Source organism: Leptothrix sp. (in: b-proteobacteria) (genome assembly GCF_965250675.1).
Taxonomy (GTDB): domain Bacteria; phylum Pseudomonadota; class Gammaproteobacteria; order Burkholderiales; family Burkholderiaceae_C; genus Sphaerotilus.
In genome coordinates, this window is the sequence record NZ_CBDFPH010000008.1 from 552484 (window position 1) to 667295 (window position 114812).

Annotated in this window: 99 protein-coding genes, 4 tRNA genes and 6 rRNA genes (2 of these 109 only partly in view); 57 read left to right on the forward strand and 52 right to left on the reverse strand. The window is 65.0% G+C overall.

Going from position 1 to position 114812, the window contains the following annotated elements; genetic code table 11:
- The 4 genes in view from AC5IG3_RS11880 to AC5IG3_RS11895 are tightly spaced (at most 22 nt apart) and all read left to right on the forward strand, a layout consistent with a single transcriptional unit that may run on beyond the window.
- Positions 1–147, forward strand: partial view of a hypothetical protein gene (locus tag AC5IG3_RS11880; protein ID WP_491906502.1) — the 3' portion only. Its footprint begins 153 nt before the window's first position; the window shows 147 of its 300 coding nt (coding positions 154–300); its start codon lies off the left edge, out of view; the stop codon is at positions 145–147.
- 22 nt (positions 148–169) lie between these two features.
- Positions 170–745: an MOSC domain-containing protein gene (locus AC5IG3_RS11885; RefSeq protein WP_491906503.1), complete on the forward strand. Its 576-nt coding sequence runs from the start codon at positions 170–172 to the stop codon at positions 743–745.
- 22 nt (positions 746–767) lie between these two features.
- Positions 768–1400, forward strand: a complete 633-nt coding sequence (locus AC5IG3_RS11890; protein WP_491906504.1) for a rhomboid family intramembrane serine protease — start codon at positions 768–770, stop codon at positions 1398–1400.
- A 2-nt stretch (positions 1401–1402) separates the two neighbouring features.
- Positions 1403–1765: a translation initiation factor Sui1 gene (locus tag AC5IG3_RS11895; protein ID WP_491906785.1), complete on the forward strand. Its 363-nt coding sequence runs from the start codon at positions 1403–1405 to the stop codon at positions 1763–1765.
- A 27-nt stretch (positions 1766–1792) separates the two neighbouring features.
- Here the strand turns inward: AC5IG3_RS11895 and AC5IG3_RS11900 are convergent, their stop codons facing one another.
- Positions 1793–2539: a glutathione S-transferase gene (locus tag AC5IG3_RS11900; protein ID WP_491906505.1), complete on the reverse strand. Its 747-nt coding sequence runs from the start codon at positions 2537–2539 to the stop codon at positions 1793–1795.
- Positions 2540–2621: 82 nt separating this feature from the next.
- On the opposite strand from AC5IG3_RS11900, the gene AC5IG3_RS11905 reads away from it, so the two are divergent.
- From AC5IG3_RS11905 to katG, 3 genes are all read left to right on the forward strand, one after another.
- A complete protein-coding gene (locus tag AC5IG3_RS11905; protein ID WP_491906506.1) occupies positions 2622–3287 on the forward strand; it encodes a glutathione S-transferase in 666 nt (221 codons plus the stop codon).
- A 10-nt stretch (positions 3288–3297) separates the two neighbouring features.
- Complete coding sequence (locus AC5IG3_RS11910) at positions 3298–4032, forward strand: tRNA-uridine aminocarboxypropyltransferase (RefSeq protein WP_491906507.1); 735 nt, start codon at positions 3298–3300, stop codon at positions 4030–4032.
- A gap of 127 nt (positions 4033–4159) precedes the next feature.
- Positions 4160–6373, forward strand: coding sequence for a catalase/peroxidase HPI (gene katG, locus AC5IG3_RS11915; protein ID WP_491906508.1), 2214 nt, complete (start codon positions 4160–4162; stop codon positions 6371–6373).
- A 289-nt stretch (positions 6374–6662) separates the two neighbouring features.
- On the opposite strand, the gene AC5IG3_RS11920 is transcribed toward katG, so the two are convergent.
- The 5 genes from AC5IG3_RS11920 to dnaA form a co-directional block, all read right to left on the reverse strand.
- The gene (locus AC5IG3_RS11920; protein WP_491906509.1) at positions 6663–8330 is read right to left on the reverse strand and encodes a DUF8451 domain-containing protein; all 1668 of its coding nucleotides are present in this window, start codon (positions 8328–8330) and stop codon (positions 6663–6665) included.
- 46 nt (positions 8331–8376) lie between these two features.
- Positions 8377–8529, reverse strand: a complete 153-nt coding sequence (locus tag AC5IG3_RS11925; protein WP_491906510.1) for a hypothetical protein — start codon at positions 8527–8529, stop codon at positions 8377–8379.
- 63 nt (positions 8530–8592) lie between these two features.
- On the reverse strand, positions 8593–11166 hold the full coding sequence (gyrB, locus tag AC5IG3_RS11930; protein WP_491906511.1) for a DNA topoisomerase (ATP-hydrolyzing) subunit B: 2574 nt from the start codon (positions 11164–11166) through the stop codon (positions 8593–8595).
- A gap of 126 nt (positions 11167–11292) precedes the next feature.
- On the reverse strand, positions 11293–12438 hold the full coding sequence (dnaN, locus tag AC5IG3_RS11935; RefSeq protein WP_491906512.1) for a DNA polymerase III subunit beta: 1146 nt from the start codon (positions 12436–12438) through the stop codon (positions 11293–11295).
- A 111-nt stretch (positions 12439–12549) separates the two neighbouring features.
- Positions 12550–14142: a chromosomal replication initiator protein DnaA gene (gene dnaA, locus AC5IG3_RS11940; RefSeq protein ID WP_491906513.1), complete on the reverse strand. Its 1593-nt coding sequence runs from the start codon at positions 14140–14142 to the stop codon at positions 12550–12552.
- A gap of 388 nt (positions 14143–14530) precedes the next feature.
- Between dnaA and rpmH the strand changes: the two genes are divergently transcribed.
- The 6 genes from rpmH (at position 14531) to AC5IG3_RS11970 (ending at position 19506) form a co-directional block, all read left to right on the forward strand.
- Positions 14531–14665: a 50S ribosomal protein L34 gene (rpmH, locus tag AC5IG3_RS11945; protein ID WP_491906514.1), complete on the forward strand. Its 135-nt coding sequence runs from the start codon at positions 14531–14533 to the stop codon at positions 14663–14665.
- A 196-nt stretch (positions 14666–14861) separates the two neighbouring features.
- Complete coding sequence (locus tag AC5IG3_RS11950; protein ID WP_491906515.1) at positions 14862–15182, forward strand: ribonuclease P protein component; 321 nt, start codon at positions 14862–14864, stop codon at positions 15180–15182.
- The gene (yidD, locus tag AC5IG3_RS11955) at positions 15182–15508 is read left to right on the forward strand and encodes a membrane protein insertion efficiency factor YidD (RefSeq protein WP_491906516.1); all 327 of its coding nucleotides are present in this window, start codon (positions 15182–15184) and stop codon (positions 15506–15508) included. The genes AC5IG3_RS11950 and yidD overlap by 1 nt, the downstream gene beginning before the upstream one ends.
- Positions 15505–17187, forward strand: coding sequence for a membrane protein insertase YidC (yidC, locus tag AC5IG3_RS11960; RefSeq protein ID WP_491906517.1), 1683 nt, complete (start codon positions 15505–15507; stop codon positions 17185–17187). The genes yidD and yidC overlap by 4 nt, the downstream gene beginning before the upstream one ends.
- A 248-nt stretch (positions 17188–17435) precedes the next feature.
- Positions 17436–18860: a tRNA uridine-5-carboxymethylaminomethyl(34) synthesis GTPase MnmE gene (gene mnmE / locus AC5IG3_RS11965; protein ID WP_491906518.1), complete on the forward strand. Its 1425-nt coding sequence runs from the start codon at positions 17436–17438 to the stop codon at positions 18858–18860.
- Positions 18861–18900: 40 nt separating this feature from the next.
- On the forward strand, positions 18901–19506 hold the full coding sequence (locus tag AC5IG3_RS11970; protein WP_491906519.1) for a glutathione peroxidase: 606 nt from the start codon (positions 18901–18903) through the stop codon (positions 19504–19506).
- 73 nt (positions 19507–19579) lie between these two features.
- Here AC5IG3_RS11970 and AC5IG3_RS11975 read toward each other — a convergent pair whose 3' ends face one another.
- Positions 19580–20590, reverse strand: coding sequence for an AraC family transcriptional regulator (locus tag AC5IG3_RS11975; RefSeq protein WP_491906520.1), 1011 nt, complete (start codon positions 20588–20590; stop codon positions 19580–19582).
- Positions 20591–20916: 326 nt separating this feature from the next.
- Between AC5IG3_RS11975 and AC5IG3_RS11980 the strand changes: the two genes are divergently transcribed.
- Entirely contained in the window at positions 20917–21078 is a 162-nt protein-coding gene (locus AC5IG3_RS11980; RefSeq protein ID WP_491906521.1) for a hypothetical protein, read from the forward strand.
- Positions 21079–21187: 109 nt separating this feature from the next.
- Here AC5IG3_RS11980 and ychF read toward each other — a convergent pair whose 3' ends face one another.
- Positions 21188–22282: a redox-regulated ATPase YchF gene (ychF, locus tag AC5IG3_RS11985; protein ID WP_491906522.1), complete on the reverse strand. Its 1095-nt coding sequence runs from the start codon at positions 22280–22282 to the stop codon at positions 21188–21190.
- A 133-nt stretch (positions 22283–22415) separates the two neighbouring features.
- On the opposite strand from ychF, the gene AC5IG3_RS11990 reads away from it, so the two are divergent.
- Positions 22416–23543, forward strand: a complete 1128-nt coding sequence (locus AC5IG3_RS11990) for an FAD-dependent monooxygenase (RefSeq protein WP_491906523.1) — start codon at positions 22416–22418, stop codon at positions 23541–23543.
- Positions 23544–23641: 98 nt separating this feature from the next.
- On the forward strand, positions 23642–24361 hold the full coding sequence (locus AC5IG3_RS11995) for a DsbC family protein (RefSeq protein WP_491906524.1): 720 nt from the start codon (positions 23642–23644) through the stop codon (positions 24359–24361).
- 19 nt (positions 24362–24380) lie between these two features.
- Here AC5IG3_RS11995 and AC5IG3_RS12000 read toward each other — a convergent pair whose 3' ends face one another.
- The 6 genes from AC5IG3_RS12000 to lysS all read right to left on the reverse strand — a co-directional run bounded on the left by AC5IG3_RS12000 (position 24381) and on the right by lysS (position 31037).
- On the reverse strand, positions 24381–25184 hold the full coding sequence (locus tag AC5IG3_RS12000; protein WP_491906525.1) for an enoyl-CoA hydratase: 804 nt from the start codon (positions 25182–25184) through the stop codon (positions 24381–24383).
- A 52-nt stretch (positions 25185–25236) separates the two neighbouring features.
- Positions 25237–26370, reverse strand: a complete 1134-nt coding sequence (locus tag AC5IG3_RS12005; protein WP_491906526.1) for a DUF3108 domain-containing protein — start codon at positions 26368–26370, stop codon at positions 25237–25239.
- The gene (locus AC5IG3_RS12010) at positions 26367–28196 is read right to left on the reverse strand and encodes a M61 family metallopeptidase (protein ID WP_491906527.1); all 1830 of its coding nucleotides are present in this window, start codon (positions 28194–28196) and stop codon (positions 26367–26369) included. Before AC5IG3_RS12010 ends, AC5IG3_RS12005 begins: the two co-directional genes overlap by 4 nt.
- A 42-nt stretch (positions 28197–28238) precedes the next feature.
- Entirely contained in the window at positions 28239–28724 is a 486-nt protein-coding gene (locus tag AC5IG3_RS12015) for a DUF3429 domain-containing protein (RefSeq protein ID WP_491906528.1), read from the reverse strand.
- 160 nt (positions 28725–28884) lie between these two features.
- Complete coding sequence (locus AC5IG3_RS12020) at positions 28885–29481, reverse strand: pyridoxamine 5'-phosphate oxidase family protein (RefSeq protein WP_491906529.1); 597 nt, start codon at positions 29479–29481, stop codon at positions 28885–28887.
- 8 nt (positions 29482–29489) lie between these two features.
- Positions 29490–31037, reverse strand: a complete 1548-nt coding sequence (lysS, locus tag AC5IG3_RS12025) for a lysine--tRNA ligase (RefSeq protein ID WP_491906530.1) — start codon at positions 31035–31037, stop codon at positions 29490–29492.
- Positions 31038–31103: 66 nt separating this feature from the next.
- Here lysS and AC5IG3_RS12030 point away from each other — a divergent pair, with 66 nt between their 5' ends.
- The 8 genes from AC5IG3_RS12030 to AC5IG3_RS12065 are packed head-to-tail and all read left to right on the forward strand — an operon-like array spanning position 31104 to position 38828.
- On the forward strand, positions 31104–32186 hold the full coding sequence (locus AC5IG3_RS12030; RefSeq protein ID WP_491906531.1) for a Gfo/Idh/MocA family protein: 1083 nt from the start codon (positions 31104–31106) through the stop codon (positions 32184–32186).
- Between the two features lie 17 nt (positions 32187–32203).
- Positions 32204–32794, forward strand: a complete 591-nt coding sequence (locus AC5IG3_RS12035; protein WP_491906532.1) for an acyltransferase — start codon at positions 32204–32206, stop codon at positions 32792–32794.
- Positions 32795–32810: 16 nt separating this feature from the next.
- Entirely contained in the window at positions 32811–33917 is a 1107-nt protein-coding gene (locus AC5IG3_RS12040; RefSeq protein ID WP_491906533.1) for a DegT/DnrJ/EryC1/StrS family aminotransferase, read from the forward strand.
- Positions 33914–35194, forward strand: a complete 1281-nt coding sequence (locus AC5IG3_RS12045; RefSeq protein WP_491906534.1) for a lipopolysaccharide biosynthesis protein — start codon at positions 33914–33916, stop codon at positions 35192–35194. The genes AC5IG3_RS12040 and AC5IG3_RS12045 overlap by 4 nt, the downstream gene beginning before the upstream one ends.
- 22 nt (positions 35195–35216) lie before the next feature.
- The gene (locus AC5IG3_RS12050) at positions 35217–35831 is read left to right on the forward strand and encodes an acyltransferase (protein ID WP_491906535.1); all 615 of its coding nucleotides are present in this window, start codon (positions 35217–35219) and stop codon (positions 35829–35831) included.
- Positions 35828–36889 (forward strand): glycosyltransferase, encoded by a 1062-nt coding sequence (locus tag AC5IG3_RS12055; RefSeq protein WP_491906536.1) that lies wholly within the window; start codon positions 35828–35830, stop codon positions 36887–36889. Before AC5IG3_RS12050 ends, AC5IG3_RS12055 begins: the two co-directional genes overlap by 4 nt.
- Positions 36886–38124 (forward strand): glycosyltransferase family 4 protein, encoded by a 1239-nt coding sequence (locus tag AC5IG3_RS12060; RefSeq protein ID WP_491906537.1) that lies wholly within the window; start codon positions 36886–36888, stop codon positions 38122–38124. Before AC5IG3_RS12055 ends, AC5IG3_RS12060 begins: the two co-directional genes overlap by 4 nt.
- A complete protein-coding gene (locus AC5IG3_RS12065; protein WP_491906538.1) occupies positions 38124–38828 on the forward strand; it encodes a class I SAM-dependent methyltransferase in 705 nt (234 codons plus the stop codon). The genes AC5IG3_RS12060 and AC5IG3_RS12065 overlap by 1 nt, the downstream gene beginning before the upstream one ends.
- A 10-nt stretch (positions 38829–38838) precedes the next feature.
- Here AC5IG3_RS12065 and AC5IG3_RS12070 read toward each other — a convergent pair whose 3' ends face one another.
- Complete coding sequence (locus AC5IG3_RS12070; protein WP_491906539.1) at positions 38839–39405, reverse strand: Uma2 family endonuclease; 567 nt, start codon at positions 39403–39405, stop codon at positions 38839–38841.
- Positions 39406–39423: 18 nt separating this feature from the next.
- Positions 39424–39798 carry a hypothetical protein gene (locus tag AC5IG3_RS12075; protein ID WP_491906540.1) on the reverse strand — a complete coding sequence of 125 codons (375 nt, stop codon included), beginning with the start codon at positions 39796–39798 and terminating at the stop codon, positions 39424–39426.
- 189 nt (positions 39799–39987) lie between these two features.
- Between AC5IG3_RS12075 and AC5IG3_RS12080 the strand changes: the two genes are divergently transcribed.
- Genes AC5IG3_RS12080 through AC5IG3_RS12095 form a run of 4 tightly spaced genes read left to right on the forward strand, consistent with a single transcriptional unit; the run spans position 39988 to position 44616 of the window.
- Positions 39988–41166, forward strand: a complete 1179-nt coding sequence (locus tag AC5IG3_RS12080; protein WP_491906541.1) for a DegT/DnrJ/EryC1/StrS family aminotransferase — start codon at positions 39988–39990, stop codon at positions 41164–41166.
- A 23-nt stretch (positions 41167–41189) separates the two neighbouring features.
- On the forward strand, positions 41190–41801 hold the full coding sequence (locus AC5IG3_RS12085) for a sugar transferase (RefSeq protein WP_491906542.1): 612 nt from the start codon (positions 41190–41192) through the stop codon (positions 41799–41801).
- Positions 41802–41817: 16 nt separating this feature from the next.
- Positions 41818–43716 carry a polysaccharide biosynthesis protein gene (locus AC5IG3_RS12090; protein WP_491906543.1) on the forward strand — a complete coding sequence of 633 codons (1899 nt, stop codon included), beginning with the start codon at positions 41818–41820 and terminating at the stop codon, positions 43714–43716.
- A 15-nt stretch (positions 43717–43731) separates the two neighbouring features.
- The gene (locus tag AC5IG3_RS12095) at positions 43732–44616 is read left to right on the forward strand and encodes a patatin-like phospholipase family protein (protein WP_491906544.1); all 885 of its coding nucleotides are present in this window, start codon (positions 43732–43734) and stop codon (positions 44614–44616) included.
- Between the two features lie 43 nt (positions 44617–44659).
- Here the strand turns inward: AC5IG3_RS12095 and uvrA are convergent, their stop codons facing one another.
- A complete protein-coding gene (uvrA, locus tag AC5IG3_RS12100; protein ID WP_491906545.1) occupies positions 44660–47527 on the reverse strand; it encodes an excinuclease ABC subunit UvrA in 2868 nt (955 codons plus the stop codon).
- Positions 47528–47701: 174 nt separating this feature from the next.
- Here uvrA and aptA point away from each other — a divergent pair, with 174 nt between their 5' ends.
- The 18 genes from aptA (at position 47702) to AC5IG3_RS12190 (ending at position 66120) form a co-directional block, all read left to right on the forward strand.
- On the forward strand, positions 47702–49045 hold the full coding sequence (gene aptA / locus AC5IG3_RS12105) for an omega-aminotransferase AptA (protein ID WP_491906546.1): 1344 nt from the start codon (positions 47702–47704) through the stop codon (positions 49043–49045).
- A 365-nt stretch (positions 49046–49410) separates the two neighbouring features.
- Positions 49411–50937: ribosomal RNA gene (locus AC5IG3_RS12110) — 16S ribosomal RNA — on the forward strand.
- A 149-nt stretch (positions 50938–51086) separates the two neighbouring features.
- Positions 51087–51163: transfer RNA gene (locus AC5IG3_RS12115), tRNA-Ile, on the forward strand.
- 22 nt (positions 51164–51185) lie between these two features.
- Positions 51186–51261 (forward strand) — tRNA-Ala (locus tag AC5IG3_RS12120).
- Between the two features lie 340 nt (positions 51262–51601).
- Positions 51602–54482 (forward strand): 23S ribosomal RNA (locus AC5IG3_RS12125).
- Positions 54483–54620: 138 nt separating this feature from the next.
- A 5S ribosomal RNA gene (gene rrf, locus AC5IG3_RS12130) occupies positions 54621–54733 on the forward strand.
- Between the two features lie 337 nt (positions 54734–55070).
- A 16S ribosomal RNA gene (locus AC5IG3_RS12135) occupies positions 55071–56597 on the forward strand.
- 149 nt (positions 56598–56746) lie between these two features.
- Positions 56747–56823, forward strand: a tRNA-Ile gene (locus tag AC5IG3_RS12140).
- A gap of 22 nt (positions 56824–56845) precedes the next feature.
- Positions 56846–56921, forward strand: a tRNA-Ala gene (locus tag AC5IG3_RS12145).
- 340 nt (positions 56922–57261) lie between these two features.
- Positions 57262–60142: ribosomal RNA gene (locus tag AC5IG3_RS12150) — 23S ribosomal RNA — on the forward strand.
- 138 nt (positions 60143–60280) lie between these two features.
- A 5S ribosomal RNA gene (rrf, locus tag AC5IG3_RS12155) occupies positions 60281–60393 on the forward strand.
- Together the 16S, 23S and 5S rRNA genes with 4 tRNA genes alongside form the textbook arrangement of a ribosomal RNA operon.
- A gap of 131 nt (positions 60394–60524) precedes the next feature.
- A complete protein-coding gene (locus AC5IG3_RS12160; protein ID WP_491906547.1) occupies positions 60525–60842 on the forward strand; it encodes a hypothetical protein in 318 nt (105 codons plus the stop codon).
- A gap of 70 nt (positions 60843–60912) precedes the next feature.
- Positions 60913–61287: a glutaredoxin domain-containing protein gene (locus AC5IG3_RS12165; protein WP_491906548.1), complete on the forward strand. Its 375-nt coding sequence runs from the start codon at positions 60913–60915 to the stop codon at positions 61285–61287.
- Positions 61288–61297: 10 nt separating this feature from the next.
- Positions 61298–62140, forward strand: a complete 843-nt coding sequence (locus AC5IG3_RS12170) for an HDOD domain-containing protein (protein ID WP_491906549.1) — start codon at positions 61298–61300, stop codon at positions 62138–62140.
- Between the two features lie 92 nt (positions 62141–62232).
- Entirely contained in the window at positions 62233–62853 is a 621-nt protein-coding gene (locus AC5IG3_RS12175) for a glutathione S-transferase N-terminal domain-containing protein (RefSeq protein WP_491906550.1), read from the forward strand.
- 16 nt (positions 62854–62869) lie between these two features.
- The gene (gene metX, locus AC5IG3_RS12180; RefSeq protein WP_491906551.1) at positions 62870–64012 is read left to right on the forward strand and encodes a homoserine O-succinyltransferase MetX; all 1143 of its coding nucleotides are present in this window, start codon (positions 62870–62872) and stop codon (positions 64010–64012) included.
- Positions 64009–64596 carry a methionine biosynthesis protein MetW gene (gene metW / locus AC5IG3_RS12185; protein WP_491906552.1) on the forward strand — a complete coding sequence of 196 codons (588 nt, stop codon included), beginning with the start codon at positions 64009–64011 and terminating at the stop codon, positions 64594–64596. The genes metX and metW overlap by 4 nt, the downstream gene beginning before the upstream one ends.
- 51 nt (positions 64597–64647) lie before the next feature.
- A complete protein-coding gene (locus AC5IG3_RS12190) occupies positions 64648–66120 on the forward strand; it encodes a M20 family metallopeptidase (RefSeq protein ID WP_491906553.1) in 1473 nt (490 codons plus the stop codon).
- Between the two features lie 13 nt (positions 66121–66133).
- Here the strand turns inward: AC5IG3_RS12190 and AC5IG3_RS12195 are convergent, their stop codons facing one another.
- The 6 genes from AC5IG3_RS12195 to AC5IG3_RS12220 form a co-directional block, all read right to left on the reverse strand.
- Entirely contained in the window at positions 66134–66889 is a 756-nt protein-coding gene (locus AC5IG3_RS12195; RefSeq protein ID WP_491906554.1) for a 5'-methylthioadenosine/adenosylhomocysteine nucleosidase, read from the reverse strand.
- Positions 66886–67557, reverse strand: coding sequence for a hypothetical protein (locus tag AC5IG3_RS12200; RefSeq protein ID WP_491906555.1), 672 nt, complete (start codon positions 67555–67557; stop codon positions 66886–66888). Before AC5IG3_RS12200 ends, AC5IG3_RS12195 begins: the two co-directional genes overlap by 4 nt.
- Before the next feature lie 35 nt (positions 67558–67592).
- The gene (locus AC5IG3_RS12205) at positions 67593–69266 is read right to left on the reverse strand and encodes a long-chain-fatty-acid--CoA ligase (protein WP_491906556.1); all 1674 of its coding nucleotides are present in this window, start codon (positions 69264–69266) and stop codon (positions 67593–67595) included.
- 120 nt (positions 69267–69386) lie between these two features.
- The gene (locus AC5IG3_RS12210; protein ID WP_491906557.1) at positions 69387–71261 is read right to left on the reverse strand and encodes a TRAP transporter large permease; all 1875 of its coding nucleotides are present in this window, start codon (positions 71259–71261) and stop codon (positions 69387–69389) included.
- Between the two features lie 51 nt (positions 71262–71312).
- Positions 71313–72326: a TRAP transporter substrate-binding protein gene (locus AC5IG3_RS12215; protein ID WP_491906558.1), complete on the reverse strand. Its 1014-nt coding sequence runs from the start codon at positions 72324–72326 to the stop codon at positions 71313–71315.
- 47 nt (positions 72327–72373) lie between these two features.
- Positions 72374–73849 carry a mannitol dehydrogenase family protein gene (locus AC5IG3_RS12220; protein WP_491906559.1) on the reverse strand — a complete coding sequence of 492 codons (1476 nt, stop codon included), beginning with the start codon at positions 73847–73849 and terminating at the stop codon, positions 72374–72376.
- A gap of 135 nt (positions 73850–73984) precedes the next feature.
- Here AC5IG3_RS12220 and AC5IG3_RS12225 point away from each other — a divergent pair, with 135 nt between their 5' ends.
- The 4 genes from AC5IG3_RS12225 to AC5IG3_RS12240 are packed head-to-tail and all read left to right on the forward strand — an operon-like array spanning position 73985 to position 77964.
- Positions 73985–74713 (forward strand): GntR family transcriptional regulator, encoded by a 729-nt coding sequence (locus AC5IG3_RS12225; protein WP_491906560.1) that lies wholly within the window; start codon positions 73985–73987, stop codon positions 74711–74713.
- A 12-nt stretch (positions 74714–74725) separates the two neighbouring features.
- Positions 74726–75934, forward strand: a complete 1209-nt coding sequence (gene manD / locus AC5IG3_RS12230; RefSeq protein WP_491906561.1) for a D-mannonate dehydratase ManD — start codon at positions 74726–74728, stop codon at positions 75932–75934.
- Between the two features lie 37 nt (positions 75935–75971).
- Entirely contained in the window at positions 75972–77024 is a 1053-nt protein-coding gene (locus AC5IG3_RS12235; RefSeq protein WP_491906562.1) for a Zn-dependent oxidoreductase, read from the forward strand.
- Positions 77011–77964 carry a sugar kinase gene (locus tag AC5IG3_RS12240; protein WP_491906563.1) on the forward strand — a complete coding sequence of 318 codons (954 nt, stop codon included), beginning with the start codon at positions 77011–77013 and terminating at the stop codon, positions 77962–77964. The genes AC5IG3_RS12235 and AC5IG3_RS12240 overlap by 14 nt, the downstream gene beginning before the upstream one ends.
- Here AC5IG3_RS12240 and AC5IG3_RS12245 read toward each other — a convergent pair.
- From AC5IG3_RS12245 to AC5IG3_RS12255, 3 genes are read right to left on the reverse strand one after another with little or no spacing between them, the layout of a single operon-like run.
- Positions 77948–79369 (reverse strand): NAD(P)(+) transhydrogenase (Re/Si-specific) subunit beta, encoded by a 1422-nt coding sequence (locus tag AC5IG3_RS12245; protein WP_491906564.1) that lies wholly within the window; start codon positions 79367–79369, stop codon positions 77948–77950. The genes AC5IG3_RS12240 and AC5IG3_RS12245 overlap by 17 nt on opposite strands.
- A complete protein-coding gene (locus tag AC5IG3_RS12250) occupies positions 79366–79677 on the reverse strand; it encodes an NAD(P) transhydrogenase subunit alpha part 2 (protein ID WP_491906565.1) in 312 nt (103 codons plus the stop codon). The genes AC5IG3_RS12245 and AC5IG3_RS12250 overlap by 4 nt, the downstream gene beginning before the upstream one ends.
- 14 nt (positions 79678–79691) lie before the next feature.
- Positions 79692–80834, reverse strand: a complete 1143-nt coding sequence (locus tag AC5IG3_RS12255; protein ID WP_491906566.1) for a Re/Si-specific NAD(P)(+) transhydrogenase subunit alpha — start codon at positions 80832–80834, stop codon at positions 79692–79694.
- Positions 80835–80954: 120 nt separating this feature from the next.
- Between AC5IG3_RS12255 and AC5IG3_RS12260 the strand changes: the two genes are divergently transcribed.
- The 7 genes from AC5IG3_RS12260 (at position 80955) to AC5IG3_RS12290 (ending at position 89832) form a co-directional block, all read left to right on the forward strand.
- On the forward strand, positions 80955–81449 hold the full coding sequence (locus AC5IG3_RS12260; protein WP_491906567.1) for an NUDIX hydrolase: 495 nt from the start codon (positions 80955–80957) through the stop codon (positions 81447–81449).
- Positions 81450–81502: 53 nt separating this feature from the next.
- Positions 81503–82657 (forward strand): tRNA 2-thiouridine(34) synthase MnmA, encoded by a 1155-nt coding sequence (mnmA, locus tag AC5IG3_RS12265; protein WP_491906568.1) that lies wholly within the window; start codon positions 81503–81505, stop codon positions 82655–82657.
- A gap of 103 nt (positions 82658–82760) precedes the next feature.
- Positions 82761–83588, forward strand: a complete 828-nt coding sequence (locus AC5IG3_RS12270) for an IclR family transcriptional regulator domain-containing protein (protein ID WP_491906569.1) — start codon at positions 82761–82763, stop codon at positions 83586–83588.
- Between the two features lie 31 nt (positions 83589–83619).
- A complete protein-coding gene (gene pobA / locus AC5IG3_RS12275; RefSeq protein ID WP_491906570.1) occupies positions 83620–84819 on the forward strand; it encodes a 4-hydroxybenzoate 3-monooxygenase in 1200 nt (399 codons plus the stop codon).
- 113 nt (positions 84820–84932) lie between these two features.
- Positions 84933–86330, forward strand: coding sequence for a transposase (locus AC5IG3_RS12280; protein ID WP_491906571.1), 1398 nt, complete (start codon positions 84933–84935; stop codon positions 86328–86330).
- An 867-nt stretch (positions 86331–87197) separates the two neighbouring features.
- Entirely contained in the window at positions 87198–87932 is a 735-nt protein-coding gene (locus tag AC5IG3_RS12285; RefSeq protein ID WP_491906572.1) for a HEPN domain-containing protein, read from the forward strand.
- 292 nt (positions 87933–88224) lie between these two features.
- Positions 88225–89832, forward strand: a complete 1608-nt coding sequence (locus tag AC5IG3_RS12290) for a recombinase family protein (protein WP_491906573.1) — start codon at positions 88225–88227, stop codon at positions 89830–89832.
- Here the strand turns inward: AC5IG3_RS12290 and AC5IG3_RS12295 are convergent, their stop codons facing one another.
- The 26 genes from AC5IG3_RS12295 to AC5IG3_RS12420 all read right to left on the reverse strand — a co-directional run.
- A complete protein-coding gene (locus tag AC5IG3_RS12295; protein ID WP_491906574.1) occupies positions 89833–90417 on the reverse strand; it encodes a hypothetical protein in 585 nt (194 codons plus the stop codon).
- Positions 90414–91007: a glycoside hydrolase family 19 protein gene (locus AC5IG3_RS12300; RefSeq protein WP_491906575.1), complete on the reverse strand. Its 594-nt coding sequence runs from the start codon at positions 91005–91007 to the stop codon at positions 90414–90416. The genes AC5IG3_RS12295 and AC5IG3_RS12300 overlap by 4 nt, the downstream gene beginning before the upstream one ends.
- Positions 91007–91219, reverse strand: a complete 213-nt coding sequence (locus AC5IG3_RS12305) for a hypothetical protein (RefSeq protein ID WP_491906576.1) — start codon at positions 91217–91219, stop codon at positions 91007–91009. The genes AC5IG3_RS12300 and AC5IG3_RS12305 overlap by 1 nt, the downstream gene beginning before the upstream one ends.
- Positions 91216–91566 (reverse strand): hypothetical protein, encoded by a 351-nt coding sequence (locus tag AC5IG3_RS12310; RefSeq protein WP_491906577.1) that lies wholly within the window; start codon positions 91564–91566, stop codon positions 91216–91218. The genes AC5IG3_RS12305 and AC5IG3_RS12310 overlap by 4 nt, the downstream gene beginning before the upstream one ends.
- Positions 91567–91569: 3 nt before the next feature.
- Positions 91570–93915, reverse strand: coding sequence for a hypothetical protein (locus AC5IG3_RS12315; RefSeq protein ID WP_491906578.1), 2346 nt, complete (start codon positions 93913–93915; stop codon positions 91570–91572).
- A 3-nt stretch (positions 93916–93918) separates the two neighbouring features.
- Entirely contained in the window at positions 93919–99681 is a 5763-nt protein-coding gene (locus AC5IG3_RS12320; protein WP_491906579.1) for a phage tail length tape measure family protein, read from the reverse strand.
- The gene (locus AC5IG3_RS12325) at positions 99678–100004 is read right to left on the reverse strand and encodes a DUF1799 domain-containing protein (RefSeq protein ID WP_491906580.1); all 327 of its coding nucleotides are present in this window, start codon (positions 100002–100004) and stop codon (positions 99678–99680) included. Before AC5IG3_RS12325 ends, AC5IG3_RS12320 begins: the two co-directional genes overlap by 4 nt.
- Complete coding sequence (locus AC5IG3_RS12330) at positions 100001–100315, reverse strand: phage tail assembly chaperone (RefSeq protein ID WP_491906581.1); 315 nt, start codon at positions 100313–100315, stop codon at positions 100001–100003. Before AC5IG3_RS12330 ends, AC5IG3_RS12325 begins: the two co-directional genes overlap by 4 nt.
- 1 nt (position 100316) lies before the next feature.
- Entirely contained in the window at positions 100317–100955 is a 639-nt protein-coding gene (locus tag AC5IG3_RS12335) for a phage tail protein (protein ID WP_491906582.1), read from the reverse strand.
- Between the two features lie 68 nt (positions 100956–101023).
- The gene (locus AC5IG3_RS12340; protein WP_491906583.1) at positions 101024–101368 is read right to left on the reverse strand and encodes a DUF3168 domain-containing protein; all 345 of its coding nucleotides are present in this window, start codon (positions 101366–101368) and stop codon (positions 101024–101026) included.
- Positions 101365–101871: an HK97 gp10 family phage protein gene (locus AC5IG3_RS12345; RefSeq protein ID WP_491906584.1), complete on the reverse strand. Its 507-nt coding sequence runs from the start codon at positions 101869–101871 to the stop codon at positions 101365–101367. Before AC5IG3_RS12345 ends, AC5IG3_RS12340 begins: the two co-directional genes overlap by 4 nt.
- The gene (locus AC5IG3_RS12350) at positions 101864–102193 is read right to left on the reverse strand and encodes a phage head closure protein (protein ID WP_491906786.1); all 330 of its coding nucleotides are present in this window, start codon (positions 102191–102193) and stop codon (positions 101864–101866) included. Before AC5IG3_RS12350 ends, AC5IG3_RS12345 begins: the two co-directional genes overlap by 8 nt.
- Positions 102190–102591: a hypothetical protein gene (locus AC5IG3_RS12355; protein ID WP_491906585.1), complete on the reverse strand. Its 402-nt coding sequence runs from the start codon at positions 102589–102591 to the stop codon at positions 102190–102192. The genes AC5IG3_RS12350 and AC5IG3_RS12355 overlap by 4 nt, the downstream gene beginning before the upstream one ends.
- On the reverse strand, positions 102588–104213 hold the full coding sequence (locus tag AC5IG3_RS12360) for a phage head spike fiber domain-containing protein (RefSeq protein ID WP_491906586.1): 1626 nt from the start codon (positions 104211–104213) through the stop codon (positions 102588–102590). Before AC5IG3_RS12360 ends, AC5IG3_RS12355 begins: the two co-directional genes overlap by 4 nt.
- A 3-nt stretch (positions 104214–104216) precedes the next feature.
- Positions 104217–104945 (reverse strand): hypothetical protein, encoded by a 729-nt coding sequence (locus AC5IG3_RS12365; RefSeq protein ID WP_491906587.1) that lies wholly within the window; start codon positions 104943–104945, stop codon positions 104217–104219.
- A gap of 9 nt (positions 104946–104954) precedes the next feature.
- Positions 104955–105533 carry a head-tail connector protein gene (locus AC5IG3_RS12370; RefSeq protein ID WP_491906588.1) on the reverse strand — a complete coding sequence of 193 codons (579 nt, stop codon included), beginning with the start codon at positions 105531–105533 and terminating at the stop codon, positions 104955–104957.
- 3 nt (positions 105534–105536) lie between these two features.
- Positions 105537–105809, reverse strand: a complete 273-nt coding sequence (locus AC5IG3_RS12375) for a hypothetical protein (protein ID WP_491906589.1) — start codon at positions 105807–105809, stop codon at positions 105537–105539.
- Positions 105810–105881: 72 nt separating this feature from the next.
- The gene (locus tag AC5IG3_RS12380) at positions 105882–107267 is read right to left on the reverse strand and encodes a phage major capsid protein (protein ID WP_491906590.1); all 1386 of its coding nucleotides are present in this window, start codon (positions 107265–107267) and stop codon (positions 105882–105884) included.
- Positions 107268–107296: 29 nt separating this feature from the next.
- Complete coding sequence (locus AC5IG3_RS12385; RefSeq protein ID WP_491906591.1) at positions 107297–108016, reverse strand: HK97 family phage prohead protease; 720 nt, start codon at positions 108014–108016, stop codon at positions 107297–107299.
- Between the two features lie 9 nt (positions 108017–108025).
- Positions 108026–109261, reverse strand: coding sequence for a phage portal protein (locus AC5IG3_RS12390; protein ID WP_491906592.1), 1236 nt, complete (start codon positions 109259–109261; stop codon positions 108026–108028).
- The gene (locus tag AC5IG3_RS12395) at positions 109254–110918 is read right to left on the reverse strand and encodes a terminase large subunit (protein WP_491906593.1); all 1665 of its coding nucleotides are present in this window, start codon (positions 110916–110918) and stop codon (positions 109254–109256) included. Before AC5IG3_RS12395 ends, AC5IG3_RS12390 begins: the two co-directional genes overlap by 8 nt.
- A 47-nt stretch (positions 110919–110965) precedes the next feature.
- A complete protein-coding gene (locus AC5IG3_RS12400) occupies positions 110966–111481 on the reverse strand; it encodes a phage terminase small subunit P27 family (RefSeq protein ID WP_491906594.1) in 516 nt (171 codons plus the stop codon).
- Between the two features lie 138 nt (positions 111482–111619).
- Positions 111620–111979: an HNH endonuclease gene (locus tag AC5IG3_RS12405; RefSeq protein WP_491906595.1), complete on the reverse strand. Its 360-nt coding sequence runs from the start codon at positions 111977–111979 to the stop codon at positions 111620–111622.
- A 135-nt stretch (positions 111980–112114) separates the two neighbouring features.
- A complete protein-coding gene (locus AC5IG3_RS12410) occupies positions 112115–112522 on the reverse strand; it encodes a hypothetical protein (RefSeq protein WP_491906596.1) in 408 nt (135 codons plus the stop codon).
- Positions 112509–112811, reverse strand: coding sequence for a hypothetical protein (locus tag AC5IG3_RS12415; RefSeq protein WP_491906597.1), 303 nt, complete (start codon positions 112809–112811; stop codon positions 112509–112511). Before AC5IG3_RS12415 ends, AC5IG3_RS12410 begins: the two co-directional genes overlap by 14 nt.
- A gap of 270 nt (positions 112812–113081) precedes the next feature.
- Positions 113082–114812 carry the 3' portion of a DUF5906 domain-containing protein gene (locus AC5IG3_RS12420; RefSeq protein WP_491906598.1) on the reverse strand. 765 nt of this gene lie beyond the right edge of the window, so 1731 of the gene's 2496 nt are visible here — the last part of the coding sequence; its start codon lies beyond the right edge, outside the window; the stop codon is at positions 113082–113084.

The window sequence follows — 114812 nt, forward strand, 5'->3', positions numbered from 1 at the left end:
GCCGCCGCCAAGCTGGTGCCGCTGGCCTGCCGGCTGCCCGCCGATCTGGTCAAGCGCGTGCGCGACGCGGCCATCGCCCATGACGGCGGCATCAACGCGCTGATGGCGCAGGCGCTGGAGCGCTGGCTCGAAGCCGACAAGACCTGAAGCCCTTTCACCTTTGACCGCCATGCAGCTCCTCAGCCTCAACCTCGGCACCATCCGCCCGCTGACCATCGACGGTCGCAAGTTCATGACCGCCATCGGCAAATCGCCCGTGGCAGGCTCGGTGCAGGTCGGGCGCCTCGGGCTGGCGGGCGATGAGCAGTCGGACCTGAGCGTGCATGGCGGGCTGGACAAGGCCGTCTACGCCTACCCGGCGCAGCACTACGCCGGCTGGCAGGTGCAGCGGCGTGCTCGCGCTGTGAGCCTGTTCGATGAGACCTTGCCGCCCGGCTTCATGGGCGAGAACCTGACGCTGCACGGTCTGGATGAGCAGCAGGTCTGGGTCGGCGACGAACTGCACTTCCCCGACTGCGTGCTGCGCGTGACCGAGCCGCGCCAGCCCTGCTTCAAGTTCAACGCCGTGATGGGCTACGCCCAGGCCGCCAAGGACATGGTCAGCACCGGCCACAGCGGCTGGTACCTGGCGGTTGACCAGCCCGGCACGCTGCAGGCGGGCCAGTCGTTCGAGCTGCGGCCCGGCTCCCGCAGCCTGAGCATCGCCCAGGCGCTGGCGGGCAAGCGGCTCAAGCATCTGCGTTGAAACTTCCTGATCGGGCCTGTTGTTGGACTCCCTGCTGAACCTCACCGCCACTCCCGCCGCGACACTGCTGCTCGCGGCCATCGTCGTGCCCAGCCTGATCGGGCTGTGGGCGGCGCCGGTGCTGATCGAGCGCAACCTGTTCCGGCCGTACTGGTTCTGGCCACGGCGGCAGTTCTGGACGCCGCTGACCAGCGGGTTTCTGCACGCCGATCTGCCGCACCTGTTCTTCAACGGCTTCTCGTTCTGGGCGTTTGCGTTTCCGCTGGAGCGCGCCATTGGTTCGGGCAAGTTTCTGGCGCTCTATGCCTTCGGCCTGCTGGTGAGCAGCATTGGCACCTATTACAAGCACCGGCGTGACCGGGGTTATCAGTGCCTGGGCGCGTCGGGGGCGATTCTGGCGGTGCTGTTTGCGTCGATCGTCTACACGCCCTCGTCGTCGATCTACATCCTGCCGATTCCGGTGCCCATTCCGGCACCGCTGTTCGCGCTGCTGTACCTGGCGTACAGCTATTACGCCGCACGGCAGGCGCACGGGCGGGTCAACCACGATGCGCATCTGGCCGGTGCGCTGGCGGGCATCGCGTTCGTGGCGGTGGCGGATACGGCGGAGCTGATGCAGGCGGTGCGCTACGTGCTGCAGGGAGTCGGGGCATGAACATGCGCAAGTCCGGAGCAGGCGGGCTGGTCTATTCGACTGACGCGGGCCGCATGTGCCCCGCCTGCCGCCAGCCCACGGCGGCGTGCATCTGTTCCCGGTTGAAAGCCACGTCCGCAGCAGGCGATGGCATCGTGCGTGTCAGCCGCGAGTCCAAAGGCCGGGGCGGCAAGGTGGTGACGCTGGTGCGCGGGCTGAGCCTGGATGCGCTGGCGCTGGCCGCTTTGGGCAAAAAGCTCAGGACCGCCTGCGGCTCGGGCGGCGCGGTCAAGGACGGCGTGCTGGAAGTGCAGGGCGATCACTGCGACCGCGTGATCGCCGCCCTGCAGGCCGATGGCTGGAAGGTCAGGCGCGCCGGCGGGTAGATCGGGGCGTGAGCCTGCGGACGCGCCTCAAGCCGCAGCAGGGCCGCTGATGTCGAGCTCCGGGTAGCAGCGGAAGATGCCCTGCTCGTTGAACGGAATGCGCCGTTCGCTGCGCAGGTAGGCCGCCACCTTGGGCAGCGAGGCGATGCGCTTGTGCAACTGCACCACGCCGGGCGTCTTGGCCAGCGCGCTGGCCGTGGCCCTGGGGAAGGCGTACTTGAGGCCTTCGATCAGCTGGAACAGCGACAGGTCGGCGTAGCTCAGCTTGCCGGCGACCAGGTGGCGCGGCCCGGCCGGGTTGCGGGTCACGATGCTCTCGAACCACTGCAGGTACTTGGGCAGGCGCGCGCTGCAGAAGTACTGGGCGCGGCGCAGGGCCTCGGGCTTCTGGTCCTCGTAGTACAGGTCGCTGCTGATGGGGTGGTGCGTGTCGTGCGCCTCGGTCACCATGTCGGCGATGGTCAGCTGGATCTGCTGCGTCCAGACGCGCGACTGCTCGCTGCGTGCCACCAGCTTGAGCTGTGGCGCCAGGTAATGCAGGATCGCCGCCGTCTGCCCGACCAGCAGTTCGCCATCCTTCAGGAAGGGCGGCGCAAAGGGCGGGTGCGGCACCTTGCTGCCCTGCAGATAGCGCATCGTGGCGGGCAAGCCCTGCCCGGCCTCTTCCGAGCCCCGCGCCACATCGATGTACGGTGCGCCCGCCGCTTCCAGCGCCAGCCGCACGAATTCGCCACGACCCTGAATGGTCGGCCAGTAATGAAGTTCATATGCCATGGCGCGGACTGTAGCCGGGTGCCGTCTGGTGGATCATTTCGGCTGGCGCCCCCGGCTTTCGACTCACTTCGTGATGACCTTCATGACCGCACCTTTGCCCGCCCCCTTGCTCTACACCTATCGCCGCTGCCCGTACGCCATGCGTGCGCGCATGGCGCTGCTGGTGGCAGGCATCGCCTTCGACGCCTTCGAGATCGTCCTGCGCGACAAGCCCGCCGCGTTGCTGGCCTTGTCGCCCAAGGCCACGGTGCCGGTGCTGCAGTTGCCGGATGGCCGGGTGCTGGATCAAAGCTGGGACGTCATGCGCTGGGCTTTTGAGCCGGATGATCCGCAAGACGGGTGGAGCCGTGCCCAGACGCCCGCCAACCTGGCCCTGCTGTCCAACAACGACGGCGAATTCAAGCACCACCTCGACCGCTACAAATACCCGGAGCGCTACGCGGGGGCCGACCGCGACGCCCATCGGCAGCAGGCGTTGGCCGCCTTGCTCGAACCGCTGGAGCAGCGCCTGCAGGCGCACCCTTACCTGGGCGGCGACACGTCCTGCGCCACGGACATCGCCATCTTCCCCTTCGTGCGCCAGTTCGCAGCGGTGGAGCCGGCCTGGTTTGCGCAACAGCCGCTGCCCGCTCTGCAGGCCTGGCTGGCGCAGTGGCTGAACAGCGCCTTGTTCGACGCCTGCATGGCCAGGCTGCCCCGCCAGACGGTGACGCCGTTTCCGGGTTGGCCGCCACGGGCTGGGGCTTAGACTGCCCTTCATGCCCCATGCTGTATCGAGATTGCGCGCCGCCTGTCTGACGAACAGCACCACCACGCCTCATCTGGATCGCGGCAACCCCTACAAGGACCGCTGCGCCCGCTGCCGCCTGATCCCCAGCCACTGCATGTGCGCCTTGCTGCCAGTGGTGCCCACGCGCGCCGGGGTCTGCCTGGTCATGGCCGAGTTCGAGCCCCTCAAGCCCAGCAACACCGGCTGGTTGATTGCCGACGTCGTGCCCGACACCGCCGCCTTCGGCTGGTCCCGCCGGGCGGTCGACCCGGCGCTGCTTGCCCTGCTGGCCGATCCGCAGTGGCAGCCGTATGTGGTGTTTCCGGGCGAATTCGCTGCGCCCGAGCGGGTCGTGACCGCGTTGATGCCTGCCGGGCCTGACACCACACCAAGCCTGCGCCCGCTGTTCATCCTGCTGGACGGCACCTGGTCCGAGGCCCGCAAGATCTTCCGCAAAAGTCCCTACCTGAACCCGTTCCCGGTGCTGACCCTGCAGCCCGAGCAGCTGTCCCGCTACCGCCTGCGCCGCTCCAGCCACGGGCACCACTTCTGCACCTCCGAAGTGGCGGCGCTGTGCCTCGCGCTGGCCGGCGACCTGCACGCGGCGCAAACGCTCGAAGCCTATCTGGACGTCTACAGCCACCGCTACCTGCAGGCCCGGCAGAGCGTGCCGCCGGATGCCGAGAACGCCGCGCACCAGCGCCTGCGGGAACTGGCGCGCTGATACCGCCGATCTTGTCCGTCCGACAAGCTTCACTATGGCTGCGATTGACGTTTCCACGTTGATCGATGAGGCCCTGAAACCTAGACTGGTCTCCGTCGCAAGTTGATGACAGCCCCAGGAGAACACCATGTCGAACGAAGCCCAATGTCCCTTCTCAGGCGGCACACGCACCCAGGCCACCGCCCGCAGCGGCCAGACCAATGCCGATTGGTGGCCGAACCAGCTCAACCTCAAGATCCTCCACCAGCACTCGCCCCAGTCCAGCCCGATGGACGCCGGCTTTGACTACGCGGCCGAGTTCCGTACCCTCGACCTGGACGCCGTCGTCGCTGACCTCACCGCGTTGATGACCGACTCCCAGGACTGGTGGCCGGCCGACTGGGGCCACTACGGCGGCCTGTTCGTGCGCATGACCTGGCACGCCGCCGGCACTTACCGCATTCATGATGGCCGCGGCGGCGCCGGCACCGGCAACCAGCGCTTCGCCCCGCTCAACAGCTGGCCCGACAACGGCAACCTCGACAAGGCGCGCCGCCTGCTGTGGCCGATCAAGCAGAAGTACGGCCGCAAGCTGTCGTGGGCCGACCTGATCGTGCTGGCCGGCAACGTCGCCATGGACTCGATGGGCTTCAAGACCTTCGGCTTTGCCGGCGGCCGCCCCGACATCTGGGCGCCTGAAGACGACATCAACTGGGGCATGGAAAAGACCTGGCTTGCCACCAGCGACAAGCCCGACAGCCGCTACAGCGGCGACCGCGAGCTGGCCAACCCGCTGGCCGCCGTGCAGATGGGGCTGATCTACGTCAACCCCGAAGGCCCGGACGGCAACCCCGACCCGGTGGCCTCGGGCCGTGATGTACGCGAAACCTTCGCCCGCATGGCCATGAACGATGAAGAAACCGTCGCGCTGGTTGCCGGCGGTCACACCTTTGGCAAGGCCCACGGCGCGGGCGACCCGGCCCTGGTCGGCCGCGAGCCCGAAGGCGCTGGCATCGAAGAGCAAGGCCTGGGCTGGAAGAACGCCTTCGGCACCGGCAAAGGCGTGCACACCACCACCAGCGGCATCGAAGGCGCCTGGAAACCCAACCCCACCACCTGGGACATGGGCTACTTCGACATGCTGTTCGGCTACGAGTGGCAGCTGACCAAGAGCCCCGCCGGTGCCCACCAGTGGACGCCCAAGGACTGCAAGCCCGAGCACCTGATCCCCGACGCGCACGACCCCGCCAAGAAGCACCCGCCGATGATGACCACGGCCGACCTGTCGCTGCGCATGGACCCGGCCTACGAGAAAATCTCGCGCCGCTTCCACGCCAACCCGGATCAGTTCGCCGACGCCTTCGCCCGCGCCTGGTTCAAGCTCACCCACCGCGACATGGGCCCGCGCGCCCGCTATCTGGGCAAGCTGGTGCCCGCTGAAGTGCTGATCTGGCAAGACCCGGTGCCGGCGGTCGACCACCCGCTCATCGATGCGCAGGACATTGCCGCGCTCAAGGCCCAGATCCTGGCCGCCGGCCTTACCACCGCCCAGCTCGTCAACACCGCCTGGGCCTCGGCCGCCACCTTCCGCGGCAGCGACAAGCGCGGCGGTGCCAACGGCGCCCGCATCCGCCTGGCGCCGCAGAAAGACTGGGCAGTCAACCAGCCGGCCGAACTCACCGCAGTACTGGCCACGCTGCAAGCCGTCCAGCAGCACTTCAACGTCGCCCAGACCGACGGCAGACAAGTCTCGCTGGCCGACCTGATCGTGCTGGCCGGCAGCGCCGCCGTGGAGTCCGCTGCCCGGGCTGGCGGCCATGCCATCACCGTGCCCTTCACCCCCGGCCGCACCGACGCCACGCCGGATCAGACCGACGCCGAATCGTTCAAGGTGCTGGAGCCCCAGGCCGACGGCTTCCGCAACTACATCCGCCGCGGCCTGGAAGCCCGCGCCGCCGAACTGCTGGTCGACAAGGCCCAGTTGCTGACGCTCACCGCGCCCGAAATGACCGTGCTGATCGGCGGCCTGCGCGCGCTGGACGCCAACACCGGCGGCGCCCGCCACGGCGTCCTCACCCAGCGCCCCGGCGTGTTGAGCAATGACTTCTTCGTCAACCTGCTCGACATGCGTACTGCATGGAAGCGCTCGGCGGCGGACGCCAACGTGCTCGAAGGCCGCGACCGCCAGACCGACGCGGTCAAGTGGACCGCCACCGTGGTCGACCTGGTCTTCGGCTCCAACTCGCAACTGCGCGCCCTGGCCGAGGTCTACGCCACCAGCGACGCCGAGGGCAAGTTCGTGCGCGACTTCGTCGCAGCCTGGGTCAAGGTGATGGAGCTGGATCGGTTCGACTTGGGTTGATGAGGAGGGGCAGGCCCTGAGGGGCCTGTTGTGGGTGGTGCTGGTATGTCCTCAGGCACAGCTCCGCACTGTTGCTGGCTCCCCTACCTCTCTTTACTCAATGCGATGGGGAACCCTGGTGTTCCAGCAGCTTGATGGCAAAGGTTTCGATAGCTGATTCGGTGAGCATGCGGGCTCTCTCGTACGGGACTCTCTTTAATTCAGGCGATTTTTCGCCCGAAAATAGAGGATAAGTCCTTGATTTTTAAAGCGTCTGAGAGGGCGCGTCTCATCGCTCTCTCATTCGCTCTCATCGAATTTTTGGGCGAACGAGAGACCAAGACGGGCGGGTGTCGCTGCCCTGGTTGACGATGCGCTGCTTTCTTCTCAGCTCCGCAATCAGGTTCCCCACTTTGATCTTGCGCTGCTTGTCGTCCATCCACTCCGGCAGCTTGTTCCAGAGCAGTTCATCGATATCCTTGCGTGCCAGCGAGCCATGCTCTTTCACGGCCTTGCAAATCAGGTCCAGGTAGTACTGCTTGTCGAAAGCCAAGTTCTTGCTGTAGCTGGCCTTCTGGCCTGTCTGCTGCGCCAGCGACTTGGCAATGAAGTAGTTGGGCTTGCGCCCCTCGATCAGGCCGCCACTCTTCAAGCGGCGCTCGTCATCGGCATTCAAGGCCTGGCGCTTCTGCACTTTGTCCAGCGCGATGATGTCCGGCAAAGCCAAGCTGCCATCACGGGCCAGTATGCGGGCGTAGTCCATGTCCAGCACCTTGCCGGTCAGCGTGAGCTGCACCCGATTGCCCGACAAGTCGTAATCCGGCATAGGAAAAAAGCGCTGCCGCTGAAATATGAACAGCTTACGGATGCCGCCGCCCGCCGTGTCCACCATCTTCAGGTTGAACATGGCCGTGGCCAGGAAGCGGTTGCGGTAGTGCTCCTCGGGCGCATCTTCCATCACCACGCGTTGCACGTCACCCGGCACGAAGCTGCCTTTGTTCGTGAAACTCAGGCTCTCTTCCCGCTCCACCACGTTGATGCGGCCAGCCAGTGTGTAGTCTTGGTGAGCGATGCAGTTGTTCAGCGCTTCGCGGATCGCATAGGGCTCGTACTGGTCGATCTCTTCCGGAAATAGCGTGCCTTCGCGGATGTAGCGGTACTTGAGGTTGCGGATCTTTGCGTAGACCTTGTCCACCGCCAGCAGCATCGGCATGCCGAATAAGGCGTAGTCCCGGTCATTACCCGCATGGTCTTTGAGCAACCAGCGGATCTTGGCCTCGGCGGGCAGCAAAAAGTGTTCAGCCTCTTCCCGGCCTAGCAACAACAGCGAGGCTCGGGTCTGCTTGCCCTTGATCGTCAGCTTGGCCTTGTTGAGAAAGGTCTGGTCGTCCCATCCATCGACCTCTGCTGACTTATCTGGAAACTTGCTCTTGAAGTTGCGGCGCGCCACAGCCAGCGCTTGTTCGTCCAGATCGGCTAGGCTGGCTTCGGGCACGATGATGGCGCTCCAGTCATCCACTGTGGATTGGGCGCGGATGCGCTCAATCTCTTCCAGGTTCAGGGGGCCTAGCGCTTCCCCGTCGCGCCCGTGGTAGTGCCCCTCAAAGGCCACTGGCAGACCTCGGGGCGCGGCAGGGATTTCCAGCATCACGACACGGCCCTCGGGCCTGGCTACTTCGTGGATCTCGACAAAGGTGATGTGATTAGTCGTCTTGTTGGCGATTTCGCCCTTCAGGTGGTCCAAGTCCTTGCGTGCGGGTCGGAAGGCCGAGCCCACCACCTGCCGCTGGTCGTTCACACCAAACACCAGCCAGGCCGATGACACGCCCTTCAAGTTCGCTTCGTTGCACAGCGCCGAGAAGTATTTGCCCAGCTTGTTGAAGTCGTAGCTGTTCTTGGCCTCTTTGAACTCGACTACCTCGTTCTCGGCGGACAGCGCCAGCATGCTGTTCAGCTTGGCGTTGATGTCTGGGCTCATGCGATGGCTCCCATTGGCTGCGCTAAGGCGGCCCAGTTTTTTGGCATCAGCAAGCCACCCGCACTTCACCGCGTATCAGCTTGGGCAGCAGGGTGTCCTCAGGGGCGGCGCCGGCATAGTCGCCAAGGCCTGCACTGAGCTTGGCGAAGACTTCTTCGAACGAGTCAGAGATGTATTTCAGGAAGATCAGCCCTGACACCACATGCTTTTACTCGGCCGCGTCGATGCTCTTGCGCAGCTTGTCAGCGGCTTTCCACACAAATCACACATCAATATTGGCGGCCCGCAGCGCATTCGACTCGATGAAATCCCGACGTGGCTCCACCTCGTCGCCCATCAGCATCGTGAAGACCTTGTCGGCTTCGATGGCGTCTTCGATCTGCACGCGGAGCAGGCGGCGCACGGTCGGGTCCATGGTGGTTTCCCAGAGTTGGCTGGGGTTCATTTCGCCCAGGCCCTTGTAGCGCTGGCGGCCGACGCTGGATTCGGCCTGGGTCATCAGCCAGGCCATGGCGACGCGGAAGTCGCCGGCCTTGGCGGATTTCTGCTTTTCGCCTTCGCCGCGGCGCACGGTGGCGTCGGCTTCGAGCAGATCCTTGAAGGTGAGGCCGGCGCGGCTGAGGGCCTCGTAGTCGGCGCCGTGCACGAAGTCCTGCGTGATGACGCTGCTCTTGATGTTGCCGTGGTGGCGGCGGCTGATGCGCAGCAGGTGCTTGTCGGTACGGGCGTCGTATTCGGCGGCGACTTCGGCGGCGCTGCCCAGGGCGTGCACGGCGGCCTGCAGGGCCACCGCGCTGGCCTCGGCCTTGGCCGCGTCGTCCAGGTCCAGGGTCAGGCCGTCGCTGATGGCGCGCAGGGCTTCGATGTCCATCCAGTTGCTCAGGCGGGCGATGACGTTGCTGGCCAGCACGTACTGGCGGGCGAGTTCTTCGAGCGCCTCGCCGGCAATCGCCGGCTTGCCGGCACCGGGCTCGACAGCGGCGCCGTCGAGCGCGACTTTCAGCAGGTAGGCGTCGAGCTCGGTGCCGTCCTTCAGGTACTGCTCGTGCTTGCCGTGCTTGACCTTGTAGAGCGGCGGCTGGGCGATGTAGATGTTGCCGCGCTCGACCAGGTCGGGCATCTGGCGGAAGAAGAAGGTCAGCAGCAGGGTGCGGATGTGGGCGCCGTCGACGTCGGCGTCGGTCATGATGATGATGCGGTGGTAGCGCAGCTTGTCGGGGTTGAAGTCGTCCCCGCCCATGCCTTTGCCGATGCCGGTGCCCAGCGCGGTGATCAGCGTCAGGATCTCGTTGCTGGTCAGCAGCTTCTCGTAGCGGGCCTTCTCGACGTTGAGGATCTTGCCGCGCAGCGGCAGGATGGCCTGGAACTTCCGGTCGCGGCCCTGCTTGGCCGAGCCGCCAGCGGAGTCACCCTCGACCAGGTAGATCTCGCACAGCGCCGGGTCCTTCTCCTGGCAGTCGGCCAGCTTGCCGGGCAGGCCCATGCCGTCGAGCACGCCTTTGCGGCGCGTCATTTCGCGCGCCTTGCGGGCGGCGTCGCGGGCGCGGGCGGCGTCGACTATTTTTGAGCAGATGGTCTTGGCGTCGACCGGGTTCTCCAGCAGCCAATCGGTGAGCAGGCGGCCGACGATGTCTTCCACCGGCGCGCGCACTTCGCTGGAGACCAGCTTGTCCTTGGTCTGGCTGCTGAACTTGGGCTCGGGCACCTTGACGCTGACCACGCAGGCCAGGCCTTCGCGCATGTCGTCGCCGCTGATCTCGACCTTGGCCTTCTTGGCGATCTCGTTGTCGTCGATGTACTTGTTGATGACCCGCGTCATCGCCGCGCGCAGGCCGGTCAGGTGGGTGCCGCCGTCGCGCTGCGGGATGTTGTTGGTGAAGCAGAGCACGTTCTCGTTGTAGCTCTCGTTCCACTGCATCGCCACTTCGACCGCGACGTTGGTCTGGTTGTCGCTCATCTTGTCGCCACGGGCGTGGAAGATGTTGCCGTGCAGCACCTTCTTGCCGATGTTGATGAACTCGACAAAGCCCTGCACGCCGCCGGCGTAGGCGAAGTTGTCTTCCTTGTTGTTGCGCTCGTCGACCAGGCGGATCTTGACGCCGTTGTTCAGGAACGAGAGCTCGCGCAGCCGCTTGCTGAGGATCTCGTAGTGGAAGTCGATGTTGCTGAAGATGGTTTCGTCGGGCAGGAAGTGCACCTCGGTGCCGCGCTTGTCGGTGTCGCCGGTGATCTTCATCGGGCTGACTTCTACCGGCCCGTTCACGCCGTCGCGCATCTCCAGCACGCGATCCTGCGGAATGCCCTGGCGGAATTCCATGTAGTGGGCCTTGCCCTCGCGGCGCACCGTCAGGCGCAGCCACTTGCTCAGGCCGTTGACGCAGGACACGCCCACGCCGTGCAGGCCGCCCGAGACCTTGTAGCTGTTCTGGTTGAACTTGCCGCCGGCGTGCAGCTCGGTCAGGGCGATCTCGGCGGCACTGCGCTTGGGCTCGTGCTTGTCGTCCATCTTGACGCCGGTCGGGATGCCGCGGCCGTTGTCGGTGACGCTGATGGAGTTGTCGGTGTGGATGGTGACGATGATGTCGTCACAGTGGCCGGCCAGCGCTTCGTCGATGGAGTTGTCGACCACCTCGAACACCAGGTGGTGCAGGCCGGTACCGTCACTCGTGTCGCCGATGTACATGCCCGGGCGCTTGCGCACGGCTTCGAGGCCTTCGAGGATCTGGATCGAGTCTGCGCCGTAGACGCCCCCCGCCGCCGCTGCCGCCGTCTGCTTGTCGGTCAGGCCTTCCGGGTTGCTGTCGCTGCTGGAGGCGGGATTCTGGGCTTCACTCATGGGGGCACTCTCTAGGTCAAGGGACAGCTGGCGCTGCCCCTTCAAAACATTGAAGCGGACTGGGGCGGTGAGGCCCTGGTCCGCTGTCGGGCGCGGGGGTCCGGCGCCGGGGCGAAATCGCCGGACTCAGATGCGCATGGGCATCACGACGTACTTGAATCCGGGCCGCTCGGGCACGGTGAACAGTGCGGAGCTGTTGGCGTCGAGCAGCGAGATGGTGACCATGTCCTGGTCCGCGTTGGCGAGCACGTCGATCAGGTAGGTGACGTTGAAGCCGATCTCGATGGTGTCGCCACCGTAGTCGATCTCGAGTTCTTCCTTGGCCTCTTCCTGCTCGGCGTTGCTCGACGCGATCTTCAGCACGCCCGGCTCGAAGTTGACGCGCACGCCCTTGAACTTCTCGCTGGTGAGGATGGCTGCGCGCTGCAGGCTGGCCAGCAGCGGCAGGCGGCCGAGCGTGATGTGGTGCTTGTGGTTCTTCGGGATGACGCGGTTGTAGTCGGGGAACTTGCCCTCGACCAGCTTGGTCACGAACTCCAGCCCGCCGAAGACGAACTTGGCCTGGTTCGCTGCAAAGCGCATCTCGATGCGCGCTTCCTCGCCGTCCTTGCTGCCCTTGTCGGCCTTGTCAGCCTTATCGGCTTTCAGCAGGCGCTGCAGTTCCAGCACCGTCTTGCGCGGCAGGATGACTTCCTGCTTGGGCATCTCGACTTCCAGCGTGGCCTGGGCGAGCGCCAGGCGGTGGCCGTCGGTGGCCACCAGCGTCAGGGTCTTGCCTTCGGCGACGAACAGGATGCCGTTGAGGTAGTAGCGGATGTCGTGCACCGCCATCGCGAAGTGCACCTGGTCGATCAGGCCCTTGAGCGTCTTCTGCGGCACGCTGAAGCCGGGGCCGAAGTCGGCCGCTTCCTGCACCAGCGGAAAGTCGTCGGCCGGCAGCGTCTGCAGCGTGAAGCGGCTTTTTCCCCCCTGCAGCGTGAGCTTGCTCTGCGCCGCGCTCAGCGTCACCAGCTGGTCGGCGGGCAGGCTGCGCAGGATGTCGATCAGCTTGCGCGCGCCCACGGTGGTGGCGAAGTCGCCGCCGTCACCGCCGAGTTCGGCGCTGGTGCGCACCTGGATCTCGAGGTCGCTGGTGGTCAGCTGGATGTGGCCGCCCTGCTTGCGGATCAGCACGTTGGCCAGCACCGGCAGGGTGTGCCGCCGCTCGACGATGCCGGAGACGGATTGCAAGGCGCTCAGCACCTGCTCTTGCGTTGCCTTCAACACGATCATGGATGTCTTCTCTCGAGGTGTTCGGGTTCAGAAGAAGCCGCCGTCAGCCCTGGGCAGGCGGAACGGGGCATTTTCGCTGTTTTGGGACGGGTTTTGACGGCCGCCAAGCGGTCAGCCTTTGAGCGTCTGTTCCAGCACGTGCAACTGCTGGTTGAGTTCGGTGTTCTTCTGCCGTTCGCCACCGATCTTGCGCACCGCGTGCAGCACCGTGGTGTGGTCGCGCCCGCCGAACAGTTCGCCGATGGCGGGCAGGCTCTTCTGCGTCATTTCCTTGGCCAGGTACATGGCGATCTGGCGCGGCCGGGCGATGCTGGCCGGGCGCTTCTTGCTGTACATGTCGGCGATCTTGATCTTGTAGAAGTCGGCCACGGTCTTCTGGATGTTCTCGACCGAGACCTGGCGGTTCTGGATCGACAGCAGGTCTTTCAGCGCCTCGCGCGCCAGGTTGATCGTGATCTCCTTGTGGCTGAAGCGGCTGTAGGCCAGCACCTTGCGCAGCGCGCCTTCCAGCTCGCGCACGTTGGCGCGCACGTTCTTGGCGACGAAGAAGGCCACGTCCTCGGGCATGGCGCTGCCCTCGGCGACCGATTTCTTCATCAGGATGGCCACGCGCATCTCCAGCTCGGGCGGCTCGATCGCCACGGCCAGGCCGGCGTCGAAGCGGCTGGTCAGGCGCTCGTCGATGTCCACCAGCCCCTTGGGGTAGGTGTCGCTGGTCATGATGATGTGGGCCTTCTTGGCCAGCAGCGCCTCGAAGGTGTTGAAGAACTCCTCCTGCGTGCGCTCCTTGCCGGCGAAGAACTGCACGTCGTCGATCAGCAGCAGATCGAGGTTGTGGTACTTGGCCTTCAACTCGTCGAAGGTCTTGCGCTGGTAGTTCTTGACCACGTCGCTGATGAACTGCTCGGCGTGCAGGTAGAGCACGCGGGCGTCGGGGTTGTCGCGGATCAAGGCGTTGCCGACCGCGTGCATCAGGTGGGTCTTGCCCAGGCCGACGCCGCCGTAGATGAACAGCGGGTTGTACATGTGGCCGGGCGCGCCCACCACGTGCAGTGCGGCGGTGCGCGCCATCTGGTTGGCGCGGCCGGGCACCAGCGTGTCGAAGGTCAAGGCCGGGTTCAGGCGGCCCCGGTTGGCCACCGGCGCCACGCCCATGCGGCCTTGCACCGCGCCGGGCTCGGCCAGCGCGGCAGCGTGCTGTGCGGCCTGCACTGCTTCGGCGGCATCTGCAGCGCTGGCCACTGCGGCGGCATCGCTGGCGCGCTTGAGAGCGCTGCCGCGCTTGGCACGGGCCGGTGGTGGCGGGGCGGCTTGCGCCCCGGCTGGCAGGGTGTCCAGCAGTGGCAGCGCCGCCTGCACGGCGCCCGACAAACTGCGGGGGCGCGCGATGGGTGCCGGCGCGGTCGATGCGGCGGCGGGTGCCACCGGTGCGGGCGTGGGCGTCAGGTCGCGCGTGCGCACCGAGAACTCCAGGCGCACCGGGCAGCCGGAAATTTCGCTCAGCGCGGCCGTGATGCGCGCGCCGTACTGGCCGCGGATCCAGTCCAGCTTGAAGCGGTTGGGCACGCTCAGGCCGACCAGCACCTCGTTGCCTGCGGTCGAAATCTCGGCCGGCGGCAAGGGTCTGATCCAGGTGTTGAACTGCTGCTCAGGCAACTCGGTGGCCAGGCGCTCGCAGCCTCGCTGCCACAAGTCCGTGTGCATATCGATGAATGTGGATAACCTTTTGGAAGGGGGGCGATTGTATCTAGCCCAGCCGCGTTCCGCGAGAGGTTATCCACAGTTTTTCAGGCGGGATATCGGGGCCTTGTTGGCAATGGATCGCGCACATGCATTGACGCGCCGAAGCATCTTTGCTGTAATCGCGGGTTTTCCGGCCGGCAGGGGCGGGCGTATGCGCCCGAAAAAGTAGGCCCGGGGACCCGCCGGCTGGTGTGGCGTAGGTGGCGCAGTTGATCCTTCGCGGATCAAGGCAATTGATTCGTGAAGGATCAAGCCGCAACGCAGGCACCGGTCAAAGATGTAGAAATTTCAGCCAAAACCACTGCACATCGATGCAGCGCGGAAGTGGCTTTGCTCGTAAGGATTCATCATGAAGCGCACCTATCAGCCGTCAAAGGTCCGTCGTGCCCGTACGCACGGTTTCCGTGCCCGCATGGCGACCCGCGGTGGCCGTCACGTCATCAATGCGCGCCGCGCCAAGGGCCGCAAGCGCCTGGCTGTCTGAGTCATCAAGGCATGCCAGTTCAGGGCGTGCCGTGGTGAATGACGCCGCAGAAAAAAAACTGGTCAGCCTGACCGGCGCGAGTCGGTTCGAGGCGGCCATGGCCGTGCGGCCTTGTGCCCGCACGGCTCATTTTTTTGCGCACCATCTGGCGCCTCACCGTGTTTCTGCTGCCTTGGCACCTGAAGCGTTGTCCGAGTTGTCAACAGCCCCTGTGCACAAAGCCGCAGAAGCTGTGGATGAGTTGCATGAACTGCACCTCGGCCTCGTCGTGCCCAAGCGTCACGCCAAGCGTTCGGTGACGCGCAGTCTCGTCAAACGCCAGATCCGATCCGGCATGCGCCAGTGCGCCCATTTGCTCGCTGCGGGCGACTGGGTGCTGCGCCTGCGTGCGCCGCTGGACCGCAAGGTCTACACCAGCGCCTGCTCTGATGCGCTGGCTGAATTGGTGCGCGCCGAGATCGTGCAACTGCTGGCCGACGCCGCCCGACGCGCTCCGCGTCTGGCCAGGGGGCCCTGATGCGCCACGCCCTGCGTGACGGCCTCATGGCACTGGTGCGCGGCTACCGGCTGCTGCTCAGCCCCTGGCTGGGTTCGGCCTGCCGTTTCGAGCCCACCTGTTCCGCCTATGCCCTGCAGGCCTTGCAGGCGCACGGTGCGCTGGGTGGTGGGCGTCTGACGCTCACGCGTCTGGCCCGGTGCCATCCGCTCTGCGCGGGGGGACATGATCCGGTGCCCGCCGTGCTGCCCCGCCTGTTTTCTTCCCTGCTGGAGCGGTCCGCAACGTCCGCTGGCCATCCGCCGGCGGCGTCCTGCCGTTCGGCTCAACGAAAGACATCCGTATGACCGACTTGCGGCGCGCCCTGCTCTGGGGTGTTTTTTCCGTTTCCCTGCTGATGCTCTGGGACGGCTGGAGCCGCCACAACGGCCAGCCTTCGCTCTTCAACACCAAGCCGGCTGCGACTGCGCCGGCCGTGGGCGCAGCCGGTTCCGGCGTGCCTACGCCGACCGTGGCACTGGCGGGCGGCAACGCTGCGGCTGCCGGTGCGGCGCCGGTGGCGGCCTCGGCTTCTGCGCCCGTGGCTGAGGCGGTGGTGGTCACCACCGACACCGTGCGCGCCACGTTCGACAGCCGCGGCGGCTCGCTGATGCGGCTGGAGTTGCTCAAGTACGCCGACCAGAGCCACCCCGAGCGGAAGGTCCTGCTGTTCGACCGCTCCACCCAGCGCCACTACGTGGCCGAGAGTGGCCTGATTCCGGCCCAGGGTGGCGCGGCCCAGCCTGACCACCTCAGCGTCATGACCGTGGTGCCCGGCGAGCGCAATCTGGCCGATGGCCAGAATGACCTCAAGCTGCGCTTCGAGTCGCCCGAGATCGGTGGCGTCAAGCTGGCCAAGACCTACACCCTGCACCGCGGCAGCTACATCGTCGATGTGCAGCACGAAGTACAGAACGTGGGCACCGCACCGGTCAAGTCGCAGATGTACCTGCAACTGGTGCGCGACGGCAACCCGCTGCCCGACGAGTCGAGCTTCTACAGCACCTTCACGGGACCGGCCGTCTACACCGAGGCCAGCAAGTTCCAGAAGGTCGAGTTCAAGACCATCGAGAAGCACAAGACCGGCGACAAGCCCGACCATGAAGTCCAGGCCGACAACGGCTGGGTCGCCATGGTGCAGCACTACTTCGCCTCGGCCTGGCTGCCTGGCGACAAGACCCCGCGCGAGCTGTTCACGAAAAAGGTCGACACCAACCTCTACTCGGTGGGCATGATCATGCCGGTGGGCGAACTGGCACCGGGCGCGACCAAGACGCTCGATGCGCGTCTGTTCGCCGGCCCGCAGGAAGAGAACAACCTCGCTGCGCTGGCGCCGGGGCTGGACCTGGTCAAGGACTACGGCTGGTTGACCATCCTGGCCAAGCCGCTGTTCTGGCTGCTCGACAAGTTGCACGGCCTGCTGGGCAACTGGGGCTGGTCGATCATTGCGCTGGTGGTGCTGCTCAAGATGGCGTTCTACTGGCTCAACGCCAACGCCTACAAGTCGATGGGCAAGATGAAGGCCATCAACCCCAAGATCCAGGAGATGCGCGAGCGCCTCAAGGACGATCCGCAGAAGATGCAGCAGGAAATGATGCGCATCTACCGCGAGGAGAAGGTCAACCCGATCGGTGGCTGCCTGCCCATCGTCGTGCAGATGCCGTTCTTCATCTCGCTGTACTGGGTGCTGCTGTCGTCGGTCGAGATGCGTGGCGCGCCGTGGATCTTCTGGATCAACGACCTGAGCCTCAAGGACCCGTACTTCATCCTGCCCCTGCTGATGACGGCCACCACCGTGCTGCAGACCTGGCTCAACCCGACGCCGCCGGACCCGATCCAGGCCAAGATGATGTGGTTCATGCCGCTGGCCTTCAGCGTGATGTTCTTCTTCTTCCCGGCCGGTCTGGTGCTGTACTGGTTCGTCAACAACCTGCTGTCGATCGCGCAGCAGTGGATGATCAACCGCAGCCTCGGCCTCAACCGTTGAATCCGTCGCGCTTCGCGGCCAGCGCATGACGTGACCCCCTGAGCGCGGGATTGAACTCCCCTCCCGCGCCCAGCACCATGCGCTGGCGGGGCCGACCCGGACACCGACACCCCGTCGGGCCGTCCGGCTCAGGAGACCCCACGGTCCTCCCTCCGCGCCAATCTCGACGCCTTGTCCGGTCATGCCGGACAAGGCGTTTTTTCATGGTGCGCGCCGAACGCGGAACGCGCCCAGCCAGAATCCCCGCCATGCTGCCCCGCCATCAAGATCCCATCGTCGCTGTCGCCACCGCACCGGGCCGGGGGGCGGTCGGCATCGTGCGCGTGTCCGGACGCCACCTCGCGCCGCTCGCCCTGGCCCTGACCGGGCGCAGCCTCGTGCCGCGCGTGGCCACCTTCGGCCCGTTCCTGGACGCCACCGCCCAGCCCATCGACCAGGGCCTGGCGCTGTTCTTCCCCGCGCCGCACAGCTACACCGGTGAAGACGTGCTGGAGCTGCAGGCCCACGGCGGCCCGGTCGTGCTGCAACTGCTGCTGGCGCGCTGCCTGCAGGCTGCTGCTGAAGTCGACGACACCCAGCGACCGCGCCTGCCGCACCTGCGTCTGGCCGGGCCAGGCGAGTTCACCGAGCGCGCTTTCCTCAACGACAAGCTCGACCTCGCGCAGGCCGAGGCCGTGGCCGACCTGATCGACGCCAGCACCGAAGCCGCCGCGCGCAGCGCCGCGCGCTCGCTCGGCGGCGAGTTCTCGCGCCGCATCAGTTCGCTGCGCGACGCGCTGATCGACCTGCGCATGCTGGTCGAGGCCACGCTCGACTTCCCAGAGGAAGAAATCGACTTCCTGCAGAAAGCCGACGCCCACGGCCGCCTCGCCCGCCTGCGCGCGCAATTGGCCCAGGTGCAGGACGCCGCCCGCCAGGGCGTGCTGCTGCGCGAAGGCCTGCAGGTGGTGATCGCCGGCCAGCCCAATGCGGGCAAAAGCTCGCTGCTGAACGCGCTGGCCGGCGCTGAGCTGGCCATCGTCACCGCCATTCCCGGCACCACGCGCGACAAAATCAGCGAGACGCTGCAGATCGAAGGCGTGCCCGTGCACGTGATCGACACCGCCGGCCTGCGCGACGACGTTCACGCCAGCGACGAGGTCGAGCGCATCGGCATCGCGCGCAGCTGGCAGGCCATCGAGCAGGCCGACGCGCTGCTGTTCCTGCACGACCTCACGCGCCTGCACGAGCCGGACTATGCTCAGGCCGACCGCGCCATCGCCGCTCGTTTGCCCGCCCAGGTGCCCACGCTGCACATCTACAACAAGGCTGACGCCGCGCCCGACCAGGCGCTGGCGGCCCTGGCCCGCCATGCCGGCGGTGATGCGCTCGCCCTGTCCGCCCGCACCCAGACCGGTCTGGCCGAGCTGCGCACCCGGCTGCTGCAGCTGGCCGGCTGGCACGCCACGCCCGACGGCGTCTTCATCGCCCGTGAACGCCACGTGCGGGCGCTGGCCGCCGCCGCCACGCACCTGGCCGAAGCCGCTGCGCTGGCCGCCTTGTCGGACACCGCGCTCGACCTGCTTGCCGAAGAGCTGCGCCTGGCGCACAACGCGCTGGGTGAGATCACCGGCACCTTCAGTGCCGACGATCTGCTGGGCGTCATCTTCAGCAGCTTCTGTATTGGAAAATGACCCTGCCGGTCGGCTTTGCCGACTCCACCAAGGAATCTTCATGAAGCCTGTCGTTGTCCGAACCCTGTCTGCGCTGGGCCTGAGCGTCGCGCTGACGGTGGCCATCACCCCCGCCGCCTATGCGGCCACGCCGGCCACGACGCCGACCGTCGCAACCCCTGCGGCTTGCCCGGCGGTGCTCCGGCACAACTTCCCGCGCCTGCAGGACGAGAAGGATCAGGCCCTGTGCCAATACGCCGGCAAGGTGCTGCTGGTGGTCAACACCGCCAGCTTCTGCGGCTTCACCGGCCAGTACGAGGGGCTGGAAAAGCTCTACGGCCAGTACAAGGACAAAGGTCTGGTCGTGCTGGGGTTCCCGTCGAACGACTTCAGCCAGGAAAGCGGCGACAACAAGCAGATCGCCGCGTTCTGCGCCAACACTTACAGCGTCAAGTTCCCGATGTTCGCCAAGAGCAGCGTCAAGGGCGCACAGGCCTCGCCCTTCTACAAGCAACTCGCCGAAAAAACCGGCCAGGCACCTGGCTGGAATTTCTACAAATACCTGATCGGCCGCAACGGCGAGGTGATCGGCTCCTACGCTAGCAACGTCGGCCCGGACGACAAGAAGCTGGTGGCGCAGATCGAGAAGCAGCTGGCGGTGAAGTGATGGTTTGACTGCTGAATCTGTGGCCAGCGTGGAAAAGCACAGCTGATCCTGCTGCAGGATGGGCCGGGGGCTTTTATTGCAGGGGTGGTAGATCTTTGAGTCCGCGCCGCCAGCGTCCCGGGGATTCACCTTTCCAGCGCGTGAAGGCGCGCGTGAAAGCCGCCTGATCCGCATATCCCAGACGCAATGCAGCGTCCACCAGCGAAGTATCGGGCGCGCGCAGGAGCGTCTCGGCCAACTGCTCTCGAGTGCGATCAAGCAGTTGCTGGAAGCTCCAGCTGCGCAGGGCGAGTTGACGCTGCAGCGTGCGTGCCGATATTTGAAGCCGCTGCGCGCAGTGGTGCGCAGTGGCGGCCCCCATGGGCAGCAAGCCCGCGATAATTGCTTGAATATTGCGGATGTACTGATCCTGCGTCAGTAATTCATCAAAGGCCGTTCGAGCTTGGCGCTCCAGCAGGTCGTGCAATGCGACGTCGCGGTGTTTCAGGGGTCGCGCGAGGTCGATGATCGACAGTTCAATAATTGCGACAGGCTCACCGAAAATAACCGGGCACCTGAAAAATTCCTCATAAGGGGTTATGTCGTCAGGTTGTGGCGCCACGAACACGATCCTGCGGGGTGCCAGATCTGGCTGGCCCGTGATGGTCCGGATGTAGGCCACCATGCTTCCCATCAGCAACTCGTCGCTCAGTTGGCCGGCCCGGCATCGCTCGCTGCCCCAGCGCAGCTGTAGCGAGGTCGGGGTGAGTCGGTGCTGCCCGGCGTTGAGGTCGTGCACGAGGCGCTCATATTTTTGCAAGTGCCAGAACGCGGCTCCCAGGGTGTGGCAATGCTGGGTGAGGTAGGCCAGCAGGCCGCCATGGCGTGGTGCCACCAAACTGCAGACAGCCAGGCCCAACGCCTTTTCCGGGAATTTGTGCTGCAACCGCGCCAGCAGGGCAAGCCACTTTTCGGCAGGTGCGGAGGTGAGGCCGCTGGTATCACGCGGAGGCGGCTCGCCAAACAAATCGATTGGATCGTGGCCGCGCTGTTCGACAAAGTCGAACAGCAACTGAATGAGTGACGTCGAGAGGCGTGGCAGCATGGCAGGGACGGTGTCGCGAATTGTAAAAATTCGTGTGGTTCGGGCAAGACGCGCTGTACAGCTGCTTGACAAAATTCAAGGAGCTTGGAAAGCTTGTGCGACAGAAAAATTATTTTTCTGGATGGCCCCGATTTTGCGCCATTCTCCGAAAAATCCTGGAATCAGGGCGATTGCATGAAATTCGCAGCCTCGAATCTATTCGACTCATTATCAGTTGAACCCCTTGCGATGGGGTTTGGTCGATGAACCATGAAACACAGCAGAGCCATTTGGCCGCATCTATGATTACCAAGAGATTTCACGCTCGCGGGCCCCGAGGAGAAGCCGTGACCATCCTGATGTCTGTAAATGCCCCGCAAGGCACGCAGCGCGACAACAGAGATTCAGGACAAGTCAATTACGGACTTGGCTCGGGCGAGCGTCTCAAGCCGACAGAGGATTCCCGTGTGTTCGTCGCAGGCGATGGGCGGCGGTTCACGTTGAACTAAATTGAGGTCGTGAATTTCCTCACCTGGCGTTGTAGCCTCGGTCACAAAAAAGCCCCGCTTCAGCGGGGCTTGATCAGGGGCGATAAACCCCCCATGTAATACGTCTGGCTCAGACGTTGAACAGGAAGTTCAGCACGTCGCCGTCCTTGACGACGTATTCCTTGCCTTCGGCGCGCATCTTGCCGGCGTCCTTGGCGCCTTGCTCGCCCTTGAACTGGATGAAGTCCTCGAAGGCGATCGTCTGGGCGCGAATGAAGCCGCGCTCGAAGTCGGTGTGGATCACGCCGGCGGCCTGCGGGCCGGTGTCGCCGATGTGGATGGTCCAGGCGCGCACTTCCTTGACGCCGGCGGTGAAGTAGGTCTGCAGGCCCAGCAGCTTGAAGGCCGCGCGGATCAGGCGGTTCAGGCCCGGTTCGTCCTGGCCCATTTCGGCCAGGAACAGGGCGCGGTCGTCGTCGCTCATCTCGGCCAGCTCGGCCTCGGTCTTGGCGCAGATGGCCACCACCGGCGCGTTCTGCCTGGCGGCGAATTCCTTCAGGCGCTCCAGGAAGGGGTTGTTGTCGAAGCCGGCCTCGTCGACGTTGCCGACGAACATCGCCGGCTTGGCGGTGATCAGGCACAGCGGCTTCAGGATGACGAGCTCTTCCTTGCTGAAGTCGATCGAGCGCACCGGCTGGGCCTGGTCGAGCGCGGCCTGGCACTTCTCCAGCACCTTGACCAGCGCGGCGGCCTCCTTGTCGTTGCCCGAGCGCGCGGCTTTCAGCGAGCGGTGCAGCGTCTTCTCGACCGTGCCGAGGTCGGCCAGGCAGAGTTCGGTCTGGATGACCTCGATGTCGCTGATCGGGTCGATCTTGCCGGCGACGTGGATGACGTTCTCGTCCTCGAAGCAGCGCACCACGTTGACGATGGCGTCGGTCTCGCGGATGTGGCTCAGGAACTTGTTGCCCAGGCCTTCGCCCTTGGAGGCGCCCGCCACCAGGCCGGCGATGTCCACGAACTCGACGATGGCCGGCACGATGCGCTCAGGGCTGATGATCTCGGCCAGCTGCTGCAGGCGCGGGTCGGGCAGTTCGACCACGCCGACGTTGGGCTCGATGGTGCAGAACGGGTAGTTCTCGGCAGCGATGCCCGCCTTGGTCAGCGCATTGAAGAGGGTGGACTTGCCGACGTTGGGCAGGCCGACGATGCCGCACTTGAGGCTCATGGGGGTGTCTCGGGTGGGCGCGGCGGGGCCGCGCGGTTGGGGTCGGGGACGTCTGCCGCAGGCGACAGCGTGAATCCAAGATTGTAAAAGCCGCGTCCCTGGTGCCCCGGTGCGGCTACCTACAATCATTTGCATGATCTCCAACGCCCCCCGAACCGATCTCGATGTGTGCATCCGCGGCAGCGGTCCGGTGGGGGCGGCGCTGGCGCTGGCGCTGTCGCGGCTGGGGTTTGCGGTCGGGCTGGTGGGCAGCGCCCGGCCGGCGGGCGCCGACCTGCGCACCTATGCGCTCAACGCCGCTGCCATCGACCTGCTGCGCGACCTGCGCGTGTGGGATGCGCTGCCCGAGGACGCGCGGACCCCCGTCTACGAGATGCAGGTGTCGGGTGACGCTGGCGGGCAACTCGCCTTCAGCGCCTGGCAGCAGCAGGTCGAGGTGCTGACGTGGATCGTCGACGCCGCTGCGCTCGACGACGCGCTGGCGCTGGCACTGCGCTACGCGCCACACGTGCGCCTGCTGACCGAGGCCGCACCGGCGGCGCTGCTGGCGGTCTGCGAAGGCAAGCATTCGCTCACCCGCGACCAGCTGGGCGTGACCTTTCACGCCGAGCCCTACGGACAGCGCGCGGTGGCGGCGCGGCTGGTGGCCGATCAGCCGCACCACGGCATCGCGCGCCAGTGGTTTCGCAGCCCCGACGTGCTGGCGCTGCTGCCCTTCGACCGGCCCGAGCCGGGCACGTCCTACGGCCTGGTCTGGTCGCTGCCTGAGGAGCGCGCCGAGGCGATGCTGCACGCCTCGGTCGAAGAGTTCGAGGCAGCGCTCAATGACGCCGCCGGAGGAGCCGCCGGCACGCTGCGCCTGGACTCCGGGCGCGCTGCCTGGCCGCTGCTGCTGGGCCACGCCAGCGCCTGGTGCGGCCCCGGTTGGGTGCTGGTGGGTGACGCGGCGCATGTGGTGCATCCGCTGGCCGGGCAGGGCCTGAACCTGGGGCTGGCCGATGTGGCGGCACTCGCCCGCGTGCTCGATGACGCCCGCCGCACCAGCCCCTGGCGGCCGCTGGGCGACGAGCGCACGCTGCGCCGCTACGTGCGCCAACGCCGCCTGCCCACCCAGGCCATGGCGGGCCTGACCGACGGCCTGCTGCACCTGTTCGCCCAGCCGTCCGGCCCGATGCGCGACCTGCGCAACCAGGGCCTGAGCGTGGTGCAGAAACTCGGGCCGCTCAAGCGCTGGATGGCGTCGCGTGCGCTGGGCGGGTGACCGCCGCCAGGCAGGAGAAATCCCCGCGGCGGCCTACTGCACTGCTGCGGTGCATACTCGTTGCCCTCTCATTTGAAGTACCGCAAGGAAGTCTGATCATGCTGTTGCGTTTTGTTGTTCTGGCTGCGGCCTTGTGGTCGGGTCTGGCGGCGGCGGATGAAGCCGTCATCCGCAAGACGCTCACCGAGCGGTTTGCCAACATGCCCAAGATTGACGAGATCCGCGCCACGCCCATGGCCGGCATCTTCGAGGTGCGCATCGGCGCCGACATCATGTACAGCGATGCCAAGGGCACCTACCTGCTGCAGGGCGCGATGATCGACACCGCCACGCGCAGGAACCTGACCGAAGAGCGCATCGAGAAGCTCACCGCCATCGACTTCAACAGCCTGCCGCTGAAAGACGCCATCGTCTGGAAGAACGGCAAGGGCACCCGCAGGATCGCGGTGTTCGCCGACCCGAACTGCGGCTACTGCAAGCGCTTCGAGAAAGACCTGCTCAACGTCAAGGACGTGACGGTCTACACCTTCGTGATCCCGATCCTGGGTGGCGATTCGCCGGACAAGTCGCGCGCGATCTGGTGCGCCAAGGACAACACCGCCGCCTGGCGCGACTGGATGGTCTCCGGCACCACGCCGCCCAAGGTGACGGGCGCCTGCGACAGCAGCGCCATCGAGCGCAACAGCGCACTGGCGCGCAAGCACAAGGTCAACGGCACACCGGCAGTGGTGTTCGAGGACGGTACCCGCGCGCCGGGTGCGATTCCGGCGGCCGAGGTCGAGCGGCGCATCGCCACGGCGACCGCCGCCAAGTCCTGAGGCCTGCGCCGGCGTTCGTTCAGCGGTGCGTGAAGGTCGGCGGGCGCTTCTCCAGAAACGCGCCCATGCCTTCCTTCTGGTCGGCGCTGGAGAACAGCGCGTGGAACAGCCGGCGCTCGAACAGCAGGCCCTCGGCCAGCGGCGACTCGTAGGCGCGGTTGACGCTTTCCTTGGTCGCCATCAGCGCCAGCAGGCTGTAGCCGCACATCGCATCTGCCGCCTTGGTGGCTTCGGCGTGCAGGTCGGCCAGCGGCACCACGCGCGAGACCAGCCCGGCGCGCTCGGCTTCCACCGCGTCCATCATGCGGCCGGTCAGCGCCAGGTCCATCGCCTTGCTCTTGCCCACCGCGCGTGGCAGGCGCTGCGTGCCACCGGCGCCGGGAATGATGCCGAGCTTGATCTCGGGCTGGCCGAACCGGGCGTTGTCGGCCGCGATGATCAGGTCGCAGGCCATCGCCACCTCGCAGCCGCCGCCGAGCGCAAAGCCCGACACCGCTGCGATCACCGGCTTGCGCACCTGGCGGATCGTGTCCCAGTTGCGCGAGATCAGGCCCTTGCGGTAGGCGCTGGAGAAGTCGAACGGCGCCATCACGCTGATGTCGGCGCCGGCGGCAAAGGCCTTCTCGCTGCCGGTCACGACGATGCAGGCAATGCCCTCATCGGCGTCGAACGCCAGCAGTGCGGCGCCAAGTTCGTCCATCAGGCCGTCGTTGAGCGCGTTCAGCGCCTTGGGCCGGTTGAGCGTGATCCAGCCGTAGCTCAGCGCGTCGGCGCCGCTGCCGGCGCGGGTCTCGACCAGGATGTTTTCGTAGGCGGTGCTCATCGTTCGGGTCTCCTTCAGGGGTGGCAAAAGTCCGGGTGGATGTCGGTGCAGGTCACGACACATCGGGCGCCTGCGACAGGCGCAGGTCGATCCAGGTGTCGGCGTCCTGGGTGATGCGGATGCGCACCGGCAGCATCTGCAGCTGCGGCGCGTACCAGATCTCGGCGCTCAGGTCGCCCTTGGCGGCGGCGCGGCGCGGCACGACGTGAAAGCTCAGGAACTCGCCCGCCGGCGTGCTGACGATCTCGCTCACGCCGACCTCGTAAATCCAGCGGTCCACCCGGTTGGGCAGCGCCAGCCCGAACTCGACGCGGCTACCCGCCGTGCGCAGCGCCGGCTGGGTGGTGAACAGGTAGACCATCTGGATGAACTGGCTGGCCGTGTCCTGCACGTCGGGCCAGGAGGGCACGCGGTTGCCCCGGTCGAGCAGCACGCCCTGGTCGTCAAAGCGCAGTTGCACGCGCTTGTCACGCCCGATGACCTGGCTGGTGACCTGCTCGTAGCGGCTCGGCAGCAGCCCGGCGGGGCTGACGCGGCCCTCGCTGCTCATGCGCCGCGTCATCAGCGGCGCGAATGACGGGCCGACCGACACGTCCAGATGCACCTGATAGCGCTCGCCCACGCGCAGCCATTCCACCTGCGCCTGGCCGGTGACCTCGCCCCGGAACCAGCCCTGCAAGGCGTAGCGCAGCCGGGTCGAGGTGGGCCAGGTGTAGGGCGCGGGGCCTGAGGCGCTGGAAGCCGGCGGCACGGCGGCGGCCAGCGCTGCGCCGGCGCCGCTGCCCGAAGCGGCACCCTCCGCGCCGGAGGCCGCTTGAGCGACCGCTGATGTCGCTGAAGCGGCTGATTCCGGCGCGGCCTGGGCCACGGTTTCTGCGGCCGAGGCTGCGGCAACCGGAGCGGAAGCCGCCTCCGCTGCTGCAGAAGCAGCCTGTGCTGCCGCCAGCGCCCGGCGCCGCTGGGCTGCACGCGGTGCGCCCTCGGCGGGCGCCGCCGGGGCGGCGGTGGCGGCCTCGCGGCTGGTCTGCAGCACGCGGCTGTAGGTCGCCTGCATGCGTTCCAGCGCCGGGCGGGTGTCGAGAGGCGCCAGCGCCGCCTGCAGCCAGTGCGTCACCAGCGTGTGCCCGATCAGCACGGCGGCCAGCACGCCCCACCAGGCGCGCCGGCGCCAGAGCGGCGTCTTCACTTCGCCAGGCCCAGCCAGGCGCGGCGCTTGCGGTTCAGGGCAGCCGAGGCCTTGGGCGCGGCGCCCAGGCTCACGGCACCTTCTGCGTCACTTCCCACGCTGACGCCGGGCAGCGTCAGGCTCAGCAGGCGCTGGTCGCGGCTGACCAGCAGCGACCGGGCGTTCTTGCTCGTCCTGGATGGCGTCGTGGGCGCCTCCTGGAACGCGCCCAGCAGCGCCAGGTCATCCAGCCTGCCCAGCCGCCAGCCGTCAAACGCCAGCAGCTCGTCGCCCGCCGCCAGCCCGGCCTGTTCGGCCACGCCGCCGCGCAGCACGGCCTGCACTTTCAGCGTGGTGTCGTGGACGCGTGCGCCCAGGCGCTGCGCCAGCGTGGGCGCGTCGCGCGTCCAGCTCAGGCCCTGCGCTTCCAGCAGCGGTGGCAGCGGCAGGTCGGCCGTGCCGTGCACCCAGTCGGCCAGTTCGGCGGCGTAGTCGCGTTTGCCGACGCTGAGCAGCGCGGCGGCGATGTCGGCCTGGCTGATCGGCCCGCCCTCGCTGCGCTGCCAGAGCAGGCGCATGACGTGGTCGAGCGAACCGCGGCCCTCGCCGCGCAGCGTCAGGTCGAGCGCCAGCGCCACCAGTGCGCCCTTGGTGTAGTAGCTCACCGTGGCGTTGGCGGTGTTCTCGTCCGGGCGGTAGTACTTGACCCAGGCGTCGAAGCTGGCCTGCGCCAGGCTCTGCACCGCGCGGCCGGGCGTGCCCAGCACCTGGTTGACGGTCTTGGCCAGCAGCTTGGTGTAGCGGGCCTCGTCGATCAGCCCGGTGCGCACCAGGAACAGGTCGTCGTAGTAGCTGGTGAAGCCTTCGAAGAACCACAGCAGCTCGGTGTAGTTCTCGCGCTCCAGGTCGTAGGGCGCGAAGTCGGTGGGCTTGAGGCGCTTGACGTTCCAGGTGTGAAAGTACTCGTGGCTGATCAGCCCGAGCAGCGTGACGTAGCCGTCGCTGGATGTCGTCTTGTTTTGCGCTGGCTGGTTTTGCATCGGCAGATCGCGCCGGTGGCAGATCAGCGCCGTGCTGTTGCGGTGCTCCAGCCCGCCGTAGCCGTCGGCCACGGCGTTGAGCAGGAAGACGTAGCGGTCGAACGGCGGCGGGCCGTTTTCAAGCGCGTCGCCATGCCAGAAGCGGATCTGCGCCTCGCAGATGCGTTGGGTGTCGGCCAGCAGGCGCTCGCCGTCGAAGCCGGGCAGCGCGCCAGCGACGACAAACTCGTGCACCACGCCGCAGGCCTCGAAGCTGCCGCGCCAGAAGGGGCCCAGCTCGACCGGGTGGTCGATCAGCGCGTCGTAGTCGGGCGCCGTCCAGCCGGCGGCGGTGGCTTGCAGGCCGGTGGCCACGTCCCAGCCGGCGGGCAGCTTGCCCAGCGTCAGGCGGTGCTCGGCGGCTTCGTGGCCGTCGGCGCGCAGGAACAGGCTGGTGCCGTTGAAGAAGCCGCGCTGGCTGTCGAGCCAGGCGGCGCGCACCGAGGGGTCGAAGGCGTAGACGGTGTAGCTCAGCGTCAGCGCGGTCTGGCCGCTGCAGGCAGCCAGCCAGCTGCACTTGTCGATCTGGGTGAGCGCCACTGCGCGACGGCCCTGGCGTGCCTGCAGGCCCGAGAGGTGGCGCGAGAACTCGCGCACCAGGTAGCTGCCGGGGATCCACACCGGCAGGCTCAGGCGCTGTTGTGCTGCAGGCGCAGGCAGCGTCAGCGTGACGCGGTAAGTGTGGGTGTGGCGGTCGGCCAGTTCGACGTGGTAGCTGACCGCGGAACTGACAGGAGCGCTGGCGGTGGAAAGGGTCGGTGCATTCATCGGCCGGAAGTGTGCACCGAGTTCGGTGTCACCGTGGCCGTGTCAGATGCTGGTGGCGCCCAGGAAGCAGCACAGCGTGGCGACCACCGTCAGCCGGAAGCGCAGCTTGAGCCACGCCGACAGGCCGTAGGTCGGGTAGAGGCGCCGGTCGACCAGGTAGCAGCCCACCAGCATCAGCCCCTGGATCACCAGCCCGGCGTAGGCCGGCATCACCACGGCGACGCAGGCGATCAGCGACGGCACCACGCCCCAGGCGAAAGGCATGGGCGAAGGTACATCACCCAGCATGCCCAGGCCCCAGTGGATGCCGCCCAGAAAGCTCACGATCACCGCTGCATAGCCCGCCAGCGCGAGCGTGACGTAGAAATGCGCCTCTTCGTTGCCCGAGAGCAGCCACGACAGCAGCGCGCCCAGCACGAACGGCGCCAGACCCGCATACGCCAGACGGTTGGCGATCGGGTTGGGCACCGAGCGGTCGGCGCGCATGTGCAGGTGGGAGGGCAGGGCGGAGCGGGCGGTGGCAGGCACGGTGCAGTCTCAGGCGGGAAGAGGTGCCGTGACAAACAATTTGTGACAGCGGCGCAGATTGTCGCCGTGCGATGCCTGCTTTGTCTGTGCCCGTCGCGGTCGGTCGGCAGGGGTGTGGCCGATTTGCTGCACTGCGGCGACCTCGGCCGGCGCCTTCAGCTCAGGGCTGCACCCAGCGGTCGCCTTGCGCGTCGAAAACCGCCCGGCGCTGGCCGTCCGGATGCAGCTCCAGCCAGTCGATCGCCTGCACCTGGCAGCGCAGCAAGGTGAAGTACTGGCGCACATGCTCGGCGCCTTCGATCGGGCCGGTGGTGTGCGCTGTTTTGGCGCTGGCCTCGCTCAACACGCTGCCCGGCGTCAGCGGCGCCATGTAGTCCTGCGCCGCGGGGGTGTGGCGCAGCTGTGCCCAGCGCGAGGTCACGCCCAAGCCCTCGGTTTCCACCGTCACCCGCAGCCGCAGCCGCAGCTGCCAGCCCAGATCGGCCGACCAGCACACCAGCGCCGCCTGCGGCCGCTGGCGCAGCTGCGCCACCTTGGCGGTGCGGGCGTCGGTGTAGATCAGCAACTGCCGCTGGGGGGCGTCGACCTCGCGCAGCACCACGGTGCGCGCTTCGGGTGCGCCGTCATCGGCCACCGTAGACAGCGTCGCCTGGCGCCACGCGTGCGCCCGGCCCACCGCCCCGCGCTGCACCGCCTGCCCCAGCTGATGCCAGAGGGCCTGGCGGACTTCGGCGAGGCTGGCGGGGCGCGCAGTCATCGTGCGGCTCAGCTCTCCCGGCGCAGGGCCGGGAACAGCACCACGTCGCGGATACTGGGCGAATCGGTCAGCAGCATCATCAGCCGGTCGATGCCGATGCCGCAGCCGCCGGCCGGCGGCATGCCGTATTCGAGCGCGCGGATGAAGTCGGCGTCGAAGAACATCGCTTCTTCGTCGCCGGCGTCCTTGTTGGCCACTTGCGACTGGAAGCGCGCGGCCTGGTCCTCGGCGTCGTTCAGCTCGCTGAAGCCGTTGCCGAACTCGCGGCCGGTGATGAACAGCTCGAAGCGCTCGGTGATGGCCGGGTTGCTGTCCGACGCGCGGGCCAGCGGGCTGACCTCGACGGGGTAGTCGATGATGAAGGTCGGCTGCCAGAGCTTTTCTTCCACCACCGCCTCGAACAGGCCGAACTGCAGCTGCGACAGGCCCCAGTGCTTGGGCGGCTCCTCGCCGAGGGACTTGAGCTTGGCGTGCACGGCGTCGGCCGAATCGGCTTCGGCTTCACTCAGGCCGGCGTGGGCGACCAGCGAGTCGCGCACCGACAGGCGCGCAAACGGCTCGTCCAGATGCACTTCCTTGCCCGCGTACGACACGCGCGCCGCGCCGGTGGCGCCGATGGCGGCGTGGCGCAGCAGCTGCTCGGTGAAGTCCATCAGGTCGTGGTGGTTCCAGTACGACGCGTAGAACTCCATCATCGTGAATTCGGGGTTGTGCCGAACCGAGATGCCTTCGTTGCGGAAGTTGCGGTTGATCTCGAACACGCGTTCGAAGCCGCCCACCACCAGGCGCTTGAGGTACAGCTCGGGCGCGATGCGCAGGAACATTTCCTGATCGAGCGCGTTGTGGTGCGTGATGAAGGGCTTGGCGTTCGCGCCACCCGGAATCGGGTGCAGCATCGGCGTCTCGACCTCCAGAAATTCATGCTGCAGCATGAACTGGCGGATGCTGGCCACGGCCATGCTGCGGGCGCGGAAGCGGGCGCGCGAGCTGTCGTCGGTCATCAGGTCGACGTAGCGCTGGCGGTACTTCTGCTCCTGGTCGGTCATGCCGTGGTGCTTGTCGGGCATCGGCCGCAGGCTCTTGGTCAGCAGGCGCAGCGTCGTCACCTTGATCGACAGCTCGCCGGTCTTGGTGCGGAACAGCGTGCCCTCTGCGCCCAGGATGTCGCCCAGGTCCCAGTGCTTGAAGGCGGCCAGCAGCTCAGGCCCGACGCTGTCCTGCGTGATGTAGAGCTGGATGCGCGGGTTGCCCTCGGCCGAGCCATCCTGCAGCGTGGCGAAGCAGGCCTTGCCCATCACGCGCTTGAGCATCATGCGGCCGGCGACGCGGGCGGTGACGGGCGAGGCTTCCAGCGCCTCGTTGTCCTGGCCTTCGTGGGCGCGGTGCAGGGCGGCGGCGTGGTCGCGCGGCTTGAAATCGTTCGGGAAGACGGCGGTGCCGGCGTCGCGGTGCTGCTGGCGCAGGTGGGCGAGTTTTTCGCGCCGCTCGGCGATCAGCTGGTTCTCGTCGGCCGCAGGGGCAGCAGGGGAGGCGTGCGTGGGATGGTTTTGGCTCATGCGGGGCTCGTTGAATTTGCTGCAATTTTAGGCGGCGCTCCGGAGGGGCGACCTAAAATTGCCGTGATGTCTGTCAGCCCAACCCCTCATTCGCCGATTCAGCTCCCCATCACCGACCGCAAGATCCGCGTCGCGCTGGTGGGGTGTGGCCGCATCGCCCGCAACCACTTTGCTGCGCTGCAGCGCCACGCCGACCGCGCCGAGCTGGTGGCGGTGTGCGACAACGTACCCGAGCGCGCGCAGGCCGCCGCCGCTGAAACCGGCGCGGTGCCGTTCACGTCGCTGGACGCGATGCTGGCCGGGTGCAATGCTGACCTTGTCGTGCTGACCACCCCCAGCGGCCTGCACTCGCAGCAGGCCATCCGCGTCGCGCAAGCCGGCCGCCACGTGCTGAGCGAAAAGCCGATGGCGACCAAGTGGGACGAAGGCATGGCGATGGTGCAGGCCTGCCGCGACGCGGGCGTCAAGCTGTTCGTCGTCAAGCAGAACCGCCTGAACGCGACCATGCAATTGCTGAAGAAGGCGATCGACCAGAAACGCTTCGGCCGCATCCATATGGTCACCGTCAACGTCTTCTGGACCCGGCCGCAGAGCTATTACGACGAAGCGCCGTGGCGCGGCCGCTGGGACATGGACGGCGGCGCCTTCATGAACCAGGCCAGCCACTACGTCGACATGGTTGACTGGCTGGTCGGCCCGGTCGACAACGTGCACGCCTACACCGCCACCCAGGCGCGCGACATCGAGGCCGAGGACAGCGGCATCATGAGCCTGCGCCTGCGCGCCGGCGGGCTGGCGAGCATCGCGGTGACGATGCTGACGTACCCGAAGAACCTCGAAGGCTCGATCACCGTGCTCGGCGAGCGCGGCACGGTGCGCATCGGCGGCGTGGCGATCAACGACATCCAGCACTGGGAGTTCGACGAGCCGCGCCCCGAAGACGCCGAGGTCAAGGCCGCCAGCTACGCCACCACTTCGGTCTACGGCTTCGGCCACCCGCTCTACTACGCCAACGTCATCGACACGCTGCGCGGCGAGGCGCATGCCGAGGTCGACGGCTACTCCGGCCTGCGCTCGCTGGAGGTGCTGATCGCCGGCTACCGCAGCGCCCGCGACGGCGTGCGCGTCGGCCTGCCGCTGGTGTTCTGATTTCTGAGGATCACTCCATGAGCCACTGGCAACACGAAACCGCCATCGTCGACGCGGGTGCGCAGTTGGGCGCCGGCACCAAGGTCTGGCACTTCAGTCATGTCTGCGCCGGTGCGCGCATCGGCGAGCGCGGCTCGCTGGGCCAGAACGTGTTTGTGGGCAATGACGTGCAGATCGGTGACGGCGTCAAGATCCAGAACAACGTCTCGGTCTACGACGCGGTCACGCTCGAAGACGACGTGTTCTGCGGCCCCAGCGTGGTCTTCACCAACGTCTACAACCCGCGCGCCGCCGTGTCGCGCAAGGCTGAATACCTGCGCACCGTGGTGAAACAGGGCGCGACGCTGGGCGCCAACGCCACCATCGTCTGCGGCACCACCATTGGTGCCTATGCCTTCATCGGCGCGGGCAGCGTGGTCAATCGCGACGTGCCCGACTACGCGCTGATGGTCGGCGTGCCCGCCCGCCGCATCGGCTGGATGAGCCGCCACGGCGAACGCCTCGGCCTGCCGGCCACGCTGGCCCGCGGTGGCGAGGACGAAGCCGCCTGCCCCGCCACCGGCGAGCGCTATCGCCTGCACGGTGATGTGCTGACCCGCCTCGAATAAAGAATCCGGATCGCTCATGCAATTCATCGACCTCAAAGCCCAGTACGCCGCCCTCAAGCCGCAGATCGACGCCGGCATTCAGCGCGTGCTCGATCACGGCCAATACATCATGGGCCCGGAGGTCAGGCAGCTGGAAGAGAAGCTGGCTGCGCGCACCGGCGTGGCGCATTGCGTGACGGTGGCCAGCGGCACCGAGGCGCTGCTGATCGCGCTGATGGCGCTGGGCCTCAAGGCGGGCGACGAGGTCATCACCAGCCCCTTCACCTTCGCCGCCACCGGCGAAGTGATCGCGCTGCTGGGCGGCAAGCCGGTGTTCGTGGACATCGAGCCCGACACCGGCAACATCGACGTGGCGCTGATCGAGGCGGCCATCACGCCCCGAACCAAAGCCATCATGCCGGTGAGCCTGTACGGCCAGACGGCCGACATGGCGGCCATCGCCGCGATTGCCGCGCAGCACGGCCTGCCGGTGATCGAGGACGCGGCACAGAGCTACGGCGCCACCTACCTGGGCCGGCAGAGCGGCGGCCTGAGCACCATCGGCTGCACCAGCTTCTTTCCCAGCAAGCCGCTGGGTTGCTATGGCGACGGCGGTGCGCTGTTCACCAACGACGCCGCGCTGGCGCAGGCCGCGCGCGAAATCCGCGTGCACGGCCAGAGCGCCCGCTACACCCACACCCGCATCGGCGTGGGCGGCCGCATGGACACGCTGCAGTGCGCGGTGGTGCTGGCCAAGCTGGAGCGGTTTGACTGGGAACTGCAGCGCCGCCGCGAGATCGGTGCGCGCTATCACCAGCTGCTGGCGCCGTTGCAGGAGCTTGGCCTGGGCCTGATCGCCGTGCAGCCCGGGCGCGAAAGCGTCTGGGGCCAGTACACCGTGTTCGTGCCGCAGCGTGACCGCGTGCAGGCCGCGTTGCAGGCGGCGGGCATCCCGACTGCCGTGCACTACCCCAAGCCGCTGCACCATCAGGCGGCCTATGCCGAGTTCTGCTGCCCGGATTGCTGCCCGAACAGCATCGCCGCCGCCGCCCGGGTCATGAGCCTGCCGATGAGCGCCGACCTGAGCGAGGCCGAGCAGGATCAGGTCGTCGCCGCGCTGGCGCAGGCTTTGCGCGCCTTGTGACGCCAGGCTCACGCGCCGCGCCCGCCCACGGGCTGCGGCGCGCCACGCTCACGCTGCTGGCCGGCGGGGCGCTGGCCCAGGCACTGCCGCTGTTGCTGGGGCCGTGGCTGACGCGGCTCTACAGCCCGCAGGACTACGGCGCCTTCCATCTGTTTGCGGCGGTGGCCACCAACCTGGCCGTGATCGCCTGCGCCCGCTACGAATTTGCGCTGCCGATGGCCCGCGACGCCGCCGAGGCCGACGGCCTGCGCCGCCTCTGCCTGCGCCTGCTGCTGGCCGTCGGCGTGCTGACGGGTCTGGGCGGCGCTGCGTGGGCATTGTGGGCCGGCCATGGCTGGGCGCTGTGGCTCGGCCCGGCGGTGGCGGTGGGCGGCGCGCTGTCGCTGGCGACGATGTGGGCCACCCGCGCCCAGCGCTTCCAGGCGCTGGCGCTGGCGCGGGTGCTGCAGTACAGCGGCGCGTCGCTGGCGCAGGTCGCGGCCGGCTTGCTGCAGGCGGGGGTGAGCGGGCTGGTGATCGCGCCGATTGCTGCGCAACTGGCCGCTGCGGCCTTGCTGGCACGGCGCCGCACCGGTGAGCCGATCGCTGAAATCAATCCCCCGCAGCCGCTGCGCGACGTCGCCCGGCGCTGGCGCGAATTCCCGCTGCTCAACACGCCGCACGCCTTCATCGGCGCGCTGCAGGACACCGTGGCGCTGGCGCTGATCGCCGCCATGCTCGGCCCCGCCGCGGCAGGCTTCTGGGGGCTGGCGCTGCGGTATCTGAAGGCGCCGGCCTCGCTGGTCGGCTCGGCGGTGTCGCAGGCGCTGTATCCGAAGCTGGCAGCTGCGGGTGATGGCCCGACGCCTGCCGGTCTGGCGGCGGTGCGGCGCGTCATGGGCTTGTTGATGCTGCTGGCGCTGCCGCTGGTGCTGGTGTTGTGGGTGGGCGGGCCGTGGTTGTTCGGGCTGCTGTTTGGCGACTCCTGGCGTGAAGCCGGCGTGCTGGCGCGGGCGCTGGCGCTGTACGTGGGCGCGCACTTTGTGGCGTCGCCGCTGGCGGTGGTCACCATGGCCTGGGGCGCACAGGGCTGGGCGCTGCGCCTGGCGCTGTGGGGGCAACTGGCCTTTGTGATGGCGCTGGCGGCTGGCCTGGTGCTGGGCGGCCTGGCCGGCGCCGGCTGGGCGGTGTCAGCGGTGATGGCGGGCTACTTTGGCTGGTACTTCTGGCGCCTGGCGCATTGGCCGCTGCCGGTGGAGGCCCAGCCGGCCAGCGACAATCCGCCGCGCCCGAGTTGATCAACGCTGGAGAGTGTGCAAGGTGAGTGTTCTGCCTGTTGTTTTGCGTGTGGCCCTGAACCGCTGGCGCCGCAAGCTGCTGCGCAGCCTGCTGTTTCGACCCGTGTTCGGCGAGCGCTCGCAGGGGCGCTGGCTGCCGCACACGCGCATCTCGCCGTCGGCCTGCATCGAGCATGAAGACAAGCTGCGGCTGGCCGATCACGTCTACATCGGCCACTTCAACTACCTGGAGGCCAGCGGCGGCATCACGATCGACGAGGGCGTGCAGATCACCCACCACGTCAGCATCGTCACGCACAGCTCGCACCGGGCGCAGCGGCTCTTGGGGCGTGAGTTTTCCACCTGGGACGCCAACCAGCCGCGCCCCGGCTGGGTCGGCGGGCCGGTGCACATCGGCCCGTACTGCTTCATCGGCCCGCACACGCTGATCGAGGCCAACAGCCGCCTCGGCCGCGGCTGCATCGTCTGCGCCGGCAGCCAGGTGCGCGGTGATTTCACCGATTTCTCGATCCTGGAAGGCTCGCCGGCCCGCGTCGTCGGCGACAGCCGCAAGGCCGATGAAAAGCTGCTGGTGCGCCACCCCGAGCTGTACGAGTTTTACGACGCCTGGGCCGGGGCGGACGCAGGCACGCTGTGAGGCACGTGCTGATCGGCGACGCCGAAAGCCCGCACCTGCTCAAGTGGGCACGGGCCTTGTCGCCCCACGTCGAACTGTGGGTGGCGTCGAGCCGGGGTTTCCTCCCCGGCTTCGATGCCTGCGTGCCGCCCGAACGCCGGCTGGCGCTGGGCGCCACCGTGGCGCACGGCGGCGGCAACATCGGCCTGTTGCGCCAGTTGCCCCGGCTGGCGCGCTGGCTGCAGCGCATCGACGCCGACTGGCTGCACCCGCACTACCTGACCTCGCACGGCACGCTGGCCTGGCTGGCGAAACGCGGCTGGCGGCTGCGCGGGCAGATCGTCGGCTCGGCCTGGGGCAGCGACATCCTGGTCACGCCGCAGCAGGGCGCGTTGTGGCGCGGGCTGACGCAGCGCGTGCTGCGCGCCTGCACGATCACCACCAGCGATTCGCAGCACATGGCTCAGGTGATGCGCCAGCTGGGCGCGGACGAGGTGCGCGTCTTCCCTTTCGGCTTAGAGAAGATGCCGCCCGAGCCGCCGCCCAAAGACCCGTGGCTGTTCTTCGCCAACCGCGGGCTGGAGCCGATCTACCGGCCCGAGCGCGTGCTGGCCGCTTTTGCCGCCGTGGCTGCAGTTCAGCCTGAGGCGCGCCTGGTCATCGCCAATGACGGCAGCCTGCGCGCTGCGCTGCAGGCGCAGGTGGCGGCGTTGGGACTGGCCGAGCGCGTGCACTTCGTCGGCCGGCTGGATCCCGAAACCCAGGCCCAGCACTACGCCCGCGCCCGCTGGTACCTGAGCCTGCCGGCAAGCGATTCGGTCGCGGTGTCGGTGCTCGAAGCCATGGCTCATGGCGCCGTGCCGATCCTGTCCGACCTGCCCGCCAACCATGAGCTGGTGCGCAGCGGTGACAACGGCCTGATCGTCGGCGACGACCTGTCCGGCCTGTCCGCTGCGCTGCAAACGCTGGCGCCACAGACCAGGCGCATTGCCGCCGTCAACCGCGCCTGGGTTGCCGAGCACGGCCTGTTTGCGCCGGCGGTGGCAGGGCTGCTGGCGCGGCTTTCGGAGCTTTCATGAACATTCTGTACCTCAACCACTACGCCGGCAGCCCGGCGCTGGGCATGGAGTTCCGGCCGTATTACCTGGCGCGTGAATGGGTGCGCAGCGGCCACCGCGTCGACATGGTGGCGGCGAGCTTCTCGCATGTGCGCTCGCGCCAGCCCGAGCTGAACGGCCAGCCCTTGAGCGCGCCGCTGCAGCAGGCCGTCGACGGCATCCACTACCACTGGTTCCCCACGCCGGCCTATCAGGGCAATGGCCTGGGCCGCATCAAGAACATCTGGGCGTTTCTGCGCCAGGTCTGGGCGGCGACCGATGCACTCATCGCCCAGACTCGGCCTGATGTGGTGATCGCGTCCAGCACCTATCCGATGGATATCTGGGTGGCGCGGCGTATCGCCCGCCGGGCCGGCGCGAAGCTGGTGTTCGAGGTGCATGACCTGTGGCCGCTGTCGCCGATCGAGTTGTCCGGCATGTCGCGCCGCCACCCTTTCATCATGCTGGTGCAGAAGGCCGAGGACGATGCCTACCGTGATGCCGATGTCGTCATCAGCATGCTGCCCAAGGTGCACGACTACATGGCCAGCCGAGGGCTGGATTGCGCCAAGCTGCACATCGTGCCCAACGGCATCACGCTCGATGAATGGAGCGGCACGCCGCCGCCGCTGCGCGAAGACGTGGCCGACGCCATCACCCGCGCCAAGGCAGCCGGCCGCACCGTGATCGGCTATGCCGGCTCGATGGGCCAGCCCAATGCGCTCGACACCTTGTTGGATGCGGCGCGGCTCTTGAAAGACCAGCCGCTGGCCGTCGTGCTGGTCGGCAGCGGCCACGAGCGTGAGCGGCTGCAGCGGCGGGTTGCCGATGAGCGCCTGCGACACGTCGAGTTGCTTCCCCCGATTCCGAAGGCTCAGATCCCGAGCCTGCTGGCGGCCGTCGACATCGCCTACATCGGCTGGCAGCGCGTGCCGATCTACCGCTTCGGCATCGCGCCCAACAAGCTGATGGATTACATGATGGCCCGCTGCGCGGTGCTGCACTCGGTCGAGGCCGGCAATGACCCGGTGGCCGAGGCCGGCTGCGGCCTGACCGTGCCGCCGCAAGACGCTGCTGCGGTGGCCGCCGGGCTGCAGCAACTGGCCGCGCTCAGCGCGGACCAGCGCCGCGTGATGGGCGAGCGCGGCCGCGCCTTCGTGCTCGCGAACCACACCTATCCGGTGCTGGCGCAGCGCTTTCTGGACGCGGTGGCGTGATGGCGCCGGGGGACGAGGCCGCCCGCGTGGCCGAGCGCTACGCCCGGCGCACCGATGCGCCGCAAGCCGACCGCTACAGCCTGCTCAACCCGGATGTCTGGCAGACCGTGCAGGAACGCCAGCGCGCCGTGTTGCGCCTGCTGGCCGCGCACGGCTGGCACGACCTGAGCCGGCGCACGCTGCTGGAAGTGGGCTGCGGCGCGGGCGGCAACCTGCTGGAATTCCTGCGCCTGGGCTTTGCGCCCCAGCACCTGCAAGGGCTGGAGCTGCTGCCCGAACGCCACGCCCAGGCCCGCGCCGTGCTGCCCGAGACCACCCGTCTGCAGCTGGGCGACGCGCTGCGCGCCGACATCGCGCCCGCCAGCTGCGACATCGTCTTCCAGTCGACCGTGTTTTCCTCGCTGCTCGACGACGCTTTTCAGCAGCAACTGGCCGACGCGATGTGGCGCTGGACCCGGCCCGGCGGCGCGGTGCTCTGGTACGACTTCACCATCAACAACCCGCGCAACCGCGACGTGCGCGGCGTGCCGCTAGCGCGCGTGCGGCAGCTGTTTCCGCACGCGCAGATCCAGGCTCAACGCCTGACCCTGGCCCCGCCGATCGCCCGGCGCGTGTGCCGCTTCAGCCCCAGTCTCTATCCGTTGTTCAACGCGCTGCCGTTGCTGCGCACGCATGTGCTGGTGTGGGTGGGCAAGCCGGGGTGAAAGCGAGGGTTCAGTCTGCCGGATCGATGCCCGCAAACACCCGGTCCATGGCCACGCTGCAGCCGACGCTGGGCGCGTTGAGCGTGTCGGACTCGCTCATGTCGTCCAGCACCCAGCGGCCATCGGGCTCGCGCCTGAAGGCCTCGACGCGGCGGGTGTCGGGGTCGACCAGGATGTATTCCTGCAGCGACAGCACGCGCCGGTAGAGCGCGAATTTCTGGCTGCGGTCGTAGGCCTGGGTACTGGGCGACAGCACCTCGATCACCAGCGTGGGTGAGCGGAAGATCATCTCGGTGGCCAGGTCGGCGCGGTCGCAGGTGACGAACAGGTCGGGGTAGAGCAGGGTGTCGTCTGCGACCTGCAGCTTCATGCCTTCGGAGAAGACCTGGCAGGGCGTGCCCTCCAGCTGATCCATGAAGTGGCGTGCCAGATTGAGTACCACCCGGCCATGCGCCCGGCGTGCGCCGACCATGGCGAAGACCTCGCCCTGGAAGAACTCATGCCGCTCGGGCTGGTCGTTCTCCCAGGCGATGAATTCGGTCAGGCTGAGGGTGGGGGTCGGTTGCGGCAAGCCCATGGCGTTTCTCTCCTGGGCTTATTGTGGACCCCACCACGCTGCCACGCCCAGCCCCGCCAGCACTACCACCAGCGCGTAAAGACGCCAGATCAGGCGGCGATTCTGGTCGATGCGTCGCATCAGTTGCGCGTTCTGCTCGGCCAGCGTGGTGAGCAACTCCGTGCTGGCGCGCAGTTGCTCCTGCCACTCGGCGCCGGCCTGCTCCAGTGCGGCCACGCGGACTTCGATGGGGGCTTGCGGGCCGGCAGGTACCAGCACGTCGCCCATGGGCTTGGCGGGTTTGCGTGCCACGCTGCCCCAGAGCTTCTTGGCGCCTTCCGCCACGGCAGGGGCGTTGCTGATGACGTCTTTCCAGGGCACGAATTTCAGGACGGTGAGCAGGTTGATGGCCATGGCTTGAGGGTTCGGTGTTGATCAGGTGCCTGAGTTTGCGTGATGGCGCTGACCAGCATTTTGGTCAGGCGCCAGAGTTCGAGCAGTTCCTGGCCGCGCTGCACTGAGGCGGTTACCTTGAGGTCATCCCGGAGGCGGCTGCATTAGCATCGGGCGCTCCCTGGTTTCCGACCTGTACTGGCCCGCCCCATGTCCGCTTCCGCCACGTTGCCCGCCCTGCCGTTCCTGCCTTTCGCCCTGCCCGAGATCGGCGACGAGGAGATTGCCGAAGTCATCGACACGCTGAAATCCGGCTGGGTCACCACGGGGCCGAAGGCGCGGCGCTTCGAGCAGGACTTTGCGGCCTTCCTGGGCGATGACCAGATTCATTGCATCGCCGTCAACTCGGCCACCGCCGGCCTGCACCTGGCGCTCGAAGCGCTGGGCATCGGCCCGGGCGACGAGGTCATCACCACCACCCACACCTTCACCGCCACGGCGGAAGTGGTGCGCTACCTGGGCGCGGACGTGAAGCTGGTCGACATCGACCCCGCCACGCTCAACATCGACCCGGCTGCGATCGAGGCGGCCATCACGCCCAAGACCCGCGCCATCATCCCGGTCCACTTTGCCGGCCTCGCGGTGAATATGGGTGCGATTCACGACATCGCCCGCCGCCATGGCCTGAAAGTAGTCGAGGACGCCGCCCACGCGCTGCCGACCACCCACGCCGGCCAGCTCGTCGGTACGCTGGCCAGCGACGTGACTGTGTTCAGCTTCTACGCCAACAAGACCATCACCACCGGCGAGGGCGGCATGCTGGTCACGCGCGATGCGCGAATAGCCGCGCGCGCCAAGGTCATGCGCCTGCACGGCATCAACCGCGACGCCTTCGACCGCTTCACCGCCAAGGTGCCGAGCTGGTATTACGAGATCGTCGCGCCCGGCTTCAAGTACAACCTGACCGACATCGCCGCGGCCATGGGCCTGCACCAGTTGAAGCGCGCCCACGCCTTCCAGCAGAAACGCGCCGAGCTGGCTGCGCTCTACAACGAACTGCTGGCCGACCTGCCGGTGATCCTGCCGCCCGCCCCCGCGCCGGGCGAAACCCATTCGTGGCATCTGTACGTGCTGCGGCTGGCGGATGAGACGAAGGTCGAGCGTGACGCGCTGATCGAGGCGCTCTATGCCGCCGGCATCGGCTGCAGCGTCCACTACATCCCGCTGCACCAGCACCCCTACTGGCGCGAGCGTTACAGCCTCCGCGCCGAAGACTTCCCCCACAGCCAGCGCGCCTACGAGCGCATGCTCAGCCTGCCGCTCTACACCCGCATGACGGCCGACGACGTGCACCGCGTGGTGAATGCGCTGAGGACGGCGCTGGGTTGAGCCGCGGATTCGACTGACCCGGCATGTCCAAACGCCTGTTCGACCTGGCCATGGCCAGCCTCGCGCTGCTGCTGTTCGCGCCGCTGCTGCTGGGCGTGGCGGTGGCGATCAAGCTGGATACGCGCGGGCCGGTGTTCTATCGGCAGGTGCGGGTGGGGCGGGGCGGGCGGCACTTTCGCATCCACAAGTTCCGCACCATGACGCACAACCCGCAGGACGCCGGGCCGCAGATCACGGTGGGGGCGGATGCGCGCATCACCCGCGTGGGCGGCTGGCTGCGGCGCAGCAAGTGGGATGAGCTGGCGCAGCTGATCGATGTGTGGCGCGGCGACATGAGCCTGGTCGGGCCGCGCCCGGAGGTGCCGCGTTACGTGGCGCTCTACCCGGCGGCGCTGCGCGAGGTGGTGCTGTCGGTCAAGCCGGGCATCACGGACGATTGCTCGCTCGACTTCCGCGACGAGGGCGATCTGCTGGCGCGTGCGGCCGACCCCGAGCGCACTTACGTGGACGAGATCCTGCCGGTCAAGCTGCGGCTGCAGGCGCAGTACGTGGCGCAGACGGCGGCGCGCGGGCCGCTGCGTACCGATTTGCGCATCTTGTGGCGCACCGCGCGCGTGCTGCTCGGGCGGCTGTGAAAGTGATGAATTGACGATGTTCTGGCCCCACCTTGACCGCCTGCTGACCCTGATCCGCCCACGCCGCGAGGTGCTGGCGCTGGCGATCGACGCGCTCGTGATCGCCGCCTGCTGGCATGTCACCTACCTGTTCCGGCTCGGCTTCGAGCGCTGGCACAGCGCGCGGCCGCCGTATGACGTCTGGGTGATGCTGGCGCTGGTGGCGCTCTACATGGCGGTGTTTCTGGCGCTGCGCGTGCCCAAGGGCATGTGGCGGTTTTCGGGCTTTGGCGAGGTGCAGCGGCTGACGCTGGCCTGCGCGATCGCCGGGCTGGTGGGCGCGGTGGCGGTGCTGATGGCGCAGCTGAGCCAGGTGCCGCGCGCGGTGCTGGGGCTGCATCCGGTCGTCAGCCTGATGGGGCTGTCGATGGTGCGCATCGGCTACCGCATGTTGTACGAGCACATGCGCGGACGCATCTCTGGCAGCGCGACCGAGACACGCCGCGCACTGGTGATGGGCGCGGGCGATGCGGCGCGGCTGCTGATCGCCGGCATCCAGCACCACGGCTGGGTGGTGGTGGGGCTGCTTGACGACGACCGCGCCAAGCAGGGCGCGCGCGTCAGCAATGTGCCGGTGCTGGGGCCGCTGGACAGCGCGCCGCGCTGGGCGGCGGTGCACGGCATCAGCCACATCGTGGTGGCGATGCCGTCGGCCCAGCCGGCCGAGCGCCGCCGCGCCCTCGACCTGGCGGCCGCCACGCACCTGCCGGTGGTGACGGTGCCGACTGCCGCCGAGCTGCGCGAGGGTCAGCCGGTGGCGCGCGTGCGCGAGATCGAGGCCGAAGACCTGCTCGGCCGCGAGCCGGTCCGGCTTGATGAAGGCGGCATCAGCGAGGCGCTGAGCGGCAAGGTGGTGCTGATCACCGGCGCGGGCGGCTCGATCGGCTCCGAACTCTGCCGGCAGGTGGCGCGCTACGGGCCGTTGAAGATCGTGCTGTACGAGCTGAGCGAATTTGCGCTCTACCGCATCGAGCAGGAACTCAGCGAGCACTTCCCGCACATTCCGCTGGTGCGGCTGGTGGGCGATGTGCGTGACGCCGAGCACCTGCGCGCCAGCTTTGCACGCTACCGCCCGCAGGTGGTGTTCCACGCCGCCGCCTACAAGCACGTGCCGCTGATGGAGGAAGACAACGCCTTTGCCGCCGTGCGCAACAACACGCTCGGCACCTGGCGCGCGGCGCGGGCGGCGGCGGATGCGGGCGCCGAGCGCTTCGTGCTGATCTCGACCGACAAGGCCGTCAACCCCACCAACGTGATGGGCGCGACCAAGCGCGCGGCCGAGATGGTGATCGCCAAGCTGGCGGCCGAGGTGGCAGCGGCCGGCGGCCACACCCGCTTCATGGCGGTGCGCTTCGGCAACGTGCTGGGCTCGTCAGGCAGCGTGATCCCCAAGTTCAAGGAACAGATCGCCCGCGGCGGCCCGGTGACGGTGACGCACCCGGACATCACGCGCTTCTTCATGACCATTCCCGAAGCCGCGCGGCTGGTGGTGCAGGCGGCGGCGATCGGTGAGGGCGGCCAGGTGTTCGTGCTCGACATGGGCGAGCCGGTCAAGATCGTGGACTTGGCGCGCGACCTGATCCGCATGAGCGGCCATGCGGTGGCCGACATCGGCATCGCCTACAGCGGCCTGCGCCCGGGCGAAAAGCTCTATGAAGAGCTGCTGGCCGATACCGATTCGACCCTGCCGACGCGCTTCGAGCGCCTGCGCATCGCCCGGCTCGACGACCGCGCCCAGGACGTGCAGACCCTGCTCGACTGGGTGGCCGCCCGCCACAGTGCCGATGACGCCGAGGTGCGCCAGCGCCTGGCGACCCTGGTGCCGGAATACCGGCCGGCATCGCTGACAATCCGGCCCGCTTCATCGACTTCCTGACCCGCTCCGACCGACATGCAACGCCGCACCCTGCTTCTGGCCCTTCCTGCACTTCCCGCGCTCTTGACCGCCTGCGTCTCCGTGCCCAGCCAGCCGCTGCCGACACCGAAGATCGGCATCGCGCTGGGTGGCGGCGCGGCCAAGGGCTTTGCGCATGTGGGCGTGATCAAAGTGCTGGAAGCCTCCGGGCTGACACCGGCCTTTGTCTCGGGCACCAGCGCCGGCAGCGTGGTGGGCGCGTTGTACGCGTCGGGCCTGAGCGGGTTTGCGCTGCAGGAGCAGTCGTTTGCGCTCGATGAAGGCCGCGTGCGCGACGTGACGCTGTTCGGCGCCGGCGGGCTGGTCAAGGGCGACAAGCTGCAGGACTACGTCAACGAGCTGGTCAAGCAGAAGCCACTGGAGCAGCTGGCCCGGCCGTTCGCGGCGGTGGCCACTGATCTGGACAGCGGCAATCGCGTCATCTTCACGCGCGGCAACACCGGCCAGGCGGTGCGGGCGTCGTGCAGCATTCCGGGCGTGTTCCAGCCGGCGCTGATCGGCGGGCGGCGTTATGTCGACGGCGGGCTGGTGAGCCCGGTGCCGGTGGATGCGGCGCGCCAGCTGGGCGCCGACATCGTCATCGCCATCGACATCTCGTCCAAGGCCGGGGACGGCAAGGCCAGCGGCATCTTCAGCAACATCAACCAGACCATCACCATCATGGGCCAGAAGCTCGGTGAGCAGGAGCTGGTGCGCGCCGACGTGGTGCTGCGCCCGCGCGTCGGCCAGATCGGCGCGGCGGACTTCGACCAGAAGCACCTGGCCGTGCTCGAAGGCGAAAAAGCCGCCCAGGCCGCGCTGCCCGCCATCCGCGAGGCGATTGCCCGCTGGCAGCAGGCGCAGGTCACGGCCAGGCGCTGAGCCGGCTGGTTTTTCAGACTCAGCCGTCCGACTTGCGCGGGGCTCAGCGCTCCAGCAGTGTCTTCAGGAAGCGCCCGGTGTGGCTTTCGGCGCACGCCGCGATGTCCTCCGGCGTGCCGGCCGCCAGCAGCAGCCCGCCACCCGAGCCGCCTTCGGGGCCCATGTCGAGCAGCCAGTCTGCGGTCTTGATGACGTCGAGGTTGTGCTCGATCACGACGATGGTGTTGCCGGCGTCGCGCAACTGGTGCAGGACTTTCAGCAGCAGCTGGATGTCATGGAAGTGCAGGCCGGTGGTCGGCTCGTCCAATATATAGAGCGTGCGGCCGGTGTCGCGCTTGCTCAACTCCAGCGCCAGCTTGACGCGCTGCGCCTCGCCGCCCGACAAGGTGGTGGCCGACTGGCCGAGCTTGATGTAGCCCAGGCCCACGTCCAGCAGCGTCTGCAGTTTGCGGGCGATGCTGGGCACGGCGCTGAAGAAGGTGCGGGCGTCTTCGACCGTCAGGCCCAGCACCTCGGTGATGTTCTTGCCCTTGTAGAGCACTTCGAGCGTTTCGCGGTTGTAGCGCAGGCCGTGGCAGACGTCGCAGGGCACGTAGACGTCGGGCAGAAAGTGCATCTCGACCTTCAGCACGCCGTCGCCCTGGCACGATTCGCAGCGCCCGCCGGCGACGTTGAAGCTGAAGCGGCCCGGGCCGTAGCCGCGTTCCTTGGCCGTGTTCATCTCGGCGAACATCTCGCGGATGGGCGTGAACAGCCCCGTGTAAGTGGCCGGGTTGCTGCGCGGCGTGCGGCCGATGGGGCTCTGGTCGACGTTGATGACCTTATCAAACGCATCCAGGCCTTCGATCTCGTCATGCGCTTCGGGCTCGGCGTGGCTCTGATACAGCTTCTTGGCCACGGCCGCATAGAGCGTGTCGTTGACCAGCGTGCTCTTGCCCGAGCCTGAAACGCCGGTCACGCAGGTGAACAGGCCGACCGGAATCTCGGCGGTGACGCCCTTCAGGTTGTTGCCACGCGCGTTGACGATGCGCAGCACGCGCGGGTCTTTCTGGTCCGACAGCTTGTTGCGGCGCTCGGGCACCGCGATCTTGAGGAACTGGCCGAGGTAGCGGCCGGTGAGTGATTCCGGGTCGTTGGCGACCTCGTCGGGCGTGCCTTGGGACATCACCCGCCCGCCGTGCACGCCGGCGCCAGGGCCCATGTCGACCACGTAGTCGGCGGCGCGGATCATGTCCTCGTCGTGCTCGACCACCAGCACGCTGTTGCCGAGGTCGCGCAGGTGCTTGAGCGTGCCGATCAGGCGGTCGTTGTCGCGCTGGTGCAGGCCGATGCTGGGCTCGTCGAGCACGTACATCACACCGCTCAGGCCCGAGCCGATCTGGCTGGCCAGGCGGATGCGCTGCGCCTCACCGCCGCTGAGCGTGTCGGCGCTGCGGTCGAGGCTGAGGTAGTTGAGGCCGACGTCGTTGAGGAACTTGAGCCGGGCGCGGATCTCGCGCACCACCTTGTCGGCGATGTCGGCCTTGGCGCCCTTGAGGTGGAGTTGTTCGAAGTAGCTCAGGCAGTCGGCCAGCGTGGCGTGCTCGACCTCGAAGATGGCCTTGGACGGCAGATCACCGGCGTCGGCCAGCAGCACGTGGCGCGCTTCGCGGCGCAGGCGCGCGCCGCCGCAGTCGTGGCAGGGCTTGACGGCCTGGTAGCGGCCGAGGTCTTCGCGCACGGCGGCCGATTCGGTCTCGCGCAGGCGGCGCTCGAAGTTGGCCAGGATGCCCTCGAACGGGTGGTGGCGCTTGACGCTGCGTTTCTTGCCGCCGGGGCCGTCGGCCTCGTAGACGAAGCCGATCTCCTCGGTGCCCGAGCCGTGCAGCAGCACTTTCTGGTGTTCGGGCGTGAGCTGCTCGAAGGGCTCGTCGATGTCGAACTTGTAGTGCGCCGCGACGCTTTGCAGCATCGAGAAGGTGTACGCGTTGCGGCGGTCCCAGCCCTTGACGGCGCCGCTGGCCAGGCTGAGCGAGGGGAAGGCGACCACGCGTTCGGGGTCGAACACGGTGACGTGGCCGAGGCCGTCGCAGCTCGGGCAGGCGCCGACCGGCGAGTTGAAGGAGAACAGGCGCGGCTCCAATTCTGAGAGCGAGTAGCTGCAGGCCGGGCAGGCGAACTTGCTGGAGAAGAGGTGCTCTTTGCCGGTGTCCATTTCCAGCGCGAGCGCACGGCCTTCGGCGATGCGCAGCGCGGCTTCGAAGCTCTCGGCCAGGCGCTGCTTGACGTCCTCGCGGGTCTTGAGGCGGTCGATGACGATGTCGATGTCGTGCTTTTCGGTCTTCTTGAGCGGCTGCAGGTCGGCGGCTTCCACCACACGGCCATCGATGCGGAAGCGCACGTAGCCCTGCGCCTGCATGGCCTCGAACAGCTCGGTGAACTCGCCCTTGCGGTCGCGCGCCACGGGGGCCAGCACCATCAGCTTGGTTTCCTCGGGCAGCGCGAGCACGGCGTCGACCATCTGGCTGACGTTCTGCGCCTCCAGCGGCAGCGCGTGGTCGGGGCAGAAGGGCGTGCCGGCGCGGGCGTAGAGCAGGCGCAGGTAGTCGTGGATCTCGGTGATGGTGCCGACGGTGGAGCGCGGGTTGTGGCTGGTGGCCTTCTGCTCGATGGAGATCGCCGGCGACAGGCCTTCGATCATGTCGACGTCGGGCTTGTCCATCAGCTGCAGGAACTGGCGCGCGTAGGCCGAGAGGCTCTCGACATAGCGGCGCTGGCCTTCGGCGTAGAGGGTGTCGAACGCCAGGCTGGACTTGCCCGAGCCGGACAGACCGGTGATCACGACCAGCGCGTGCTTGGGCAGGTCGAGGTCGATGTTCTTGAGGTTGTGGGTGCGGGCGCCACGCACGCTGATGAGCGGGTGCGAAAACACGGGGGGAGAACCAGCGGGCATGGAGAGAACCTAGAAAGTGAAACGCGCCTGTTGACACGCACCTGGGTGCGTGAAGGCGAACCGATCATCATAGCCATGCCACCGCCGGCACGCAGGGGGCGGTTTCTCGCTCAGAATCTGGGCTCGCTATATAGATAGGTAGAGAGTCCGACCATGCAGCTCCATGACCTCCAGGCCACCGCCGGCCTGACGCAAGCCCAGCTCGATGCGCACTGGATGCCGTACACCGGCAATCGCCAGTTCAAGAAGGACCCGCGCCTGATGGTGTCGGCGCAGGGTTGCTATTACAAGGATGCGCAGGGGCGGCAGATCTTTGACGGCCTGTCCGGCCTGTGGACCTGCGGTCTGGGCCACGGCCGGCCGGAACTGGTCGAGGCCATCAGCCGCCAGGTGGCGACGCTGGACTATTCACCCGCTTTCCAGTTCGGCCACCCGGCGTCGTTCCAGCTGGCCGAGAAGATCACGCAGCTGATGCCGGCCGGATTGGACCGGGTGTTCTTCGTCGGCTCTGGGTCAGAGGCGGCGGACACGTCCATGAAGATCGCGCGCGCCTACTGGCGGCTCAAGGGCCAGGCGGGCAAGACGCGCTTCATCGGCCGCGCCAAGGGTTATCACGGTGTCAACTTCGGTGGCATCAGCGTGGGCGGCATTCCGGCCAACCGCAAGCTCTTCGGCCAGGGCGTGGAAGCCGATCACCTGTCGCACACGATGCTGGCGCAGAACAACTTCAGCAAGGGCCAGCCGGAATTCGGCGCACATCTGGCGGATGAGTTGCTCGACCACATTGCGCTGTACGACGCGTCGAACATTGCGGCGGTGATCGTCGAGCCGTTTTCGGGCTCGGCCGGCGTGATCGTGCCGCCGCAGGGTTATCTGCAGCGGCTGCGCGAGATCTGCACCCAGAACAACATCCTGCTGATCTTCGACGAGGTCATCAGCGGCTTCGGTCGTTCAGGCGCGTGGACGGGTGCCGAGGCCTTTGGCGTCAAGCCCGACCTGCTCAACTTCGCCAAGCAGATCACCAACGGCGTGATCCCGATGGGTGGCGTGGTGGTGGGTAGCGAGATCTACGACACCTTCATGGCGGCGAGTGGCCCGGACTACATGCTGGAGTTCCCGCACGGCTACACCTATTCAGCGCACCCGGTGGCCTGCGCGACTGCGCTTGCCACGCTGGACGTGCTGGAGCGCGAGCACATGCCGCAGCGCGTGCGCGAGTTGGCGCCGTACTTCGAGCAAGCGGTGCATGGCTTGCGTGGCGCGAAGTACGTCACCGACATCCGCAACATCGGCCTGGCGGCGGGCCTGACGCTGGCGGCCTTGCCGGGTGAGCCTGCGCGTCGCCCCTATGAAGTGGCGATGCGCTGCTGGCAGAAGGGCTTCTATGTTCGTTATGGCGCGGACACCATCCAGATGGCACCACCGTTCATCACCGAGCGCAGTCAGATCGATGCGCTGATCAATGCCATGGGCGAGGCGCTCAACGCCCAGGATTGAGCTGGCGTGAGGGTTTTTCTGAATGGCGCGAAGAAAGTCTTTGCAATCTTCTTAGAACTGGCTACACTGGAGGGCTTCGCTGCACAGAACTTGTTTTGCGCGACGGAGCTGGTTTGAAGTCTGGTTGGCGACGCAAGTAGTTGACCGTTTGACAGGGCTTTAAATCCGATGCATAATAACTGTCTTCGCTGCCACTGAGTGGTTTGCAAACAAGAAGTTCTGCTTCTTGATGTTCTTTAAAAATTAACAGCCGATAAGCGTGGGCGTTTGAGGCGAGTGCTCTGGATCTTCGGATCCGGGGTCTCAGGACCTTAAATGCTCATGGAAGTGAAGTTCACTTCAATTCTTTGAGCGAAATCAAGATCGAACTGAAGAGTTTGATCCTGGCTCAGATTGAACGCTGGCGGTATGCCTTACACATGCAAGTCGAACGGTAGAGGAGCAATCCTTGAGAGTGGCGAACGGGTGAGTAATACATCGGAACGTGCCCAGTCGTGGGGGATAACGTAGCGAAAGCTACGCTAATACCGCATACGACCTGAGGGTGAAAGCGGGGGACCTGCAAGGGCCTCGCGCGATTGGAGCGGCCGATGGCAGATTAGGTAGTTGGTGGGGTAAAGGCCCACCAAGCCGACGATCTGTAGCTGGTCTGAGAGGACGACCAGCCACACTGGAACTGAGACACGGTCCAGACTCCTACGGGAGGCAGCAGTGGGGAATTTTGGACAATGGGCGAAAGCCTGATCCAGCCATACCGCGTGTGGGAAGAAGGCCTTCGGGTTGTAAACCACTTTTGTCAGGGAAGAAATACTCTGGGCTAATACCCTGGGGTGATGACGGTACCTGAAGAATAAGCACCGGCTAACTACGTGCCAGCAGCCGCGGTAATACGTAGGGTGCAAGCGTTAATCGGAATTACTGGGCGTAAAGCGTGCGCAGGCGGTTATATAAGACAGATGTGAAATCCCCGGGCTCAACCTGGGAACTGCATTTGTGACTGTATAGCTAGAGTGCGGCAGAGGGGGATGGAATTCCGCGTGTAGCAGTGAAATGCGTAGATATGCGGAGGAACACCAATGGCGAAGGCAATCCCCTGGGCCTGCACTGACGCTCATGCACGAAAGCGTGGGGAGCAAACAGGATTAGATACCCTGGTAGTCCACGCCCTAAACGATGTCAACTGGTTGTTGGGAGGGTTTCTTCTCAGTAACGAAGCTAACGCGTGAAGTTGACCGCCTGGGGAGTACGGCCGCAAGGTTGAAACTCAAAGGAATTGACGGGGACCCGCACAAGCGGTGGATGATGTGGTTTAATTCGATGCAACGCGAAAAACCTTACCTACCCTTGACATGCTAGGAATCCTGCAGAGATGTGGGAGTGCTCGAAAGAGAGCCTAGACACAGGTGCTGCATGGCCGTCGTCAGCTCGTGTCGTGAGATGTTGGGTTAAGTCCCGCAACGAGCGCAACCCTTGTCATTAGTTGCTACGAAAGGGCACTCTAATGAGACTGCCGGTGACAAACCGGAGGAAGGTGGGGATGACGTCAGGTCCTCATGGCCCTTATGGGTAGGGCTACACACGTCATACAATGGCCGGTACAGAGGGCAGCCAACCCGCGAGGGGGAGCCAATCCCAGAAAACCGGTCGTAGTCCGGATCGCAGTCTGCAACTCGACTGCGTGAAGTCGGAATCGCTAGTAATCGCGGATCAGCATGTCGCGGTGAATACGTTCCCGGGTCTTGTACACACCGCCCGTCACACCATGGGAGCGGGTCTCGCCAGAAGTAGTTAGCCTAACCGCAAGGAGGGCGATTACCACGGCGGGGTTCGTGACTGGGGTGAAGTCGTAACAAGGTAGCCGTATCGGAAGGTGCGGCTGGATCACCTCCTTTCTGGAAAAACACCAAAGCACATCGTTGATGTTGATCTTCATTGATCATGCAAGGATGGAGCAGAGGTCAAACTGCACTTCAATTCAAGCGCCCACACTTATCGGCTGTAAATACGACAGTAACAGAGAAGCCCGCAAGATTACGGATTGGGGTCTGTAGCTCAGTCGGTTAGAGCACCGTCTTGATAAGGCGGGGGTCGTTGGTTCGAATCCAACCAGACCCACCAACCATTGACAGTATTGATCTTTGGGGGATTAGCTCAGCTGGGAGAGCACCTGCTTTGCAAGCAGGGGGTCGTCGGTTCGATCCCGTCATCCTCCACCAAAATCTTCTTGTAAAACGCTTCTCGTTGCTTGCGATACAAACCCAAGTTTCTTGACGAGAGTCAGGTGCTTTGGGTTTGTCATCGTTAGATGGCTGTTGTTCTTTAAAAATTTGTAGAGTCGAATCAGTTGTTGACTGCAAAGAAAGCGTCCTTGTGGCGAATTCGATGCGGGAAAATACAACTATTGATTGTGTCACCAGACAATTGACTTCGTGAATTTAGTTCATGAAAGTTGAGAGTACGGCGAACGTAAATACTCATGAAAACGAATGCCCATCAGTCGGTGGGTGTTTGTTGAAGTCCTTGACGACATCTGACAGCCAGATGTCAAAGTTATAGGGTCAAGTGACTAAGTGCATGTGGTGGATGCCTAGGCGATTACAGGCGACGAAAGACGTGATAGCCTGCGAAAAGCTTCGGGGAGCTGGCAAATGAGCTTTGATCCGGAGATATCTGAATGGGGAAACCCACCCGCAAGGGTATTGCATGCTGAATACATAGGCATGCAAGGCGAACCCGGCGAACTGAAACATCTCAGTAGCTGGAGGAAAAGACATCAACCGAGATTCCGAAAGTAGTGGCGAGCGAAATCGGAAGAGCCTGCACGTTTTAGCAATCGACTTATCAGAACGGAATGGAAAGTCCGGCCACAGCGGGTGATAGCCCCGTATGAAAAAAGTCGGCTGTGGAACTGGGCGTGCGACAAGTAGGGCGGGACACGTGAAATCCTGTCTGAATATGGGGGGACCATCCTCCAAGGCTAAATACTCGTAATCGACCGATAGTGAACAAGTACCGTGAGGGAAAGGCGAAAAGAACCCCGGGAGGGGAGTGAAATAGATCCTGAAACCGCATGCATACAAAAAGTAGGAGCCTGGAAACGGGTGACTGCGTACCTTTTGTATAATGGGTCAGCGACTTACATTCAGTGGCAAGGTTAACCGTATAGGGAAGCCGTAGAGAAATCGAGTCCGAATAGGGCGAATTAGTCGCTGGGTGTAGACCCGAAACCAAGTGATCTATCCATGGCCAGGATGAAGGTGCGGTAACACGCACTGGAGGTCCGAACCGACTAGTGTTGCAAAACTAGCGGATGAGCTGTGGATAGGGGTGAAAGGCTAAACAAACTTGGAAATAGCTGGTTCTCTCCGAAAACTATTTAGGTAGTGCCTCAAGTATTACCATCGGGGGTAGAGCACTGTTATGGCTAGGGGGTCATGGCGACTTACCAAACCATTGCAAACTCCGAATACCGATGAGTACAGCTTGGGAGACAGAGCACCGGGTGCTAACGTCCGGACTCAAGAGGGAAACAACCCAGACCGCCAGCTAAGGTCCCTAAGATTGGCTAAGTGGGAAACGAAGTGGGAAGGCTAAAACAGTCAGGATGTTGGCTTAGAAGCAGCCATCATTTAAAGAAAGCGTAATAGCTCACTGATCGAGTCGTCCTGCGCGGAAGATGTAACGGGGCTCAAGCCAGTCACCGAAGCTGCGGATGTGCAATTTATTGCACGTGGTAGGAGAGCGTTCTGTAAGCCTGTGAAGGGAGCTTGTGAAGGCTGCTGGAGGTATCAGAAGTGCGAATGCTGACATGAGTAGCGTTAAAGGGGGTGAAAAGCCCCCTCGCCGTAAGCGCAAGGTTTCCTACGCAACGTTCATCGGCGTAGGGTGAGTCGGCCCCTAAGGCGAGGCAGAGATGCGTAGCTGATGGGAAACAGGTCAATATTCCTGTACCGATGTGTAGTGCGATGTGGGGACGGAGAAGGTTAGCTCAGCCAACTGTTGGATATGTTGGTTCAAGCCTGTAGTCATGGCCCTTAGGCAAATCCGGGGGTCTTAGATGAGGGGTGATAACGAGTCTGCTTGCAGACGAAGTGAGTGATACCCTGCTTCCAGGAAAAGCCACTAAGCTTCAGCTACACACGACCGTACCGCAAACCGACACTGGTGCGCGTGATGAGTATTCTCAGGCGCTTGAGAGAACTCTGGAGAAGGAACTCGGCAAATTGACACCGTAACTTCGGAAGAAGGTGTGCCTTTAGTAGGTGAACCATTGACTTGGGGAGCCCAATGAGGTTGCAAAGAATCGGTGGCTGCAACTGTTTAATAAAAACACAGCACTCTGCAAAGACGAAAGTCGACGTATAGGGTGTGACGCCTGCCCGGTGCTGGAAGATTAAATGATGGGGTGCAAGCTCTTGACTGAAGTCCCAGTAAACGGCGGCCGTAACTATAACGGTCCTAAGGTAGCGAAATTCCTTGTCGGGTAAGTTCCGACCTGCACGAATGGCGTAATGATGGCCACACTGTCTCCTCCAGAGACTCAGCGAAGTTGAAATGTTTGTGATGATGCAATCTCCCCGCGGAAAGACGGAAAGACCCCATGAACCTTTACTGTAGCTTTACATTGGACTTTGAACAGATCTGTGTAGGATAGGTGGGAGGCTTTGAAACCAGGACGCTAGTTCTGGTGGAGCCAACGTTGAAATACCACCCTGGTGTGTTTGAGGTTCTAACCTTGTCCCGTTATCCGGGATGGGGACAGTGTATGGTGGGCAGTTTGACTGGGGCGGTCTCCTCCCAAAGTGTAACGGAGGAGTTCGAAGGTACGCTAGCCACGGTCGGAAATCGTGGTGATAGTGCATTGGCATAAGCGTGCTTGACTGCGAGACTGACAAGTCGAGCAGGTACGAAAGTAGGACAAAGTGATCCGGTGGTTCTGTATGGAAGGGCCATCGCTCAACGGATAAAAGGTACTCTGGGGATAACAGGCTGATACCGCCCAAGAGTTCATATCGACGGCGGTGTTTGGCACCTCGATGTCGGCTCATCTCATCCTGGGGCTGTAGCCGGTCCCAAGGGTATGGCTGTTCGCCATTTAAAGAGGTACGTGAGCTGGGTTTAAAACGTCGTGAGACAGTTTGGTCCCTATCTTCCGTGGGCGCTGCAGATTTGAGGAAGCCTGCTCCTAGTACGAGAGGACCGGAGTGGACGCACCTCTGGTGTACCGGTTGTCACGCCAGTGGCATCGCCGGGTAGCTATGTGCGGAAGAGATAACCGCTGAAAGCATCTAAGCGGGAAACTCGTTTCAAGATAAGATCTGCCGGGGCCTTGAGCCCCCTGAAGAGTCGTTCTAGACCAGGACGTTGATAGGCTGGGTGTGGAAGCGCAGTAATGCGTTAAGCTAACCAGTACTAATTGCTCGTGAGGCTTGACCCTATAACTTTGACATTAAGTCAAAGACCAAGAGTAAATACGTACACCGTACTCACCTCTGGTTATACAATCAATAGCATACTGATTCGAACTCTACAAATTGGCTGGGCTGCCAACATCAGTCCAGCCACACAAGTTACGCCTGACGACCATAGCGAGGTGGTCCCACTCCTTCCCATCCCGAACAGGACAGTGAAACACCTCCGCGCCGATGATAGTGCGCATTCGCGTGTGAAAGTAGGTCATCGTCAGGCTTCTATCCCCCAAAACACCCCCCCGCTCATGCGGGGGGGTGTTTTGTTCTAAAGAGTGCAGCCACTGGTATTTCGGCTGCACTCTTTAGAAGTGGTTGGAAGTGCATTGAATAGAAGTTCTTGACAGGGCTTTAAATCCGATGCATAATAACTGTCTTCGCTGCCACTGAGTGGTTTGCAAACAAGAAGTTCTGCTTCTTGATGTTCTTTAAAAATTAACAGCCGATAAGCGTGGGCGTTTGAGGCGAGTGCTCTGGATCTTCGGATCCGGGGTCTCAGGACCTTAAATGCTCATGGAAGTGAAGTTCACTTCAATTCTTTGAGCGAAATCAAGATCGAACTGAAGAGTTTGATCCTGGCTCAGATTGAACGCTGGCGGTATGCCTTACACATGCAAGTCGAACGGTAGAGGAGCAATCCTTGAGAGTGGCGAACGGGTGAGTAATACATCGGAACGTGCCCAGTCGTGGGGGATAACGTAGCGAAAGCTACGCTAATACCGCATACGACCTGAGGGTGAAAGCGGGGGACCTGCAAGGGCCTCGCGCGATTGGAGCGGCCGATGGCAGATTAGGTAGTTGGTGGGGTAAAGGCCCACCAAGCCGACGATCTGTAGCTGGTCTGAGAGGACGACCAGCCACACTGGAACTGAGACACGGTCCAGACTCCTACGGGAGGCAGCAGTGGGGAATTTTGGACAATGGGCGAAAGCCTGATCCAGCCATACCGCGTGTGGGAAGAAGGCCTTCGGGTTGTAAACCACTTTTGTCAGGGAAGAAATACTCTGGGCTAATACCCTGGGGTGATGACGGTACCTGAAGAATAAGCACCGGCTAACTACGTGCCAGCAGCCGCGGTAATACGTAGGGTGCAAGCGTTAATCGGAATTACTGGGCGTAAAGCGTGCGCAGGCGGTTATATAAGACAGATGTGAAATCCCCGGGCTCAACCTGGGAACTGCATTTGTGACTGTATAGCTAGAGTGCGGCAGAGGGGGATGGAATTCCGCGTGTAGCAGTGAAATGCGTAGATATGCGGAGGAACACCAATGGCGAAGGCAATCCCCTGGGCCTGCACTGACGCTCATGCACGAAAGCGTGGGGAGCAAACAGGATTAGATACCCTGGTAGTCCACGCCCTAAACGATGTCAACTGGTTGTTGGGAGGGTTTCTTCTCAGTAACGAAGCTAACGCGTGAAGTTGACCGCCTGGGGAGTACGGCCGCAAGGTTGAAACTCAAAGGAATTGACGGGGACCCGCACAAGCGGTGGATGATGTGGTTTAATTCGATGCAACGCGAAAAACCTTACCTACCCTTGACATGCTAGGAATCCTGCAGAGATGTGGGAGTGCTCGAAAGAGAGCCTAGACACAGGTGCTGCATGGCCGTCGTCAGCTCGTGTCGTGAGATGTTGGGTTAAGTCCCGCAACGAGCGCAACCCTTGTCATTAGTTGCTACGAAAGGGCACTCTAATGAGACTGCCGGTGACAAACCGGAGGAAGGTGGGGATGACGTCAGGTCCTCATGGCCCTTATGGGTAGGGCTACACACGTCATACAATGGCCGGTACAGAGGGCAGCCAACCCGCGAGGGGGAGCCAATCCCAGAAAACCGGTCGTAGTCCGGATCGCAGTCTGCAACTCGACTGCGTGAAGTCGGAATCGCTAGTAATCGCGGATCAGCATGTCGCGGTGAATACGTTCCCGGGTCTTGTACACACCGCCCGTCACACCATGGGAGCGGGTCTCGCCAGAAGTAGTTAGCCTAACCGCAAGGAGGGCGATTACCACGGCGGGGTTCGTGACTGGGGTGAAGTCGTAACAAGGTAGCCGTATCGGAAGGTGCGGCTGGATCACCTCCTTTCTGGAAAAACACCAAAGCACATCGTTGATGTTGATCTTCATTGATCATGCAAGGATGGAGCAGAGGTCAAACTGCACTTCAATTCAAGCGCCCACACTTATCGGCTGTAAATACGACAGTAACAGAGAAGCCCGCAAGATTACGGATTGGGGTCTGTAGCTCAGTCGGTTAGAGCACCGTCTTGATAAGGCGGGGGTCGTTGGTTCGAATCCAACCAGACCCACCAACCATTGACAGTATTGATCTTTGGGGGATTAGCTCAGCTGGGAGAGCACCTGCTTTGCAAGCAGGGGGTCGTCGGTTCGATCCCGTCATCCTCCACCAAAATCTTCTTGTAAAACGCTTCTCGTTGCTTGCGATACAAACCCAAGTTTCTTGACGAGAGTCAGGTGCTTTGGGTTTGTCATCGTTAGATGGCTGTTGTTCTTTAAAAATTTGTAGAGTCGAATCAGTTGTTGACTGCAAAGAAAGCGTCCTTGTGGCGAATTCGATGCGGGAAAATACAACTATTGATTGTGTCACCAGACAATTGACTTCGTGAATTTAGTTCATGAAAGTTGAGAGTACGGCGAACGTAAATACTCATGAAAACGAATGCCCATCAGTCGGTGGGTGTTTGTTGAAGTCCTTGACGACATCTGACAGCCAGATGTCAAAGTTATAGGGTCAAGTGACTAAGTGCATGTGGTGGATGCCTAGGCGATTACAGGCGACGAAAGACGTGATAGCCTGCGAAAAGCTTCGGGGAGCTGGCAAATGAGCTTTGATCCGGAGATATCTGAATGGGGAAACCCACCCGCAAGGGTATTGCATGCTGAATACATAGGCATGCAAGGCGAACCCGGCGAACTGAAACATCTCAGTAGCTGGAGGAAAAGACATCAACCGAGATTCCGAAAGTAGTGGCGAGCGAAATCGGAAGAGCCTGCACGTTTTAGCAATCGACTTATCAGAACGGAATGGAAAGTCCGGCCACAGCGGGTGATAGCCCCGTATGAAAAAAGTCGGCTGTGGAACTGGGCGTGCGACAAGTAGGGCGGGACACGTGAAATCCTGTCTGAATATGGGGGGACCATCCTCCAAGGCTAAATACTCGTAATCGACCGATAGTGAACAAGTACCGTGAGGGAAAGGCGAAAAGAACCCCGGGAGGGGAGTGAAATAGATCCTGAAACCGCATGCATACAAAAAGTAGGAGCCTGGAAACGGGTGACTGCGTACCTTTTGTATAATGGGTCAGCGACTTACATTCAGTGGCAAGGTTAACCGTATAGGGAAGCCGTAGAGAAATCGAGTCCGAATAGGGCGAATTAGTCGCTGGGTGTAGACCCGAAACCAAGTGATCTATCCATGGCCAGGATGAAGGTGCGGTAACACGCACTGGAGGTCCGAACCGACTAGTGTTGCAAAACTAGCGGATGAGCTGTGGATAGGGGTGAAAGGCTAAACAAACTTGGAAATAGCTGGTTCTCTCCGAAAACTATTTAGGTAGTGCCTCAAGTATTACCATCGGGGGTAGAGCACTGTTATGGCTAGGGGGTCATGGCGACTTACCAAACCATTGCAAACTCCGAATACCGATGAGTACAGCTTGGGAGACAGAGCACCGGGTGCTAACGTCCGGACTCAAGAGGGAAACAACCCAGACCGCCAGCTAAGGTCCCTAAGATTGGCTAAGTGGGAAACGAAGTGGGAAGGCTAAAACAGTCAGGATGTTGGCTTAGAAGCAGCCATCATTTAAAGAAAGCGTAATAGCTCACTGATCGAGTCGTCCTGCGCGGAAGATGTAACGGGGCTCAAGCCAGTCACCGAAGCTGCGGATGTGCAATTTATTGCACGTGGTAGGAGAGCGTTCTGTAAGCCTGTGAAGGGAGCTTGTGAAGGCTGCTGGAGGTATCAGAAGTGCGAATGCTGACATGAGTAGCGTTAAAGGGGGTGAAAAGCCCCCTCGCCGTAAGCGCAAGGTTTCCTACGCAACGTTCATCGGCGTAGGGTGAGTCGGCCCCTAAGGCGAGGCAGAGATGCGTAGCTGATGGGAAACAGGTCAATATTCCTGTACCGATGTGTAGTGCGATGTGGGGACGGAGAAGGTTAGCTCAGCCAACTGTTGGATATGTTGGTTCAAGCCTGTAGTCATGGCCCTTAGGCAAATCCGGGGGTCTTAGATGAGGGGTGATAACGAGTCTGCTTGCAGACGAAGTGAGTGATACCCTGCTTCCAGGAAAAGCCACTAAGCTTCAGCTACACACGACCGTACCGCAAACCGACACTGGTGCGCGTGATGAGTATTCTCAGGCGCTTGAGAGAACTCTGGAGAAGGAACTCGGCAAATTGACACCGTAACTTCGGAAGAAGGTGTGCCTTTAGTAGGTGAACCATTGACTTGGGGAGCCCAATGAGGTTGCAAAGAATCGGTGGCTGCAACTGTTTAATAAAAACACAGCACTCTGCAAAGACGAAAGTCGACGTATAGGGTGTGACGCCTGCCCGGTGCTGGAAGATTAAATGATGGGGTGCAAGCTCTTGACTGAAGTCCCAGTAAACGGCGGCCGTAACTATAACGGTCCTAAGGTAGCGAAATTCCTTGTCGGGTAAGTTCCGACCTGCACGAATGGCGTAATGATGGCCACACTGTCTCCTCCAGAGACTCAGCGAAGTTGAAATGTTTGTGATGATGCAATCTCCCCGCGGAAAGACGGAAAGACCCCATGAACCTTTACTGTAGCTTTACATTGGACTTTGAACAGATCTGTGTAGGATAGGTGGGAGGCTTTGAAACCAGGACGCTAGTTCTGGTGGAGCCAACGTTGAAATACCACCCTGGTGTGTTTGAGGTTCTAACCTTGTCCCGTTATCCGGGATGGGGACAGTGTATGGTGGGCAGTTTGACTGGGGCGGTCTCCTCCCAAAGTGTAACGGAGGAGTTCGAAGGTACGCTAGCCACGGTCGGAAATCGTGGTGATAGTGCATTGGCATAAGCGTGCTTGACTGCGAGACTGACAAGTCGAGCAGGTACGAAAGTAGGACAAAGTGATCCGGTGGTTCTGTATGGAAGGGCCATCGCTCAACGGATAAAAGGTACTCTGGGGATAACAGGCTGATACCGCCCAAGAGTTCATATCGACGGCGGTGTTTGGCACCTCGATGTCGGCTCATCTCATCCTGGGGCTGTAGCCGGTCCCAAGGGTATGGCTGTTCGCCATTTAAAGAGGTACGTGAGCTGGGTTTAAAACGTCGTGAGACAGTTTGGTCCCTATCTTCCGTGGGCGCTGCAGATTTGAGGAAGCCTGCTCCTAGTACGAGAGGACCGGAGTGGACGCACCTCTGGTGTACCGGTTGTCACGCCAGTGGCATCGCCGGGTAGCTATGTGCGGAAGAGATAACCGCTGAAAGCATCTAAGCGGGAAACTCGTTTCAAGATAAGATCTGCCGGGGCCTTGAGCCCCCTGAAGAGTCGTTCTAGACCAGGACGTTGATAGGCTGGGTGTGGAAGCGCAGTAATGCGTTAAGCTAACCAGTACTAATTGCTCGTGAGGCTTGACCCTATAACTTTGACATTAAGTCAAAGACCAAGAGTAAATACGTACACCGTACTCACCTCTGGTTATACAATCAATAGCATACTGATTCGAACTCTACAAATTGGCTGGGCTGCCAACATCAGTCCAGCCACACAAGTTACGCCTGACGACCATAGCGAGGTGGTCCCACTCCTTCCCATCCCGAACAGGACAGTGAAACACCTCCGCGCCGATGATAGTGCGCATTCGCGTGTGAAAGTAGGTCATCGTCAGGCTTCTATCCCCCAAAACACCCCCCCGCTCATGCGGGGGGGTGTTTTGCTTTGGGGAAATGGTTTAGCGAAACAGGTCCATCACCCCCTTCAGGGTGATATGCCTGCTGGAGAACTAGGAGCATGATCTTTTCATGTTTCATCGTTCTGCCACGGAGAGCATCATGACCGTTAATCGTCACAGTTCCTCGGCACCTGTCTCGGAAGTTCCATCATCCGTATATGCTGATGTGTTGACTGAACCGGTGCTGGACGCTGCGCTGATGCGCCTGCTGAAACCAGTCAACACCTCCAAGCCAGCCAATACCTCTAAATTAGTCCAGTTTGACTGTTCTCGGGGGTGGTATGCCACCTCACACTCCATGTCCGATGGCATGGATGTGATTGAGCATTCGTTGCCTGAAGGCTTTGACACTCAGCAGTTTTTGGCGCTTCTGAAGGCCTTGCATTGAAGTGGAACAGCCTGAGGTGCTGGTTGGCGCGTCACAATCAATGTGCTGTGCTTTCACTTGTGAGTCCCTCATGCCCCGAGCTGTTTTGTCAGAAGATCAGATTCATCCGACGATTCGTGCCCAAGTGGCGAATCACCAGATCGATCTTATCGATGAGGTTCGCCAAGCCATTGCCCAGCATGCTGTGGTTGTCGTGGGAATGGCATGGAATCCTTTTCCGAAGAAAGCCCGTCGACTTCTTGATAGCGTGGGTGTTGCGCACCACGATCTGGATTACGGCAACTACCTCAACCAGTGGCGGCGACGCAATGCGCTGAAGATGTGGAGTGGTTGGTCTACTTTCCCGATGATTTTCGTCTGTGGACGCCTGATCGGTGGCTTTGATGATCTTCAGCGACTGGTGGTCAGCGGTGAGTTGCAGCGCTTGTTGGCGCGGCCGACCTGAGGGAGGCGTTGTGTCCTTGCATGCTCAATTGCGCCATCTGGACGCTGATCTGCCGGCCTGCCCGCAACCATTGATCCGCTTGTTGGGACTGTTGCACAGCGATGATGCTTCAACAGCCGATATGGCCGAGATCATCGAGGCTGACATGGCGCTGGCGTCTGCAGTGGTGCGTACAGTCAATGGCGCGATGTTCGGCCTGTTGCGACGTGTACAGACGGTGGGTGAGGCGTTGCGTTATCTCGGAACCCGAGAGGTAGCGGCCATCACGTTTGAGACCGCTCTTCGTGCAGCTTTTACGCCCACCCCTGCGTTGCAGGTTATTTGGAGCCACGCCAGTCGCGCAGGCTTGCTGATGGGACGCAGTGCGCGGGTGCTGGGTCTTGATGCCTTGCACGCGCATACCTCCGGCTTGTTTGCGCGCAGTGGTCAAGCAGTTTTGCTGGCCAAGCTCGGCTCACGCTATGCCGATCTGCTGGCTCAGCATGCGTCGGGCCGTGCCATTTTGGCAGCTGCTGAACTGGCTGAATTCGGTGTCAGTCATGCAGCCTACGGTAGCGCGCTGTGTGCCTCATGGGGATTGGCGCCTGAGGTCGTGCGCTTCGTTCGTGAGCAAGGCCGAGACCCGACCAGTTGGGTCGACCAGCCTGATGCGCTGCGGCGCATGCTCAGTCTTGGCGCTGTGGTGGATGCCTTGCTGCTTGAGGAACCCGTTGGCCGCACGACCGCAGATGCGACCGTTGAACAGCAGGCGCATGATCTGGCGCGTGAACTGACGCCTGCCAGTGGCTATCGGGATGATGAGTTGTGGGCTGCGGTGAACCCGCCTTGGCAGCGGCTGCGCACGGCCGTGTGAGTCGGCTGGCTAGAATGAAAATAAGTACACCTTAAGCCGGGCCGCGAACTGCGGGCTCCATGCAGTTCACTTTCTGATTGATACACGTCCCCATGAGACTCATCGGTTCCCTGACCAGCCCCTATGTGCGCAAAGTGCGCATTGTGCTGGCCGAGAAGAAACTTGAATACAAGCTGGAACTCGAAGACCCTTGGTCGGCGCAGACCTTGATTCATGACGCCAACCCGCTGGGCAAGGTGCCTTGCCTGGTGCTCGAAGGTGGTGACGCGCTGTATGACTCACGCGTCATCGTCGAGTATGCAGACACCCTGTCGCCGCTGGGCCGGCTGATTCCGGAGCGCGGCCGTGAGCGCGCCGAAGTGCGCACCTGGGAAGCGCTGGCGGATGGTGTTCTCGATGCGGCCGTAGCCGTGCGCATGGAGCAAGTCTGGCCCGGCCGCAGCGAAGAACAGCGCAGCGCGGCCTGGATCGAGCGTCATCTGGCCAAGCTCGACATGGCCTTGCAGGCCATGGCGGACGGGTTGGGTGACAAGAACTGGTATTGCGGCTTGCACCTCAGCTTGGCCGATATTGCCGTGGGCTGTGCGCTGGGTTATCTGGACTTCCGTTTTCCCGCACTCGACTGGCGCGCTCGCCATCCCAACCTGGTCCGACTGGCGGACAAGCTGCACGCCCGCTCCAGTTTTGTGCAGACGGCGCCGCCGGTGGCCTGAGCCGGTTTTGCGACCCATGGCAGCCCTCGGCCCCGTCACGCCTCAGCAGATGTCATTCGCCGAGCCGCTCGCGCTCAAGAGCGGTGCGGTTCTGCGCGACTACACCCTGGTCTACGAGACCTACGGCGAACTCAACGCCGACAAGAGCAACGCCGTACTGGTGTGCCATGCGCTCAACGCCAGCCACCACGTGGCGGGCACCTATGAGGGTCAGCCCAAGAGCGAGGGCTGGTGGGATAACCTGATCGGCCCGGGCAAGCCGCTCGACACCCATCGATTCTTCGTCATTGGCATCAACAACCCAGGCTCGTGCTTCGGCTCGACCGGGCCGATGCAGATCAACCCCGATCCTGCAGCGCAAGGTCAGCCGTATGGCGCTGATTTTCCGGTCGTGACGGTCGAGGACTGGGTCAACGCGCAGGCGCGCCTGCTCGATCAATTGGGCATCCAGCGGCTGGCGGCGGTGCTGGGCGGCAGCCTGGGGGGCATGCAGGCCCTGAGCTGGACGCTGCAATATCCCGACCGCATGGCCCACGCGTTGGTGGTGGCGAGTGCACCCAACCTGTCGGCGCAGAACATTGCCTTCAACGAGGTGGCGCGCCGCGCCATCATCACCGACCCCGATTTCCACGCCGGCCACTTCTATCGCCACGGTGTGCTCCCGAAGCGCGGCCTGCGGGTGGCACGCATGATCGGCCACATCACCTATCTGTCGGACGACTCGATGGAGCAGAAGTTCGGTCGCCAGTTGCGCGCCGCCGAGCTGGCCTACAGCACGCAGGAAATCGAGTTCCAGATCGAGAGCTACCTGCGCTATCAGGGCGACAAGTTCAGCGACTACTTCGACGCCAACACCTACTTGCTGATCACGCGCGCGCTCGATTACTTTGACCCGGCGCGTGACTTCGACGGCGACCTGAGCGCCGCGCTCGCCCGCGCGCAGGCCAAGTTCCTGGTGGTGAGCTTCACGACAGACTGGCGCTTCTCGCCGCAGCGCTCGCGCGAGATCGTCAAGGCGCTGCTCGACAACCGCCGCGACGTCAGCTATGCCGAGATCGACGCGCCGCACGGCCACGACGCCTTCCTGCTCGACGACCCGCGCTACCACGGCGTGCTGCGGGCCTACTTCGAACGCATTGCCGCCGAGGTGGCTGCATGAGCGCCAAGCACAAGACCTTGGACACCATCGCCAGCCTGGTGCCGACCGGCAGCCGCGTGCTCGACCTGGGCTGCGGCGGCGGCGCGTTGCTGGCCATGCTGATGCGCGAGTGCGCCTGCAGCGGCTACGGCGTCGAGCTGGACGACGCCAAGGTGCTCGACTGCGTCAAGCGCGGCATCAACGTCGTGCAGCGCAACCTGGAAGAAGGCCTGTCGATCTTCGAGGACAACAGCTTCGACGTCGTGCTGCAGCTCGACACGCTGCAGAACCTGCGCAACACCGAGGCCATGCTGCGCGAAACCGCGCGGGTGGGGCGCATCGGCATCGTCAGCTTCCCCAACTTCGCGCACTGGCCCAACCGCCTGAGCGTGCTGCGCGGGCGCATGCCCATCACCAAGACGCTGCCCTACCAGTGGTTCGACACGCCCAACATCCGCGTCGGCACTTTTGCCGATTTCGAGGTGCTGGCCGGCCAGTGTGGCCTGCGCATCCTGGAGGCTTTCGGCCTGCATGATGGCGAGGTGGTCCGGCTGTGGCCCAACCTGCTGGCGAGCACGGCGGTCTTCAAGTTTGAACGCATCTGACGGCAGTCTGTTGGTGCCGTCTGTGCTGGCCTAATGTCCAAGGAGTCCCGCATGAACGCCCCCGAACGCCGCCTGAACGCCGAACTCACCACCCGCCTGGTTGATGAGCGCTGGGACAGCCAGGTCGTGCCGCAGCTGCGCGACTACATCGCCATTCCCGCCAAGAGCCCGATGTTCGACCCCGACTGGGCTGCGAACGGCCACATCGACACCGTGGTGCAGCGCGCCGCGCAGTGGATCGACAGCCGCCGCGTGCCCGGTCTGCGCGTGGAAATCATCCGCCTGACCGATGACGCCGGCCGGCCGCGCACGCCGGTGCTGTGGTTCGAGCTGGACGCCACCCGCGCCGAGCCGGACGCCACCACCGCACCCACGGTGTTGATCTACGGCCACCTCGACAAGCAGCCCGAGTTCACCGGCTGGCGCAGCGACCTCGGGCCGTGGACGCCCAAGCTCGAAGACGACAAGCTCTACGGCCGCGGTGGCGCCGACGACGGCTACGCGGTCTACGCCGCCATCAGCGCCATCGAGGCGCTGCACGCGCAGGGTGTGACGCATCCGCGCCTGGTCGGCCTGATCGAGACCGGCGAGGAAAGCGGCTCGCGCGACCTTCTGCCGTGCATCGATGCGCTGCTGCCGCGCTTGGGGTCTGTCAGTTTGGTGGTCTGCCTCGATTCGGGGGCGGGCAACTACGACCAGCTCTGGCTCACCACCTCGCTGCGTGGCAACGTCACCGGCACGCTCAAGGTCGAGGTGCTGACCGAAGGCGTGCACTCGGGCGACGCCAGCGGCCTGGTGCCGTCGAGCTTTCGCGTGTTGCGCCACGTGCTCGACCGTTTGGAGGACAGCGCCACCGGCCGCCTGCTGCCGCAGAGCCTGCACTGCGCGATTCCCGCCGACCGCATCGAGCAGACGCGTGCAGCCGCCGCCATCCTGGGCGACGAGGTCTGGAAACGCTACCCGTGGGCGTGCGGCGCCGACGGCCTGTTCACGCTGCCCACCAGCGACGACCCGACCGAGGCGCTGCTGAGCCGCACCTGGCGGCCGACGCTGTCGGTCACTGGCGCGGAAGGTTTCCCCAGCGTCGCCAACGCCGGCAACGTGCTGCGGCCCTACAGCGCCTTCAAGCTCAGCCTGCGCCTGCCGCCGCTGCTCGATGCCGCACAGGCGGTGCAGGAGTTGAAGACGCTGCTGGAGGTCGACCCGCCGTATCAGGCCCGCGTCACTTTCGCGGCCGACGGCGGCGCCACCGGCTGGAACGCGCCAGCGCTGGCGCCGTGGCTGGAGCGCTCGCTCGACGCTGCCTCACGCGCCTACTACGGCGCGCCGCTGGGCTACATCGGCCAGGGCGGCACGATTCCGCTGATGAACATGCTGGAGAAGGGCTTCCCGCAGGCGCAGATGATGGTCTGCGGCGTGCTCGGTCCGCGCAGCAACGCCCACGGCCCGAATGAGTTCCTGCACATTCCCTACGGCAAGAAACTCACCGCCGCCGTGGCGCAGGTGATCGCCGACCACCCCTAATCAGCCGAGCCGGTCAGCTGGGCAAGCGCGCCAGCCAGCGTCCGACGATCGCAGCGCTGGCGTGTGCCGCCACCGCATCCAGAAAACGCAGGAAGTCCAGGTGCGCGCTGTCGTCGGCGCGGTCGGACACCGTGCGCAGCACCGCGAACGGCAGCGCCAGATCGTGGCAGACCTGCGCCAGCGCGGCGCCTTCCATTTCAACCGCCAGCGCATCGGGCAAGGCCTGCTGTAGCGCGCGGCTCTCGTGGGCGGCCGAGACAAAGCGGTCGCCGCTGATGACCAGGCCGCGATGCAGGCGCGGCGCGCCCAGGCCGAGTTCGGTGGCCGCCGGGCCCCAAGGCTCGGGCGTGGACAGCAGCTCGGCGGCAACGGCGGCCAGCGCCTCGGTCAGCGCAGCATCGGTGCCGAAGTGCGAGCGTCCGTGCGTGGGCACGATGTAGCGCGGGAACAGCGGCGAGACGTCCAGATCGTGCTGCAGCAGCTCATCGGCCAGCACCACATCGCCCACCCGCACGCCCGCACCCAGGCCGCCGGCCACGCCGGTGAACACCAGCTGCCGCACGCCGAAGCGCTCGGCCAGCAGCGTGGCGGTGGTGGCGGCCGCGACCTTGCCGATGCCGCACAGCACCAGCACCACCGGCTGGCCGTGCAGGCGGGCGAGGTGAAATTCGCGCCCGGCGTGGTGCTGCACCTCGCGCTCGGTCGCTTGCGCCAGCAGCGCCGCCAGTTCCTGCGCCATGGCGCTGACGATGGCAATGCGCCCGCTCATGACAGGTCGCCCATGCCGAGCGCGCGATGCACCATGCGTGCCATGCTGTCGCCGCGCAGGCGCTGCACTTCCAGCACGAAGTCGCGGGCGACGGCCTCCAGCTCTTCCACATTGCGCGCGTGTTCGACGCGCAGCGTGTAGCGGTAGCCGCGAAACAGCCCCAGCGTCTCGCGGATCAGCGCGTTCAGGCTGGTGAGCAGTTCGCCGTAGCTCAGCTCGGTCAGACGACCCGAGGCGTGGGCGGTGTGCGTGGCGTGTGGCTCCAGCGGCAGAAAGCGGCTGATGCGGGCGGACTGCGCGGCCAGCGGCTGCAGTGCGCCGGGCCGTGTCAAGGGCGAGGGCAGCGTGAACGGCGCGGGCGTGGTGGCGGGTGTCGGCGCCGGCTCGAAGCGTTGGCCCGGGCCGGGGCCTGGCAGCGGTTGTGTGGTGGGGAATTCAGCCTGGCCGACCTCGGCAGCCACCGGGCCGGGCAGGGCCTCGATCAGGCCGCCCTCCAGCAGCGCCACGCCATCGGCGAGCGTGGCGCGCTGGCACATGCCGACCCAGGTGCCGATGGTCCTGGAGCCATCGATGATCAACAGCAGGTTGCGGGCAGCCCGGCTCAGCTGCAGGCTGCGTTCCCGCACCTCGCGGCGGCCGCGTTCGGTCTTGCGAAAGTAATCTGCCATGTGCCCTGGTGATGCCCTGGTCGGTCGGGCCTGGCTCAGCCCTTGTTGCGCAACTCTCGGCGCAGGACTTTGCCCACGGCTGTCTTTGGTAAATCAGCGCGGAACTCTATCAGTTTGGGCCGCTTGTAGCCGGTGAGGTTTTGTTCGCAGTAGCTGCGGATGTCGGCCTCGGTCGGTGCGGGGTCGCCGCGCACGATCACCACCTTGACGGCCTCGCCGCTGCGCTCGTCGGGCACGCCCACCACGGCGCATTCGAGCACGCCGGGCATCTGCGTCAGCACGTCCTCGACCTCGTTCGGGTAGACGTTGAAGCCCGACACCAGGATCATGTCCTTCTTGCGGTCGACGATGCGGAAGTAGCCGCGCGCGTCCATCATGCCGATGTCGCCGGTGCGGAAGAAGCCGTCAGCGGTCATCGCCTGGGCGGTTTCGTCCGGGCACTGCCAGTAGCCGGCCATGACTTGCGGGCCGCGCACGGCGATCTCGCCGGCCGTGCCGGGGGCCACCTCGGCACCTGCGTCGTCGATCAGCTTCATCTCGGTGTTGGGCATGGGCATGCCGATGGTGCCGGAGTACGCCGTGCTGTCGGTCGGGTTGCAGGCCACCGACGGCGAGGTCTCCGACAGGCCGTAGCCCTCGCAGATCGGGCAGCCGGTCTTCTCCAGCCAGAGCTTGGCCGTGGCCTGCTGCACCGCCATGCCGCCGCCCACCGAGATCAGCAGCCGGCTCCAGTCCACGCTGTTGAACGACGGGTGGCGCGCCATGGCCTGGAACAGCGTGTTGACGGCCGGAAAGCTGTGCGGCGCCAGGCCGGCCAGTTCCTTGAACATGCCCGGCAGGTCGCGCGGGTTGGGAATCAGGATGTTGCAGGCGCCGATGCGCATGCCCAGCATCATGTTCGTGTTGAAGCCGAAGATGTGATAGAGCGGCAGCGCACAGACCTGCAGCAGTTGCTCGCCGGCGGGGAGCTTCTTCAAGGCCGGGCCGAACCAGGCTTCGGACTGCAGCACGTTGGCGACCAGGTTGCGGTGCAGCAGCACCGCGCCCTTGCTCACGCCCGTGGTGCCACCGGTGTACTGCAGCACGGCGATGTCATCGGGGCCGGCGCTGACGGGCTTGACCGTCAGCGACTGGCCGGCGGCGATCACGTCCTTGAAACGCACCGCGCCGGGCAACTCGTAGGCGGGCACCAGCTTCTTGACGCGTCGCACCACCAGGTTGACGAGCAGGCCCTTGGCAAAGCCCAGCAACTCGCCCATCGACGCCACGATCACCCGCTGCACCGGCACGCGGGCGCGCACCTGCTGCAGCACATGGGCGAAGTTCTCCAGGATCAGCAGCGTCTTGGCGCCGGAGTCCTTGAGCTGGTGCTCCAGCTCGCGCGGCGTGTAGAGCGGGTTGACGTTGACCACCACACCGCCGGCGCGCAGCACGCCGGCCACGGCGGCGGGGTACTGCGGCACGTTGGGCATCATGATGGCGACGCGCTCGCCGGGCTGCAGCCCCTGCGCCTGCAACCAGGCGGCAAACGCCCGCGACAGCGCATCGATCTGCGCGTAGCTGTAGTCCTGCCCCATGTAGCGGTAGGCTGTGCGGGTGGCGTACTTGGAGAAACTCTCCTCCAGCAGCGCCACCAGCGAGCCGTAGTGGGCGGTGTCGACCTCAGCCGGTACGCCAGCGGGATAGTGCTTGAGCCAGATCTTGTCCATGGGTGCTTCCAAATCAACTTCAACTGCAGTTGATTCTGACCCAGCACCTGGTATTTCGACCCCCTGGCTTATCCGCAGTACCCGTCACCGGCGCGACACCGCCACGCCTTTTTCCGAGCGTCAGAGCGCGAAGGTCGAAACCGCCGGCACGGCGGCAATCACGATGACACCCACCACGAGCGCCACCAGATAGGGCCAGATCGCCGCGATCACGTCATCGGGCTTGGCCTCGCCGATGCGGCAGGCGATGTAGAAGCCCACGCCGATGGGCGGCATCATCAGGCCGACGTTCATGGCCGTCACGACCACCATCGAATAGTGGATGTCGTTGATGCCCAGCTTCTTGGCGATCGGGAACATGATCGGCGCGAGCAGCAGCACCGCCGGCAGCCCCTCCAGCAGGCAGCCCAGGATGAGGAAGACGACGATGGTCACGGCCATGAAGGCGATCCAGCCGCCCGGCAGCGTCGTCAGGAACACCGACAGGTGCTGCACCACGCCGCTCTGCGTGATCGCCCAGGCCATCGCCGATGCGGTGCCCAGGATCAGCAGGATGGCGCCGCTCAGCGCCGCCGTCTCCACCAGCATGCGCCACAGCTTGCGCGCGCCGATGCCGCCGTAGAGCACCTGCCCCACGATCAGGCCGTACAGCACGGCCAGTGTCGACACCTCGGTGGCCGTCGCCACGCCGCCGCCCACCGCGCTGCGGATCAGGAAGGGCAGGATCAGGGCCGGGGCCGCAATCACCATCAGGCGGCCGATGGCCGAGACCGTCGGGCGCCGGGCGCCGGCCGTCACCTCGTGACGCGCCTTCCAGCGGGCCAGCACCAGCAGCGCTCCCAGCAGCACCATGGCCACGAAGAAGCCGGCCTGGAACAGGCCCGCGATCGACACACCGGCCACCGAGCCCAGCACGATCAGCACGATCGACGGCGGCACGGTGTCGGCCATGGCCGCGCCGGTGGCCAGCAGGGCGATCATCTCGGGCGGCTTGTTGCCGCGGCGCTTCATCTCGGGGAACAGGGCCGGCGCGACGGTGGCCATGTCCGATACCTTCGAGCCCGAGATGCCCGAGACGATGAACAGCGAACCCAGCAGCACGTACGACATGCCGGCCTTGACGTGGCCGATCAGCGAGGCCAGGAACTCGACGATTGCGCGGCCCATGCCGGTCGCATCCAGGATGCAGCCCAGCATCACGAACACCGGCACCGACACGAGCACGAAGTTCGCCATGCCCTCGTCCATGCGGCCGATCACGACCACCAGCGGCACATCGGTGGTGAAGGCCAGGTAGCTCATCACGCCCAGGCCGAAGCAGAAGGCGATCGGCACCCCGGCCGCCAGGCACAGCACCATCACGCCGGCCAGGAAGAAGACCATGTTGAGCAGGCCCAGCTGCATCAGCTGGGCCTTCAGCCCGGTGCCGAGCAGCGCGGTGGCGCCGATGATCAGCGCGGCGATCACCAAGTGCTGCCACTGCGCCGTGCGCAGCGCGTGCATCACGACCACGGCCAGCATCAGGAAGATGCCGAAGCCGATCGCTGCCACGCGCACGACGTTGGACAGGCCCAGCGTGGGCGTGACCACGTAGCGCTCGATCTCCGCATGCTCCAGCACGGGCGCGACCATCCCGGCCAGGAAGGCCGCCACCGCCACCAGCGCCAGGGCGTTGACAAAAGCCTGCAGCCTGGCGGGCAGCATCTCCACGAACAGCGTCAGGCGCAGGTGCTCGTGCCGGTGCATGGCGATGGCCGCGCCGGTCATCGCCAGCCAGATGAAGGAGATCGACACCACCTCGTCGATCCAGTCCAGCGGGCTGTTGAACACATAGCGCGCGATCACCCCGCCGAACAGCAGGCCGATGATCGCCACCATCAGGAGCGCCGCCAGTGTTTCCACCGGCAGCATCCAGCGCGACAGCACGCGGCTGTTCAACGGGGCGCCCTCCGCTTCATCAAAGGCGGTTGGCGTGGCGGGCGTGGCAGGGGACATGTCGGAGCTTTCGCGTGGGGGCTGCTGGCGCGGGGCAAGGGAGGCGGTCGATCAGGCCAGATCGCCGGCGTACTTCTCGAGCTTGTTCCAGGCGTCCTCGCCCAGCTTTTCCTTCCACTCGGCGTAGAAGCCGGCGCTGCGCAGCAGCGCGCGGAACGGCGCGGTGTCCGGGCGGTTGAAGACGACGCCGGCCTTGCTCAGCGCGGCCTCGGCGTCGCGGTTCAGGCGCGCGATGTCCTCGCGCTGGCGCAGTGCCGCCGCGTTCATGTGCTTGGCCAGGGCCTCCTGCACTTCCTTGGGCAGGGCCTGGAGCTTGCGGGCGTTGCCGAAGATGAAGTGGCCGTCCCAGGTGTGGCCGGTCAGCGAGCAGAACTTCTGCACCTCATAGAGCTTGGCGCTCTGGATCAGGGCCAGCGGGTTCTCCTGCCCGTCGACCACCTTGGTCTGCAGGGCCGAGTACAGCTCGCCGAAGGGGATCGCCGTGGGCGACGCGCCCAGCGCCTTGAACATCGACAGCCACATCGGGATGCCGGGCACGCGGATCTTGAAGCCCTTGAGGTCGGCCGGCGAGTTGATCGCCTTGCTGGCGGTCGTGATGTTGCGGTAGCCGTTGTCCAGCACCTTGTCGAAGGCCTGCAGGTTCACGCGGGCCATTGCGGTGCGGACGAAGCCGCCAAGCTCGCCGTCCATCGCGGCCCAGACGGTGGCGTAGTCCTTGAACGCGAAGGCCACGCCGTTGATGCCGGCGATCGGCACCAGCGTCTGCAGGTTGGTGCCGGCGGTGGACATCATGTCGATCGCGCCCGAGCGGGTCTGCGAAATCATGTCCTGTTCGCTGCCCAGCTGGCTGGCGGGGTAGACCTGCAGGTCGACGCGGCCTCCGGTGTCCTTGCGCAGCAGCTCGGACGCTTCCTTGATGCGCAGCGTGCCGGGGTGGTCGGCCGGGAAGGCGGTGCCGTACTTGAGGGTGATCTGGGCGTTCTGGGCGCGCAGCGGCAGGCTCACGGCGGCGCCGAGGCCCAGGGAAGCGGCATAGGTGCCGAACAGTCTGCGGTTGAGGGTCATGGGGAGTCTCCTGGTGAAGTGGCGTGCAACGCCGGTGTGAATGAAGTTCAGCCGGCCTGGCCGACGCCGGCCAGCAGGGCATCGGTGCCGCCGCGCAGCAGGCTGGCGAGGTGGTGCCCCAGCCGCTCGGCCGCGTCGGCCGGCCACGGCTCGCTGCCGAAGACCGGCGCATAGGCCAGTGCCGCGCGGGCCTGCTGGCCGGCATCGCCCGCTGCGCGCAGCACCGCCGCCAGTGCCGGCAGGCCGGGATCGCTGAGGGTCAGCGGCTGTCCGGCATCGCTGCGCGCCTGCGCCACGCAGTGCAGCCACGCGGCCAGCGCGCGTTCGAGCCACGGTGCGGGCCGGCCGGCGGCGAGGCATTCCCGCCAGGCCGGCAGCCAGCGCACCGGCACCTTCTGCGTGCCGTCCATGGCGATCTGTTCGGTGCGGTGCGCCAGGGCCGGGTTGTCGAAACGGTGGATCAGCTGGCGGCCGTAGCCCGCGACATCGAAGCCGGCCGGCACCTGCACCGTGCGCATCAGCTCGTCGAACATCAGGCCCTCGACCGCACGGCGGATCGACGCATCGGCCATCGCCTCGGCCACGGTGGCGCGGCCGCGCAGCTGGCCCAGGTAGGCGATGGCCGAGTGGCTGCCGTTGAGCAGCCGCAGCTTCATCGCCTGGAAGGGGCGCACGTCATCGGTGAACAGCGCGCCCGCCACGTCCCAGGCGGGGCGCGGGCCGGCGAAACGATCCTCGATGACCCACTGCGTGAACGGCTCGCAGACGATCGCCGCCTCGTCGCGCAGCCCCAGCCGACGCTCGGCCAGGTCCAGCGATGCGGGCGTCGCCGCGGGCACGATGCGGTCCACCATGGTGCTCGGGAAGGTGATGCTGCCGTCGCTCAGGCGCGGCAGCAGCGTCGGGCAGACCCGGTCGGCGTACTGCGCGAGCAGGCGCTGCAGCGTCGGCCCGTTGTGGGCCATGTTGTCGCAGCACAGCACCGTGACCGGCGCGGTCGGCGACCGACGCAGCAGGCCCGCGGCCAGCACGCCCAGCGTGCTGCGGGGCGCCTGCGGATGCAGCAGGTCATGCTGCAGGTCGGGGTCGGCCAGATCCAGTTCGCCGCTGGCCGGCAGCAGGCTGTAGCCCTTCTCGGTCACGGTCGAGCTGATCACCGCCACGCCCGGATCGGCCAGCGCCGCCAGCACGGCCTCGCGCTCGTCCGGTGCGAACAGCGCGGCACGCAAGGCCCCGACCACACGCGTCTGGGCGTGCTCGCCATGCTGCTCGGTGACGGAATACAGATGGTCCTGCGCCCGCAGCACATCGGCCAGGCGCCGCCCGCGCAGGTGCACGCCGACAATTCCCCAGCGCAGATCGCCGCGCTCCAGCACGGCCTCGGTGTAGAGCGCCTGATGGGCCCGGTGGAAAGCCCCCAGCCCCAGGTGGACGATGCCCGGGCGAACGTCCTGGCGAGCATAGGGAGGAAGACGCACGCCAGGCGCTGCCTCAGAACAGGAAGAAGAATGCAACAAGGCCACTTTGAACTCGCTATCTACCATGGTGCCATGGCAAGATGCGCAGTCTATTGAGGTGGTTTCAGCACGTAATTAGGTGAAAACCCTGGGATTGTCAATCTTGGGCTCGATAACTACCATGGCACAACTGTGAAAACGATGATCAAGTCCCCTGTCCCCCCCGATGCGAAGCTGCTGTCCGCGCTGAGCGGCTTCACGCTCGACACGGACCGCTCGTACACGCAGCAGGTGCATCACTGGCTGCGTGACGCGATCGTGCGCGGCACGCTGCCGCCGCGCACCAGCCTGTCGGAGGCGGCCATCGCCACCACGCTGGACGTCAGCCGCACGCCGGTGCGCGAGGCCCTGGTGCAGCTGGCCGACGAGCAGCTGGTCAACATCCACCGCAAGGTCGGCACCGTGGTCGCGCCGATCTCGCTGGCCCTGCTCGACGAAGGCCGCTTCGCGCGCAGCACGCTCGAATGCGCCAGCCACGTCCAGCTGGCGCAGACGATCACGCCCGCGCAGCTCGACGAGTTCGCCGGCATCGTCGACGAACAGCGCCTGGCCGTGCGCGACGGCCGGGTTGGCGAGTTCTTCCGGCTCGATGAGCTGATGCATCGGCGGCTCTTCGAGTTCGCCGGACGGGCCCATGTCTGGGAGATGCTCCAGCCGATGAAGCGGCAGTTCGACCGGGTGCGCTGGCTGCTGCTGGACGGCGTGGCCGATCACGCCCAGCTGGCCCTGGCCGAACACGAACAGATCCTGGCCCAGATGGCCGCCCGCGACGTGGGCCGCCTCGGGGCCTCGGTGGCGGGCCACATCGACCGCGTGAGCCGCCAACTCCCGACCGTGCGCCAGCGCGCCCCGGACCATTTCGTCGACTGAGCGAGAACCCCCTTGAAGATCGAACGCCTAGAGACCATCGTCACCTGCCCCGGCCGCAACTTCGTCACGGTGAAGATCACCACCGACGAGGGCATCTACGGCCTCGGCGACGCCACGCTGAACGGCCGCGAGCTGGCCGTGCGCAGCTACCTCGAAGACCACGTCTTCCCGTGCCTGGTCGGGCGCGATCCACGCCAGATCGAGGACATCTGGCAGTACCTCTACCGCGGGGCCTACTGGCGCCGCGGGCCGGTGACGATGACGGCGATCGCCAGCATCGACATGGCCCTGTGGGACATCCTGGGCAAGGTCGCCGGCATGCCGGTCTACCAGCTGCTGGGGGGCAAGAGCCGGGCCGGCGTGATGGTCTACGGCCACGCCAACGGCCGCGACCACGCCGAAGCCATCGAGGCGGTGCAGCAGCACATCGAGGAAGGCTACAAGGCCATCCGCGTGCAGTCGGGCGTGCCGGGCATGGACAAGGTCTACGGCGTGGGCAAGGGCAAGGGCTTCTACGAGCCGGCGCAGAAGGGCCTGCCGCCCGAGGAAACCTGGGACACCGCGCTCTACCTGCGCCACACGCCGGAGCTGTTCCGCAAGGTACGCGACGCGGTCGGCTTCGACCCCCACCTGCTGCATGACGCCCACCACCGGCTCACGCCGATCGAGGCGGCGCGCCTGTGCCAGGACCTGGAGCCGCATCGCCTGTTCTGGGTCGAGGACGCCACGCCGGCCGACAACCAGGAAAGCTTCCGGCTGATCCGCCAGCACAGCACCACGCCGCTGGCGGTCGGCGAGGTCTTCAACTCGATCTGGGACTGCAAGAACCTGATCCAGGAGCAGCTGGTCGACTACATCCGCTCGACCCTGGTGCACGCGGGTGGCATCACGCACCTGCGGCGCATCGCCGACTTCGCGGCGTTGTACCAGGTGCGCACCGGCTTCCACGGCGCCACCGACCTCTCGCCGGTGTGCATGGCCGCGGCGGTCAACTTCGGCCTGTGGGTGCCCAACTTCGGCATCCAGGAGCTGATGCCGCACAGCGAGCTGACCGACGCCGTCTTCCCGCACAACTACCGCTACGAGGACGGCTACCTGGTGATGGACGACGTGCCCGGCCTGGGCGTGGACATCGACGAGGTCCTGGCCGCCAAGTACCCCTACGAGCGGGCCTACCTGCCGGTGGCCCGCCTGCGCGACGGCGCGATGTGGAACTGGTGATCGCCGTCGCCCTCAACCCCCTGGAGCACTCCCACTCATGCTGAGCATCGTTGTCGACGAACCCAACAGCCTGTCGGTTCGTGAACTGCCCCTGCCCGAACCCGCCGCCGGCGAGGTCCGCGTGCGCGTGCGCTACGCCGGGATCTGCGGCTCGGACCTGCACATCTTCCACGGCCAGAATCCCTTCGTGTCCTACCCGCGCGTGATCGGCCACGAGTTCTTCGGGCGGATCGACGCGGTCGGCCCCGGCGTGGATGCCACCCGCATCGGCGAGCGCGTCAGCGTCGACCCGGTGGTGAGCTGCGGCACCTGCCATGCCTGCCGGATCGGCCGGCGCAACGTCTGCAGCAGCCTGTCGGTGCTCGGCGTGCACCGACAGGGCGGCTTCAGCCAGTACGTCTGCGCGCCCGCGGCCAACGCGTACACGATCCCGGCTGGGGTCAGTGCCACGTGCGCCTCCATCATTGAGCCGTTCGCCGTGGCGGCGAACGTGACCGCCCGCACCGGCGTGCTGCCGGAGGATGTGGCGCTGATCTACGGCGCCGGCCCCGTGGGCCTGAACCTGCTGCAGGTGCTCAAGAAGGTGTACGGCATCCGGGTCTTCATCACCGACCGGCTCGATGAGCGCCTCGCGCTGGCCCGGGCCTGCGGTGCCGCCGAAGACGAGGTGATCAACACCGCCAACGAGCCGCTGGAGCAGGCCCTGAAGGACCGCGGCGTGCACGGTGGCCCGACCCTGATCTACGACGCGGTGTGCCATCCGTCGATCCTGGAAGAGGCGGTGCGGATTGCGGCCCCCGCCGGTCGCATCGGCATCCTCGGCTTCTCGCCGACGCCATCGGCCATCCCGCAGCAGGAGCTGACGAAGAAGGAGCTCACGCTGTACGCCTCGCGCTTGAACTCCGCGATGTTCCCGACCGTGATCGACTGGATCCGCCGCGGCCTGGTGCAGCCCGAACACATCATCACGCACAAGGTCGACTTCCGAAACGTGAAGGACGCCTTCGAGATCGCCGAGCGCCAGCCGCGCTACAGCTGCAAGGTGTTGCTCGACTTCGGTTTCGACGGCCCCATCGATGAAGAAGCCTGAGGCGATGGACGTGCTGACCGTGGGCGAGGCGATGACCTTGCTCATCGCCCAGGAAAGCGGCCCGCTCGACGCGGTGCCGCACTTCGCCCGGGCGACGGCCGGCGCCGAGCTCAACGTGGCCGTGGGTCTGGCGCGGCTGGGCTTCGAGGTCGGCTACCTGAGCCGGCTGGGCGACGACAGCTTCGGCCGCCACCTGCTGGGCTTCATGGCCCGTGAAAAAATCCGGACCGAGTTCATCCAAGTCGATGGCCGCCACCCGACCGGGATGATGCTCAAGTCGCTGGCCGTCGACGGCAGCGATCCGGCGATCGAGTACTTCCGGCGCGGCTCCGCCGCCAGCCACCTCGGCCCCGCCGACCTGCCCGTGGCAGCCTTCGCTACCACCCGCCACCTGCACCTGACCGGCATCAGCCCGGCCCTGTCGGACGCCACCTGCGAGCTGGTGTTCGAGATGGCGCATGCGGCGCGCCGGGCCGGCATGACGATCTCGTTCGACCCCAACCTGAGGCCCCGGCTGTGGTCCTCGGACGCGGTCATGCGCGAGACGCTCAACCGCCTGGCCAGCCTGTGCGACTGGATCCTGCCCGGCCAGTCCGAAGGCCGGCTGCTGAGCGGCCACGCCGATCCGCAGGGGATCGCCGACTTCTACCTGGCCAGCGGCGCCAAGGCCGTCTTCGTCAAGCTGGGGCCGGAAGGGGCGTTCCATGCCGACCCGAACGGCCGGGGCTTCGTGCCGGGCGTCGCCGTTGCTCGCGTCGTGGACACGGTGGGCGCGGGCGATGCTTTTGCGGTCGGCGTGGTCAGCGCGCTGCTGGAGGGCCTGAGCCACCGGCAGGCCGCCGCACGCGGCGCGTGGATGGGCGCACGCAACACCCAGTTCCCCGGCGATTGCGATGGCCTGCCGACCCGCGCCGAACTCGATCTCACTCGATCGCCTTGACCATGTCCTCGACCACCTTCTTGGCGTCGCCGAAGACCATCATGGTCTTGTCCATGTAGAACAGCTCGTTGTCCAGGCCGGCGTAGCCCGCCGCCATCGACCGCTTGTTGACGATGATGGTCTTGGCCTTGTAGGCCTCCAGGATCGGCATGCCGTAGATCGGGCTGCCCTTGGTCAGCGCGGCGGGGTTCACCACGTCGTTGGCGCCCAGGATGATGGCCACGTCCACCTGGCCGAACTCGCCGTTGATGTCCTCCATCTCGAAGACCTGGTCGTAGGGCACCTCGGCCTCGGCCAGCAGCACGTTCATGTGGCCCGGCATGCGCCCGGCCACCGGGTGGATCGCGTACTTGACGGTGATGCCCTTGTGCGTGAGCTTCTCTGCCAGCTCTTTGACCGCGTGCTGCGCACGTGCCACGGCCAGGCCGTAGCCGGGCACGATCACCACTGTCTCGGCGTTGCCCAGGATGAAGGCCGCGTCGTCGGCGCTGCCGCTCTTGACCGGCCGGGCCTCGGCCTTGCCCGCCGTGGCCGTGACTGCGTCACCGCCAAAGCCGCCCAGGATCACGTTGAAGAACGACCGGTTCATCGCCTTGCACATGATGTAGCTGAGGATCGCGCCGGATGAGCCCACCAGCGAGCCGGCAATGATCAGCATCGCGTTGTTCAGGCTGAAGCCGATGCCCGCGGCCGCCCAGCCCGAGTAGCTGTTGAGCATCGACACCACCACCGGCATGTCGGCGCCGCCGATCGGGATGATGATCAGCACGCCCATCACGAAGGCAATCGCCAGCATGGCGAAGAACGCGGTCCAGCTTTCGGTGAAGGTGAACATCAGGCCCAGGCCCAGCATCGCCAGGCCCAGCACCAGATTGAGCTGGTGCTGGCCGCCGAACTGCACCGGCGCGCCCTGGAACAGGCGGAACTTGTACTTGCCGCTCAGCTTGCCGAAGGCGATGACCGAGCCGCTGAAGGTGATGGCGCCAATGGCCGCGCCCAGGAACAGCTCCAGCCGGTTGCCCGCCGGAATCGGCTCGCCCTTGGTGGTGATGCTGAAGGCATACGGCTCGGCCACCGCCGCGATGGCGATGAACACCGCCGCCAGGCCGATCATGCTGTGCATGAAGGCGACCAGTTCGGGCATCTTGGTCATCTCGACCTTGTTGGCCATGGTGGCGCCCAGGCCGCCGCCGATCACCAGCCCGGCCAGCACGTAGCCCAGGCCCAGCGGTGAACCCGCCAGCTTGACGATCAGCGCGCCGGTGGTGACCACGGCAATCGCCATGCCGGTCATGCCGAACAGGTTGCCGCGGATCGAGGTGGTCGGGTGGCTCAGGCCCTTGAGCGCCTGGATGAAGAAGACGCTGGCCACCAGGTACAGCAGCGTGACGAGATTCATGCTCATGCCTTCACCTCAGATTTCTTGTCCTTCTTCTTGAACATCTCCAGCATCCGGCGCGTGACCAGAAAGCCACCGAAGACGTTCACGGCCGCCAGCGCCACCGCCAGCACGCCCATGGTCTTGCCGAGCGTGGTCTCGGTCAGCGCCGCAGCCAGCATGGCGCCCACGATGACGATGGCCGAGATCGCGTTGGTCACCGCCATCAGCGGCGTGTGCAGCGCGGGCGTCACGGTCCAGACGACGTGGTAGCCGACGTAGATCGCCAGCACGAAGATGATCAGGTTGATGATCGTGGGGGAAACCGCATCCATGGCGTGGTGCTCCTTCAGGTTCGGGTGACTTGGCCGTCGCGGCTCATCAGGCAGGCGGCGACGATGTCGTCGTCCATCGGCACGTGCAACGCGCAGTCCTTGGTGATGACGAGCTTGAGAAAGTCCAGCACGTTGCGCGCGTAGAGCGCCGAGGCGTCGGCCGCCACCAGCGCGGGCAGGTTGGTTTCGCCCACCAGCGTGACGCCGTGGCGCTTGACGCGCTGGCCGGCCACCGTGAGCGGGCAGTTGCCGCCACCCATCTCGCCTTGGAGGTTCGGGCCTTTGCCCGCCGCGATGTCGATGATCACCGAGCCGGGTTTCATCGCCTGCACCATCTCTTCGGTGATGAGGGTGGGCGCGGGGCGGCCGGGAATCAAGGCGGTGGAAATCACCACATCGGCCTGCGCCACGCGCTTGGCCACCTCGACCTTCTGGCGCGCCATCCAGCTCGCCGGCATCGGCCGGGCGTAGCCGCCGACGCCGACGGCGGCCTCGCGCTCCTCGTCGGTCTCGTAGGGCACGTCGATGAACTTGGCGCCGAGTGACTCTACCTGTTCCTTGACGGCGGGGCGCACATCGCTGGCCTCGATCACCGCGCCCAGCCGCTTGGCGGTGGCAATCGCCTGCAGGCCGGCCACGCCGACGCCCAGGATCACGACGCGGGCGGCCTTCACGGTGCCGGCGGCGGTCATCAGCATCGGGAAGAACTTCTGGTACTGGTCGGCGGCCATGATGACCGCCTTGTAGCCGGCGATGTTGGCTTGCGAACTCAGCACGTCCATGCTCTGCGCGCGGCTGGTGCGCGGCGCGGCTTCGAGCGCGAAGCTGGTCAGGCCGGCGGCGGCCAGGCGGGCGAGGCCGTCACGGTCGAACGGGTCGAGCATGCCCACCAGCGTGGTGCCGGCGCGGTAGTGCGCCAGCTCGTCGGCCTGCGGCGCGCGCACCTTGAGCACCAGATCGCAGGCGGCGGCGCCTGCCGCGTCGGTGATCTCGGCCCCGACGGCCAGGTAGGCCGTGTCGGGTGCGCTGGCGGCATCGCCCGCGCCCGACTCGATCCGGACGGTGTGGCCCTGGGCCTTGAGCTTCCTGGCCGTTTCAGGGGTGACGGCCACCCGGGTCTCCCCGGCCACGGTCTCGCGCGGTACGCCAACCAACATGTGCATTTCTCCTCGATAAACCCGCTGCAGGATACACAGGGATCACGAAATGACGGCCAGCCGTTTTCCCGGTGTTGTTTGCGCGCCTGCAACCGCAGGGCCTAGGGTTAGCATGGACGGATGCCCCATACGCGCTGGAAACCCAATGTCACGGTGGCCGCCCTCATCGAAGAGGCGGGCCGCTTTCTGCTGGTCGAGGAAGAGACCTCCGAGGGCCTGCGGCTCAACAACCCGGCCGGCCATCTGGACCCGGCCGAGTCGCTGCAGCAGGCCGTGGTGCGCGAGGCGCTGGAGGAAACCGCGCGGGTCTTCACGCCGCAGCACGTGCTGGGCATCTATATGTCGCGCTTCCAGCGGCCGTCGCGCGAGCAGGACGTGACCTATATGCGCGTGGCCTTCGTCGGCTGCGTCGGCGACGAACTGCCCGGCCACCGCTACGACAGCGGCATCGTGCGCACGCTCTGGCTCACGGCCGACGAGATCCGCGCCAACGCCGCGCGCCTGCGCAGCCCGCTGGTGCTGCAGTGCGTCGAAGACCACCTGGCCGGCCGGTGCTATCCGCTGGAGCTGCTGACGGCGCACGCCAGCCTCTATCAGCCCGAACTCAAGGCCTGAACTCAAAGCCGCGCGCCGCAACCGATGCGGCGCACCCCCGGATAATCCGGGTCGTGAATACCGCATCCAGCACCAAGCACCGCATCGTCGTCGGCCTCAGCGGCGGCGTGGACTCCGCCGTCACCGCCCACCTGCTCAAGCAGCAGGGCCATGAGGTGGTCGCCATCTTCATGAAGAACTGGGAAGATGACGACGACAGCGAGTTCTGCTCCTCGCGCCAGGATTTCCTCGATGCCGCCGCCGTGGCCGACGTGCTGGGCATCGAGATCGAGCACGTCAACTTCGCCGCCGAATACCGCGACCGCGTCTTTGCCGAATTCCTGCGCGAGTACTCGGCCGGCCGCACGCCCAACCCTGACGTGCTGTGCAACGCCGAGATCAAGTTCAAGGCCTTCCTCGACCACGCCATGCGCCTGGGCGCCGAGAAGATCGCCACCGGCCACTACGCCCGCACGCGCTTTGATGCGGCCAGTGGCGAGCATCAGCTGCTCAAGGGCCTGGACCCGCTCAAGGACCAGAGCTACTTTTTGCACCGTCTCAATCAGGCACAGTTGAGCAAGACGCTGTTCCCGGTCGGTGAGTTGCCCAAGACCGAGGTGCGCCGCATCGCCGCCGACATCGGCCTGCCCAACGCCAAAAAGAAGGACTCGACCGGCATCTGCTTCATCGGCGAGCGGCCGTTCCGCGATTTCCTGAACCGCTACCTGAGCAAGGAGCCGGGGCCGATCAAGGACGACCGCGGCCGCACCATCGGCCAGCACGTGGGCCTGAGCTTCTACACGCTCGGCCAGCGCAAGGGCATCGGCATCGGCGGCATCAAGGACAAGCGCGCCGTGCGCGGCGGCGGCGATCACGAGCCGTGGTTCGTCGCCCGCAAGGACATGGCCGCCAACACGCTCTACGCCGTGCAGGGCCACGATCACCCGTGGCTGCTGTCGAGCACCGTGACGGCCGCCGACACCAGCTGGGTCGGCACGCCGCCTGCGGTGGGCGGCGCCGGGCTGGCGGCCAAGACGCGCTACCGCCAGGCTGATTCAGCCTGCGTGTGCGTCGAGCGCGGGCCGGGTGCGGATGCGGGTGTGGATGGCACCGAACAGCTCCGCCTGCAGTTCCCCGAAGCGCAATGGGCCGTCACGCCCGGCCAGTCGGTGGTGCTGTACCAGGGCGATGTGTGCCTGGGTGGTGCGGTGATCACCGGCTCGACGTAAGTCCGCGCCCCAGGATGAATCCGGGAAAACACCGAGTCGGTTTTCTGTGCGCATAGCGCCCAAACGCTAGGGCTTTGCAGCGGCGGCGAGCCCAATGGCGGTCATGCCTGCGCTGCCCAATTCCCAGTTGCAACCGCTGCCCGACCCTGACGACCCCGCCGCCGCCATCTCGCCGCGCGACCGCATCGCCGGTCTGGTCAGCGGCCTGCAGGTGATCGAGGCCTTCGACGTTGACCGGCCGCGCCTGTCCATCACCGAAGTCGCGCAACGCGCCGGCCTGACCCGTGCCGCCGCGCGCCGCCACTTGCTCACGCTGGTGCACCTCGGCTACGCGCGGCAGGACGGGCGGCTGTTTGCCCTCACCGCCAAGGTGCTGCGGCTCGGCCAGTCCTACATGCATTCGGCGCGGCTGCCGCGCCTGCTGCAGCCGCAGTTGCAGAAGATCGCGCAGGCGCTGCAGGCGTCCAGCTCGGCGGGCGTGCTCGACCATGACGACGTGATTGCCGTCGCTGCGGCCACCGCCGGCCCGGTCGTCTCCGCCACCCTGCAGCCCGGCACCCGCGTGCCGGCCTGGTGCACCGCCAACGGCCGCGTGCTGCTGGCCGCGCTGCCCAATGCGGCGCTGGCGCCCTGGCTGGCTCGCCAGGTGATGCTGCCGCTCACGCCCCAGACCTTGACCGATGCCACCCGCCTGCGGCTGGAGATCGAGCGCGTGCGTGTCCAGGGCTACGCGCTGGTCGACCAGGAGCTGGAGCCCGGCCTGCGCACGCTGTCCGTGCCGCTGCGCAACCCGCGCGGCGACGTGGTCGCGGCCATGAACGTCAGCGTTTCCGCCGTCCGTCTGTCCAGCGCCGATCTGCTGCAGCACGGCCTGCCGCTGTTGCTGGAGGCGCAGACACACCTGCAAGCGCAGCTGCAGCCCGCGCTTTGACCTCCCGACTCGTTTTTCACCGGAGACCTCCATGACCCCCCAACGCACCCAGGTCGCCATCATCGGCGCCGGCCCCTCGGGCCTTCTGCTCGGCCAGCTGCTGCACAAGGCCGGCATCGCCAACGTCGTGCTGGAAGCGCGCAGCCCCGACTACGTGCTCGGCCGCATCCGCGCCGGCGTGCTGGAGCAGGTCACCACCGACCTGCTCGATGAAGCCGGCGTCGGCGCGCGCATGCACCGCGAAGGCCTGGTGCACGACGGCATCGAGCTGGCATTCGCCGGCCAGCGCCACCGCATCGATCTCAAGGCCCTGACCGGCGGGCGCACCGTGATGGTCTACGGCCAGACCGAAGTTACCCGCGACCTGATGGACGCGCGTGCCGACGCCGGCCTGCCCACCGTCTACGAGGCGGCCGACGTGGCGCTGCACGACTTCGACAGCGCCAGCCCGCGCGTGAGCTACACCAAGGACGGTGTGCGCCACGAGCTGGCCTGCGACTTCATCGCCGGCTGCGACGGCTTCCACGGCGTCTGCCGCGCCAGCGTGCCCCAGGACCGTATCCAGCATTTCGAGCGCGTCTACCCCTTCGGCTGGCTCGGCATCCTGGCCGACGTGCCGCCGGTGTCCGATGAGCTGATCTACTCCAACCACGAGCGCGGCTTTGCGCTCTGCAGCATGCGCAGCAAGACCCGCGTGCGCCACTACGTGCAGTGCGACCTGACCGACAAGGTCTCGGACTGGAGCGACGCGCGCTTCTGGGACGAACTGCGCAGCCGCCTCGACCCCGAAGCGGCCGCCCACATGGTCACCGGCCCGAGCATCGAGAAAAGCATCGCCCCGCTGCGCAGCTTCGTGGCCGAGCCGATGCGCTTCGGCGCCCTGTTCCTGGCCGGCGACGCCGCCCACATCGTGCCGCCCACCGGCGCCAAGGGCCTGAACCTGGCGGCCGCCGACGTGCGCTACCTCAGCCGCGCCTTCATGGAGTTCTATGGCGAGAAAAGCCGCGCCGGCATCGACGACTACTCCCGCAAGACCCTGCGCCGCGTCTGGAAGGCCGAGCGCTTCAGCTGGTACCTGACCAGCCTGCTGCACAAGTTTCCGGCCGGCGCCGGCGACACCGGCAACTTCGGCCACCGCATCCAGGAGGCCGAGCTGGATTACCTGGTGCATTCACCTGCGGCGATGACGTCGCTGGCGGAGAACTATGTGGGGCTGCGGTTCGAGGAGTGAGGGGACAGGGCAGGGGTTACCGCTTTTGACTGGCTGGAGTCGGCCGATTCTGTTGAAAAACCCGATGGCAAAACGTATCGTTCAGGCAACCGATTTGGAAGAAGGACATCAGCATGATGGGTCGCCAGGGCAGTACACAGGACCGGTTGTTCTACAGCTTCAACCTGGATGACCAAGTGCCCCGCGGCCACCTCGTCAGGGGACTCGATCGGTACCTGAATCTCGGAGAGTTGCGCGAGCAACTCGCATCGTTCTACAGCCACACGGGGCGCCCATCCATCGATCCTGAGTTGATGCTACGCATGCTGCTGCTCGGATATTGCTTCGGCATCCGGTCGGAGCGGCGCTTGTGTGAGGAGGTTCAGCTCAACCTCGCTTACCGCTGGTTCTGCCGGCTCGATCTTGAAGATGCGGTACCCGATCACTCCACGTTCTCCAAGAATCGCCACGGTCGCTTCCGTGACAGCGATGTGTTCCGACTTGTCTTTGAAGGCGTGCTGCGCAGGTGCATGCACGAAGGGCTGGTACGTGGCGAGGGCTTTGCCATTGACGCCAGCATCATCAAGGCCGATGCGAATCGCACGCGCGGACTCACTGGAAGCGAGGCTGCCGATTGGCGTGGCGGAGAGCATGCCAGCCGTGCAGTGCGCGAGTACTTCGAAGCTCTGGCAGAGGCTAACCCTGTCGAAGACGACGGGTCATCACAACCGAAGAACGTGTCTCTGACCGACCCGGCTGCCCGCTGGACGGCAGCACCTGGTGGCCCTGCCACCTACGCCTATTCGACGAACTACCTCATCGATTTGGAGGCGGGTGTCATCGTCGACGTCGAGGCAACGCCAGCGCATAGAACGGCGGAGGTTGAATCGACGAAGACGATGGTGGAGCGTGTCGAGAATCGCTTCGGCTTGAAGCCCAGGCGGTTGGTGGGCGATACGGCCTACGGCACGGGCCCGTTGCTGGCGTGGCTGGTCCAGGACAAGAAGATCGAACCGCACGTTCCGGTGTGGGACAAGGCTCGGCGCAAGGACGGGACCTTGGAGATCGGTGACTTCACTTGGGATGCACAAGCCAACGAGTACCGCTGCCTGCAGGGACACACGCTGCGCAGCGATCGACGCCAGTTCAAGATAGAACGCGATCGCACAACCAAGGCCGACACCGTTATCTACCGAGCCAGCCAGGCGGACTGCACTGAATGCCCTTCGAAGCAGAACTGTTGCCCCAAGACACCCATGCGCAAGATTGCGCGAAGTGTTCACGAGAACTCACGCGCCGTTGCACGCGGCCTATCGGGTACACCCGAGTTCGCCCAATCCCGTCATGATCGCAAGAAGGTGGAAATGCTGTTCGCGCATCTCAAACGCATCATGCGGCTTGACCGCTTGCGGCTGAGGGGCCTGAGCGGCGCGCGGGACGAATTCTTGTTGGCCGCAACCGCGCAGAACCTGAGAAGAATGGCCAAGCGGCTGGCCAGTGGATGTGCTTCCGGGAACCCGGTGCCCGCGTGAGGACGCGGCGGGCAGCCGCCGACCTCCACGAGATCGGCGATGAGCTTCGGCGGGCACGTACAGCCTCTGCCTCGGTGCATCTGCCTTGCGCTTCCAACCGGGTTTTTCAACAGAATCGGCCAGGAGCTGACGGTCACGCAGGGCCGTGCGTCCGGGCGCCTGAGCTTGTCGCGAAAACACCATGGTTGCTTCCCTTGGCAAGACGGCGCGCTGCCGACAAAATCGTAAATAAGCGCCGCGTTTGACGGCAAGTTTAGTACTGTATGAAAATACAGCTAGCAGGGGGAGAACCTGATGCGACAAGCACATATGCCACGTCAGGCGCACCCGATTAGGGCGACAGTTGCCGTGTTAGGCGACAGTGTGGTTTCGTATATAACACGTTGGGCTTCGAAAATGACCCGTCTTCTAACGAGCAATCGCTTTCTTCTGGGGGCGTCCATTGGCCTTCTTCTGCTTGGCATCGCCCTTAGTTTTGCAAGCTGAAATTTTCAATGGCTTAGTAGATTTGGTTCTTTAGTAATATGCGCAGGCGTCATCTCGCTTGCGCGCCCTAGTCTAATCGGGGTCGATATAAAGCCATCAATAATCATGGGGGAGACCGGGCTTGATCATCTAGACCCTAATCATTACAAAGAGAGTAATGAACCTGTGCCAGACTATGTGATTGAAGACGCTAGGTCACGCTTTGCAGTTGGGATCCTGGGTCCGATTCTTTGTTTTGTTGGTACAGCCATAAATGGTTTTGCTGATCTATTGAACAAAGTGGTTGGGTGGTAAGGGCCAATGTTCAGAAAATCGCCGAAGCCCAACCCATCATTCCAGCGGACCGCCCTCGGCGGCCGCTGAATTCAAACGTTAGACCGCATGAACACCACTGATCGCCTTCTCAACAACTTCGCAACGCGATCTTTCCGCGAGATCGGAGACTGCGACTACATTGCGGCGCGCCTGTCCTTTCGCGCGCTGCTCATGCCGCAGTTTCTTTGGCAGAGCCTCCAAGCCATCGAGAAGTACCTGAAGTGCATCCTCGTTCTCAATCGGGTCAAGGCGCCGAAGAGTCACGACTTAGCTCAGCTACTTCAATCGATCGAAAATTCAGGGAAGTTTGACATTCGCCTGTCACCCGAGACTCGCAACTTTCTTGACTATCTAGATACTTACGGGCGATTCCGCTACTACGAAACACCGTACTACACACTTGGAGACGAACTCTTCCGCCTTGACAAAGCAGTCTGGGAAGTTCGCCGTTACGCGCGGGGACTTGACTACAGCATAAAGCTCCAAGATGGCAATGAAGTGCATCTGCTTGATCATGAGTTGAAGGCAAATGAGCAAGCTGAGAGTCAACCACCTCAAAATTTCTCAATAGTTGGTGGGCACCTCGAGCACATACTGGCGAGACGCGAGCATCCAAGTCGCGCAGCCCTGATCTGGCACAACGTCTACTTTGGGAGTGGCCGTCGCAAGACCGTCAGGCACAGACACATGTCGGCCTCTGGAAACTCTCCACTTTCGCTTCACCCAGAAATCCTCGATGAGGTCCTCAAGTACGTATATCTGCCCAAAGATGTGGTTGCAGCGTACCGCAATGCGGTCTAACCCCTCGCTCAAGCGGAGAGCCAACGGCGTGCCAGGCGGCACACCGTCGGCTCCCGCTTAGCTCGAACGTTGAGCGACAGCTTCCGGGCGCTGAATTCGCGCTCTGTTTGGACCGCTCCGGGTCGACTGCCGGCATCTCGGACACCAACAGGCACAATCCGCCCTCGCTCCGCTTCGCCGGAGCGTCCGCTAGGGGTGCTGGACCGTCGTCGGTCCGGCTGAGAAAGTCCCTTCGAACCTGATTGAGGTAAGCCCCAAGCCCACAAAGTAAACTCCCGCCGAAGGGGAGACAATGGGCGCACGGGTCTACAGCTACATCCGGTTTTCAACCGAACGACAGGCGGGCGGGGCTAGCACAGACCGGCAGCAGGCCTATGCCGAGCGCTGGGCTGCAGAGCATGGCCTGCAGCTGGACGACCAGCTCAGCATGCGCGACGAAGGCCTGAGCGCCTACCATCAGCAGCACATTCGCCACGGCGCGTTGGGTGTGTTCCTGGCAGCTGTTGAGGCTGGCCAGGTCGCGCCGGAATCTATCCTGATCGTCGAAGGGCTGGATCGTCTGAGCCGTGCCGAGCCGATCCAGGCGCAGGCGCAGCTCGCGCAGATCATCAACGCCGGCATCACGGTGGTGACGGCCAGCGACGGCAAGACCTATAGCCGGGAGCGACTCAAGGCGAATCCAATGGATCTGGTCTACAGCCTGCTGGTGATGATCCGCGCGCACGAAGAGTCCGACACCAAGAGCAAGCGCGTGCGCGACGCCATCCGCCGCCAGTGCGTGGGCTGGGTGGCGGGCACGTACCGTGGTGCCGTGAGCTATGGCGCCGTGCCAGGCTGGCTGCGCCGGGTTGATGGCCGCTGGGAGTTGATCCCGGAGCGCGCCCAGGCGGTACGTCTGGCTGTCGACATGACGCTGGCCGGGCTGGGCAGCGGGCACATTGCGCAGCAGTTGCACGCGCAGGGCCTGCGCACCAGCGCGGCAGTGCCGACGTCCAGCCACCTGTCGCGCCTGCTGTCTCACCCGGCGCTGATCGGCATCAAGCGTGTCGAGCTGGACGGCGAAGTGCACACGCTGGCCGATTACTACCCGCCCGTGATCGATGCCGACACCTGGCAGGCGCTGCAAACTGCGCTGGGGCTGCGCGGCCGCAAGCTGGTCAAGGGCGACATCCCGTCGATCTTGACCGGTTTTGGCATCACGCTGTGCGGCTACTGCGGCGGGCCCATGAAGGCGCAGACCATGGCCAACAAGCGCCGCGCCGATGGCACGCTGTCCGATGGACACCGGCGGCTGCAGTGCGTGCGCGTCAACGCTGGCGACCGCTGCAGCGTGGCCGGATCATGCTCAGCCGCACCCATCGAGCGCGCACTGATCGACTACTGCAGCGACCTGGTCAACATGCGCGCCCTTTACCGAGGCGATGCCAGCGCGCTGCCCCGCGCGGCCCTGGCTGCAGCCGAAGCCAAGGTGGCCGCGCTGGATGCCAAGCTGCATCGGTTGACCGATGCACTGCTGGACAGCGCCGACGCTATACCCGCCACGTTCGCGCGCCGTGCTCGTGAGCTGGAAGCCGAGCGCGAAGCCGCCCACCGCGAACAGCTCGCCGCCGACCAGGCTCTGGCTGCAGCCGCCCGCGCCGACGTCACCGGCGCCGATGCGCGCTGGCGCGCCGTGGCCGATGGCGTGCATGCGCTGGACTATGCCGCCCGCATGCAGGCTCGGCAACTCGTGAGCGACACGTTTTCTAGGATCATCGTGTACCACCACAGCATCCGGCCACTTGAAGCGCAGGCTGGAGAAATCGACGTGCTGCTGCTGGCCAAGGGTGGGGCAGAGCGGATGCTGCGCATTGACCGGCAGGGCAGGTGGGTTGCAGGGGAAGAGATCGGAGCCGGCTGATCACTTCCGTACCGCCGGCCGCACACCAAACCACCAGACCGTGGTCGTTGTCACGAGATACGTCGTCGTCCCCACGATCTCCATCACAAGCCGGGTCTGCAGGTCCGGTGTCACTGCCAGTGCCCGGCTGATCCACATCTCATGCACCCAGGCCAGCAGCATCGTCTGCAGGGCCATGCTGTAGAGCGTCACGCCCGGGCGGATGATGCCTCGCAGGAAGTCGACCAGGCCCATCATCCAGCGCACGGCTCTGCTCTGCTGCTGGGCAGCCGGTAGGCTGTAGGTCGCGCGGTCTGCGGACATGCTGGCCTGATAGTCGGCGCTGGCGGCTTCGCCAGCGCGCTGCTCAGCTTGGATTTCAGCCAGGCGCTCTGCGCTGCTTTGAGCCATGCCGGCCAGCTTGATCTGGCTGTCGATGTCCAGCTGTCGCTGAGCCAGCGCGTTTGCGCTGTTGATGCGCAGGATTTCCAGGTCGTGCGCACGCTTGCGGCCTTCGCCCCACTGCTGCAGCGCAACACCGATCAAGCCGGTGGCGCCGCCGGACATGACGCCTGTGATGACGGCGCTGGCCAAGTCGATGATCATGATCCGATTCCCATTTCAATGCAGATGCCGAGGGCCTGCGTGTAGATCGCCTGCCGGTCGGCAAGTCCATTTGTCCCGCCGTTGATGCGCCGGGTTAGCGTCAGGATGTCGCCGGCATCCGCCCACCGGTTGAGGCCGCGATCGCGCCAGTACAGGGCCGCGCTCAGGGCCGCCCATTCGGGCGTTTCGAGCATGGCCGGCGCGGCAAGCACGTCGGGCGATCGCTCGCCGGCGACTTCGCGAAGCCGCTGGGCACAGCGGGCGTAGTTGGCGCGACCGGTCACTTGGATCAACCCGCGCCCCATGTAGCGCTTGCCGTCACCGGGCCGCGTGTTGCCCAGCGCGGCGCTCAGTTTTGTCGACGGCTCGTAGCGGACCTGCGCCGGGATCGGGCCCCAGATCTCGCGCACATAGCGCAGCCGGCCGGACTCATGCCCGACTTGGCCAAGCCAGTGCGCCAGGCGCTCGCGGGTGCTGATCTCCGCCAGCTCAAGCGCCGGCTGCATCACGGGCGCCCACAGTTCGGCACGATGCAGCGGAATCCCCAGACTGAGCGCCAGCAGCGCCGGGGTAACGTGCAATGCAGACATCAGTCCCCCAGAGAAGCCGGTCGAGTGGTATCCGCCGGCGCCCCGCGCTCGGCATCGCTGTAGCCCATCAGGTACGCGGCGAGCAAGTCGGCTCGGGTGGCCTGGCCGGTGACTTTGGCGCTGGCCAGCAGGGCGGCAGTGCAGACGCCTGCACACATGCCGGCGCTGGCGCCGATGAAAAGCATCAGCAGGGTGTGTTCGGCGTCGCTCATTTGCCGCCCGGGTGCGTGAGGCCGTACCAAAGGCCGTAGAGCGCCGCTGCGCCGGCGGCGATCTTGCCGGCCCAGGCGATGACGGCGCCCAGGCCACTCAAGAAGCGAAACGCCCCCTTCGCAGCGGTCAGCAAGTCATAGATTTCGGCGGTCTTTTCGGAGTTGGCGGCCAGGTCGCTGCGCATGGCGCGCATCTCGTCGTGGGTGACGATGCGCTCGACCAGGTCGGAAAACTGAGTCTCCGTGATGTGCGCCCGCTCGCGGCGGTCCGGGCCGGCGTAGTTGCCGGCCCGGATCATGCGCAGGTTGGGCGTGTTGAGCCAGGCGTCGGGGGATTTTTCGGGCATGGCTCAGACGATGTCAAATCGGAAATAGGTGTCGGAAGCTCGGTCGTATGAAGAGTCCGGGCTTTGCTGCACCGAACCCACGATGTATGAGCTGTAAGAGGTTAGGTTGTCTAGGTTCAGTGGGTTCGACCATTGCGACGCGTCTTGCGGCCGTAGCGTGACTGAGCTGCTACCTGCGGGGATGAACACTTCGCCCTCCAGCCAGTCGTACTGGCTGGTGCCAGTGGATTGAACAACTCCGACGCTAGTGAAGGCATCCACGCGGATCGAGACATAAAAGCCGCTGTGCTGATTGGTGTTGACGTTGATCGTTGTGAGTACGGACGCGCCGCCCGGGGTGTAGTCACCGCTTCTGGGGAAAACCGAAACGATAGGCAGCGGCCCAGGTCCCGGCGATGGCCTGGTCCCGGCCAGGTAGACGATGGCGTTGCTTTGCCCACCGATGTACGCCTGCGTCGCGCCCAGAATCGTCACCACGGTGCCGGGGTGCGCGTCGGCATGCTCGATCGTCACCGGGTAGCTGGTGGCACCAGCTGGGATCGTGGCAGTGATAGGCGTGACGACGGCGACTTCCTGGCTTTCCAGCCCCAGCGTGACGACTACGGGCTGCGTAGATGCTGCGCTGAGCGACAGCACCACGAAGCCCGTGGTGGCGGTGCCGGCCTCGTATTCGCCCGCGCTGAGTTGCACGGTGGGCAGCACGTTCAACGGCGATGGCGCACCGCCCGAGGCCACGGTGCAAGCCGCGTCGACCGTAAAGTTGGCGGTGTGCGCAGCGCTGGTGCTGCCCAGGCTGAAGATCACGTTGTCGACGGCCCCGACTTCGCCCACAGTACCGACGGTGCCGGCGTACACCCGCAAGGCGCCGCCGAAGTTGGTGAAGTTGGCGCTGCCGATCAGCTGGCCGTTGGCGAAGGCGCGCGTGGTTGGGCCGATGCGGGACAGCTCGATGTGCACCCAGTCGCCGGGCTGCGCGGACAGCACGGTCTGCGCGGGCAGCACGCCGCCTGCAGCGGCCGCAGCGCCCACGAATGCATTCAGGGTCAGCTCCACGACGACTGGATACGGGCCGCCCTCGCCGCCCTGCTGCGTTGTCGTGATGGATGCTTGCAGTGCTGTGTTGATGGCCAGATCACCCAGCAGCAGCGTGACGCCGCCATTGCCGGGCGGTGGCACCAGCATCCAGGCTGTGAGCAGGAAAGCACTTGTGACGCTGAAGGTGTTGATCGTGCTGGCCACGCCCACCAGCGCCGCACTGCCGCACCGCGGCGCCACGAAGCGCACCGGTGTGCCGCTGTAGGCTTCGGCGTGGTTGCCGTTGCCCGAGGAATCAAGCAGGTCGCCGTTGAAATATAACTCCAGGCTGTTGCCTGCGCTGGCTGCACCGCCGCCGGCCCCGATCACGCCGCCGGTGTAGCTGGTCACGCCGCCGGCAAAGCCGATGGTGCTGGCCGCGCCGGGCACGCCCAGGCCGCCGTTGGCCAAGTCCTCAAACGTGAACGTATCGCTCTCGGAAAGGCCTTCGATGCGCAGGCTGATCTCGTTGAGCGGCGATGAACTCAGCACCGCATCTTGCTCGGTCAGGTAGCCGATGATGAACGTCGAACTGAAGCGCGGCGAGCCGATCCAGATCACCGGCGTGGCGCGAATGGCAGACAGCAGGCGAATAGATTCGTCCACGTTGTCCTCAGCCACTTTGACGCTGGCGCGCATGGTGCGGGCGAAGTTGCGCTTCTTCAGCGTGGCGTTGCCGAACTCGTCGACCTTTTTGATCGAGTAGTCGGTGGTCGAGATGCTCAGGCCCTCTTGCGTGTCACCGATCCGGAACATGAAGCCGGCCTGCACTGAGCCGATGGACACCTGGCCGGTGCTGGTGGCGGTGATCGTGATCTCGTTGCCGGCGCCGGTGGGCAGATCGGTGAGGTACAGCGACGAGATGCCGGACAGCTGCGCCGTCAGGTCGTACAGCAGCGCTCCGCCGGTGCCGGCGTTGACCGTGATACGCACGCTGTCGGCGGTGACGTCCAGCAGCGAGATGCTGCCCGCTGTGCCGGCAGCGAGCGTGACGCTGATCGATCCATCCGCGATGGTGGGCGTGGCCCGGCTGGTGTCGAACATCGCCCAGCGGTTGGTGGGCGAGACAGCCACCCAATGCAGCGGGCTCAGGGCCGGCGGGCGGTTGATGTTGCCGGCGACCAGGGACTGATAGATCTCGTGCGTGGCCGGGTTGATGACGACGGCATCGAGCGGGTACGTGAGGGTGCTCGACCAGGTCGGGAACTCATCTTCCGGCACGGAGCTGCTGATGAGCACCGTGTCGTTGACGGCGATGGGGGACAGGAAGCGCATGGGTTACACCGGGGCTGCAATGCGGGTGGCGAGCGCGTCGCCGTCAGGCGTGACGCGCTCAAGGATGCGGGTGGTGCGGCTGGTGTTGCCGGCGATGGCAGCGCCGTGGGTGGCCTGCTCTGCGCGGAAAGATTCGACCGTGTTGCGCAGCGTCTGCGTCTCCAGCCGCAACGCCTGCAGCTCGGCCAGCACCGCGTTCTGCGCGTTGCTGGGTGCGGCCATGCTGGCCGGGGCGCTCAGGGTCACGGCGGTGGGGTCGGCCGCGGCCGATGCGATCAGCAGCGGGTTGTCGGTGATGGCGCCGGCCTGCTGCGCCAAGCGGTTCGCATAGCCGGCGGACAGGCCCAGCGTCTGCTCAAGGCTCTGCGCGGTGGCGGCGCGAATGGCTGCCAGCTCACGCAGGCTGCCGGCGCTTTCTTCGGCTGCGTCGAGCATGGCGCGCGACAAGCCGGCCAACTGCCCGGCGGCGGTCTGGTCACCGGCCCGGGCCTGCGCCGTGGCCGTGGCAAACGCGGCCTGGGCGTTGGCGGTGGTGGTCATGCCACCGCCGGCCAGGCCCTGGATGCGGGCGATCTCATCTTGCAGCGCGCCGCCCACCGAGCGCCACGCTTCACTCAGGCTGCGGGCTTTGTCGGCTGCATCGGTCGCGGCTTTCTGCGCGGCCTGCTCTGCGGTGCGCTGGTCCTGCAGGTCATAGATGCGCTGCTGCAGCGCCCTGTTGACGGGCGCGAGCGCCATCAGCTCACGGCTGCGCTGCGCGGCGGTATCGCCCGTGAGCTGCATCAGCTGCTGCTCCAGCCCGCTGCGCTGCTGGGCAATCACAGCGGCTGCGGCCTGTTCGTCTTTGAGCGCTTGGATGCGCAGGTAGATGGCGCGGTTGCTGGGGTCGATGGCCTCAAGCTCGCGGCGGCGAACGGCTTCGGCGCCGCCGACCAGGTCGTTGAGCTGCTGCTCAAGGTCGGCGCGCTGCTGCAGCGTGGCGGCCATGGCGGCGCTCACAGTGCTGGCCGGGCCGGCTTCCTTGGCGGCCTCGATGGCAGCGGTCAACTCGGCGAAGCCACCCGACAGCCCGAGCAGGCCCCCGAGCAGCTGCTGCCCAGCTTCGGTGTTGGTGTTGGTGCCCTGCACCAGGGCCTTGAACTGATCGTTGGTGGTGGGCATGGCCACGCCCAGCAACTCGAACTGCTTGCGCATGCGGGCGGTCTGCGCGGTGACCTTCTCTTGGTCGGTGAAGAAGTTTTCTTCGAACGCAGCCACGCCAGCCGTCAGGCCGTCCAGGCCGCCCGCGCCTTTGAGCAGTGCGAAGCTCACGGCCTGGCCGTTGATGCCCAGCAGCTGCAACGAGGTGCGCACGTCGGTCAGGGCCTTGTAGGTGTCGGCGAGCTCTTGCGCGCTGCCGTCCAGGGTGCTGATGATCTGGCCGATGCCGCTCACGCTGCTCTCGACCGTCGTGCGGATCAGGCCGAACATGCCGCGCGTGAGCCGGTACACCTGCTGTGTTTCCGCCTCGACCAAGCTCTGCCGGACGATGCTCTGCCCGACGTCGCCTTGTTTCTGCGTGAGCGCCTGAAAGCCGATGGCGCGCACGCCCAGCCCATCGAGCGCAGCGCCTGCGGTCTCGACGCCCGTGGCCACGCGCGCCACGGTCTGCAGATAGCCTTCACCCACGGCCTGAAATGCATCCAGCCCCGGCAGCACGCCACGTGCAATCTTGTCGCCAGCGGCACTGAAGACCGCAGTGAGTTTCTCGCTGATCTGGTCGCCGTTGAGGCCCTGCAGATCAATGCGGCCAATGTCGACCGTGAAGCCGTTGATGCGCTGCTGCAGATCGTTGAGGTTGACCCCAAGCGGGCCGCCAGCTGCCTTCACGGTGTCGGCAAAGCCGGACAGGATCAGCCCGAACTGGCGCTCGGTTTCTGCGCTGGCATCGGTCAGCTGCGTGCTGTTCTTGGTGCTGTAGGTGATGCCGAACGCTTTCTTCTTTGTCTCGATGTCGGCGTAGTACGACGCATCAAACCCACGCTGCTGGATACTGCCGAGCGATTGGGCGTTGGCGCTGATGCCTTGACCTGTCACGTTCGTTTTGCTGCCGAACAGGTTGCCCAGCACTTTGCCCACGCCCGGCAACAGCCCCAGTGTCAGCGCATTGCTGACCGCGTTGATGCTGGAGCCGATGACGTTTTGCTTGGTGCCGGTCTGCACGCCTGCCGCAGCAGAGCCCAGATCACCGGACTGCACCAGCAGGCTGGCCAGCCCACCGATGTTGCTTTCGATGTTGCGCAGGCTCTGCAGCATCTGCGCGCTGTAGCGCATGGTGGCGGTGTCGACCTGCGCCAGGGCTTCGATGGCTTTGGTGACGCTCTCGCTCTTGGCGCTGCTGTCACCCAGCACGGTGCCGGTGCCTTCGTTTGTGGGAGCCGATGCGCCCTTTCCGCCACCGCCGGCTACGGCGAAACCGAGGGCTGCCATGGCAGCGGCCATTGCGGCCATGCGTGGGAAGGCGGTGTAGGGATCACCCGTGGCTTGAGTAGCTACACCGGTAGCAGCTGCAGCCGTGCCGATGCCGAACAGCGCACCGATCTGCTGCGCCGCAGAGGCAATGGCTGCACCGGCTTGCTCGGCATAGCCTTTGACTCTGAGAACGGTTTCGGCATCGATCAAGCCCGTCTTGACGGCTGCGTTCTTGATCGACTCGGCAAGTTCAATGGCCCGAAAGGATTTTTCAGCGACTTCGAGGGCTTTGTAACCAGTGGTGCCCGCTCGGAAAAACCCTTTTGCTGCACCCGCCATCGTGCCGTAGGCGTTGATCTGTGCCCGGGCCTGCTGTGCATCGAGCTTGGTGAGTTGCTCTGCCGTCACGCCCTGCTGCATACGGGCTTTGTTGTAGTCCTCCTGCTGCTTGAACAGGTCGGCAAAGCTGCGGGAAAACGCGCTCAGGCTCTTGGATGCAGCATCGAACCCATCGGCCACTTGGAAGCCGATGTCCTTGCTGATCAGGGCGTTGGCGAAATCCTGGCCGGGCTTGTTGCGGGCGTTCTCAGCAGCCTTGGCCGCACTGGCTTTGAGCTGGTCAAGCTGATCCTGCAATGCACTGGCCTGAGCTGCAAACCCTCCCGAAGTGAGCTGATCGATCTGCGACTGCAGGCCCACTCCAATGCGCTGCGCCTGGCGCTCAATGCCACTAGCAGTGATCTCGGCTTCGGCTTGCGCGCGCTTGAGCGGGTCGGTGATCATGGCTGCAGTGGCGGTCGCGGCCTGGACGGCGTACTGCTCAATCTGCTGCTGAGTCTGCTGCCAGCTTTGCGCCCACTCTTGCATGCGAGCGCGGGAATCCTCAAGGGCGCGCTGCTCCACAGCAGCTTGAGCTACCAACGGCAAGCGGGCCTGCTCGGCAGTGATGCCAGCTGCCTGACTGCGTAGGTCAACCAACTTGGTCTCTTTCTGGAGCCGGCCGGCAGCATCTTGCGGCTTGCGACGCTGCTCAAGTGCGATCTCATCAGCAATCAGCTGGGCACGTTCATCGAGCTTGCGGCGCTGAATCTCAAGCCGCTGCGCCTCATATTGCTCCACACCCAGCAGGCCGGCACCATAGGCGGCTTGAATGCGCTGCTCGGCGTCAACGATGGTTTGCACGCGTACGTCTGCTGCCGCCTTGTCTTTGGCAGCCAAGAGGCTCAGGTTCGCGTCATAAATTGCAGAGCCGCTCTTGTCGGCGTACTGGTTGCGCAACGCCTGCAGGTCTTTGGTTTGCTGCGCGGCGTCGATCGGCGAACCTGTAGCAGCCATCGCATCGGCATTGCGCTTGTATTCAGCCAGCGCCTGGTTCAGACGGCCCTGCGCATCACTTTGCTGGCGAAGCTTTTCGATGTACTGCGTGGCGTTGATGCCGGCCCTCTCTCGGGCCGCATTGGCAGCTTGAGTTGAGGCTGCGCGTCCTTCAAGCTTTATCGACTCTTGCAGGGCTGCGATCCGGTCGCGGATGGCCTCTTTCGTTTCTGGCGAAATCCTTGGAGCACGGCCACGCAAGGTAGGTGCGTCTGCGGCCTCAAGCTGCCTCTGCGCAGCAGCCAGTTGTTCAGTCAGCGTGTCGGGCCGGCCGACGTTGAGCATCTTGTCCCATGCAGATTTTGCGAACTCCCCCACACCCATCCATGCGCGCTCAAGCAAGCCCAGGCGTGCGGCAAGTTGTCCGGCGCGCTCAATGGCCGAGTCGGCATAGGCTTTCTGAGCCGTAGCACCAGCCTCGGCGGTGCGGCCCTGCAGTTCAAGCGCCCTGATCTGGCGGTAGAGGCTCGCCGTCAGGTAGTTGGTTGACTCGTTGAGCTTGGCAGAGGCCTCAGCGGGGCTCTTGCCGAGTTCGGCGAATTGCTTGACCGTGTCGCCGATGGCGATGCCGGCATACTTTTCGAGCTTGATCGCGGCCTCGGTGTAACGCTCCAGGCCCGTTGAATCGATGTTGGTGGTGCTGGCGAGTTGCGCAAGCACCTCTGCGGCTTTGCCGACGGTGCCAACGGTTTCAGCCACAGCGCGGGCAGAGTCGGCCAGCTGGGCAGCGCTCTTGCCAGCAGCGCCGCCGGTGAGGATCAGTGCTTTGGCGAATTCCTTCCCTTCAGCCGCCCCCTGGTAGTAAGCAATGGCCAGCACAGAAGCTGCAGCTGCAGCAACCGTGAATGGGTTGATCAGGCCAGCCACATAGCCGCCCAATGCCCTTGCGGCGGGACCGATACCGCCGAAAAGATCTTTCAGCTGTCCACCCTGTTGCAGAAGAACCGTAAGCGGCGCCTGGCCACCCTGCAGCGAAACGATGATGTCGGTGAACTGCGCAGGCACGTTGCGCAGCGCGGCCGCAGTCTGTTTTGCTGTGTTGCCCACAGCCTGCGTGCCGTGTTCAGTTTGGGCAAGCTTGGTGATCAGTGCATCGGCCTCTTTCGTGATGCCGAGCTGCGCCGCGCGATAGCGCAGCAGGCCTTCATCGGAGAGGCCCTTGGTGGCAACGCGATCTTGCAGCGAGGCCAGGAACGCCTTCTGCGCCGACTCCTGAGACCGGATCGCTGCAGCAGATTCACGGGCGCGCCGCACGCCTTCGGCATCGGCCTCGGCTTTCGCCTGGGTTGCGGCGCGGACATTCTGCAGCTGCAGGATCAACGCGGCGGCTTCTTGCCCCACGCCAGCCTGTGCAGCCTTGTACTTGAGCAGCTCGATCTCGCCTTTGCCGGCCACCGCAACCTGCTCACGCAGACGGGCGATGAACTCTGGCCCGATGGTCGAGACGGGTGGCGCTGCAGCGGCAGCGCGCTGTTTGGCGATCACGGCGTCGAGCTGATCCAGGTAGGGCCGTAGCGCCTCAGGATCGATACCGCGCTGCTTGGCCAACGCTTCGAAGTACTGGCTGCTGGAGCGCGATCCAGCAGCCAGAGCCGACGTCGTGCGCTCGATGCTGCCGATGATGTTGCGGGTGGCAGCATCGACCTTGTCGGCCGCACCTTTGCCGCCCCGGCCAATGCCATCCAGGGCTGAGCCAGCATCCTTACCAGCCCCCGCCGCTCGCCTGATGCTGCCAACGATGTCACGCGAGGCAGCCTCTACCTTGCCGGCCGCATCGGCGCCACCGTCGCCAGCACTGGCCAGCGCATTGCTGGCTTGCTTGCCAGCTGCTGCGGCAGTGGCACCAAGATCCGCGAGCGAACGCTTAGCTTTGCTGACGCCGGTCTCGACGCCGCTGACGTCTGCAGCAATCTCTAGTTGCGCCTTCAAGCCATCATTCATTTTTTGTTTTCCTGCTGCTCACGGAAGATGACCAGTGCCTCGTCTTCAAGGGTGCGAAGATCGGCAAAGATTTGCGGCCAGTCGGTGCGCGGCAGGCCCATCAGGCGCAGCACGGCTGGAATCACGCCGTAGTCAAGCCCAGTCGCGCCACCCATGCCTGCACGCCACTGCGTTTGCAGTGCCGAGAACACATTGATGGACGGCATGAGATCGGGCCAGACTTCAACTGGGGGGCCGCTCGCTTCTTCTACCGTCAGTCCCCAGCGCAAGCATTCCTCGTGCGTCGGGGTCGGCCGGTAGATGGCGCGAACGGCTTGCCTCATTTTTTTTCGCGGTTGCGCGCGAGCTGGTCGAGGTAGGTTTCGAGAATCGCGCCTGGTGCCGCGATGTAGTTCTCGGCCAAGGCCTCAACGTTCGTGAGATTGAAGCTGTCTGCCAGCTCCCAGCCGCTGGCGATGTCCATCACCATGGCAGCGTCACTATCGTGATCGCCCAGCCCCTTGACGAAGGTCTGCAACTCAGTGCGAGTGCGGTGCTTGAAAGTGAAGTTGACAGCCTCAAAGCCTGCGCCAGGCACAGGGATCATGACTTTGGCGTCAAACGTCGGCTTTGGCTGAAGAATGAGCTTGGCCATATCAGTAACGCACCGCTTCGGCCAGCACGGAGATGGTGGCCTGGCAGGCCATCAGCTCGTTGACCGTCAGCGACGGCGTGCGGTTTAGCGAGACGTAGCCGTTGTAGGACAGGATGCCTCCGCTGGGCAACGTGACCTTGATTGCGCGCTGGGCGCGGTCGTCGTTGGCCACACCCATCAAGATGAAGCCGGGCTGCGTGGCGTCGTCCGCGATCGACAGGGTCAACGTCTGAGGCGTCTTAAACGTTGGCAGCTGCTTCTGGGCATCGGACTCCAGGAACTGGTAGGTGACAAACTGCTGTTCACCGCCACTGGTCGAGCTGGTCAGGACCTGCGCGATCTGGGTGTAGCCCGAGACCTTGCGAGCCGAACCCAGGCCCGAGCCAGCCGGGTAGATGGTGGTGGTGCTGGTGTCAATGCCTTCCAGCGTGAAGCTGGTGCCGGTGGCGGCCTTGACGCGCACGACCTTGTTGGTCAGACGCGACCAGCCAGACGTGATCTCAACGAAATCTCCGACCTGGAAGGTGTTGGTGGCGGTGGCGACGGCCTCAGTGGCGTTGCTCAGGGCGGTAATAGCGACGGCAGTACCGTAGCCGCTCGCGATCGCAAAGATAGCGCCGTTGGGGATTTGCACAGACATGCTGGTGTCCTTTCGAGACGTAAAAAAACCCGCTCAAGGCGGGTTGGTGGGGGGTTGAGGAAGACTGGTCAGTACCAGATGGAAAAATCCTGCTGAGCGCCGTACAGACGCAAATCAGGCTCGTGAATCGACATGAACGCAGACAGTGCAGACGCCTGCACCGAGAGCATCAGCGCATCTTCGGCTGCGCGCATCAGGTTGGAGGATTCGATCCGGCTTGCGGCCCAGACATTGATCTGCATGCGGGCGTTGCGCTTGCCCACAGGCAGGGCTTCAACAAAGTTCACCGCACGTCCACCCACCTGCTGATACGTGATGTAGGGCAGCGCCACACCATCGGGTGCCACGTCGGGCCAGACCCGATCGGCCACCAGGCCGCGCAGGGCACCAAACACGCCAGCTTCGACGCTCATTTCGACCTCATTTCAGCGATGAAGCGGGCCTTTGCAGCCTCAAGCGCAATGGCATAAACGGCGTCATAGGCAGGTCGCAGGTAGGGCCGTGCAGCGACGCGGCGTGGTGTGGGCAGTGGCGTCTTGCTGGTGTACCAGCGGCCGTCTTTGCCTTGGTAGGTGGCAAACCGCTGCCAGTGGCCAAACTCGACCAGCCAGCCATGCGGGGCTTTTTTGGCGTTGTAGGAGATGTGGTACGTGGATCTGCTCAGGTACTCGTGGCTGTTGCGCTCGCTGTAGACCTGATAAATCGAGTCCCTCAAGGCGCCAGGGGAAATGACTTCGCCTTTTTTGTTGACGTGCTCTTGGTCGGAAACAGGCACGCGCACCTTGACCTCGTTGTAAAGCACTTGCGCACCAGCCTGCGCGGCAGGACGGGTTGCAGCTTTGGATTTGGCCACCAGCGCATCGAGGCCAGCAAATGCGCTATCGGTGCTGAACTTGATCGAAAACGCATCAGCCACCGGCGTACTCCTCACACATCAGATCCAGCCAATCCCGCCCGATCTCCAGCGTGCCGGTGATCTGCAGCACCCGTGCCGCAGCGCCGCTGCCCAGCACCAGGCGCCAGGTGTTGAGCACGCCGGCCCGGTAGCGGATGCGCACGGTGGTGCTGCGGGTCATCGTGCGCTGGGCGGCGTCGACGCCTTCGGCCACCTGGCGCTCGGTGAGCTGTGCCCAGACCGTGGCGACGTCGGCCCAGGTGGCGACTTCAGCGCCGTAGGTGAGGTCGCGGGTGATTACCGGCTGCTGGAGGGTGATGCGGCGGTCGAGGTTTGATCTCACAGCCAAGCCCTTGCCGGTTGCAGCGGTGCCGCTGCCAGCCCATCGGCCCCCACCACAAACCAGCGCGCCAGATCCCCCAGCCCGGCCAGCACAGCCGGGTTATCAGAGGCCTGGGCCAGCTCGTTGAGGCTCGCGTCGATGCGCAAGTTGGCGTGCCAGTAAGGCTGGCCGTCAGGGCTGCAGATGGGCGCAGTGACGGGGGACTCGGTGCCGTCCACGGTCTGCACCTCACCGATTGGGCGATGGATCGCGCCGACCACATCCCACGCGCCGGAGTGCGGCGGTGCGATGGCATAGGTATCGGTGTCGGGCACCGGCTGCAGCACGCCCAGCGCTCCGGCCAGGGCGTAGAGCGCGGGCACGTCAGACTCGACGCAGCGGACGAAGTAGTCGTTCATCGGGTCAGGGCCTGCAAAGTAGCTGCGGGAAGTGCGACGGGGTAGTAGCGGAGGCGGCGGATGTGGCTGTTTAGTAACCCTGATGCATTCTGACGACCACCAATCCACAGGCTTTGCGCACCAGAACCAAAGTAGTTGACCGAAACGGTGCCAGGCGCGCTGGACTCTCCACCGCATGCGGCAACCCAATTAGACTGCTTCAGCGTGGTTGCAATTCGCTTGATAGAGCCAGGCTGGACAGTGACAGTCGCCAACGTAGCAAGCGCTGAAACTGTGGTGTTGTGAATCGCAGCGAAACCCCCGCTGTCGATCACCATGTCTAGGGACGGCACAAATCCGTAGTGCAACGAAGCAACCCGACGATCTGAGCCAAGTGGCGGGCCAATAACTTCGGCAAACAGCGTCCCTTCAGTCTGGTTGAACCAAGGCGTAAGGGTGTTGATGCTCGCAATGTCTGCCGCCCGAGTCGCACTCGCCCCAGCGGTCGGGATGTAGGACGTGGCGACGGGGCCGGTTTCGAGTTGCGCGCCCCATATCTGCACTGTTCCGAGCGAGCCAGAATCGCGCAGCACAAACGGGAAAATGTAGGTACACCCCGCCGGAGTGGTAAATGTGAGGCTGACACGGCGCCACTGCCCTGCCAGCAGTTGCGATGCGTAGGAGGTCGGCGCGACGATGTTTGCCGCGTTGCTGGCGTCGTAGACGCTGAACTTCGCCTCGGTGGCCGTCCCGAGCTTCGCCCAAAAGCTGAGTGTGTAGACGGTGTTTGCAAGTACGTTGGCGTCCGACCGCAGCGAGTTCGCCGTGGCCGACGTTGTAACCGTCACCGCGTTTGTTGAACCATCCGGCGCAACGGCACCGCTAGTAACTGAGGTGTTTGTGCCGACAGGCCAAGTCGTAGCGTTTTCGAGCGTGCTTCGCACTAGCGTATTCGTCCCCGCCGGCTCCATCAGCAGCCCCTTGCACTCAAGCGTCAGGGGGTCGTATTCGATGCGGGGGCCGTAGTAGGGCGAGCCGGTGGTGGGGTAGTAGGGCTGGAGCGGGCCGAGGTTGAGTTGCGCTCCCCAATACTGGTACGGGATGCCAACGCCAGTACCCCACGAACGCAGGCGGGACTGTACTGACGTTTCACCGGCTGGCATCACGAACGAAAACGAGTACCGGACCCATTCCGCCGTGAGGGTGAATATGTCTGACTGCAGGACTACGGACGATGGGCTGGTTACTTGCTGGAATCGAAGCTGCGCCGTCCCAGACGGGCATTTGGCATAGATCGATACAGTTACGGTCTGTCCAGGACTCGCCGCGACGCCTCCCTGTAATACAGCCCGATCCCCAGAACTGATCTGAAACTCAGTCGCGGTAGTAGAGCCGTCTGGCGCAGACCTACTGGTTGAATTTATTGTGATGCCCGAATCAATAATCCAGGGCGAGACAAAAGATTCCGATCGCAGTAGCAAGTTATGCGGCGCCCACCCCAACACCCCATCCGGCCCGATCATCGTGGCGTTGCTGGCGCGGCTGAACGTCAGGCCCGCTGGCATGGTGCCGGAAGCGAAGTTGAGGTCGAGGGTGGGGCCGATCTTCGACCCACCGAGAATGCGTCGTGCACGGCCCAGCATGGCTCAGTCCTGCGCGATGTCGGCCACCAGGGCGAACGTCTCGCCGCTGGCCGGGGTGTAGGCGCCGCGCGCTTCGATCAGCGCGTAGAGGCTCTGGCCGGCACCGAGGCGCACGATCATGTCGCTCATGGTGAAGTCGCTCATGCCCACCGCGCCGTCAGTGAAGGCCTGGGTCATCGTGATATCGACTTGGCCGAGGTAACTGGCCGAACCCGACATGGCGAGCACGCCGTTGTCGCCTGCCGTCACCGTCGGGGCTGCGCCGAACAGGTGGACGCGGAACGCCGCATTGGTGGTGCTGGTGCCGCTCTTGCGCAACAGCAAGCGGTGCAGAAGGAATCCGCCTGCAGCCACCCGAGCCGCAGTCAGGGACAGCGGCACCACTGCCCCCGCCGTGGTGCTGTTGGCAACCAGATCGCCGCTGGCGTAGGCCGTGGTGTCGGCGGGGCGCGTGAACATGGCGCTGGGGTTGGCCGAGAGGCCGCCCACCACCGTCACAGCATCCATGGCGGGCGTGACGCTCAGGCTGGCGGCGCTGGTCTTGGGGCCCAGGGTCGCCGGCAGCTTCGCGCTGGCTGCGGCTAGGGTGGCTTCAGTCGCGGCGCCGGCGGGCAGTGATGGTGCGCCGCCAGCTGCGCCATCGATCGCAATCACTTCGGCGAACGTGCCATCGCCCATGTCCCGGAAACGGCGGGTGATGCCCGTAGGGGCTTCAAAAAGGATGTCAGGCATGAGCAGCTTTCAGCGACGGACATAGACCCGGTGCGGGTCCAGCAGTCCTTGCATTTGGGGGTTGATGGCGACGATCGTGCCGGTGATAAAGGACGCGGGATCGCGAACGGTGGCGGCGACCTGGGCACGTATCCAGAGGCGTAGGCTGGCCGGCACGTCGTCAGGCGCGGGGCCAAAGCCGCAGGTCACGTCGACGCGAACGCGCGGGCCGTTGCGCTCGCCCAGGGCGGGCCAGACGGCGCCGACGGTGGGCAGGATGACGCAGCCGCCAGCGGTCTGGTCGAGCTGGTGCAGGCCGGCGGCCAGGGTTGCCCAGATGCTGCCGGTCCAGTACGTGATGGTGGCGGCGGTAGCAGGGCTGAGGCCGATCACGTCGTCGTCGGTCGGCCAGTCGGTCAGCTCTGCGCGGCAGGTCTGGGTGATGAGCTTGAGCCCGGTCTCGTGCTCGCACGCCTGGCGCGCTGCAGCGATGTAGGTGGGCAGCAGGCCGTCGAAGGCGTCGTGGTCAATGCGTGCGTCACCCCGGCAGTCGGCCAGCGTGACGGGCTCGACCGCCGGCGGTGTGATCGGCGTGGGCAACAAGCGCATGGATCAGGCCTGGGCGTCGGTGCCGCCGACCAGGTCGGCCTGAGTGCCGGCGTCTGCACTGTCGGTGGCGGCAGCTGCATCGGCTGTCTGGGGCGTGGCGGCAGGCGTGGCCTGGCCAGCGGGGCGGCCGCGCTTGGGGCGTGCCCAGCCTTCGGCCAGCGCGACGGCGGCGCATTCGTCGGTCAGCTCCTGGGCTTCAGCGCCGGGTAGGAACTCTTCGACGTGGATGCCGCCGTGCGCGAACTTGAAGGGCTTGATGATGATGAGGGCGGGCATGTGCAGGCTCCATGAAAAAGCCCGGCGCGTGGCCGGGCTTGAGGGTGGCAGCAGGTTGCGGCAGGGCGTGGCTTACGCAGCGGCGAACTTGATGAGCTTGATGGCTTCGCTGTTGACCAGCTTGCCGCCCACGCGCTTGGTCGTGTAGAAGCCCACGTACGGCTTGTTGCTGTACGGGTCACGCAGCATGCGCATGCCGACGCGGTCGACGATGGTGTAGCCGCGCTTGAAGTTGCCGAAAGCGATGGCCAGGGCGTTGGCGGCCTTGGCAGGCATGTCCTCAGCCTCGGTGACGCCGAAGCCCAGCAGGCGGATGCCCAGGCCGCCATCTTGGATGGACGGCTGCCAGAGGTACTGGCCGCTGGTGTCCTTGATCCGCAGGATCTCGAACAGCACGCCCTTGTTCATCATCCAGCCGCTGCCGTTGCGGTAGGCAGCTTTCAGGGCGCCGACCGCGGTGAACAGCACATCGGCCTTGTTGGCTGCGGCGAAGTCGCCAGCCACGCCGGTGGCGATGTGTTCCAGCGTGCCGAAGGCGCGGGTGTTGTCGGCGGTGGCCGCCGTGGCGCCGGCAAGGAAGCCGGTGGGCTTGTTGGTGCCGTTGCCGGTGATGAAGGCGGCGCCTTCGGCGATGGCGAACTCTTCGACCAGCTGCGTGGCGATGTCGGCTTCGACGTCATAGAACATGTCGTCCAGCGCTTGCTGGGTGACCTGCGGGTTGGCGTACAGCTCGCCCATGGTCGGCACGACCTCAGCCAGCGTGCTGGTGTTGGTGGCGGGGCGAGCGTCAGATTCGCCGACCCAGCCGCTGGCGATGCCGTTGCGGTTGACCAGCTTCTTGTAGTCGCTGGTGGAGACGGTGACGATGTTGGCGACCTGGCGCATGGGGCTCATGTCGCGGGCGAGCTTCTCAATTTCACGGTCGATCTGCTCGGGCACAGCGTAGCCGCCGTCGGCTGGGGTGGTGGTGTTGACGGCTTTGGCCTGCAGGGCTTTCAACTCAGCGTCGTCCTGGCCCTTGCGCACGAAGCGGTCAAAGAAGGCGGTCTTGTAGGCAAGCTTTTCCGGGCTGGTGCCCTTGGTGTCGCCACCCATGAGGCCTTGCAGGTTCTGCTTGGACTCCAGGCGTTCGAGGTCTTTCTTCAGGTCGAGCGCCTTGGCAATGTCGCCTTGCACGGCGGCGAGCTTGGCTTCGAAGTCGCCGGTGGCGGCGCCTTTTTCGATCTTGGACAAGCGGTCATCGTTGATGCTCTTGAAGTCGGCAAAGCCCTTCTGGATGGATTCGACCAGGCTCTTGACCTCGGTGAGGCCGACAGGCGCGTTGGCCAACAGGAACAGGCCGCCCAGGTCTTGCGGCTGCAGGCTACCCAGCAGGTGCGGGGCGAAGAGTTGAACGGCGGCAAGGGCCACCAGAGAGGCCACGGCGAAGAGCGTGGTGAGGGCGCGGGTGCGGGTCATGATGGTGATTCCTATGGAGGGGGTTTGGGTCAGGAGGTGAACAGGCCTTTGAGGTCCGCGAGGGACTTCTGCAGGTCTTGCAGATCGCCCAGCTCATCGGAATCACTCCGGCTCTGCAGGGACTTGATGCGGCCGACGAAGGCCGTGGCTTCGCGCTTGCTGAGGCCACCTGCATCACGCAGGTAGCGCTCGGCATCCGCGAGGGATTCGAGTTGATCGATGGCGCTCTTGACGGCACTGATCTGCGCCGCAGGGTTAGCCGGGAAGGTGACGATCGACGTCTCCCACAGGTCAATCTTGGTGAGGGTGCGGATGCCGGTGACTCGGTCGTAGGTCTCTTCTCGCGTCACGAAGCCGATGCTCAGGCCGTTGACGGCCTTGGCTTTCATGAGCGCACGAGCTTCCTTGGCGCGCACAACATCGTCGACCAGCAGCTTGCCGCGCACGAACAGGCCGTAGGCGTCTTCACGCATTTCGAAAAACACGCCGACCGGCTCGCCAGAGCGGTGCTGCCACAGCACGGGCGGCAGGCGGCCGGTGTCTTTCCAGGCCTTGAGGCTGTCAGCGAAGGCGCCGGGGGCGACGATTTCGCCGTAGCTGTCGACGTTGCCGAAGACGCTGCCGTAGCCGCTGAACTCGCCGGCATCGTCGATGGCCTTCAGCTCGAACGGGCGGTCGATGTACTTGACGTCCGTGACCGTGCCGACCGACTTGGTGCGCAAGCGGCCCGGGGTGAATCGTGTGTGCATGGGTGCCTCTCAGGCGGTGGCGGCGGTGGTATCGCCCATGAGGTTCATGGGGGTGAGGGGCTCATCGAGCCCATCGATCGGGTTGCGGTCGAGCAGCTCGCGGCCTTCGTTGCGCGTGATCGTGCCGATCTGCGTGAGCTTGACGATGTAGTCGGCGGTGTCCTTGAGGCTGCCGCGCAGCATGCCGGTGGGCTCCAGCAGGGTGTAGTAGCCGTCGGCCAGCTCGCGGTCGGTGAGCAGATTGCAGTCGGCGCTCTGCTCGATGCGCTCATACCAGGGCATGAGGGTATGCACCAGGTGCGCAATGAACATCTGTTCAGCGCTGGCGTAGGTGGCGGCCTTGTCGGCCTGGCCGACCATGATCGGCATGACGCGGAACATGCGGCAGATCTCTTCGACCTGGTGCTTGCGGGTCTCGATGTGCTGCGCGTCGACGGCGGTCATGCTGGTAGGCAGCCACTTGGCGCCACGGTCCAGGATCATGGGCGCGCCTTTGTTCTCAGCGCCGAACTCCTTGATCACCCAGGCCTTCATGTCCTTGTACTGCTGGGGGTTGAGCGCGCCTTCGACCGAGTACGTTCCAGACGTCTGCACGCCCTTGCTGTGCAGGTTGGCTTGCGTCTCTTCAGCGGCCATGGCCAGGCCGATGGCCTCGCGAGCCTTGACGATGAGCGGCATGCCGGTGTGCCCGTCCCAGCTCGGGCCGGGGATGTGCCAGATATCGGCCTCGGTCAGCGTGCGTTCGCTGCCGTTCTTGCCGCGCGCCGTGTAGGTCTTGGTGCCATCGTCGGCCACGTGCTCGGTGATGCGGGCCGGGTCGAGCAGGATCAGCTCAGCCAGGCGGCGCGGGCCGCCGATGCTGGTGTAGCTGCGAAACACGAACGCGGCGCCACGGCAGCCCACCAGGGCGTGCAGCATCAGCGTCTCCCGGAACGCGAACGAGGTCTGCCAGCGGTTGGGCTTGCGGTGCAGCAGCATCCACAGCGGGTGGTTGCGCTGCTCTTCGCGCTTGCGGTCGGTCTGGCGCATGAGCTTCCAGGGCACCTGTGCGACGCCTTCGGCCAGCACGCGCACGCAGGCCAGCACGGCAGAGACTTCGAGAGCGGTCTCGGTGGTGACGGTGGCGCCGCTCTTGGTGGCGCCGCCCGCACCGAACGCAGCGGCCAGCAGCCGGCCCAGCGTGGCGCTGCCGTAGCTGGTGCCGGCAGCGGCTTTGCGGCTGAGGAAGGCGAAGGGGTTACGCATGGGATGCGTTCTCCCAGAATGACGTCTCGACTTGAGCGCCGACCATCAGCCGCGCCATGGCAATGATGGTGGCCACGGCGGCATCGATCTTCTTTTCGGCGCTGGCCTTGCGAGGGAAGATGTTCTCGTTGCGGTCTTCGAGGACCTCGACGTTGGAAAACATCCAAATGGTTGCCAGGTTGCCATCGTGGTGGAAGCGCCCGCTGTCGACCAGGGCGGCAATTTCCTTCATGGGCTCGCTGAGGTTGCGCGTCGTCATCGGGATATCGACTACGGTGTGCCCGTTGGCCTGCAGCTGCGGCGCGATCTCGCGCGAGCCCCAGGAGTCCATGGCAATTTCGTCGTAAGTGCAGACGTTTGCACCGGCCTCAACACCTTCCCGGATCTGGTTCAGGTCAATCATGTTTCCCGGCGTGGCGATGAGATGCCCGCGCTCGACCCAATCTTGGTAGTGCTGGTTTTCCGGTTTCTGCACTGCGGCCTCGGGTAAGTAGTTGCGCGTGAACAAGTAGTAGTGCCACTTGTTGTCGATGAGCTTGCGGAACAGGTCAGCATGCGTGGCAATGTCAGTCTTGCTGGCCAGGTCGAGCCCGGGCACGCAAGGGCACCCGGCGAAGTCTTCACGCCGCAGCGTGGTGTCACCGCATTTCTGGAAGCTCTGCACGTTGATCCAGGGGCTGGCGGCATTGACCCACACGTTGAGGTGCTTGGTCTTGAATACGGCCTGCTTGCGTGGGTCGGTGATGGCGGTGGTCTGTGCGTCGAGCAAGAAGTCCCTGCCGACGGACACGCCGAAGTTGGGGTTGGCTTTGGCCAGCACCTTCGGATCGGTCCAGTCGTCGTCCTTGTCGATGCCGAAGATGATCCCAAAGCGCTGCTCGCTGACGATGACGCCTTCAAGAATGCGCTCCAGTTCGACTTGGTGGACGTAGCACGGGCCGCCAATGTTGTTGCCAGCTGTGGTGATCACCAGGGCCAGCGGCTGCGAGCGCGCGCCCATGCCAGTGACCATGGTGTCGTACTGGCTGCTGGTCTTGTGCTCGTGGTACTCGTCGGTGATCGAGCAGCTCGGCGAGGCGCCGTCGCCCGGGTCACCGATCAGGGGCTCGAATTTGCTGTTGGTCTCAGGAACCGCCATATTGCTGGCGTTGAGCAGAACGCCATACCGGGCGCGGAACTCACCGGAGGCCTTGGCCATCAGGCTGGCAGGCCGAAAGACTTCGAGCGCCTGGTCCTTGGACGTGGCGCCCGAATAGACCTCGGCACCAAACTCGCCGTCAAGGGCGAGCATGTAGTTGCCGATGATCGCTGCCAAGGTGCTCTTGGCGTTTTTGCGCGGGATGAAGAGATCGGCCTTCCTGAACCGGCGCTTGAGCGTCTCCGCATCGATCCACCCGAAGATGCTCGCCAGGCAGAAGACTTGCCAGGGCTCCAGGCGGATGCGCTCGCCGCGCGCTGCCCAGTCACCCTTGATGTGCGACATCAGCTCCGCGAACCGGCAGATGCGATCGGCCGGGCGGTAGGCCTTGCCGTTGCGGTCGACCAGTTCGGGGTTCCAGAGGTACTGCCAGCCAGTGGCTGTGCGGTCGAGGTTGTCGAGGTGGCGCTGACACGCCAGGCGGTGCCACTTGCACGCAGGCACGCTGCCGCCCACCACGTCCCGCGCGTAGGCGGTGGCGATGGCGGCGTAGTCCTTCATGGGAGTCAGAGGTCGTTGAATCCGCCCTGGTCGGGCTCGCTATCGAACATGTCGCGCTGTCGCACCTTGCTGGTGTTGACGCGGCCGCGTGATGCGGGGTCCAGGCCAAAAGATGCTTGGTACTTGTGCACCTGCTCCATGGCCTTGTTCGCCACCACCCAGTGCGGCGAGTAAGTCATGTGTCCGTTGGGCGTCGGCACTGTGAGGCCGTCGCCGCCTTCGTAGATCTCGCCTTTGGCTTCGGCTTCTTCCATGCGGGCCTGAGCCAGCACTTGCGCGCGCTGCAGCTGTCGCTCAGCCCAGACCCAGCGAGCCCAGGCCTGGCAGTACAGCGACAGTGCGGCGCGGTCGAGTTTGGAGATGAGGCCGTAACGCTCCAGCTCGGGCGTGATGCGCTTCCATTCCTTTCGGGCCTCGGGCAGTAGATGAGGCGGGCAGCCCGGGATCTCGACTTCAGGCTGCAGCTCGTCGACCAGGTCGGCGAGGCTTTTCTTACTTGGGTTGCCGCGGATCAGGTGCACGTTTGAAGGCAGTGCCTTCGGCCCTCTAGCGCCCATCAACATCTCCACCCATGCGGTCAGGGGTACCCCCTCCCCCGAAACTCCCGCACGTAAAAATTTGGCTAACCAGTCGGTTTCCGCTTGGGGGGCTGCAGAGATTCATACCCCCCTCCCGTAGCCACGCCGGACGCCGCGTGCCGACTCGCCGGCCGTCTTCGTGTCGCTGCACGACTTGCACAGCGGCTGGACGTTGCTGTCCACATCGGTGCCGCCTTCGGCCAGCGGGATGATGTGATCGCGGATCTCACCCAGCGCCACACGCCCATGCTTGCTGCACTCGCGGCACAGAGGCTCGCGAGCAAACAGTTCGGCCCGCTTGCGCTGCAGCCGGCGTCCGCTCTCGCGCTTGTACGGCGTGGACTTGATCCAGGCTGCAGCCTTGTGCGCATCACACCGCGACGACCCATCGCGCACCAGCACGCCGCACTGTGTGCAGGGCTTCGGGGCTGATGTCGGCATGGTGGCTTTGGTCCAAAAAAAAGCCCCGTCGGGATGGCGTCCGAACGGGGCTGAAACGCACGGCGATCTCGAAAGACACACCGCTTGCGCAGAGTGCCTGAAATGTACCGATAAGGTGAAATGGGTAAAACTACTTTATGCACGCTCACGCTGCTGGGTCAGCGCCTGAGCCACTAGCAGCAGGCCCGCGTTGGTGCGGTTATGCACGGTGCGCGGTGTGCAACCCATGCGTGCCGCAACCTCGTTGACCTGCATTTCTCTGCGCAGGTGCGCTGGCTCATGCGGATCGCCAGGCCAGCGGCACTGCAGTGTGCGCCAGACCAGATACGCGCTGAACCTCAGCGACTCGACTGCGCGATCAGTGCGTTCGGCATCGATCGCATCCAGCGGAATCACGTTGTCGGTGCTGGCCGCACGCCCACCCAGCCGAAGAAATGGCGACTGCTTCGGGTAGCCCACCGCACCAGTAGATCGATCTGCCAGCCAGCGCGCCCAGTTGGTGAGCTTGGCTTCGACCCAAACCTGTCGGTCACTGGGATGCATGGGCCGGCTCCTTGATGAACACCAGGCACGAACCCGCGTACTTGGTCTGCACCTCACCGAAGAACGCTTCAGCCATGCCGGCCGGCGGCACGCCCACAGCCATCGAGCCCTGAGCCGCAAAGAACCAGCCCGGCTGAGCTTCCACCACGCCCTTGTGCCAGCACTCGTTCACCCAGGCCGCGCCATGCAGCGCTCGCTTCTCGGCAATCACCACGGCCACACCGGGCATGTGCTTGGGCAACCAGCCCCAGTCCTTCTTCTCCATTCCCAACCCCTCTCTCTTTTCCATGAAAGTAAAAAATGAGGTGATGGAGATGCGCGCGCGTATCCCGCATGCATCCCGCCACTGTCCCGCGCTAAGTGGTTGTCGTTACTTGTGTTCCGCTGTCCCGGGCCATATCTCGTGCGAAGAAATTGCACAGCACATCAGCAGCCCTTCGCACACATGCACACGTACCCGCGAGGAAACTGCGCGGGATGCCGGAACACAAGTAACGACAACCACTTAGCGCGGGATATGTGCGGGATAGCCGCGCAACAACAGCCAGCATCGGCGCGGTCATGCCTCATCTCCCAGCGCACCAGGTCGACGGCAGAAGCGCGCCACATCAGCTTCGAACGCCTGGACGCTTTGATAGGCCCACTCACCTTCGCTCACGCCCGAGGGAGGGAGGGAGCCCACCGGCAACCAGCAGCGCACCGTCTTGCGGTTGGCCGCCGCATCCTTGAGCGCCACCTGCTTGTAGTGCAGCGCTGGCAGTTCGAGCCGGCCTGATGCGTTGCGCTTGCAGCGCTCCTTGACCCAGCGCTCCACGCTGCGCGTGAAGATCGCCTGACTCGGTGGCCAGCGCTCGCCCTGCTGATCCGCCCAGCGCCGGAAAGCTCGGTACAGCTGTTCCGCTGAGCAGACCCGCACCGGCAGATCCAGAAAGTGCTCAAGCCATTCATGCGCAAACCGCTCGGGCGCCTTCCAGTTCAGCTCGATCAGCTCTTCCTTGGCCCGGGTCATGATCGGCTTCGTGTGCGCCGTGAAGCCATCAAGCGTGTAGTGCTGCAGGTAGTAGAGCCACTTGGCCAACCCACCATTGGCCTTGAACACACGCACCGCTTCGTACAGCGCCGGGTCCGCTTCCAGTGGCGTATAGATCACCATGTAGCGTCGGTCGCGCTCTTCCAGAGCCAGAGGCTGCGGCTCATTCGACAGAAACACCACGTTCGCGTGGTTGCTCTCCCAGCGCGTTTCCTGCTGCATGCCCCGAATCGGGAACTTGGTCTCCTGCGTGACGATCAGCTTGAGCCGGTTCTTGTTGTGATACATCTCCTGCCGGCTCACCACCTCATCGCCAACGATCGCCAGCTTGCGGCTCACCCAGCCGTTGAACTTGTCTTCCAGCTCGGTCTGGCTCACGCTGATGCCGTAGTCGCCAAACAGGTCGCGCCACGCATCCCAGTACAGGTTCTTGCCCGTGCCCTGCGCGCCGTGGAACACACACGCCGTCTGCATCTTCACGCCCAGCTGCTGTAGCGGCAGCGCCTGCCAACACAAGATCCAGTGCAGCACCGCATCCACATCGTCAGCGCTGCTGGACGTCTCGCTGCACAGGTGCCGCAGCAGATTCAGCATCGGCTCCACATCGGCCGCTGTGCACGGCGTTGGCTGCAGCGTCAGGCCGCCGAACATGTTGATCTGGTGCGCGCCCACCGCTTGGCCAGGCTCAAACACCAGATCTGTCGGCAGCACTGTGGCCACCGAATCCTTGGCAATGCGCGCCAGCCACGCCTTGACCTCTTGCGTGCCGAACCGCATGCGCATGTTCGCCACGCGGTAGATCAGCTGCAGCTTGCGGTCCCAGGCCGTGTCAGAAGCCTCGATCAGCGTGAACCGTTCCGTCAGCACGTCGACGCGCTGCCAGAAAAACTCATCGCGTTCGTCGTCGCCATCGGCTTCGCGCTGCTTCGGCGCCGAGGCCTTGCTTGATCGCTTGCGCGCGGCACCCTTCCCCCGCGTAGGGGCGTGGGGCGCTTCATCGCCAGATGGGGGCGGGGAAGACGGGCCGTCTTCGGCCACCCAAGGCGGCTCTTGTTCGTCAGCCTGTTGCGCAGCTGCCGGCGCCGGTGCACGTGTCGGCACCGACCGCAGCGCCGGGCGCTCGCGCACCGGCAAGTCGCGCGGCGCCATCAGCCCTGCACGAATGCCACTGCCCATCGTCTGCATGATCTCGGCATCGGCCAGCCCGCAGGCCCGCGCGGCATCCGCCAGTGTCGAGCGGATCACGATCTCGCTGATGCC

Bases quoted from the DNA above. Each gene is read 5' to 3' on its own strand.
- AC5IG3_RS12000 (WP_491906525.1), bottom strand. From the start codon at position 25,184: ATGAGCACCGCCTACGAAAACATCCTGGTCGAGACCCGCGCCGGCAGC.
- AC5IG3_RS12090 (WP_491906543.1), top strand. From the start codon at position 41,818: ATGTTCTGGCCCCACCTTGACCGCCTGCTGACCCTGATCCGCCCACGC.
- AC5IG3_RS12410 (WP_491906596.1), bottom strand. From the start codon at position 112,522: ATGCATCCCAGTGACCGACAGGTTTGGGTCGAAGCCAAGCTCACCAAC.
- AC5IG3_RS12390 (WP_491906592.1), bottom strand. From the start codon at position 109,261: ATGCGTAACCCCTTCGCCTTCCTCAGCCGCAAAGCCGCTGCCGGCACC.
- AC5IG3_RS12295 (WP_491906574.1), bottom strand. From the start codon at position 90,417: ATGATCATCGACTTGGCCAGCGCCGTCATCACAGGCGTCATGTCCGGC.
- AC5IG3_RS12205 (WP_491906556.1), bottom strand. From the start codon at position 69,266: ATGGACAAGATCTGGCTCAAGCACTATCCCGCTGGCGTACCGGCTGAG.
- AC5IG3_RS12010 (WP_491906527.1), bottom strand. From the start codon at position 28,196: ATGAATGCACCGACCCTTTCCACCGCCAGCGCTCCTGTCAGTTCCGCG.
- AC5IG3_RS12310 (WP_491906577.1), bottom strand. From the start codon at position 91,566: ATGCCCGAAAAATCCCCCGACGCCTGGCTCAACACGCCCAACCTGCGC.
- AC5IG3_RS12020 (WP_491906529.1), bottom strand. From the start codon at position 29,481: ATGACTGCGCGCCCCGCCAGCCTCGCCGAAGTCCGCCAGGCCCTCTGG.
- dnaN (WP_491906512.1), bottom strand. From the start codon at position 12,438: ATGATCGTGTTGAAGGCAACGCAAGAGCAGGTGCTGAGCGCCTTGCAA.
- AC5IG3_RS11920 (WP_491906509.1), bottom strand. From the start codon at position 8,330: ATGAGCCCAGACATCAACGCCAAGCTGAACAGCATGCTGGCGCTGTCC.
- AC5IG3_RS12070 (WP_491906539.1), bottom strand. From the start codon at position 39,405: ATGGGCTTGCCGCAACCGACCCCCACCCTCAGCCTGACCGAATTCATC.
- AC5IG3_RS11975 (WP_491906520.1), bottom strand. From the start codon at position 20,590: ATGCTGCCACGCCTCTCGACGTCACTCATTCAGTTGCTGTTCGACTTT.
- AC5IG3_RS12380 (WP_491906590.1), bottom strand. From the start codon at position 107,267: ATGACCCGCACCCGCGCCCTCACCACGCTCTTCGCCGTGGCCTCTCTG.
- lysS (WP_491906530.1), bottom strand. From the start codon at position 31,037: ATGAGCCAAAACCATCCCACGCACGCCTCCCCTGCTGCCCCTGCGGCC.
- AC5IG3_RS12030 (WP_491906531.1), top strand. From the start codon at position 31,104: ATGTCTGTCAGCCCAACCCCTCATTCGCCGATTCAGCTCCCCATCACC.
- AC5IG3_RS12075 (WP_491906540.1), bottom strand. From the start codon at position 39,798: ATGGCCATCAACCTGCTCACCGTCCTGAAATTCGTGCCCTGGAAAGAC.
- AC5IG3_RS12405 (WP_491906595.1), bottom strand. From the start codon at position 111,979: ATGCCGACATCAGCCCCGAAGCCCTGCACACAGTGCGGCGTGCTGGTG.
- gyrB (WP_491906511.1), bottom strand. From the start codon at position 11,166: ATGAGTGAAGCCCAGAATCCCGCCTCCAGCAGCGACAGCAACCCGGAA.
- AC5IG3_RS12200 (WP_491906555.1), bottom strand. From the start codon at position 67,557: ATGGCAGATTACTTTCGCAAGACCGAACGCGGCCGCCGCGAGGTGCGG.
- AC5IG3_RS12215 (WP_491906558.1), bottom strand. From the start codon at position 72,326: ATGACCCTCAACCGCAGACTGTTCGGCACCTATGCCGCTTCCCTGGGC.
- AC5IG3_RS12370 (WP_491906588.1), bottom strand. From the start codon at position 105,533: ATGCGCTTGTTGCCCACGCCGATCACACCGCCGGCGGTCGAGCCCGTC.
- AC5IG3_RS11970 (WP_491906519.1), top strand. From the start codon at position 18,901: ATGAAGCCTGTCGTTGTCCGAACCCTGTCTGCGCTGGGCCTGAGCGTC.
- rpmH (WP_491906514.1), top strand. From the start codon at position 14,531: ATGAAGCGCACCTATCAGCCGTCAAAGGTCCGTCGTGCCCGTACGCAC.
- AC5IG3_RS12290 (WP_491906573.1), top strand. From the start codon at position 88,225: ATGGGCGCACGGGTCTACAGCTACATCCGGTTTTCAACCGAACGACAG.
- AC5IG3_RS12085 (WP_491906542.1), top strand. From the start codon at position 41,190: ATGTCCAAACGCCTGTTCGACCTGGCCATGGCCAGCCTCGCGCTGCTG.
- AC5IG3_RS11900 (WP_491906505.1), bottom strand. From the start codon at position 2,539: ATGGCATATGAACTTCATTACTGGCCGACCATTCAGGGTCGTGGCGAA.
- yidC (WP_491906517.1), top strand. From the start codon at position 15,505: ATGACCGACTTGCGGCGCGCCCTGCTCTGGGGTGTTTTTTCCGTTTCC.
- AC5IG3_RS12315 (WP_491906578.1), bottom strand. From the start codon at position 93,915: ATGCGCTTCCTGTCCCCCATCGCCGTCAACGACACGGTGCTCATCAGC.
- AC5IG3_RS12240 (WP_491906563.1), top strand. From the start codon at position 77,011: ATGAAGAAGCCTGAGGCGATGGACGTGCTGACCGTGGGCGAGGCGATG.
- AC5IG3_RS12165 (WP_491906548.1), top strand. From the start codon at position 60,913: ATGCCCCGAGCTGTTTTGTCAGAAGATCAGATTCATCCGACGATTCGT.
- yidD (WP_491906516.1), top strand. From the start codon at position 15,182: ATGCGCCACGCCCTGCGTGACGGCCTCATGGCACTGGTGCGCGGCTAC.
- AC5IG3_RS11990 (WP_491906523.1), top strand. From the start codon at position 22,416: ATGATCTCCAACGCCCCCCGAACCGATCTCGATGTGTGCATCCGCGGC.
- ychF (WP_491906522.1), bottom strand. From the start codon at position 22,282: ATGAGCCTCAAGTGCGGCATCGTCGGCCTGCCCAACGTCGGCAAGTCC.
- metW (WP_491906552.1), top strand. From the start codon at position 64,009: ATGAGCGCCAAGCACAAGACCTTGGACACCATCGCCAGCCTGGTGCCG.
- AC5IG3_RS12080 (WP_491906541.1), top strand. From the start codon at position 39,988: ATGTCCGCTTCCGCCACGTTGCCCGCCCTGCCGTTCCTGCCTTTCGCC.
- AC5IG3_RS12095 (WP_491906544.1), top strand. From the start codon at position 43,732: ATGCAACGCCGCACCCTGCTTCTGGCCCTTCCTGCACTTCCCGCGCTC.
- AC5IG3_RS12270 (WP_491906569.1), top strand. From the start codon at position 82,761: ATGCCTGCGCTGCCCAATTCCCAGTTGCAACCGCTGCCCGACCCTGAC.
- AC5IG3_RS11910 (WP_491906507.1), top strand. From the start codon at position 3,298: ATGCCCCATGCTGTATCGAGATTGCGCGCCGCCTGTCTGACGAACAGC.
- AC5IG3_RS11885 (WP_491906503.1), top strand. From the start codon at position 170: ATGCAGCTCCTCAGCCTCAACCTCGGCACCATCCGCCCGCTGACCATC.
- AC5IG3_RS12245 (WP_491906564.1), bottom strand. From the start codon at position 79,369: ATGAGCATGAATCTCGTCACGCTGCTGTACCTGGTGGCCAGCGTCTTC.
- mnmE (WP_491906518.1), top strand. From the start codon at position 17,436: ATGCTGCCCCGCCATCAAGATCCCATCGTCGCTGTCGCCACCGCACCG.
- katG (WP_491906508.1), top strand. From the start codon at position 4,160: ATGTCGAACGAAGCCCAATGTCCCTTCTCAGGCGGCACACGCACCCAG.
- AC5IG3_RS12325 (WP_491906580.1), bottom strand. From the start codon at position 100,004: ATGAGGCAAGCCGTTCGCGCCATCTACCGGCCGACCCCGACGCACGAG.
- pobA (WP_491906570.1), top strand. From the start codon at position 83,620: ATGACCCCCCAACGCACCCAGGTCGCCATCATCGGCGCCGGCCCCTCG.
- AC5IG3_RS12360 (WP_491906586.1), bottom strand. From the start codon at position 104,213: ATGCTGGGCCGTGCACGACGCATTCTCGGTGGGTCGAAGATCGGCCCC.
- AC5IG3_RS12280 (WP_491906571.1), top strand. From the start codon at position 84,933: ATGATGGGTCGCCAGGGCAGTACACAGGACCGGTTGTTCTACAGCTTC.
- AC5IG3_RS12260 (WP_491906567.1), top strand. From the start codon at position 80,955: ATGCCCCATACGCGCTGGAAACCCAATGTCACGGTGGCCGCCCTCATC.
- AC5IG3_RS12355 (WP_491906585.1), bottom strand. From the start codon at position 102,591: ATGAACGACTACTTCGTCCGCTGCGTCGAGTCTGACGTGCCCGCGCTC.
- dnaA (WP_491906513.1), bottom strand. From the start codon at position 14,142: ATGCACACGGACTTGTGGCAGCGAGGCTGCGAGCGCCTGGCCACCGAG.
- AC5IG3_RS12335 (WP_491906582.1), bottom strand. From the start codon at position 100,955: ATGTCTGTGCAAATCCCCAACGGCGCTATCTTTGCGATCGCGAGCGGC.
- AC5IG3_RS12060 (WP_491906537.1), top strand. From the start codon at position 36,886: ATGAACATTCTGTACCTCAACCACTACGCCGGCAGCCCGGCGCTGGGC.
- AC5IG3_RS12375 (WP_491906589.1), bottom strand. From the start codon at position 105,809: ATGCCCGCCCTCATCATCATCAAGCCCTTCAAGTTCGCGCACGGCGGC.
- AC5IG3_RS12040 (WP_491906533.1), top strand. From the start codon at position 32,811: ATGCAATTCATCGACCTCAAAGCCCAGTACGCCGCCCTCAAGCCGCAG.
- AC5IG3_RS12305 (WP_491906576.1), bottom strand. From the start codon at position 91,219: ATGAGCGACGCCGAACACACCCTGCTGATGCTTTTCATCGGCGCCAGC.
- AC5IG3_RS12285 (WP_491906572.1), top strand. From the start codon at position 87,198: ATGAACACCACTGATCGCCTTCTCAACAACTTCGCAACGCGATCTTTC.
- AC5IG3_RS11905 (WP_491906506.1), top strand. From the start codon at position 2,622: ATGACCGCACCTTTGCCCGCCCCCTTGCTCTACACCTATCGCCGCTGC.
- AC5IG3_RS12035 (WP_491906532.1), top strand. From the start codon at position 32,204: ATGAGCCACTGGCAACACGAAACCGCCATCGTCGACGCGGGTGCGCAG.
- AC5IG3_RS12385 (WP_491906591.1), bottom strand. From the start codon at position 108,016: ATGCACACACGATTCACCCCGGGCCGCTTGCGCACCAAGTCGGTCGGC.
- aptA (WP_491906546.1), top strand. From the start codon at position 47,702: ATGCAGCTCCATGACCTCCAGGCCACCGCCGGCCTGACGCAAGCCCAG.
- AC5IG3_RS12065 (WP_491906538.1), top strand. From the start codon at position 38,124: ATGGCGCCGGGGGACGAGGCCGCCCGCGTGGCCGAGCGCTACGCCCGG.
- AC5IG3_RS12365 (WP_491906587.1), bottom strand. From the start codon at position 104,945: ATGCCTGACATCCTTTTTGAAGCCCCTACGGGCATCACCCGCCGTTTC.
- AC5IG3_RS12190 (WP_491906553.1), top strand. From the start codon at position 64,648: ATGAACGCCCCCGAACGCCGCCTGAACGCCGAACTCACCACCCGCCTG.
- AC5IG3_RS12340 (WP_491906583.1), bottom strand. From the start codon at position 101,368: ATGAGCGTCGAAGCTGGCGTGTTTGGTGCCCTGCGCGGCCTGGTGGCC.
- AC5IG3_RS12255 (WP_491906566.1), bottom strand. From the start codon at position 80,834: ATGTTGGTTGGCGTACCGCGCGAGACCGTGGCCGGGGAGACCCGGGTG.
- AC5IG3_RS12225 (WP_491906560.1), top strand. From the start codon at position 73,985: ATGATCAAGTCCCCTGTCCCCCCCGATGCGAAGCTGCTGTCCGCGCTG.
- AC5IG3_RS12250 (WP_491906565.1), bottom strand. From the start codon at position 79,677: ATGGATGCGGTTTCCCCCACGATCATCAACCTGATCATCTTCGTGCTG.
- AC5IG3_RS12160 (WP_491906547.1), top strand. From the start codon at position 60,525: ATGTTTCATCGTTCTGCCACGGAGAGCATCATGACCGTTAATCGTCAC.
- AC5IG3_RS12415 (WP_491906597.1), bottom strand. From the start codon at position 112,811: ATGGAAAAGAGAGAGGGGTTGGGAATGGAGAAGAAGGACTGGGGCTGG.
- AC5IG3_RS11995 (WP_491906524.1), top strand. From the start codon at position 23,642: ATGCTGTTGCGTTTTGTTGTTCTGGCTGCGGCCTTGTGGTCGGGTCTG.
- AC5IG3_RS12210 (WP_491906557.1), bottom strand. From the start codon at position 71,261: ATGTCCCCTGCCACGCCCGCCACGCCAACCGCCTTTGATGAAGCGGAG.
- AC5IG3_RS12300 (WP_491906575.1), bottom strand. From the start codon at position 91,007: ATGTCTGCATTGCACGTTACCCCGGCGCTGCTGGCGCTCAGTCTGGGG.
- AC5IG3_RS12320 (WP_491906579.1), bottom strand. From the start codon at position 99,681: ATGAATGATGGCTTGAAGGCGCAACTAGAGATTGCTGCAGACGTCAGC.
- AC5IG3_RS12175 (WP_491906550.1), top strand. From the start codon at position 62,233: ATGAGACTCATCGGTTCCCTGACCAGCCCCTATGTGCGCAAAGTGCGC.
- AC5IG3_RS12330 (WP_491906581.1), bottom strand. From the start codon at position 100,315: ATGGCCAAGCTCATTCTTCAGCCAAAGCCGACGTTTGACGCCAAAGTC.
- AC5IG3_RS11895 (WP_491906785.1), top strand. From the start codon at position 1,403: ATGCGCAAGTCCGGAGCAGGCGGGCTGGTCTATTCGACTGACGCGGGC.
- metX (WP_491906551.1), top strand. From the start codon at position 62,870: ATGGCAGCCCTCGGCCCCGTCACGCCTCAGCAGATGTCATTCGCCGAG.
- AC5IG3_RS12235 (WP_491906562.1), top strand. From the start codon at position 75,972: ATGCTGAGCATCGTTGTCGACGAACCCAACAGCCTGTCGGTTCGTGAA.
- AC5IG3_RS12195 (WP_491906554.1), bottom strand. From the start codon at position 66,889: ATGAGCGGGCGCATTGCCATCGTCAGCGCCATGGCGCAGGAACTGGCG.